The organism is Serratia sp. Ae19-1 (genome assembly GCF_059801225.1).
Genome location: NZ_JBCHWD010000006.1, coordinates 228,650 through 339,335, shown reverse-complemented (window position 1 = coordinate 339,335; position 110,686 = coordinate 228,650). Strand labels below are relative to the sequence as shown.

The 110,686-nt window shown below is 59.7% G+C and carries 112 protein-coding genes, 3 tRNA genes, 1 other RNA gene and 1 other annotated feature (1 of these 117 only partly in view); of the genes, 55 read left to right on the top strand and 61 right to left on the bottom strand.

Going from position 1 to position 110,686, the window contains the following annotated elements:
- Nucleotides 1–57: 57 nt before the first annotated feature.
- Both AAIE04_RS18980 and AAIE04_RS18975 read right to left on the bottom strand, forming a co-directional pair.
- Nucleotides 58–2,151, bottom strand: a complete 2,094-nt coding sequence (locus AAIE04_RS18980; RefSeq protein ID WP_498577523.1) for a prolyl oligopeptidase family serine peptidase — start codon at nucleotides 2,149–2,151, stop codon at nucleotides 58–60.
- 194 nt (nucleotides 2,152–2,345) lie between these two features.
- Nucleotides 2,346–2,909, bottom strand: a complete 564-nt coding sequence (locus AAIE04_RS18975) for a helix-turn-helix domain-containing protein (protein WP_498577522.1) — start codon at nucleotides 2,907–2,909, stop codon at nucleotides 2,346–2,348.
- Nucleotides 2,910–3,024: 115 nt separating this feature from the next.
- Here AAIE04_RS18975 and AAIE04_RS18970 point away from each other — a divergent pair, with 115 nt between their 5' ends.
- The 3 genes from AAIE04_RS18970 to AAIE04_RS18960 are packed head-to-tail and all read left to right on the top strand — an operon-like array spanning nucleotide 3,025 to nucleotide 5,492.
- The gene (locus AAIE04_RS18970) at nucleotides 3,025–4,212 is read left to right on the top strand and encodes a benzoate/H(+) symporter BenE family transporter (protein WP_498577521.1); all 1,188 of its coding nucleotides are present in this window, start codon (nucleotides 3,025–3,027) and stop codon (nucleotides 4,210–4,212) included.
- A 53-nt stretch (nucleotides 4,213–4,265) separates the two neighbouring features.
- A complete protein-coding gene (locus AAIE04_RS18965) occupies nucleotides 4,266–4,964 on the top strand; it encodes an O-methyltransferase (RefSeq protein WP_498577520.1) in 699 nt (232 codons plus the stop codon).
- Between the two features lie 24 nt (nucleotides 4,965–4,988).
- Nucleotides 4,989–5,492 carry a cupin domain-containing protein gene (locus AAIE04_RS18960; RefSeq protein WP_063919376.1) on the top strand — a complete coding sequence of 168 codons (504 nt, stop codon included), beginning with the start codon at nucleotides 4,989–4,991 and terminating at the stop codon, nucleotides 5,490–5,492.
- Here the strand turns inward: AAIE04_RS18960 and AAIE04_RS18955 are convergent.
- Nucleotides 5,457–6,311, bottom strand: a complete 855-nt coding sequence (locus AAIE04_RS18955; protein ID WP_019455959.1) for an aminoglycoside phosphotransferase family protein — start codon at nucleotides 6,309–6,311, stop codon at nucleotides 5,457–5,459. The genes AAIE04_RS18960 and AAIE04_RS18955 overlap by 36 nt on opposite strands.
- Before the next feature lie 182 nt (nucleotides 6,312–6,493).
- On the opposite strand from AAIE04_RS18955, the gene AAIE04_RS18950 reads away from it, so the two are divergent.
- The gene (locus AAIE04_RS18950) at nucleotides 6,494–6,874 is read left to right on the top strand and encodes a RidA family protein (protein ID WP_019455960.1); all 381 of its coding nucleotides are present in this window, start codon (nucleotides 6,494–6,496) and stop codon (nucleotides 6,872–6,874) included.
- Between the two features lie 7 nt (nucleotides 6,875–6,881).
- On the opposite strand, the gene AAIE04_RS18945 is transcribed toward AAIE04_RS18950, so the two are convergent.
- A complete protein-coding gene (locus tag AAIE04_RS18945) occupies nucleotides 6,882–7,262 on the bottom strand; it encodes a nuclear transport factor 2 family protein (RefSeq protein ID WP_019455961.1) in 381 nt (126 codons plus the stop codon).
- A 275-nt stretch (nucleotides 7,263–7,537) separates the two neighbouring features.
- Here AAIE04_RS18945 and AAIE04_RS18940 point away from each other — a divergent pair, with 275 nt between their 5' ends.
- A complete protein-coding gene (locus AAIE04_RS18940) occupies nucleotides 7,538–7,807 on the top strand; it encodes a hypothetical protein (RefSeq protein WP_019455962.1) in 270 nt (89 codons plus the stop codon).
- Here the strand turns inward: AAIE04_RS18940 and AAIE04_RS18935 are convergent.
- The gene (locus AAIE04_RS18935) at nucleotides 7,804–8,196 is read right to left on the bottom strand and encodes a nuclear transport factor 2 family protein (protein WP_063919374.1); all 393 of its coding nucleotides are present in this window, start codon (nucleotides 8,194–8,196) and stop codon (nucleotides 7,804–7,806) included. The genes AAIE04_RS18940 and AAIE04_RS18935 overlap by 4 nt on opposite strands.
- Before the next feature lie 201 nt (nucleotides 8,197–8,397).
- Between AAIE04_RS18935 and AAIE04_RS18930 the strand changes: the two genes are divergently transcribed.
- From AAIE04_RS18930 to gstA, 4 genes are all read left to right on the top strand, one after another.
- A complete protein-coding gene (locus tag AAIE04_RS18930; protein ID WP_498577519.1) occupies nucleotides 8,398–9,093 on the top strand; it encodes an HD domain-containing protein in 696 nt (231 codons plus the stop codon).
- Between the two features lie 85 nt (nucleotides 9,094–9,178).
- Entirely contained in the window at nucleotides 9,179–9,442 is a 264-nt protein-coding gene (locus AAIE04_RS18925; protein WP_019455965.1) for a YjbD family protein, read from the top strand.
- A gap of 361 nt (nucleotides 9,443–9,803) precedes the next feature.
- Complete coding sequence (dapA, locus tag AAIE04_RS18920) at nucleotides 9,804–10,688, top strand: 4-hydroxy-tetrahydrodipicolinate synthase (RefSeq protein ID WP_498577518.1); 885 nt, start codon at nucleotides 9,804–9,806, stop codon at nucleotides 10,686–10,688.
- A gap of 92 nt (nucleotides 10,689–10,780) precedes the next feature.
- Nucleotides 10,781–11,386 (top strand): glutathione transferase GstA, encoded by a 606-nt coding sequence (gene gstA / locus AAIE04_RS18915; protein WP_019455967.1) that lies wholly within the window; start codon nucleotides 10,781–10,783, stop codon nucleotides 11,384–11,386.
- A gap of 39 nt (nucleotides 11,387–11,425) precedes the next feature.
- Here gstA and pdxY read toward each other — a convergent pair whose 3' ends face one another.
- The 5 genes from pdxY to anmK form a co-directional block, all read right to left on the bottom strand.
- Entirely contained in the window at nucleotides 11,426–12,286 is an 861-nt protein-coding gene (gene pdxY, locus AAIE04_RS18910; RefSeq protein WP_498577517.1) for a pyridoxal kinase PdxY, read from the bottom strand.
- Between the two features lie 84 nt (nucleotides 12,287–12,370).
- Nucleotides 12,371–13,645, bottom strand: a complete 1,275-nt coding sequence (gene tyrS / locus AAIE04_RS18905; RefSeq protein ID WP_154746138.1) for a tyrosine--tRNA ligase — start codon at nucleotides 13,643–13,645, stop codon at nucleotides 12,371–12,373.
- Nucleotides 13,646–13,783: 138 nt separating this feature from the next.
- Nucleotides 13,784–14,437, bottom strand: coding sequence for a pyridoxamine 5'-phosphate oxidase (pdxH, locus tag AAIE04_RS18900; RefSeq protein ID WP_063919370.1), 654 nt, complete (start codon nucleotides 14,435–14,437; stop codon nucleotides 13,784–13,786).
- An 89-nt stretch (nucleotides 14,438–14,526) separates the two neighbouring features.
- The gene (locus AAIE04_RS18895; RefSeq protein ID WP_019455971.1) at nucleotides 14,527–14,829 is read right to left on the bottom strand and encodes an MliC family protein; all 303 of its coding nucleotides are present in this window, start codon (nucleotides 14,827–14,829) and stop codon (nucleotides 14,527–14,529) included.
- Nucleotides 14,830–14,874: 45 nt separating this feature from the next.
- Nucleotides 14,875–15,996, bottom strand: a complete 1,122-nt coding sequence (anmK, locus tag AAIE04_RS18890) for an anhydro-N-acetylmuramic acid kinase (RefSeq protein ID WP_154746137.1) — start codon at nucleotides 15,994–15,996, stop codon at nucleotides 14,875–14,877.
- A gap of 352 nt (nucleotides 15,997–16,348) precedes the next feature.
- On the opposite strand from anmK, the gene AAIE04_RS18885 reads away from it, so the two are divergent.
- Nucleotides 16,349–16,813 carry an outer membrane lipoprotein gene (locus AAIE04_RS18885; protein WP_025159710.1) on the top strand — a complete coding sequence of 155 codons (465 nt, stop codon included), beginning with the start codon at nucleotides 16,349–16,351 and terminating at the stop codon, nucleotides 16,811–16,813.
- Nucleotides 16,814–16,906: 93 nt separating this feature from the next.
- Here the strand turns inward: AAIE04_RS18885 and slyA are convergent, their stop codons facing one another.
- Entirely contained in the window at nucleotides 16,907–17,338 is a 432-nt protein-coding gene (gene slyA / locus AAIE04_RS18880; RefSeq protein ID WP_025159709.1) for a transcriptional regulator SlyA, read from the bottom strand.
- A gap of 180 nt (nucleotides 17,339–17,518) precedes the next feature.
- On the opposite strand from slyA, the gene AAIE04_RS18875 reads away from it, so the two are divergent.
- From AAIE04_RS18875 to AAIE04_RS18865, 3 genes are read left to right on the top strand one after another with little or no spacing between them, the layout of a single operon-like run.
- Nucleotides 17,519–17,755, top strand: coding sequence for a DUF1656 domain-containing protein (locus AAIE04_RS18875; protein ID WP_025159708.1), 237 nt, complete (start codon nucleotides 17,519–17,521; stop codon nucleotides 17,753–17,755).
- Between the two features lie 3 nt (nucleotides 17,756–17,758).
- A complete protein-coding gene (locus tag AAIE04_RS18870; protein ID WP_025159707.1) occupies nucleotides 17,759–18,622 on the top strand; it encodes an efflux RND transporter periplasmic adaptor subunit in 864 nt (287 codons plus the stop codon).
- Nucleotides 18,623–18,625: 3 nt separating this feature from the next.
- Nucleotides 18,626–20,656 (top strand): FUSC family protein, encoded by a 2,031-nt coding sequence (locus AAIE04_RS18865; RefSeq protein WP_498577516.1) that lies wholly within the window; start codon nucleotides 18,626–18,628, stop codon nucleotides 20,654–20,656.
- Here AAIE04_RS18865 and sodC read toward each other — a convergent pair whose 3' ends face one another.
- Complete coding sequence (gene sodC / locus AAIE04_RS18860; RefSeq protein WP_019455977.1) at nucleotides 20,657–21,178, bottom strand: superoxide dismutase family protein; 522 nt, start codon at nucleotides 21,176–21,178, stop codon at nucleotides 20,657–20,659.
- Between the two features lie 241 nt (nucleotides 21,179–21,419).
- Between sodC and AAIE04_RS18855 the strand changes: the two genes are divergently transcribed.
- A complete protein-coding gene (locus AAIE04_RS18855) occupies nucleotides 21,420–23,264 on the top strand; it encodes a polyurethane esterase (protein ID WP_498577515.1) in 1,845 nt (614 codons plus the stop codon).
- Nucleotides 23,265–23,324: 60 nt separating this feature from the next.
- On the opposite strand, the gene AAIE04_RS18850 is transcribed toward AAIE04_RS18855, so the two are convergent.
- From AAIE04_RS18850 to AAIE04_RS18840, 3 genes are all read right to left on the bottom strand, one after another.
- On the bottom strand, nucleotides 23,325–24,221 hold the full coding sequence (locus tag AAIE04_RS18850) for an aldo/keto reductase (protein ID WP_498577514.1): 897 nt from the start codon (nucleotides 24,219–24,221) through the stop codon (nucleotides 23,325–23,327).
- A gap of 99 nt (nucleotides 24,222–24,320) precedes the next feature.
- Nucleotides 24,321–24,560, bottom strand: a complete 240-nt coding sequence (locus tag AAIE04_RS18845) for a DUF1289 domain-containing protein (protein ID WP_019455980.1) — start codon at nucleotides 24,558–24,560, stop codon at nucleotides 24,321–24,323.
- A gap of 21 nt (nucleotides 24,561–24,581) precedes the next feature.
- Nucleotides 24,582–25,511, bottom strand: coding sequence for a LysR substrate-binding domain-containing protein (locus AAIE04_RS18840; protein ID WP_498577513.1), 930 nt, complete (start codon nucleotides 25,509–25,511; stop codon nucleotides 24,582–24,584).
- Nucleotides 25,512–25,649: 138 nt separating this feature from the next.
- On the opposite strand from AAIE04_RS18840, the gene AAIE04_RS18835 reads away from it, so the two are divergent.
- From AAIE04_RS18835 to rnt, 6 genes are all read left to right on the top strand, one after another.
- Nucleotides 25,650–26,291 carry an NAD(P)-dependent oxidoreductase gene (locus AAIE04_RS18835; protein ID WP_019455982.1) on the top strand — a complete coding sequence of 214 codons (642 nt, stop codon included), beginning with the start codon at nucleotides 25,650–25,652 and terminating at the stop codon, nucleotides 26,289–26,291.
- A 138-nt stretch (nucleotides 26,292–26,429) separates the two neighbouring features.
- Nucleotides 26,430–28,067 (top strand): phosphoethanolamine transferase EptA, encoded by a 1,638-nt coding sequence (gene eptA, locus AAIE04_RS18830; RefSeq protein ID WP_498577512.1) that lies wholly within the window; start codon nucleotides 26,430–26,432, stop codon nucleotides 28,065–28,067.
- 103 nt (nucleotides 28,068–28,170) lie between these two features.
- Nucleotides 28,171–28,791 carry a TetR/AcrR family transcriptional regulator gene (locus AAIE04_RS18825; protein WP_019455984.1) on the top strand — a complete coding sequence of 207 codons (621 nt, stop codon included), beginning with the start codon at nucleotides 28,171–28,173 and terminating at the stop codon, nucleotides 28,789–28,791.
- A 90-nt stretch (nucleotides 28,792–28,881) separates the two neighbouring features.
- Nucleotides 28,882–29,985 carry an alkene reductase gene (locus AAIE04_RS18820; protein ID WP_019455985.1) on the top strand — a complete coding sequence of 368 codons (1,104 nt, stop codon included), beginning with the start codon at nucleotides 28,882–28,884 and terminating at the stop codon, nucleotides 29,983–29,985.
- Between the two features lie 337 nt (nucleotides 29,986–30,322).
- Nucleotides 30,323–30,730 (top strand): lactoylglutathione lyase, encoded by a 408-nt coding sequence (gloA, locus tag AAIE04_RS18815; RefSeq protein WP_004931325.1) that lies wholly within the window; start codon nucleotides 30,323–30,325, stop codon nucleotides 30,728–30,730.
- Nucleotides 30,731–30,808: 78 nt separating this feature from the next.
- Nucleotides 30,809–31,492 (top strand): ribonuclease T, encoded by a 684-nt coding sequence (gene rnt, locus AAIE04_RS18810; RefSeq protein WP_019455986.1) that lies wholly within the window; start codon nucleotides 30,809–30,811, stop codon nucleotides 31,490–31,492.
- Between the two features lie 68 nt (nucleotides 31,493–31,560).
- On the opposite strand, the gene AAIE04_RS18805 is transcribed toward rnt, so the two are convergent.
- Complete coding sequence (locus AAIE04_RS18805; RefSeq protein WP_019455987.1) at nucleotides 31,561–31,908, bottom strand: Grx4 family monothiol glutaredoxin; 348 nt, start codon at nucleotides 31,906–31,908, stop codon at nucleotides 31,561–31,563.
- A 416-nt stretch (nucleotides 31,909–32,324) separates the two neighbouring features.
- Here AAIE04_RS18805 and AAIE04_RS18800 point away from each other — a divergent pair, with 416 nt between their 5' ends.
- Together AAIE04_RS18800 and sodB are read left to right on the top strand one after the other, a co-directional pair.
- Nucleotides 32,325–33,143 carry a C40 family peptidase gene (locus AAIE04_RS18800; protein WP_019455988.1) on the top strand — a complete coding sequence of 273 codons (819 nt, stop codon included), beginning with the start codon at nucleotides 32,325–32,327 and terminating at the stop codon, nucleotides 33,141–33,143.
- A 198-nt stretch (nucleotides 33,144–33,341) separates the two neighbouring features.
- Complete coding sequence (gene sodB, locus AAIE04_RS18795; RefSeq protein ID WP_004931333.1) at nucleotides 33,342–33,920, top strand: superoxide dismutase [Fe]; 579 nt, start codon at nucleotides 33,342–33,344, stop codon at nucleotides 33,918–33,920.
- Nucleotides 33,921–33,982: 62 nt separating this feature from the next.
- Here sodB and cydH read toward each other — a convergent pair whose 3' ends face one another.
- On the bottom strand, nucleotides 33,983–34,072 hold the full coding sequence (gene cydH / locus AAIE04_RS18790) for a cytochrome bd-I oxidase subunit CydH (RefSeq protein ID WP_019455989.1): 90 nt from the start codon (nucleotides 34,070–34,072) through the stop codon (nucleotides 33,983–33,985).
- A 324-nt stretch (nucleotides 34,073–34,396) separates the two neighbouring features.
- On the opposite strand from cydH, the gene purR reads away from it, so the two are divergent.
- Entirely contained in the window at nucleotides 34,397–35,422 is a 1,026-nt protein-coding gene (purR, locus tag AAIE04_RS18785; RefSeq protein ID WP_019455990.1) for an HTH-type transcriptional repressor PurR, read from the top strand.
- On the opposite strand, the gene punR is transcribed toward purR, so the two are convergent.
- Nucleotides 35,419–36,363, bottom strand: coding sequence for a DNA-binding transcriptional activator PunR (gene punR, locus AAIE04_RS18780; protein ID WP_498577511.1), 945 nt, complete (start codon nucleotides 36,361–36,363; stop codon nucleotides 35,419–35,421). The genes purR and punR overlap by 4 nt on opposite strands.
- Nucleotides 36,364–36,486: 123 nt before the next feature.
- On the opposite strand from punR, the gene punC reads away from it, so the two are divergent.
- On the top strand, nucleotides 36,487–37,698 hold the full coding sequence (punC, locus tag AAIE04_RS18775; RefSeq protein WP_063919362.1) for a purine nucleoside transporter PunC: 1,212 nt from the start codon (nucleotides 36,487–36,489) through the stop codon (nucleotides 37,696–37,698).
- Nucleotides 37,699–38,040: 342 nt separating this feature from the next.
- Complete coding sequence (cfa, locus tag AAIE04_RS18770; protein WP_019455993.1) at nucleotides 38,041–39,192, top strand: cyclopropane fatty acyl phospholipid synthase; 1,152 nt, start codon at nucleotides 38,041–38,043, stop codon at nucleotides 39,190–39,192.
- Between the two features lie 73 nt (nucleotides 39,193–39,265).
- Here the strand turns inward: cfa and AAIE04_RS18765 are convergent, their stop codons facing one another.
- Nucleotides 39,266–39,559 carry an I78 family peptidase inhibitor gene (locus AAIE04_RS18765; RefSeq protein ID WP_063919361.1) on the bottom strand — a complete coding sequence of 98 codons (294 nt, stop codon included), beginning with the start codon at nucleotides 39,557–39,559 and terminating at the stop codon, nucleotides 39,266–39,268.
- Between the two features lie 54 nt (nucleotides 39,560–39,613).
- Nucleotides 39,614–40,264: a riboflavin synthase gene (locus tag AAIE04_RS18760; protein ID WP_016927930.1), complete on the bottom strand. Its 651-nt coding sequence runs from the start codon at nucleotides 40,262–40,264 to the stop codon at nucleotides 39,614–39,616.
- Between the two features lie 238 nt (nucleotides 40,265–40,502).
- Between AAIE04_RS18760 and AAIE04_RS18755 the strand changes: the two genes are divergently transcribed.
- The 7 genes from AAIE04_RS18755 (at nucleotide 40,503) to AAIE04_RS18725 (ending at nucleotide 45,111) form a co-directional block, all read left to right on the top strand.
- Nucleotides 40,503–41,879 (top strand): MATE family efflux transporter, encoded by a 1,377-nt coding sequence (locus AAIE04_RS18755; RefSeq protein ID WP_025159704.1) that lies wholly within the window; start codon nucleotides 40,503–40,505, stop codon nucleotides 41,877–41,879.
- A 182-nt stretch (nucleotides 41,880–42,061) separates the two neighbouring features.
- A tRNA-Val gene (locus tag AAIE04_RS18750) sits at nucleotides 42,062–42,138 on the top strand.
- A 20-nt stretch (nucleotides 42,139–42,158) separates the two neighbouring features.
- Nucleotides 42,159–42,235, top strand: a tRNA-Val gene (locus AAIE04_RS18745).
- A gap of 20 nt (nucleotides 42,236–42,255) precedes the next feature.
- Nucleotides 42,256–42,332, top strand: a tRNA-Val gene (locus tag AAIE04_RS18740).
- Between the two features lie 122 nt (nucleotides 42,333–42,454).
- Entirely contained in the window at nucleotides 42,455–42,760 is a 306-nt protein-coding gene (locus AAIE04_RS18735) for a cupin domain-containing protein (protein WP_498577510.1), read from the top strand.
- 393 nt (nucleotides 42,761–43,153) lie between these two features.
- Nucleotides 43,154–44,566 carry a pyruvate kinase PykF gene (gene pykF / locus AAIE04_RS18730; protein WP_063919359.1) on the top strand — a complete coding sequence of 471 codons (1,413 nt, stop codon included), beginning with the start codon at nucleotides 43,154–43,156 and terminating at the stop codon, nucleotides 44,564–44,566.
- A 308-nt stretch (nucleotides 44,567–44,874) separates the two neighbouring features.
- Nucleotides 44,875–45,111 (top strand): major outer membrane lipoprotein, encoded by a 237-nt coding sequence (locus AAIE04_RS18725; RefSeq protein WP_004931354.1) that lies wholly within the window; start codon nucleotides 44,875–44,877, stop codon nucleotides 45,109–45,111.
- Between the two features lie 141 nt (nucleotides 45,112–45,252).
- Here AAIE04_RS18725 and AAIE04_RS18720 read toward each other — a convergent pair whose 3' ends face one another.
- The 7 genes from AAIE04_RS18720 to sufA form a co-directional block, all read right to left on the bottom strand.
- Nucleotides 45,253–46,266 (bottom strand): L,D-transpeptidase family protein, encoded by a 1,014-nt coding sequence (locus tag AAIE04_RS18720; RefSeq protein ID WP_498577509.1) that lies wholly within the window; start codon nucleotides 46,264–46,266, stop codon nucleotides 45,253–45,255.
- Between the two features lie 298 nt (nucleotides 46,267–46,564).
- A complete protein-coding gene (gene sufE, locus AAIE04_RS18715; protein ID WP_019455999.1) occupies nucleotides 46,565–46,981 on the bottom strand; it encodes a cysteine desulfuration protein SufE in 417 nt (138 codons plus the stop codon).
- Between the two features lie 36 nt (nucleotides 46,982–47,017).
- Entirely contained in the window at nucleotides 47,018–48,244 is a 1,227-nt protein-coding gene (gene sufS, locus AAIE04_RS18710; RefSeq protein ID WP_498577508.1) for a cysteine desulfurase SufS, read from the bottom strand.
- Nucleotides 48,241–49,527: a Fe-S cluster assembly protein SufD gene (gene sufD, locus AAIE04_RS18705; RefSeq protein WP_498577507.1), complete on the bottom strand. Its 1,287-nt coding sequence runs from the start codon at nucleotides 49,525–49,527 to the stop codon at nucleotides 48,241–48,243. The genes sufS and sufD overlap by 4 nt, the downstream gene beginning before the upstream one ends.
- Nucleotides 49,502–50,248: a Fe-S cluster assembly ATPase SufC gene (gene sufC / locus AAIE04_RS18700; RefSeq protein ID WP_004931365.1), complete on the bottom strand. Its 747-nt coding sequence runs from the start codon at nucleotides 50,246–50,248 to the stop codon at nucleotides 49,502–49,504. Before sufC ends, sufD begins: the two co-directional genes overlap by 26 nt.
- A gap of 43 nt (nucleotides 50,249–50,291) precedes the next feature.
- Nucleotides 50,292–51,788, bottom strand: a complete 1,497-nt coding sequence (sufB, locus tag AAIE04_RS18695; RefSeq protein ID WP_025159702.1) for a Fe-S cluster assembly protein SufB — start codon at nucleotides 51,786–51,788, stop codon at nucleotides 50,292–50,294.
- A gap of 14 nt (nucleotides 51,789–51,802) precedes the next feature.
- Nucleotides 51,803–52,174: a Fe-S cluster assembly scaffold SufA gene (gene sufA, locus AAIE04_RS18690; RefSeq protein ID WP_019456003.1), complete on the bottom strand. Its 372-nt coding sequence runs from the start codon at nucleotides 52,172–52,174 to the stop codon at nucleotides 51,803–51,805.
- A 527-nt stretch (nucleotides 52,175–52,701) separates the two neighbouring features.
- Here sufA and AAIE04_RS18685 point away from each other — a divergent pair.
- On the top strand, nucleotides 52,702–53,106 hold the full coding sequence (locus AAIE04_RS18685) for a hypothetical protein (RefSeq protein WP_019456004.1): 405 nt from the start codon (nucleotides 52,702–52,704) through the stop codon (nucleotides 53,104–53,106).
- A 45-nt stretch (nucleotides 53,107–53,151) separates the two neighbouring features.
- On the opposite strand, the gene menI is transcribed toward AAIE04_RS18685, so the two are convergent.
- Nucleotides 53,152–53,568, bottom strand: coding sequence for a 1,4-dihydroxy-2-naphthoyl-CoA hydrolase (gene menI / locus AAIE04_RS18680; protein ID WP_019456005.1), 417 nt, complete (start codon nucleotides 53,566–53,568; stop codon nucleotides 53,152–53,154).
- Entirely contained in the window at nucleotides 53,565–56,621 is a 3,057-nt protein-coding gene (gene ydiJ, locus AAIE04_RS18675; protein WP_025159701.1) for a D-2-hydroxyglutarate dehydrogenase YdiJ, read from the bottom strand. Before ydiJ ends, menI begins: the two co-directional genes overlap by 4 nt.
- 245 nt (nucleotides 56,622–56,866) lie before the next feature.
- On the opposite strand from ydiJ, the gene ydiK reads away from it, so the two are divergent.
- The gene (ydiK, locus tag AAIE04_RS18670; protein WP_042784360.1) at nucleotides 56,867–57,967 is read left to right on the top strand and encodes an AI-2E family transporter YdiK; all 1,101 of its coding nucleotides are present in this window, start codon (nucleotides 56,867–56,869) and stop codon (nucleotides 57,965–57,967) included.
- Between the two features lie 255 nt (nucleotides 57,968–58,222).
- An RNA gene (rprA, locus tag AAIE04_RS18665) (antisense sRNA RprA) lies at nucleotides 58,223–58,334 on the top strand.
- A 109-nt stretch (nucleotides 58,335–58,443) separates the two neighbouring features.
- On the opposite strand, the gene ppsA is transcribed toward rprA, so the two are convergent.
- Complete coding sequence (gene ppsA, locus AAIE04_RS18660; RefSeq protein ID WP_498577506.1) at nucleotides 58,444–60,822, bottom strand: phosphoenolpyruvate synthase; 2,379 nt, start codon at nucleotides 60,820–60,822, stop codon at nucleotides 58,444–58,446.
- 458 nt (nucleotides 60,823–61,280) lie between these two features.
- On the opposite strand from ppsA, the gene ppsR reads away from it, so the two are divergent.
- From ppsR to AAIE04_RS18615, 9 genes are all read left to right on the top strand, one after another.
- Nucleotides 61,281–62,141, top strand: coding sequence for a posphoenolpyruvate synthetase regulatory kinase/phosphorylase PpsR (gene ppsR / locus AAIE04_RS18655; RefSeq protein WP_049239973.1), 861 nt, complete (start codon nucleotides 61,281–61,283; stop codon nucleotides 62,139–62,141).
- Nucleotides 62,142–62,338: 197 nt separating this feature from the next.
- Entirely contained in the window at nucleotides 62,339–63,385 is a 1,047-nt protein-coding gene (locus tag AAIE04_RS18650) for a 3-deoxy-7-phosphoheptulonate synthase (RefSeq protein WP_004931381.1), read from the top strand.
- Nucleotides 63,386–63,490: 105 nt separating this feature from the next.
- Nucleotides 63,491–63,976, top strand: coding sequence for a glutathione peroxidase (locus AAIE04_RS18645; RefSeq protein WP_019456010.1), 486 nt, complete (start codon nucleotides 63,491–63,493; stop codon nucleotides 63,974–63,976).
- A gap of 171 nt (nucleotides 63,977–64,147) precedes the next feature.
- The gene (gene hemP / locus AAIE04_RS18640; RefSeq protein WP_154746131.1) at nucleotides 64,148–64,330 is read left to right on the top strand and encodes a hemin uptake protein HemP; all 183 of its coding nucleotides are present in this window, start codon (nucleotides 64,148–64,150) and stop codon (nucleotides 64,328–64,330) included.
- Between the two features lie 94 nt (nucleotides 64,331–64,424).
- Nucleotides 64,425–66,467 carry a TonB-dependent hemoglobin/transferrin/lactoferrin family receptor gene (locus AAIE04_RS18635; protein ID WP_498577505.1) on the top strand — a complete coding sequence of 681 codons (2,043 nt, stop codon included), beginning with the start codon at nucleotides 64,425–64,427 and terminating at the stop codon, nucleotides 66,465–66,467.
- A gap of 65 nt (nucleotides 66,468–66,532) precedes the next feature.
- Entirely contained in the window at nucleotides 66,533–67,570 is a 1,038-nt protein-coding gene (locus tag AAIE04_RS18630; RefSeq protein WP_498577504.1) for a hemin-degrading factor, read from the top strand.
- Nucleotides 67,567–68,397 (top strand): heme/hemin ABC transporter substrate-binding protein, encoded by an 831-nt coding sequence (locus tag AAIE04_RS18625; protein WP_498577503.1) that lies wholly within the window; start codon nucleotides 67,567–67,569, stop codon nucleotides 68,395–68,397. The genes AAIE04_RS18630 and AAIE04_RS18625 overlap by 4 nt, the downstream gene beginning before the upstream one ends.
- Nucleotides 68,397–69,401, top strand: coding sequence for a FecCD family ABC transporter permease (locus tag AAIE04_RS18620; RefSeq protein WP_016927948.1), 1,005 nt, complete (start codon nucleotides 68,397–68,399; stop codon nucleotides 69,399–69,401). Before AAIE04_RS18625 ends, AAIE04_RS18620 begins: the two co-directional genes overlap by 1 nt.
- Nucleotides 69,394–70,179, top strand: coding sequence for a heme ABC transporter ATP-binding protein (locus AAIE04_RS18615; RefSeq protein ID WP_019456014.1), 786 nt, complete (start codon nucleotides 69,394–69,396; stop codon nucleotides 70,177–70,179). The genes AAIE04_RS18620 and AAIE04_RS18615 overlap by 8 nt, the downstream gene beginning before the upstream one ends.
- Nucleotides 70,180–70,214: 35 nt before the next feature.
- Here AAIE04_RS18615 and AAIE04_RS18610 read toward each other — a convergent pair whose 3' ends face one another.
- From AAIE04_RS18610 to AAIE04_RS18540, 15 genes are all read right to left on the bottom strand, one after another.
- Nucleotides 70,215–71,657, bottom strand: coding sequence for a protein adenylyltransferase SelO (locus AAIE04_RS18610; RefSeq protein WP_197667547.1), 1,443 nt, complete (start codon nucleotides 71,655–71,657; stop codon nucleotides 70,215–70,217).
- Nucleotides 71,658–71,907: 250 nt separating this feature from the next.
- Entirely contained in the window at nucleotides 71,908–72,639 is a 732-nt protein-coding gene (locus AAIE04_RS18605; protein ID WP_063919349.1) for an EAL domain-containing protein, read from the bottom strand.
- 514 nt (nucleotides 72,640–73,153) lie between these two features.
- Complete coding sequence (lplA, locus tag AAIE04_RS18600; protein ID WP_498577502.1) at nucleotides 73,154–74,167, bottom strand: lipoate--protein ligase; 1,014 nt, start codon at nucleotides 74,165–74,167, stop codon at nucleotides 73,154–73,156.
- A gap of 59 nt (nucleotides 74,168–74,226) precedes the next feature.
- Entirely contained in the window at nucleotides 74,227–74,691 is a 465-nt protein-coding gene (locus tag AAIE04_RS18595; RefSeq protein WP_016927954.1) for an NlpC/P60 family protein, read from the bottom strand.
- 173 nt (nucleotides 74,692–74,864) lie between these two features.
- Nucleotides 74,865–75,257, bottom strand: coding sequence for a 4-amino-4-deoxy-L-arabinose-phosphoundecaprenol flippase subunit ArnF (gene arnF, locus AAIE04_RS18590; protein WP_019456018.1), 393 nt, complete (start codon nucleotides 75,255–75,257; stop codon nucleotides 74,865–74,867).
- Nucleotides 75,254–75,598 carry a 4-amino-4-deoxy-L-arabinose-phosphoundecaprenol flippase subunit ArnE gene (gene arnE, locus AAIE04_RS18585; RefSeq protein ID WP_154746125.1) on the bottom strand — a complete coding sequence of 115 codons (345 nt, stop codon included), beginning with the start codon at nucleotides 75,596–75,598 and terminating at the stop codon, nucleotides 75,254–75,256. Before arnE ends, arnF begins: the two co-directional genes overlap by 4 nt.
- Nucleotides 75,595–77,259, bottom strand: a complete 1,665-nt coding sequence (gene arnT / locus AAIE04_RS18580; RefSeq protein WP_498577501.1) for a lipid IV(A) 4-amino-4-deoxy-L-arabinosyltransferase — start codon at nucleotides 77,257–77,259, stop codon at nucleotides 75,595–75,597. The genes arnE and arnT overlap by 4 nt, the downstream gene beginning before the upstream one ends.
- Nucleotides 77,256–78,161: a 4-deoxy-4-formamido-L-arabinose-phosphoundecaprenol deformylase gene (gene arnD, locus AAIE04_RS18575; protein ID WP_074054376.1), complete on the bottom strand. Its 906-nt coding sequence runs from the start codon at nucleotides 78,159–78,161 to the stop codon at nucleotides 77,256–77,258. The genes arnT and arnD overlap by 4 nt, the downstream gene beginning before the upstream one ends.
- Entirely contained in the window at nucleotides 78,158–80,140 is a 1,983-nt protein-coding gene (arnA, locus tag AAIE04_RS18570; RefSeq protein WP_074054904.1) for a bifunctional UDP-4-amino-4-deoxy-L-arabinose formyltransferase/UDP-glucuronic acid oxidase ArnA, read from the bottom strand. The genes arnD and arnA overlap by 4 nt, the downstream gene beginning before the upstream one ends.
- Entirely contained in the window at nucleotides 80,140–81,120 is a 981-nt protein-coding gene (arnC, locus tag AAIE04_RS18565; RefSeq protein ID WP_019456023.1) for an undecaprenyl-phosphate 4-deoxy-4-formamido-L-arabinose transferase, read from the bottom strand. Before arnC ends, arnA begins: the two co-directional genes overlap by 1 nt.
- A complete protein-coding gene (arnB, locus tag AAIE04_RS18560) occupies nucleotides 81,107–82,261 on the bottom strand; it encodes a UDP-4-amino-4-deoxy-L-arabinose aminotransferase (RefSeq protein WP_498057410.1) in 1,155 nt (384 codons plus the stop codon). The genes arnC and arnB overlap by 14 nt, the downstream gene beginning before the upstream one ends.
- 401 nt (nucleotides 82,262–82,662) lie before the next feature.
- Nucleotides 82,663–83,418 (bottom strand): vitamin B12 ABC transporter ATP-binding protein BtuD, encoded by a 756-nt coding sequence (gene btuD, locus AAIE04_RS18555; RefSeq protein WP_019456025.1) that lies wholly within the window; start codon nucleotides 83,416–83,418, stop codon nucleotides 82,663–82,665.
- Nucleotides 83,419–83,423: 5 nt separating this feature from the next.
- The gene (locus tag AAIE04_RS18550; RefSeq protein WP_498577500.1) at nucleotides 83,424–83,975 is read right to left on the bottom strand and encodes a glutathione peroxidase; all 552 of its coding nucleotides are present in this window, start codon (nucleotides 83,973–83,975) and stop codon (nucleotides 83,424–83,426) included.
- Nucleotides 83,976–84,018: 43 nt separating this feature from the next.
- The gene (gene btuC / locus AAIE04_RS18545) at nucleotides 84,019–85,026 is read right to left on the bottom strand and encodes a vitamin B12 ABC transporter permease BtuC (RefSeq protein ID WP_498577499.1); all 1,008 of its coding nucleotides are present in this window, start codon (nucleotides 85,024–85,026) and stop codon (nucleotides 84,019–84,021) included.
- Nucleotides 85,027–85,205: 179 nt separating this feature from the next.
- Entirely contained in the window at nucleotides 85,206–85,622 is a 417-nt protein-coding gene (locus tag AAIE04_RS18540) for a DUF2502 domain-containing protein (protein WP_019456028.1), read from the bottom strand.
- A 232-nt stretch (nucleotides 85,623–85,854) separates the two neighbouring features.
- Here AAIE04_RS18540 and AAIE04_RS18535 point away from each other — a divergent pair, with 232 nt between their 5' ends.
- Nucleotides 85,855–85,986: a hypothetical protein gene (locus tag AAIE04_RS18535; RefSeq protein ID WP_255427997.1), complete on the top strand. Its 132-nt coding sequence runs from the start codon at nucleotides 85,855–85,857 to the stop codon at nucleotides 85,984–85,986.
- 189 nt (nucleotides 85,987–86,175) lie between these two features.
- Here AAIE04_RS18535 and ihfA read toward each other — a convergent pair whose 3' ends face one another.
- The 9 genes from ihfA to AAIE04_RS18490 all read right to left on the bottom strand — a co-directional run bounded on the left by ihfA (nucleotide 86,176) and on the right by AAIE04_RS18490 (nucleotide 94,303).
- The gene (gene ihfA / locus AAIE04_RS18530; protein ID WP_004931414.1) at nucleotides 86,176–86,472 is read right to left on the bottom strand and encodes an integration host factor subunit alpha; all 297 of its coding nucleotides are present in this window, start codon (nucleotides 86,470–86,472) and stop codon (nucleotides 86,176–86,178) included.
- Nucleotides 86,473–86,476: 4 nt separating this feature from the next.
- Nucleotides 86,477–88,864, bottom strand: coding sequence for a phenylalanine--tRNA ligase subunit beta (gene pheT, locus AAIE04_RS18525; protein WP_019456029.1), 2,388 nt, complete (start codon nucleotides 88,862–88,864; stop codon nucleotides 86,477–86,479).
- A 14-nt stretch (nucleotides 88,865–88,878) separates the two neighbouring features.
- On the bottom strand, nucleotides 88,879–89,862 hold the full coding sequence (pheS, locus tag AAIE04_RS18520) for a phenylalanine--tRNA ligase subunit alpha (protein WP_025159697.1): 984 nt from the start codon (nucleotides 89,860–89,862) through the stop codon (nucleotides 88,879–88,881).
- 182 nt (nucleotides 89,863–90,044) lie between these two features.
- Nucleotides 90,045–90,167: a sequence feature (Phe leader region), on the bottom strand.
- Complete coding sequence (gene pheM / locus AAIE04_RS18515; RefSeq protein ID WP_139074214.1) at nucleotides 90,119–90,163, bottom strand: pheST operon leader peptide PheM; 45 nt, start codon at nucleotides 90,161–90,163, stop codon at nucleotides 90,119–90,121. Its footprint overlaps the feature before it by 45 nt.
- Nucleotides 90,168–90,280: 113 nt before the next feature.
- The gene (gene rplT, locus AAIE04_RS18510) at nucleotides 90,281–90,637 is read right to left on the bottom strand and encodes a 50S ribosomal protein L20 (protein WP_004931417.1); all 357 of its coding nucleotides are present in this window, start codon (nucleotides 90,635–90,637) and stop codon (nucleotides 90,281–90,283) included.
- A 44-nt stretch (nucleotides 90,638–90,681) separates the two neighbouring features.
- Entirely contained in the window at nucleotides 90,682–90,879 is a 198-nt protein-coding gene (rpmI, locus tag AAIE04_RS18505; protein ID WP_004931418.1) for a 50S ribosomal protein L35, read from the bottom strand.
- Nucleotides 90,880–90,977: 98 nt separating this feature from the next.
- On the bottom strand, nucleotides 90,978–91,529 hold the full coding sequence (infC, locus tag AAIE04_RS18500; protein WP_048233542.1) for a translation initiation factor IF-3: 552 nt from the start codon (nucleotides 91,527–91,529) through the stop codon (nucleotides 90,978–90,980).
- Nucleotides 91,530–91,532: 3 nt separating this feature from the next.
- Nucleotides 91,533–93,461, bottom strand: a complete 1,929-nt coding sequence (thrS, locus tag AAIE04_RS18495; RefSeq protein ID WP_025159696.1) for a threonine--tRNA ligase — start codon at nucleotides 93,459–93,461, stop codon at nucleotides 91,533–91,535.
- A gap of 218 nt (nucleotides 93,462–93,679) precedes the next feature.
- Complete coding sequence (locus AAIE04_RS18490; RefSeq protein ID WP_498577498.1) at nucleotides 93,680–94,303, bottom strand: hypothetical protein; 624 nt, start codon at nucleotides 94,301–94,303, stop codon at nucleotides 93,680–93,682.
- A 247-nt stretch (nucleotides 94,304–94,550) separates the two neighbouring features.
- Between AAIE04_RS18490 and AAIE04_RS18485 the strand changes: the two genes are divergently transcribed.
- Entirely contained in the window at nucleotides 94,551–94,748 is a 198-nt protein-coding gene (locus AAIE04_RS18485) for a hypothetical protein (protein WP_156785411.1), read from the top strand.
- A 106-nt stretch (nucleotides 94,749–94,854) separates the two neighbouring features.
- Entirely contained in the window at nucleotides 94,855–95,544 is a 690-nt protein-coding gene (locus tag AAIE04_RS18480; RefSeq protein WP_019454910.1) for a MarC family NAAT transporter, read from the top strand.
- Nucleotides 95,545–95,578: 34 nt separating this feature from the next.
- On the opposite strand, the gene AAIE04_RS18475 is transcribed toward AAIE04_RS18480, so the two are convergent.
- The 6 genes from AAIE04_RS18475 to AAIE04_RS18450 all read right to left on the bottom strand — a co-directional run bounded on the left by AAIE04_RS18475 (nucleotide 95,579) and on the right by AAIE04_RS18450 (nucleotide 103,234).
- A complete protein-coding gene (locus tag AAIE04_RS18475; protein ID WP_025159920.1) occupies nucleotides 95,579–96,712 on the bottom strand; it encodes an ABC transporter substrate-binding protein in 1,134 nt (377 codons plus the stop codon).
- Nucleotides 96,713–96,860: 148 nt separating this feature from the next.
- Nucleotides 96,861–98,144, bottom strand: coding sequence for an SLC5/6 family protein (locus AAIE04_RS18470; protein ID WP_025159921.1), 1,284 nt, complete (start codon nucleotides 98,142–98,144; stop codon nucleotides 96,861–96,863).
- 257 nt (nucleotides 98,145–98,401) lie between these two features.
- Complete coding sequence (locus AAIE04_RS18465) at nucleotides 98,402–99,739, bottom strand: c-type cytochrome (RefSeq protein ID WP_498577497.1); 1,338 nt, start codon at nucleotides 99,737–99,739, stop codon at nucleotides 98,402–98,404.
- A 12-nt stretch (nucleotides 99,740–99,751) separates the two neighbouring features.
- Complete coding sequence (locus tag AAIE04_RS18460) at nucleotides 99,752–101,533, bottom strand: GMC family oxidoreductase (RefSeq protein WP_025159923.1); 1,782 nt, start codon at nucleotides 101,531–101,533, stop codon at nucleotides 99,752–99,754.
- 2 nt (nucleotides 101,534–101,535) lie between these two features.
- Nucleotides 101,536–102,261 carry a gluconate 2-dehydrogenase subunit 3 family protein gene (locus AAIE04_RS18455; protein WP_015377689.1) on the bottom strand — a complete coding sequence of 242 codons (726 nt, stop codon included), beginning with the start codon at nucleotides 102,259–102,261 and terminating at the stop codon, nucleotides 101,536–101,538.
- Between the two features lie 307 nt (nucleotides 102,262–102,568).
- Nucleotides 102,569–103,234 (bottom strand): transglycosylase SLT domain-containing protein, encoded by a 666-nt coding sequence (locus AAIE04_RS18450; RefSeq protein ID WP_025159924.1) that lies wholly within the window; start codon nucleotides 103,232–103,234, stop codon nucleotides 102,569–102,571.
- 109 nt (nucleotides 103,235–103,343) lie between these two features.
- Here AAIE04_RS18450 and ghoS point away from each other — a divergent pair, with 109 nt between their 5' ends.
- The 6 genes from ghoS to AAIE04_RS18420 all read left to right on the top strand — a co-directional run bounded on the left by ghoS (nucleotide 103,344) and on the right by AAIE04_RS18420 (nucleotide 108,429).
- Complete coding sequence (gene ghoS, locus AAIE04_RS18445; RefSeq protein WP_025159925.1) at nucleotides 103,344–103,643, top strand: type V toxin-antitoxin system endoribonuclease antitoxin GhoS; 300 nt, start codon at nucleotides 103,344–103,346, stop codon at nucleotides 103,641–103,643.
- A gap of 131 nt (nucleotides 103,644–103,774) precedes the next feature.
- Nucleotides 103,775–104,719 (top strand): metal ABC transporter substrate-binding protein, encoded by a 945-nt coding sequence (locus tag AAIE04_RS18440; RefSeq protein ID WP_154746119.1) that lies wholly within the window; start codon nucleotides 103,775–103,777, stop codon nucleotides 104,717–104,719.
- A complete protein-coding gene (locus AAIE04_RS18435; protein ID WP_498577496.1) occupies nucleotides 104,716–105,606 on the top strand; it encodes a manganese/iron ABC transporter ATP-binding protein in 891 nt (296 codons plus the stop codon). The genes AAIE04_RS18440 and AAIE04_RS18435 overlap by 4 nt, the downstream gene beginning before the upstream one ends.
- Nucleotides 105,606–106,466, top strand: coding sequence for an iron/manganese ABC transporter permease subunit YfeC (gene yfeC, locus AAIE04_RS18430; RefSeq protein WP_019454901.1), 861 nt, complete (start codon nucleotides 105,606–105,608; stop codon nucleotides 106,464–106,466). Before AAIE04_RS18435 ends, yfeC begins: the two co-directional genes overlap by 1 nt.
- Complete coding sequence (locus AAIE04_RS18425; protein WP_498577495.1) at nucleotides 106,466–107,320, top strand: metal ABC transporter permease; 855 nt, start codon at nucleotides 106,466–106,468, stop codon at nucleotides 107,318–107,320. Before yfeC ends, AAIE04_RS18425 begins: the two co-directional genes overlap by 1 nt.
- A 239-nt stretch (nucleotides 107,321–107,559) precedes the next feature.
- Nucleotides 107,560–108,429 (top strand): fructosamine kinase family protein, encoded by an 870-nt coding sequence (locus AAIE04_RS18420; protein ID WP_025159926.1) that lies wholly within the window; start codon nucleotides 107,560–107,562, stop codon nucleotides 108,427–108,429.
- Between the two features lie 38 nt (nucleotides 108,430–108,467).
- On the opposite strand, the gene AAIE04_RS18415 is transcribed toward AAIE04_RS18420, so the two are convergent.
- Entirely contained in the window at nucleotides 108,468–109,028 is a 561-nt protein-coding gene (locus AAIE04_RS18415; protein WP_004931453.1) for a YniB family protein, read from the bottom strand.
- A gap of 185 nt (nucleotides 109,029–109,213) precedes the next feature.
- Here AAIE04_RS18415 and AAIE04_RS18410 point away from each other — a divergent pair, with 185 nt between their 5' ends.
- Nucleotides 109,214–110,494 (top strand): HdeD family acid-resistance protein, encoded by a 1,281-nt coding sequence (locus tag AAIE04_RS18410; protein WP_498577494.1) that lies wholly within the window; start codon nucleotides 109,214–109,216, stop codon nucleotides 110,492–110,494.
- Nucleotides 110,495–110,562: 68 nt separating this feature from the next.
- Nucleotides 110,563–110,686, top strand: partial view of a hexitol phosphatase HxpB gene (gene hxpB, locus AAIE04_RS18405; protein WP_498577493.1) — the start only. The gene runs 542 nt beyond the window's last position; only the first 124 of its 666 coding nucleotides appear in the window; its start codon is at nucleotides 110,563–110,565; its stop codon lies beyond the right edge, outside the window.

The window sequence follows — 110,686 nt, the reverse complement described above, 5'->3', positions numbered from 1 at the left end:
CACCGGGGTTAACGCCCCGGTGTTTTTTTATGCCCGCGAGAAAAGTGCTTACGCTGATTACGCTGACTTGGGCTTGCCGCTTAGATTAGCCCACATGAATTCGCTCACCAGCGCACTGTGGAACGCTGCCTGCTGCTTGTCGGCGGCGGCGCTGTGACCGCCTTCGGTATTCTCGTAGAAGTAAGCCTGTTGATACCCCATCGCCTGCATGCGCGCCGCCATTTTGCGGGCGTGGGCCGGGTTGACCCGATCGTCGCTGGTGGCGGTATAGAACAGCACCGGTGGGTAGGCCGTCTGCGCCTGAATATTGTGGTACGGCGAGAAGGTTTTGAGGTAGGCCCACTGCTCCGCCTTGCTCGGATCGCCGTATTCCGCGATCCACGACGCGCCGGCGGAGAGCTGGGTATAGCGCTGCATGTCCAACAGCGGCACTTCGCAGACGATGCAGCCGAACAGCTGCGGATACAGCGTCAGCATATTGCCCACCAGCAGGCCGCCGTTGCTGCCGCCGCGTGCGCCGAGATGCGGCGCCGAGGTCACCTTGCGTGCGATGAGATCTTCGGCCACGGCGGCGAAATCCTCATAGGCGCGATGGCGATTCTGCTTGAGCGCCGCCTGATGCCACGCCGGACCATACTCGCCGCCGCCGCGGATGTTGGCCACCACGTATACCCCGCCGCGTTCCAGCCAGGCCGGCGCCTTGCCGCCGAGATAGCCCGGCAACAGCGGCACCTCAAACCCGCCGTAGCCATACAGCAGCGTCGGCGTGCTGCCGTCCAGCTTGAGATCTTTGGCGGCGATCTGGAAATACGGCACGCGGGTGCCATCTTTGGAGCGCGCGAAATGCTGGCTGACCTGATAGCCGGCGGCGTCAAAGTCCTGCGGCGCCTGTTTCAGCAGCGTCGCCTCACCGCCGTCGAGATTGCCCATGTACAGCGAGGTCGGCTGCAGGAACCCACTGACGGTCAGGAAATAGGCGTTGCTCTCTTCGTCGATACCGCCGGCGGAAATGGTGCTGATGGCGCCGGGGTTGCCCAGCGGGCGACGTTGCCAGCTGCCGCCCTGCGGCGTCAGCACCTCCAGCCGGTTGACCACGTTATCCATGATGCTGAGGATCAGATGATCGCGGGTGCCGCTGTAGCCGCTCAGCGCCTGCTCGGCGGTCGGGGTAAACAGCAGCTGCAGCTCGCGCTTGCCCGCCAGATAGTCATCGAAGTTGGCCGCCAGCAGTGCGCCGGACGGATAGCGTTTGCCCCCCACTTCCCAATCGCTGCTCGGTTTGATCAGCAGCCATTCCCGATGCGTATCCAGCTCGGCGTCGGCCGGGATATCGATTTTTTTCTGCCGGCCGTCCTGAGCCAGCAAGAAATAGTCGCGGCGATAGAAGTCCAGGCTGCGGCCGACGAAATCGCGTTCAAAGCCCGGCGTGCGGTCGTGATAGGCGAAGACCGCCATGTCCTCGGGCTGCGCTTCGTACAGCGTTTCGGCCGCGCTCAGCGGCGTGCCGCGCCGCCAGCGTTTGGCGATGCGCGCGTAGCCGGACTGGGTCATCGAGCCGGGGCCGAAGTCGGTGGCGATGAACAGCGTGTCCCGATCGACCCAGGAGACCCGGCTTTTCGCCACCGGCACGTTGAAGCCGTCTTTGACGAAGCGTTTGGCCACCAGATCGAATTCGCGGATTTCGGTGGCGTCACCGCCGTCCGGCGACAGCTGCATCAGGCAATAGCGGTATTCCGGCGCCAACGGCTGCGAGCCCTGATAGACCCAATCCTTGCCCTCGGCTTTGCCCAACGCATCGATATCCAGCACCGTCTCCCAGGCCGGTTTGGCCTTGCGATACTCGTCCAGCGTGGTGCGCCGCAGCAGGCCACGCGGGTTGGCTTTATCCTGCCAGAAGTTGTAATAGAACTCGCCGCGTTTGCTCACCCACGGGATCTGGGTGTCTTTATTGAGGATATCCAGGACCTCGCGCTCAATGCGCTGAAAGTCTTCGCCTTGGGCGAAGCGCGCGGTGGTGCGTTGATTTTCCTGCTGCACCCAGTGCAGCGCTTTTTTACCCTGCAGCTCTTCCAGCCACAGGAATTCATCGCCGGCGGCCGCGCCGCCCTCCGCCGCCATCGCCAGGCGGATACTGTTGGGTAATGAAGTCATCGCGAATACGGCTCCTGCGGTTTGCGCACTGAGTTTAATGAACTGACGTCGATTGGTGACCAGCAAAATCAAGCTCCTTTTGAGTCGGCTGCAACGCCGCCCCGTCGTGGGCGACAGCCTGTGAAATAAGAGTCATTTTCAACAAGGTAGGCGTTTGGCGGCGCGGAGTCAAAGCCCACGACCGCCGCGTTGAGTCAGGATTGAGGATAGTGGATCAGATCGTGGAAACGCACCGTTTGCGAACCGGCGTTGCGGTAAGCGTGCGGCCGATCGGCCTGAAAGCGCATCGCCTCGCCGGCCGCCAGGCTGTGCCATTCGCCGTCTATCGCCAACTCCAACCGCCCGCTGATCACGATCACATGCTCTATCACCCCCGGCTCATGGGGCGACGATTCGCTGAGCGCGCCCGGCGCCAGATCAATGACGAACATATCGAAACCCAGCTGGCGATCGTAGGGAAACAGCGGCACTACGCGCATATCGGCGTTGTCCTGATCGTACACCGGCAGCTCGCCGTAACGGTGCAGCGTCGCCTGCTGCTGGGCGGGAGACGCCTCAAGAAAGGCGGAGAACGCCACGTTGAAACCGGTGGCGATCTTCCATAGCGTCGCTACCGTCGGGCTGGATTCGCCGCGTTCTATCTGCCCGAGCATCGCTTTGCTGACGCCGGTGTATTCCGCCGCCTGCGTCAGGCTCCAGCCGCGCTGCGCGCGCAACGTGCGAAGGGTGTGCGCCAAATGGCCGGCAAGTTCCTGCATCCTGTTCTCCTCTGCGTATCGCGCCCGATTATACCCGCTTGTGCGCTATAGCACACGGTGCTATGCTGATTTCTTACCGTGCGCTATAACGCACAATCACCGATTGGAGCCACTCATGCGCCCAGCCCTCTCCCTGCGCCATCTGACCCTGCCTGCCGTAATGGCCGGCTTCGTCGCCGTTCTGGTCGGTTACACCAGCTCTGCCGCGATTATTTTCCAGGCCGCCGCCGCCGCGGGCGCGACACCGGCGCAGATCGGCGGTTGGCTGAGCGTGCTGGGGATCGCGATGGGCGTCACTTCGCTGGGGCTCTCGCTTTACTACCGCACCCCGATCCTCACCGCCTGGTCGACGCCCGGCGCGGCGCTGCTGGTCACCAGCCTGCCCGGCACGCCGATCAACGACGCGATCGGCGTGTTTATCTTTGCCTCGGGTCTGATCCTGCTGTGCGGCGTCACCGGACTGTTCGCTCGCCTGATGGATTATATTCCGCAGGCGATTTCTGCCGCGATGTTGGCGGGGATCCTGCTGCGTTTCGGGCTGGACGCCTTCGCTTCGCTGCAGCTCAATTTCCTTCTCAGCGCCGGTATGGGGCTGGCCTATCTGCTCAGCCGCCGTTATCTGCCGCGCTACGCCATCGTGCTGACGCTGGCAGTCGGGCTGGCGATCGCCGCACTGCAGGGCAATATCCATCTGGCGCAGCAGGCGCCGACGTTCGCCATGCCGGAATTTATCGCACCGCACTTCAGCTGGCCGACGCTGCTCGGCATCGGCGTGCCGTTCTTCGTAGTGACCATGGCTTCGCAGAACGCGCCCGGCATCGCTACGCTGCAGGCGGCGGGCTACCGTGTTCCCACCTCGCCGCTGATCGCCTGGACGGCGCTGACCGCGCTGCTGCTGGCGCCGTTCGGCGGCTTCTCGGTGTGCATCGCCGCCATTACCGCCGCCATCTGCATGGGGCCGGACGTACATCCCGATCCGCAGCGGCGTTACATGGGCGCGGTGACCGCCGGCGGCTTCTACCTGCTGGCGGGCCTGTTCGGCGGCGCCATCGGCCTGCTGTTCAGCGCGCTGCCGACCGCGCTGATCCACACCATCGCCGGGCTGGCGCTGCTCGGCACCATCGGCGGCAGCCTGCAGCGCGCGCTGCAGGATGAAAAACAGCGCGATGCGGCGCTGATCGCCTTTCTCATCACCGCCTCCGGCGTCACATTACTGGGCATCGGTTCGGCCTTCTGGGGCATTGTCGGCGGCGCCATCGCCCATCTGCTGCTATCGCTGCCGCGGCGAGGAACAGCAACATAAAATGCCAAACGCACGCGGTGCATTGACAAGCAGCGCGGCGGCACCTTCACTGGATGGGCACACTGCGATTTACGCACGAGGCCCACATGCAAGAAAAGGAACAATGGTCCCAGGTCGATCGCTATATCGTGGACAGCCTGGTAGAACAAGACGATGCCCTGTTGCAGGCGCTGGCGGCCAACGCCGCCGCCGGGCTGCCGGCCCATGACGTGGCGCCGAATCAGGGCAAGTTGCTGCAGCTGTTCGCCCGCATGATTAACGCCAAACGCATTTTGGAAATCGGTACGTTGGGCGGCTACAGCACCATCTGGCTGGCGCGCGCGCTGCCGGCGGATGGCACGTTGGTCACCCTGGAAGCGGATGAAAACCACGCCGCCATCGCCCGCCAGAATATCGCTCGCGCCGGGCTCGCCGGCCAGGTCGAACTGCGCGTCGGCCCCGCTCTCGCTCACCTGCCCGCGCTGCAAGCCTTGGCTCCCTTTGATCTGATCTTCATCGACGCCGACAAACCGAGCAATCCGGATTACCTGCGTTGGGCGCTTAAACTCGCGCGCCCGGGCACGGTGATTATCGGTGACAACGTGGTGCGCGATGGCGCAGTCACCGACGCTGCCAGTACCGACGCCCGTGTACAAGGCGTACGCGAATTCTTCACGATGATGGCTGCGGAACCCCGCCTGAGCGCCACCGCATTGCAAACCGTGGGCAGCAAGGGCTGGGACGGATTCTCTCTGGCTATCGTCAACTTTTAAGTGACAATGTCACCAAGGAAGCTTATGACTGAGAAAGCGGCGCTGTTGGCTCAGCGCCTGATACGCAATGTCGAACGGGTAGATAAGCAGCACGATCGGCGGCCGCCGCTGTATGACAGCGTCGGCGCGCGCCTCGGCACCGGCACCGCCGCCGACAAGCTGGGAGCCTCTTTCGATTGCGTGGCGCCGGGCATGCGTTCCTGCCCATACCATTTTCACTACGCTCAGGAGGAAATGTTCATCATTCTGGAAGGCAGCGGTACGCTGCGGGTGGCCGGAGAAATGCTGCCGATCGTCAGCGGGGATGTCATCTTCATTCCGCCCGGCCCGGAATACCCGCACCAGATCATCAACACCTCCGATGCGCCGCTGAAGTACCTGTCCGTCAGCACGCGCGAGCAGCCGGAGCTGGTGATGTACCCGGACTCCGGCAAATACCAGGCGATGGCGCGCGGCAATGATGGCGAGCAGGTACGCTACCTGCAACGCCCTTCAACCTCGCTCGATTACTGGCAGGATGAACCCTGAATCGCCGTCCGGCAGCGGGAGATCCAATGCGCGCGCCGCCAGCTCGGCCACGCGGAAGTCGATATCCGCCGCCTGGCCGTCTTCCATAAACCAGGCGGCGGACAGCCCCGACCAGGCCAGGACCCATTGCAGCAAGCGCCGGCGCTCCAGCCCGGCCAGGCGGCACACCTGTTCCACGCGCCGCTGGAAAATGGCCGGATCGGTCGCGATGCCGTAGTTGGGATTACAGAAGATATTGGCGTAATCGAAGCCCCGTTCGCCGAACAAGCGCTTGGGATCGATCGCCAGCCAGCCGCGTTCGCCGAAGTCCAGCACGTTGTCATGGTGGATATCGCCGTGCAGCACGCTTTCTTCTCGCGGGCTGCTCAGCAGCTCCGCCGCCGCCGTGGCGCTGAGGCGCAGCATGCCGCCGTGCGCCTGCGCCGCCGGCCACAGCGAGCTGAACCACTCCTGCAGCGGGATCAGCTCGGGCAACGGCGCGGCACGCGGCGCATGCAGGGCGGCGATCGCCCGACACAGGATCCGCGTGGCCTGCTCGTCGTCGCCGTCGCGCACCAACTGTGCCAACGAACCTTCGCCCTGCGCGCGCTCCAGCAGAATGCCGTCGTCGTGCCACGCCAGCACCTGCGCGGCACCTTCCCCGCGCCACCAGCACATCAGTTGACCGCCGAAGCGCTCTTCCTGCTCGCGGGCGATCTTCAGCATGGCCGCCTCGCCGCGGTAACGCACCGGCATCAGCAAGCTGCTGTGGGTTTCGAAGGCTTTGCCGTCCTGCTCCAGTTGCCAGCGTTGCAGGTAGGGAGTAAAAAGCGGGTTCATCGTCTCATGCGTCCTTGTGGCCGAGCTGCGCCGCACTGTCACATTCAGGTGAGAGACGACGTATAAAATAAAGAGAGATGATACTCTCAAATATCATCGGTGCGCGGCGTCTGACCGCCGTTTCATCAGTATCCTAACCAAGTTTGTCGATTTTATTAACCGGTCTTGCGCGGGGTTCGACCATGACATCATTAAAACGCATTAATTATCCGCAATTGCCTACGCCGGGTGGCCCTTACGTGCACGCCGTGCGTCACGGCGATCGCCTGTACGTGTCGGGCTTGACCGCCTTCGCCACCGACGCTCAGGGGTTGAGCGCGTCAGAGCAAACGCAGGAAATCCTCGAACAGCTGGCGACCATCGCCGCCAGCGAAGGCGTGAATCTCAAGGCATTGATTAAAATCAGCGTGTTCCTGACCGACATCGCCGATCTGGCGGGCGTGCGCCCGGTGCTGTTTGACTACTTCGACGGCGCGCTGCCGGCCTGCTCATTGATGGCGGTCAGCGCGTTGTTCTCACCTGCGGTGTGCGTGGAGATAGAGGCGGTGATGGCGTTGCAATAGCGCAGCGTTAGAGCGCGCCTTCGTCCGGTACGCAGGGGCCGATTTTGAACCAGGCTTTGGCGATCCGCCCCTGCTCCACTTCGTAAATGGCGATAACATCCATTTTGCCGCGCCCCTGCGGGAAGTTGCGCGTCACCACTTCCTGATCGACCACCATATTCCCCACCGCCATGCGTTTTATCCGTTCACCATACAGGCTCGGCTCGCGAAAACGCGCCAGGTGCCGTTCGCGGATCGCCGCCTTGCCGCTGGCCAACAGCGTGTCGGGGTGCTCGTAATACTGCGCATCGTCCGCCCAGCAGGCCATAAAGGCCTCGATGTCACGGGCGTTATAAGCGTCGAGCTGGCGTTGAACCACATCCTGCGGGCGTACCGTTTTATCGTTCATCACATCCTCCTGCCGAAGTTAACCGCCGCATGCGTCGAACCCCTCACCATAACCGCTCAATGCGGCAGCTTGATGACACGCGGCAAGTGAATAAAAACACAGAAATAGCGAATAAATAACCTATCATGCCCAATGGACAATTCAAGCGTCTGCGCAGAAATTTTCAGCATCGCGCCAGGAGCGATGAAAACCGCAGGACGGCACGCGTTAATCTTTGCGGCGGCCGGGAGGATTCTGCTAATTTAGCGTGAACAGCCAGATGATAACGAAACGCTATGCAGCAAAAACCGGTGTTGGACGAAGCCAGACAGTTAAAGCGACTCAACGCCGCCACGCGGCGCCAATCCCATATGTATAAATGGATCGCCCTGGTAGCGGCGCTGGATGCGTTGTTGGTGTTTTGGTATGACCGGGATATGCGCAACGTCACCTTCTCGGGAGCGGTCGCGCTGGTGTGCGGTTATCTGTGGATCCGCGATCGCAACAAGGCTCGCGGCTACCGGCGCGAGTTCGATCGCAAATTCGGCAAGCGCAGCGGCGATTAAGGCTGCATCGCTTCCAGCACCTTAGCACTGTCGACGATCTGCACGAACTTCACGATTTTACCGGCGCGCACCGTATAAATATGCGCGAAAGAGGCGCTGAAGGACTTGCCGGTGGACCGGTAGGTGCCGTGGTAAAAACCCTGAGCGATCACATTGTCGCCGGCGTCGTAAAAATGATCGACGTCGGCGCGGTAACCTTGCCATTCGCTGCCTAAACGCTGATGCACGTTCTTGATGATGTTCTCCGGACCGATGTAGGTGCCGGCGTAAGGGAAACCGGCGGCTTCGGTCCACTCGGCATCGGGGGCCAGCGCCGCCAGCAGATTACGGCCGTTTTCTTCGGAGCTGCCTTCATAGGTCGCGCGCACTATTTCAAGAGGGGTTGGCATGTCTCTTCTCCCATGGCTGATGAAGATATTCCGGCCATCTCCGCGGACACAGGCTCTCACCAAGCGGAGACGGCGGAACGTGGCTATTTTAGGTTGCTTGTTTCGCTGCAAAAACCGCAGTTATGACAATAGTCAGTTGCACTTTAGTAAACAATAGCCGCTTCGCCGTCATTTTCCCGGCATCCAACGCGGCTATGCTGATTGACCGATTTCCCCAAACAGGAGCTGAACGTGTCTTTACCCTCGCTGACGCAAGAGCTGTTACAACCGTTTTCCCCCTATCAGGCGTTGGCGCAAGCGCTGCTGCCGCTCACCCTCGAGTCTGACGACGGCTCGCACGATGTGGCGCACCTGCACCGAGTCTGGAAGAACTGCCGCCGGATCAGCAAGCTGGAAGGCGGCGATCGGCGCATTCTCTGTGCGGCGGTGCTGCTGCATGACGCGGTGGCGGTGGAAAAGAATTCGCCGCAGCGTCATCTGGCTTCTCGCATGGCGGCGCAGCAGGCCACGCTGACGCTGACGCGGCTGGAATGGGCGCCGGAGGATATCGCGGCGGTGGCGCACGCCATCGAAGCGCACAGTTTTTCCGCCGGCATCCCCCCGCAAACGCTGGAGGCCAAGATCCTGCAGGACGCCGATCGCCTCGACGCCATAGGTCTTATCGGCGTGGCGCGCTGCTTCTATATCGGCGGCCGCATGCGCAGCGCGCTGTATGACGCCGCCGATCCGCAGGCCGAACATCGTCAATACGACGACAAGCGTTTCTGCCTCGACCACTTCGAAACCAAGCTGTTCAAGCTGCAAGACGGCTTCCAGACCGCCGCCGGGCGGCACATGGCCGAACAGCGCACCCAACACATGCGGCGCTTTGTCGACGAGCTGCTGGAAGAGGTATAGCGCGACGATTTCGTTATGCCCATAACATTTTCGGTCATATAACGCCGCTAAACTGTAAGTCAACTTCACCGAACGGGCGGCACAGATGAAAAAGTTGACGTTGAAAGAGATGACGGAAAGCGAACAGCGGGAAGTGAAAACCGAATTGGACAAGGCACGCAAGAGCCACGGGCGGCCACTGACCAACGCCGAACAGCACAAGGTCAAGGATGAAGCGGTGGCGCGCATCATGGCCGCCAGAGCGAAACTCGCCAAGGCGGAGCGTGCGGAACGCAAGGCCAATCGCTACCGGCCGAGTGGCGATACCTTCAGCTGGTCCGCCACCATCGGTTCCCGCCCACCGCGCTGAGCCAGCCCAACAATCCCCGCCGCCGCGGGGATTGTGGTTTATTAGCCAAACTCATCCCCGCTGCCGAATCATGAATAACAATGTTATCAATCTGTTGTAAATTGACAGCCTGATGAAGAATATTCATTATCACCCCACTTCCCCTTTTCGCGAGACTGCCATGGCCTATCCACGCAACGTTGACATTCCGATGACGCCTGCGTTGCCTGTTGGCGGTTTGGCAGCGGTTAAATCGAAGAAACAGACGCTCATTTGACCGGGGCGAGCTGTCCCGTCAGATGAGCTGACTGGATGGCACGCAACGCCCCGCCTTCAATTTTCTCATCTGGCTTCTCTGTCGGTCACACAGAAGGAATATTTTATGGCCTCATTTTCGGGTATTTGGGTGGCGATGGTTACCCCTTTCAATCACGATGCCGTCGATCTGCCAGCGGTGAAACGCCTGGCGCGGCACCTGCTCGACGCCGGCGTCTCAGGCCTGGTGGTCTGCGGCTCCACCGGTGAAGCCGCCGCGCTGAGCAAAGAAGAACAGCTGGCGGTGCTCGACGCGGTGCTGGAAGTGGCGCCCGCCCATCAGGTGGTGATGGGCCTGTCCGGCAATAACATGGCCGCCACGCTGCAGATGCAGCAGGCCATTCAGCTGCGCGACATCGCCGGCGTGCTGATCCCGGCGCCTTACTACATCCGCCCTTCGCAATGCGGTCTGATCGACTATTTTACCCAGTTGGCCGACGCCTCAACCGTGCCGGTGATCCTGTACAACATTCCGCAGCGCACCGGCATCGCCATGGAGCTGGCCACATTGCGCCGGCTCGCGCGCCATCCGCGCATCACCGCCATCAAGGACTGCGGCGGCAACCCTGACGCCACCATGGCGCTGATCGCCGACGGCGAGATCGATGTGATGACCGGGGAAGACAATCTGATCCTCACCACGCTGTGCCTCGGCGGCACCGGCGCCATCTCCGCCGCCGCCCATGTGCACCCGGAACGTTTCGTCCAGTTGACGCAGCAGGTCGCCGCCGGCGATCTGGCCGCGGCGCGCAGCAACTTCTATGAGCTGCTGCCGATGATCCACCAGATGTTCAGCTTCCCGAATCCGGCGCCGGTCAAGACGGTGCTGGCCCAACAAGGGCTGATCGTCAACGAACTGCGCTCGCCGATGCAGGTGGCGCCGCAGGCGCTACAACAGCAGATCGCCGCGACGCTGGCGCAGCTGCAGCCCGCCGAGGCGATCGCCGGTTAAATTTGTTAGCTAAGCCGCTGTAATTTTGGCGCTATGGGACTACGATGAGAGGTTAAGCATGCCCGTCATTCGTCATCAACAAGGAGCTTCCGATGAAACTGTTCTATAAAGCCGGCGCCTGTTCGCTGTCCCCGCATATCGTGCTGCGTGAGGCAGGGCTGGATTTTACGGCGGAGAAGGTCGACCTGGCGCACAAGAAAACCGAGAGCGGCGCCGATTATCTCGCCATCAACCCCAAGGGACAGGTACCGGCGCTGCTGCTGGATGACGGCAGCCTGCTGACCGAAGGCGTAGCGATCGTGCAATACCTGGCGGACCGCGTGCCGGATCGCAACCTTATTCCGGCGGCAGGCACCCTGTCGCGCTACCACGCGATCGAATGGCTGAACTACATCGCCACCGAGCTGCACAAAGGGTTCAGCCCGCTGTTCAACCCGAAAACGCCCGAGGAATACAAAACCATCGCGCGTGCCAAGCTGGAGCAGCAGTTCAGCTATCTGGATTCGGTGCTGGCGAAGCAGCACTTCCTGTTGGGAAGCCGTTTCAGCGTGGCCGACGCTTACTTGTTCACCGTGTTGCGCTGGGCATTCGCCCTGCAGTTCGATGTGCGCAAGCACGCCCATCTGGCGGCCTGGTTCGATCGCGTCGCCGCGCGCCCGGCAGTGGATGCGGCGCTGAACGCCGAAGGTTTGAAGTAAAGGTTCGGCCCCGGCGGCGATCGCCGGGGCCCGTTCCACTTACAGTTTTACCGCTTTGAACTCGCTGCGCGGCTGCACGATCCGATCCTGCGCCGCCACCACCTGCAGTTCGTACTCGCCCATCTCCTGGGTGGTCAGCATCACCTCATACACCGCGGCGGTCACGTGCTCCAGCGCTTTATCCAGCGCCTCGCCCTTCAGCAGATCCACCAGCAGCAGACCGCTGGTCAAATCGCCGACGCCGACCGGCTGACGCGCCCCGAAGTCCACCAGCGGCCGGCTGATGTGCCAGGCCTCGTCCGCCGTCACCAGCAGCATTTCGAAGCAGTCGGCGTGATAGCCGGCGCGGGCCAGGTGTTTGACCAGCACCAGCCTCGGCCCTTTGGCGATCAGCGCGCGGGCGGCCTGCACCGCATCGTCCACGTTGACGACGGCCATCTGACTGAGCATCTCCAGTTCCAGCAGGTTCGGCGCCATCATGTCGCTGCACGGCAGCGCCTGGCGGCAGTGAAACTCGGCCACGCCCGGCGCCACGATGCAGCCCTTTTCCGGATGCCCCATCACCGGATCGCAAAAATACCAGGCGTTCGGGTTCGCCTGCTTAACCTGACGCACGATCTCCAGAATATGGTCGCCCTGCTCCGGCGAACCGATATAGCCGCTCAACACCGCATCACAGCGCTTCAACTGATCGATATTGGCGATGCCCTGCGCGATCTCGGTCAGGTGGCTGGCCGGCATGACGCAGCCGGTCCACTGACCGTATTGCGTATGGTTGGAGAACTGCACCGTGTTCAGCGGCCAGACGTTGACGCCCATGCGACGCATTGGAAACTCCGCCGCACTGTTGCCGGCGTGACCAAACACCACGTGCGACTGGATAGAAAGAATGTTTTTCATCGACAGAACTCGTTCGGGATACGGCAGCCGGGCGGCTGCCCAAAAATAAAGGGGCCGCCAGGGCCCCTTACCGTCATGATTCGCTTACTGCCAATCCACCAGGCAGTAGTGTTTTTTGCCGCGGCGCAGCAGCGTGTAGCGGCCGAACAGACGGTCCGCGTCGCTGAAGCGGTATTCGGCATCGGATTGTTTCTCGCCGTTGATGGTCACCGCATTGGAGCCGATCATGGTGCGCGCCTGGCCACGTGACGGTACCAGCTCGGCATTCACCAGCGCCTGCTGCAGATCGGCGTCGCTATCCAGTTTGATGGTTGGCATGCCGTCCTGCGCCAACTGGGCGAAGTCCGCTTCGGTCATGTCATGCAACGCGCCGGAGAACAGGCTCTGGGTGATGCGCTTGGCGGCCGCCAAACCTTCCGCACCGTGCACCATGCCGGTCACTTCTTCCGCCAGCACGTACTGGGCGCGCGGCGCCTTGCCGCTGTTCTTGTCTTCTTCTTCCAGCGCGTTGATGTCTTCCAGGCTCATGAAGGTGAAGAACTTCAGGAAACGGTAGACGTCGGCGTCGGCGGTGTTGATCCAGAACTGGTAGAACTTGTACGGGCTGGTTTTTTCCGGTGCCAGCCAGACCGCGCCGCCTTCGGTTTTACCGAACTTGGTGCCGTCCGCTTTGGTGATCAACGGCACGGTCAGGCCGAACACCTGTTTCTGGTGCTGACGACGCGTCAGATCGATACCCGAGGTGATGTTGCCCCACTGGTCGGAACCGCCGATCTGCAGCTCCACCTGGTGGCGGTTATACAGCTCGGAGAAATCGAAGCCCTGCAGCAGGTTGTAGGAGAACTCGGTGAAGGAGATGCCGGAGTCGTCGCGATTCAGGCGCTGCTTGACCGCTTCCTTGTTGATCATCTGGTTGACGGAGAAGTGCTTGCCGATATCGCGCAGGAAGGTCAGCACGTTCATGCCGCCAAACCAGTCGTAGTTATTGGCGGCGATAGCGCTGTTGCTGCCGCAGTCGAAATCGAGGAACGGGGAAACCTGCTTGCGGATCTTCTCGACCCACTCGTTCACCGTATCGGTGGTGTTCAGCTTGCGCTCCGCCGCTTTGAAGCTCGGATCGCCGATGAGGCCAGTGGCGCCGCCCACCAAGGCTACCGGCTTGTGGCCGGCCAGTTGGAAGCGCTTCAGGCACAACAGAGGAACCAGATGGCCCAAATGCAAGCTGTCAGCGGTCGGATCGAAACCGCAATACAGTGCAATTGGCCCTTGCGCCAGTCGCTCCGCTAACGCTTCCTCATCCGTAACCTGGGCAACGAGGCCCCGCTCTTGCAGTTGTTTAATCAAGTTGCTGCTTGCCATCAATGACTCCATGTATAAACGAATGCACCTTTGCCGGTACACGGCCTTTCGCCCAGTGGCGAAATAAAAATTCAGGGTAGCGCATAGAATAAAGCGCCGGCGGCGTCAGCACCAGCGCTTAGAGGGGATTTTCCGTCTTCAGGGTGCCAGTCGGTCAATTTTCCAGTCATTCCCGTCCCGCTGATACAGGAAACGGTCATGCAGGCGATGGGCGCCGCCCTGCCAGAACTCGACGGAGTCGAATTTCACGCGGAATCCGCCCCAGAAACTCGGCAGCGGCACCTCGCCCTGCTGGAACTTCTGCTTCAGCTCGAGGAATTTGCTTTCCAGCACGCCGCGCGCGGAAATGCGCGACGACTGCTGCGAAACCCAGGCGCCGATCTGGCTGTCTTTCGGCCGGCTGTTGAAATACTTCAGCACTTCGAAAGTCGACAGGCGCTCCACCTGGCCGAGGAAAATCACCTGGCGATCGAGCATGTGCCAGGGGAACAGCAGGCTGATATGCGGGTTGTGCGCCAGCTGCTGCGCCTTGCGACTGCCGAGATTGGTGTAGAACACCAGCCCCTGCTCATCGAAGTGCTTCAGCAGCACGATGCGTTGATAAGGCTGGCCGTGCTCGTCGACGGTCGCGACGCACATGGCGGTGGGATCGGCCAGGCGCGCGTCGCAGGCCTGTTTCAACCAACGCTCGAACAGCTCGAGCGGGCTGGCGGTCAGATCGTTGCGGCGCAGGCCGCCTCGGGTGTATTCACGGCGCAGGTCCGCAACATCAAACTCATTCTTTTCAATCATCTGGGTTATCGACCAACTGAAAAAATCCGTCGTTACATTCTGCGCCTGCGGCGTCAGGAACTCAATCGCTCCGACGCCGCCACCGGCCTTTAGTCCGTCAGCACGCAGTCGCTCATCACAACTTTGCCGTTGCGTTCAAGATAGGCGTTGCGGTCTTTCGACCAAAACGTGTATTTACCGTCGCTGTATTTGGCGCCAGTCAACGCCAGCACCTGCTTGAGATGCAGCTGTTCGCCATCCATCAGCAGGCTGACTTCGCTCGCCTTGCCGTCCAGCGCCACCGTCAGCGGCGTGGTGCCGCACTGATAGTGCATCGTCTGGCTGCTCTGCGGCAGGATGTAGCTGCAGCCGGACAGCGCCAACGCGCCGGCGACGAAAATGACTTTTTTCATGCTGTTGCTCCTTAGAAAAATCCTTCACAGGCTATCCTAACAGAGCTAACGGCACCCTAATGGCAAAACCGGATAAATCCCACCCAGCACCGTTTCACGGCTGGCGCCGGTCACCGACGGCAGGTTGCCGGCCTGGCCGGACAGCGTGCGAAACGCCAGCCAGGCGAAGGCCAGCGCCTCCATGTCGTCGCCGCTGACCCCGCAGTCGTCGGTCAACCCGACTTCCGTCCCCGGCAGCAACGCCGACAGACGCGCCATCAGCAGCGTGTTGCGCGCCCCGCCGCCGCACACCAGCAGCCTTTCACACCCGCCGGCCAGCTGCACCTGCTCGCTGATGCTGACCGCGGTCAACTCCGTGAGCGTGGCCTGCACGTCGACCGGCGCAATCGCCGGCAATCCGGCCAGTTGGCGCTCCAGCCAGGCGATATTGAAATACTCGCGCCCGGTGCTTTTCGGTGCCGGCAGCGCGAAGTAAGGATCCGCCAGCATCTGCTGCAGCAGCGGCAAGCAGACTCGCCCCTGCATAGCCCAGCCGCCGTCCTGATCGTAAGGCTGCGCGCGGTGGCGCCACACCCAGGCATCCATCAGCATGTTGCCCGGCCCGGTGTCGAAACCGCGCACCGGCGTACCGGGCAGCAGCAAAGACAGGTTGGCGATGCCGCCAACGTTCAGCACCATGCGCCGTTCGAGCGGATGCCCCAGCAGCGCCTGATGAAACGCCGGCACCAGCGGCGCGCCCTGCCCGCCGTAGGCCATATCGCGCCGGCGGAAATCGCCGACGGTGGTGATATCGGTCAACGCCGCGATGCGGTTGTTGTCGCCGAGCTGCATTGAGAAACGCGCGTCGCCCTCCGGTTCGTGCCACACCGTCTGGCCGTGACAACCGATGGCGGTGATCTGCTCCGCGTCGATGCCGGTTTGCTTCAGCAGGCCGAGCACCGCTTCGCCGAACAGCGTGCCCAACTGAGCGTCCAACCGGCCGACGGCGGCCAGGGTGGTCTGCTGCCCCTGGCACATGCCAAGAATCTCTTTTTTCAGCGCGATCGGCATCGGATGGCTATAGCTGGCCTGCTGCGCCACCATGCGATCGTCGATCGCGGCCAATACCACATCGATCCCGTCCAGACTGGTGCCGGACATGACGCCTATATAGCGGCCTGACTTCATAGCAACATCCTCTAACCTGCGCGGTAAGCAAATTTCATCCTGACAAATAAACCAGAATTGACGAATTAACGCCATGAATTATGATGCTTTTTTTTGCGGGGCGTGAGCCAGATGCGCCGCTGTGGCACACTTTATGTGTTAAACCGTGCCTTAACCGGCAACGGAATGTCGCCGAGGCTGTCATAAAGGTAAACCGCGGTTTATTATTGGTTGAACAGAGGAAAGTTAAGCTGCGTGCAGCGATGAAGCATGGTGATATGCCAACTTTCCGCCATACTTTGTCTATCATTTTCACTGAATCTTGCCTGGAGAGCATTGCCAGGTTATGGACTACTACCATCAGGAGTTTTATATGATCAAGCGTCTTCTCGTCGTTGCCGTCGCCGCCGTTACGCTGGCTGGGTGCGCCAATGAATCCATGTCCGGCGATGTCTACTCGTCCTCGCAGGCCAAACAGGTGCAAAACGTCACCTACGGGACGCTGGTTTCCGTGCGTCCGGTGAAAATTCAGGGCGGCGAAGGCTCCAACGCCTTGGGGATGATCGGCGGCGCGGTGATTGGCGGCCTGTTGGGTAACACCGTTGGCGGCGGCACCGGCCGTACGCTGGCTACCGCGGCGGGCGCTATCGCCGGCGGCGCGGCAGGCAACAGCATCGGTGAAGTGGCCGGCCGTACCTCAGGCTACGAGCTGGAAATCAAAACCGACCAGAAAGAGAACATCGTGGTGGTACAAAAAGCGGGCGACACCAAGTTCAGCCCGGGCCAGCGCGTACGCATGGCGCGCATGGGCGACACCATCACCGTCTCTCCGCTGTAAGTCAGCAGGCGACACACGGCAAACCGGAGGCAATCGCCTCCGGTTTTATTTCTGATGCTGTGAAACTGAAATCGTAGAAAAATAAGAATATTATTATTTGCTTTGCAGTTCGGTGATATTTTGTTCTAACTTGCCAATCAGCCCAACCAACAGATGCACTTCGTCGGCGGTAATGCCGCTTAAAATCTCACTGCGCGTAGACGTGATCACGCTGTCCACTTCCCTGATGATCGGATCGGCCGCTTCGGTCAGCTTGATGCGCTTCGCACGGCGATCGTTGGCACAGGTGTGGCGCGTAATCAGCCCCTTCTCCTCCAATTGGTCCAGCGTACGAACCAGTGACGGTTGCTCGATACCGATCGCCTTCGCCAGCTGAATCTGCGACTGCTCCGGCGGCAAACGATTGATATTGTGCAAAGTGACCCAGTGTGTTTGGGTCAGCTCCAACGGCTTGAGCCGATGATCGATGAGCGCGCGCCAAACACGAACCAATCGTGCTAAATCTGAACCTAATGTTGACTCCACTTCCCCCTCCTTATAATTAGCATGCTAACATTACCTCCCAGAGTTTAGACTATTTTGGGTAACTCACATTAAAAACACAAATGTATATAATGTATATTGTGGAAATAGCCACTGTTTTTAGCCGCTATTGTTTAATCGTTATGCAAATATTCAACATATTCACCCTTAGGGATTGTTAATGTGAATACATCATGGTTACACGCCTCTTCCCCCTTGCCCGATTTGGTGCTGGGGGCATCGCTTTATTTTCCGCCTATATTTAAAGCTTTTTTGCTAGGGCTGGTCTTATGGCTGCTGATTCATCAGCTGCTGCGAGACTGGATGTATTCCGGCGAAATCTGGCATCCCATGTTGATGGATCTGTCCATTTTCGTTCTGACCGTCAGCGGTTCCTTATGGATTTTAGCGAGTTGGTAACCCATGCAGCATAAAACATTAAAATACTTTTCTACGGTGATCGTCTGCGCCATTGCCGTCTGTGCCGGTTGGTGGCTCTGGAATTATTATATGCAATCGCCATGGACCCGTGATGGAAAAGTGCGCGCCGAACTCGTCAATATCACCCCTGAAGTCTCTGGAAGATTAGAGAAAATAAGCGCGAATGACAATCAGTTCGTACCTGCGGGAAGTCTGATTTTTACCCTCGACCCGGTGCCCTACCAGATCGCGCTGGACAATGCCGAGGCCGCTGTGGCAAAAGCGCAATCCGATCTGGCCAAGGCGGACCACGAGGCCGCCCGCCGCCGCGGTTTGCCGCGCAACGTTATTTCCGCTGAAGATTTGGACGAGTCCAATTTAGCCGCTCAGGCAATGAAGGCCGCCTATAAAGCCGCTCAGGCCAACCTGGAGCAGGCCAAATGGAATTTGAGCAAAACCAAAATTTACGCCCCGACGGACGGTTATATCACCAACCTGCAGGCGCGAGTCGGAAACTACGCCAACGCCGGCACGCCCTTGGTGGCGCTGGTGGATGTGCACTCGTTTTATGTACTCGGTTATTTCGAAGAAACCAAGCTGAAGCATATAAAAGAAGGCAATAAAGCGGACATCGTTTTATATAACGGCAACACGCCGCTGCAGGGGGAAGTAGAAAGCATCGGCCGCGCCATTTACGATCAGAGCGTTGACAGCAGCAACGATCTATTAATGGACGTTAAGCCTAATGTTCCCTGGGTACGTTTGGCCCAGCGCGTGCCGGTACGGATAAAATTGCTCAATGTGCCCGCCGATTTGACGCTGGTCGCCGGCACCACCTGCACCATTTCGATTCATCAGCGGAACTAAAGTGTGAACCTGCCTTTTCTGGAGTGGAGCCGCACCCCCTGGGGTAAGGCGACCGGCGGCCAATGGCGCTACGCGCTGCGCAATTCGCTGGCGATGTGTCTGGCGCTGTGGGTAGCGTTCGTGCTCGAGCTCGACGAACCCTATTGGGCGCTGACCTCTGCCGCGGTGGTCAGCTTCCCCACCATCGGCGGCGTGATCAGCAAAAGCATCGGCCGCATCTTCGGCAGCCTGCTGGGCGCCGCTGCGTCGGTGGCGATCGCCGGCCACTGTCTGAACGATCCCTGGCTGTTCACGCTGTTCATCGCCGCCTGGATCGGGCTGTGCACCTATATCTCCAACCATTACCAGAACAACGTCTCGTATGCCTTCGCGCTGGCGGGGTATACCGCCGCCATCATCGCCTTCGGTACGGTCAACGTCACCGATACCCAGCAGATCTTCGATATTGCCCAGGCGCGGGTTTGTGAAGTGATCACCGGCATTCTGTGCGGCGGGTTGATGATGATGATCCTGCCCAGCACCTCCGACGGCGAAGCCTTGCTGACCTCGCTGCGGCGCATGCAGCTGCGCCTGCTGGAGCACGCCGCCATGCTGTGGCAGCCGGAGGTCACCGCGCAGATGCGCACCTCGCACGAGGGGGTCATCGGCCAGATCCTGACCATGAACCTGCTGCGTATTCAGGCGTTTTGGAGCCACTACCGGCTGCGGCGGCAAAACAATCTGCTCAATTATCTGTTGCACCAGCAGCTGCGCATTACCAGCGTCATTTCCAGCCTGCGCCGCATGCTGCTGAACTGGCCGGATCGCCCCGCCAACCTGATGCCGGTGCTGACGCAGCTGCTGGACGAACTGCGCGATCCCGCCACCGACAAATACCGTTTGGCGCGCCTGCTCCAGCAAATCGCCCCGCAAGATCCGACGGACTATCGCCATCGCGCCTTCTGGCTGCGCCTGCGACATTTCTGCTGGCTTTACCTGCGCTGCAACCGTTGGCTGCAGCGGCTGGAGAACGCCACGGCGGTCAGCGAACTCCAGCCGCCGCGCGTCACTTCGCTGGCGCGCCACACCGACAGTTATGAGGCCGCTTACAACGGCCTGCGCACCTTTTTATGCATCGTGATCGGCTGTGCCTACTGGATCAACACGCAGTGGGACGCAGGCAGCGCGGCGCTGACGCTCACCTCCATCAGCTGCGTGCTTTACTCTTCGACGCCTTCACCGATCAACAGCATCAGCACCTTGCTCAAGGCGGTGTTGCTGCTCTCGGTCGCCTGTTTCGTGGTGAAATTCGGTTTGATGATCCAGATCGACGATTTTTGGGTGTTCTGCGCCTTCCTGTTCCCGATCCTGGTGACCATGCAGATGCTCAAGCTGCAGCATCCGCCTTATGCCGCGCTCTGGGGGCAGCTGATCGTCTTTATGGGCTCGTTCCTGACCGTCAGCAATCCGCCGAGTTATGACTACCAGTCCTTTATCAACGACAATATCGCTAAAGTCGTCGGCGTGCTGCTGGCCGGGCTGGCGTTTCAAATCCTGCGCCCCAGTTCGGACAAACGCAAAAGCCGCCGCATTATCCGCGCGCTGCGGCGCGATTTTATCGATCAGTTGAGCAAACGGCCGCAGCAGAGCGAAAGCCAGTTCGAATCGCTGATCTACCACCGCATCAGCCAGCTTAACCAAAGTCAGGATCAAGAGGCGCGCACCTGGCTGTTGCGCTGGGGCGTGGTGCTGCTCAACTGCAGCCATATCGTCTGGCAACTGCGCGACTGGCAAACCCGTTCCGATCCGCTGTCGGCGGTGCGCAACGTCTGCATTCACCACCTGCGCGGCATCATGACGGAGAAAGGCGTGCAGCACAGCTCGCTCGACGCCACGCTGCAGGAGCTGCTGCGCATCAGCAACGCGCTGGCGCACCACCCGGAACAGGCGGCGCGCGATCTGGCCGGCCTGATTTGGCGGCTCTACTGCTCGCTGCAGCAGCTGCAGCTGGCTACCGGCCAGCCCGCCGCTACCCCGGCCGTTAGCGGCGGATGATCACTTAATCACGCCGCAGGCGAAACGTTCACCGCCGCCGCCGAGCGGCAGTGGATGATCCGAATGATTATCGCCGCCGGCGTGCACCATCAGCGCTTTGCCTTCAATTTCGCTGATTTTCTTCAGCCGCGGCGCCAGCACCGGATAGGTAGCCATGCCGTCGGCGGTCACATAGATGGCCGGCAGGTCACCCAGGTGCCCGTCGGCATACGGCCCGAGATGTTTGCCGGTCTTTTGCGGATCGAAATGGCCGCCGGCCGCCAGCGCAGCCACCGCCTTGCCGTCCTTCATGCCCGGTTCGCAGCTGCCTTTCTCATGCACGTGGAAACCGTGCACCCCGGCCGGCAACGCTTTCAAATCCGGCGTGAACAGCAAGCCGTACGGCGTTTCGCTGATGACCACTTTGCCGATATCCTGACCGATGCCCTGCCCGGTCACCAAATTCATCTCAACGTCGACCGTTGCCGCCTGAGCGGCCCCACAGGCCATCAGGCCAAACGCCGCATACCAATAACGTTTCATCAATCAGTCTCCTTAATGACTATATCGAGTTATCAGTATAGGAGAGCCAGTGCCGGCACTGTTAACCAACGCACAATCTCGCCAATTTGATTCGCAGGCCTAATATTTAGCGCTAATAATCATTTTACCGATGTTGGTCCTCTGACCAGCTGTCGTTCGGCTAACGTTGTTTCCCTGTTTCTACCGCCAGCGCATGAGAGTTCACATCCAGGCCAGGCGGCATACTTCATAAGGAACTGATATGGGCATCTTTAGCTATAAGGATCTTGACGAAAACGCGTCGAAGGCGCTGTTCTCCGACGCCTTGGCCATCTCTACCTACGCTTACCACAATATCGATAACGGCTTCGATGAAGGCTACCACCAAACCGGTTTCGGGTTGGGCCTGCCGCTGACGCTGATCACCGCGCTCATCGGCAGCACCCAATCACAGGGCGGTCTGCCCGGCCTTCCCTGGAACCCCGACTCCGAACAGGCCGCGCAGGAGGCGGTGAACAATGCCGGCTGGTCAGTCATCAGCGCCGCGCAGCTGGGCTACGCCGGTAAAACCGATGCGCGCGGCACCTACTACGGCGAAACCGCCGGTTACACCACCGCGCAGGCCGAAGTGCTGGGAAAATATGACAGCGAAGGCAATCTCACCGCCATTGGCATCTCATTTCGCGGTACCAGCGGCCCGCGCGAGTCGCTGATCGGCGATACCATCGGCGATGTGATTAACGATCTGTTGGCCGGGTTCGGGCCGAAAGGCTACGCCGACGGCTACACGCTGAAGGCCTTCGGCCAACTGCTGGGCGACGTGGCGAAATTCGCGCAGGCGCACGGGCTGAGCGGCGAGGACGTGGTGGTCAGCGGCCATAGCCTCGGCGGACTGGCGGTCAACAGCATGGCGGCGCAGAGCGACGCCAACTGGGGCGGTTTCTACGCGCAGTCCAACTATGTCGCCTTCGCCTCGCCGACCCAGTACGAAGCCGGTGGCAAGGTGATCAATATCGGCTATGAGAACGATCCGGTGTTCCGTGCGCTCGACGGCACTTCGCTGACCCTGCCGTCACTGGGCGTCCACGATGCGCCGCATACCTCCGCCACCAACAATATCGTCAATTTCAACGACCACTACGCGTCGGACGCCTGGAACCTGCTGCCGTTCTCCATCCTCAACATTCCGACCTGGCTGTCCCACCTGCCGTTTTTCTATCAGGATGGTCTGATGCGGGTGCTGAACTCCGAGTTTTATTCGCTGACCGACAAAGACTCGACCATCATCGTCTCCAACCTGTCGAACATCACGCGCGGCAATACCTGGGTGGAAGATCTGAACCGCAACGCGGAAACCCACAGCGGGCCGACGTTTATCATCGGCAGCGACGGCAATGACCTGATCAAGGGCGGCAAAGGCAACGACTATCTCGAGGGCCGCGACGGCGACGATATCTTCCGCGACGCCGGCGGCTATAACCTGATCGCCGGCGGCAAAGGTCACAATATCTTCGATACCCAGCAGGCGTTGAAAAACACCGAGGTCGCCTACGACGGCAATACGCTTTACCTGCGCGACGCCAAGGGCGGCATTACATTGGCGGACGACATCAGCACCTTGCGCAGTAAAGAAACCTCCTGGCTGATTTTCAGCAAAGAGGTGGATCATCAGGTGACCGCCGCCGGATTGAAATCGGATTCGGGCCTCAAAGCCTATGCGGCCGCCACCACCGGCGGCGACGGCGATGACGTCCTGCAGGCTCGCAGCCACGACGCCTGGCTGTTCGGCAACGCCGGCAACGACACGCTCATCGGCCACGCCGGCGGCAACCTGACCTTCGTCGGCGGCAGCGGCGATGACATCCTGAAGGGCGTCGGCAACGGCAATACCTTCCTGTTCAGCGGCGATTTCGGCCACGACCAGCTGTATGGCTTCAACGCCACCGATAAACTGGTGTTTATCGGCACCGAAGGCGCCAGCGGCAATATCCGCGACTACGCCACGCAGCAAAACGACGATCTGGTGCTGGCCTTCGGCAACAGCCAGGTAACGCTGATCGGCGTCTCGCTCGATCACTTCAACACCGATCAGGTGGTGTTGGCCTAAGGACCGACGTAAAAAAAGCCGGGCGCTTGCGCCGCCCGGCTTTGCTCTTGCCGCTCCGCCTTAAGGCACGTCATACCCCAGCGCCGCCTTGCGAATGCGGAACCACTGCTGGCGGTTCAACACCAATTTCTGCGCCTTCAGCGCCGAACGCACCCGCTCAATCTTGCCGGAGCCGATAATCGGCAACGGTGACGACGGCAGGCGCATCACCCAGGCGTACACCACCTGCTCGATGGTCTCGGCGCCAATCTCTTGCGCCACCCGCTGCAGCTCATCGCGCAATGGCTGGAACTCGGCGTCGTTGAACAAGCGCCCGCCGCCCAGACAAGACCAGGCCATCGGTTTGATGCGCAGCTGTTGGCACTGGTCGAGCGTGCCGTCGAGAATGGCCGGTTGATGAATCGGCGAAATTTCCACCTGATTAGTGGCCAGCGTGAACGGCAGGCGCGACTGCAGCAGTTGGAACTGCGCGGGGGTAAAATTGGAGACGCCGAAATGGCGCACCTTGCCGCTTTTGTGCAGCGCGACAAAGGCTTCGGCCACGTCGTCGGCATCCATCAACGGGTCCGGGCGGTGGATCAGCAGCAGATCGAGGTAGTCGGTATGCAGATGGCGCAGCGACTGTTCCGCGCTCTGTACGATATGATCGCGGTCGGTGATGTAGTGGCCGATCGGGTTGCCGGGCCTGGCGGTGGTGGCGATGCCGCACTTGGTCACCAGCTCCAGCGACTGGCGCAGCGCCGGCTTCAGGCGCAGCGCGTTGCCGAACGCCTGTTCGCAGGCATAACCGCCGTAGATATCCGCGTGATCGGCGGTGGTGACGCCCAACTCGACATGCTGTTCGATAAACGTCAGCAGCTGCTGCGGCGACATGCCCCACTCCATCAACCGCCAGTAACCGCAAATCATGCGGGAAAACTCAGGCCCCTGCGGCGCGAGACGAATACGTTCTACCATTGCGAAAACCTCATGACATTAGTTGTCAGCCAGCATACACAAGCCGGTGAGGCGCAGGGAAGCGCTAAGCCGCGCGAACGTGCGGCAGATCAGGAAAGGTTAAAACAACGAAGGCTGTTCCGGCAACGGCTCGTCGGGGGCTTTATTGGCGCGCTGCAGGCGCAGGAAGCGTTGACGGCACAGGCGCAGCACCTCGCGCTTTTGCGCGTCGCTCATGCTCATCCAGCCGAAGCGCTCCTCGCGGCTGCGCAGGCAGCCACGGCAGAAACCGCGATCGTCGGCCTGGCAAATGCCGCGACACGGGCTGGGGATGTCGAAAAATTCAAGCTGCTGCGCCACGGGGCCTCCTGCATTCTCTTGCTAATTGAAGACGCCATCGCCGCCGCTGGCAAGTCCCTTTTCGCCATTGCGGCGAAAATAGTCGCGCAAATAGCGCAGCGCCTGGCGACTTTTCTCCGGCATGGTGCGCTCGAGGGTCAGCGCGTGCAAGCGGAGCGGCGCAGGCCGCCATTCCGGCAGCAGCAACAGCAGCTCGCCGCGCTGCAACTCGTCGCCGATTTCATACAGCGGCTGAACGGAAATCCCCAGCCCGGCGCGGGTAAAGGCACGCATCACGTTCATGCTCTCGCTGACGATCTGCCCTTCTGCCAGCCGCAGCTTGACCTGCTGCCCGGACTGATGCAGCAAGTCCAGGTGCGCCCCGCTGTAGCCGCTGGAGATCCAGCGGTGCAGCACCAAATCCTGCGGCCTTTCCGGCACCCCATGCTGGCTGAGATAACGGGGCGCGGCGCACAGCACCATCGGCCATTCCGTCAGCGGGTGGGCGATCATATTGGCGTCCGCCAGTTGACGATTGGCTCGCAGCGCAATGTCGACCCGCTGTTCTATCATATCGACGATGCGATCGTCCGCAAGCACCCGTAGCGTCAGCTTGGGATGCGCCTGCAACAGCGGCGACAACGCCTCCGCCAGCGAGCGGCCGCCGATGCCGACCGGGGTGGCGATGCGCAGCTCGCCCACCAGCGTATCCCGCAGCTCGGCCAACCGCTGCTCCGCCTGCTGCGCCTGTTGCAACATCGCCTCGCAGCCGGGGTAAAACGCCGCCCCCGCCTCGGTCAGCGCCAGACGACGGGTGGAACGGTGCAGCAGCGGCACCCCAAGCGCCTTCTCCAGCGAGCGCATGTGCTGGCTGACCGCCGACGGCGTCATGCCCAGCCGCCGCGCAGCGCCGGCCAGCGATCCCTCCGCCACTACGGTGGCGAATACTGCCATTCGATTGAGTTTATCCACGATTAGGAAGTTTTACTTAATCAAGAAAGCATGAATATGGCACTAATCACGGCTATTGTTAAGGGCTAGAGTAGAACCCACGCAGCAGGCACACTGGCCTGCCTCACGATATTGACCCATCCCCGAAGGAGCATGCAGATGAAAGTAGCCATTATTGGAGCAACCGGTTTTGTTGGCCGCCGCGTGGTGGATGAAGCGCTGGCTCGCGGCATTCAGGTGACGGCGATCGCCCGCCAGAACAAAGATTTGCCGGAGCACGCCCATCTGACCGTCGCGCTGGGCGACGTTGCCGATACCGCCTGGCTGGCGGGACAGTTGCGCGGTCAGGATGCGGTGATCAGCGCCTACAACCCCGGCTGGGGCGAAGACCACCTGTATGAGAAAACCGTCCGCGGTGCCCAGCAGATCCTCACCGCGGTCGAACAGGCCGGCGTCAAGCGCCTGCTGGTGGTCGGCGGTGCCGGCAGCCTGGAAGTGGCGCCGGGGGTTGAACTGGTGGATACGCCGCAGTTCCCGGAAGAGATTCGCCCTGGCGCTCAGGCGGTACGCGATCTGCGCAACAAACTGCGCAACGAATCGGCGCTCGACTGGACCTATCTCTCGCCGGCCGCCCTGCTGGAACCGGGCAAACGCACCGGTCAGTTCCGCCTCGGCACCACGCAGTTGCTGATGAACGGCGAAGCACCGGCCAGCATTTCGGTGGAAGATTTGGCGGTCGCTATCGTTGATGAGATTGAAAAACCTCAGTTTATTCGCGCGCAGTTCACCGCCGCCTACTAAACCGTCTCGCCGCCAGGCCGCCCGGCCTGGCGTTTTCCCCGCGTTCACCGCCGCCAGTATTCTGAATTTCTAAGGTTTTCTTAAGTTTCATCCGGTAGATTTCAAGGCATTATCTACTCTCAGGATCCAGATTTGGCAATGTGGTTACGTCAACGCTTACAGTGCAACAGCCTCGGTTTTATCCTCGCCACCGCCCTGTTCTTCACTCTGTTTCAAAACGCGTTATTCCTGCATCGCGCCTGGTCGTATATCGCCTTCGATAGCGTCCACAGCGTGATTTTCGCCGCCAGCATGCCGGTGGTGATCTTTTGTGCGCTGAATATCATCTTCAGCGTGTTGACCGTGCCCTATCTGCGCAAGCCGCTGATCGTCTTTTTCTTGCTCGGCAGCGCCGCAGCCAACTATTTCATGTACAGCTATGGCGTAGTGATCGACGGCAACATGATGCAAAACGCCTTCGAAACCAATACCCAGGAAGCGACGGCGCTGCTGACGCCGCGCATGGGGGTGTGGCTGGCGCTGCTCGGCATTCTGCCGGCGCTGGCGGTCTGCTTCACCCATATTCGCCAGACTCGCCCCTGGTGGTATATGGTCGGGCTGCGCGCCGCCAACGTCATGCTGTCGTTGGTGGTGATCCTGATCGTCGCCGCCCTGTTCTACAAAGACTACGCTTCGCTGATCCGCAACAATAAAAGCGTGGTGAAAATGTTGACGCCTTCCAACTTCGTCGCCGGCTCTATCAAGTTCACCGAACAGCGTTACTTCACCCGCAATCTGCCGTTGGTCAAAATCGGCGAAGACGCGCGCAAAGGGCCGCTGATCGCCGGGCAGGCCAAGAAAACGCTGGTGATCCTGGTGGTAGGCGAAACCGCCCGCGCCGAAAACTTCTCCCTCGGCGGCTACGCGCGCGAAACCAACCCGCGCCTGAAGCAGGACGACGTGGTCTACTTCAAGAACGCCAGCTCATGCGGTACCGAGACGGCGATCTCCGTGCCCTGCATGTTCTCCAACATGCCGCGCAGAGAGTACGACGCGACTCTGGCGGCGCACCAGGAAGGCATGCTCGACGTGCTGGCGCACGCCGGCGTCAACGTGCTGTGGCGCGATAACGACGGCGGCTGCAAAGGCGCTTGCGACCGGGTGCCGCACATCGACATGACCAAGCTGAAACTGCCGCAGGACTGTGACGGCGAGGTGTGCATGGACAACGCGCTGCTGTACAAGCTGAACGACTACATCAGTAGCCTGAAAGACGACGGCGTGATCGTGCTGCATCAGATGGGCAGCCACGGACCCGCTTATTACCGTCGCAGCACGCCAGAGTTCCAGACGTTTACGCCGACCTGCAACAGCAATCAGATTCAGGATTGCAGCCATGAACAGCTGGTGAACACCTACGACAACTCGATTCTGTATACCGACGCGATGCTCGATGCCACCGCCAAGCTGCTGCAGCAGTATGACGATAGGTTCAATACCGCGCTGGTTTACTTGTCCGATCATGGCGAATCGCTGGGTGAAAACGGCATGTATCTGCACGGCACGCCTTATGTCTTCGCGCCGAGCCAGCAAACTCACGTGCCTTTCCTGATGTGGATGTCCGCCGATTATCAACGCAACTTCGGCATCGATCGCCAGTGCCTGAACGCGCTGGCGGAACAAGACGAGGTTTCGCAGGATAACCTGTTCCACACCCTGCTGGGCATGTTGAACGTACAAACCCGCGAATATCAGTCCCGGTTGGATATCCTGCAGCGTTGCCGCAGCGCGGCGTAAGCGCTTAACTTCCTCGTGCCGCTGAGGCACAATGGTTTACAGACAACCGGCGTTTTGTGCGCCGGTTTTTTTATTCCCATTGACCTAGACCAATCGGTCTATTATGCTCGGCACCATGATGACCAAATCAACGCATTGCAACGTGGACACACGTGAACATCTGCTCGCCACCGGCGAAACTCTCAGCCTGCGCCTGGGCTTTACCGGCATGGGGCTGAGCGAGCTGCTGGCCACCGCGGGCGTGCCGAAAGGCTCGTTCTACCACTATTTTCGCTCGAAGGAAGCCTTCGGCGAAGCGATGCTACAACGCTATTTCACGCACTATGACGCGCAAATGCAGGCGCTGTTCGCCGACGAACGCGGCGATGCCCGCCACCAGCTGCTCGGCTATTACGCCCAGGCCATCAGCTACCATTGCCGCAGCGAGTGCCACAACGCCTGCCTGGCGGTGAAGCTTTCCGCCGAGGTGAGCGATCTGTCGGAACCGATGCGTCATGCCCTGGAAATCGGGACCGCTCGCGTGATTGGTCACCTGCAGGCGGCTATTGAGCGCGGTATTGCCGAGGGCTCGCTGTCGGTAGCCATGAGCCCGGCGGCGACTGCGGAGACGCTGTATTCACTGTGGCTAGGCGCCTCGCTGCGCGCCAAGATCCGTCGCTCGCTGGCGCCGTTGACCAGCGCGCTGGAAAGCATCGAGTTGCTGCTGCGCTCGCCGCAGCCGTAACGGTAACAATCTATTTTTATTGAAAAATGCAGTTCGTGTTTTTTTATCGCCCATTACTAGACGACCGGTCTATTAAATACAGGATGCACTATGAAGACTGAAAAATTGCTCTCTCCGCTGAAAGTTGGCGCCGTCACCCTGCCCAACCGCGTGTTTATGGCTCCGCTGACGCGTCTGCGCAGCATCGAGCCGGGCGACATTCCTACGCCGCTGATGGCGGAATACTATGCGCAGCGCGCCAGCGCCGGCCTGATCGTGACCGAAGCGACGCAGGTTTCTTTCCAGGCGAAAGGCTACGCCGGTGCACCGGGCCTGCACACTCCGGAACAGATCGCCGCATGGAAAAACATCACGCAGGCGGTGCATGACAAAAACGGCCACATCGCCGTGCAGCTGTGGCACGTAGGGCGCATCTCCCACGACAGCCTGCAGCCGGGCGGACAAGCGCCGGTCGCCCCTTCGGCGATCAACGCCGAATCGCGCACCACCGTACGCGATGAAACCGGCGCCTGGGTGCGCGTACCGACCTCCACGCCGCGTGCGCTGGAAACCCGCGAGATCCCGGGTATCGTCAACGATTTCCGTCAGGCGACCGCCAACGCGCGCGAGGCCGGCTTCGACTTCATCGAACTGCATGCGGCCCATGGCTATCTGCTGCACCAGTTCATGTCCCCTGCTTCCAACCAACGTACCGATCAATACGGCGGCAGCATCGAGAATCGCACCCGCCTGACGCTGGAAGTGGTCGACGCGGCGGTCGCCGAATGGGGTTCCGAACATATTGGCATCCGCATCTCGCCGCTGGGGCCGTTCAACGGTCTGGACAACGGGGAAGATCAGGAGGAAGCGGCGCTGTACCTGGTGGAAGAGCTGAACAAGCGCAACATCGCCTACCTGCACATCTCCGAACCGGACTGGGCCGGCGGCAAACCGTATTCCGACGCCTTCCGCGACTCGGTGCGCGCCCACTTTAAAGGGGTGATCGTCGGCGCCGGCGCCTACACCGCCGAAAAAGCCGAAGCGCTGATCGAAAAAGGTTTCATCGACGCGGTAGCCTTCGGCCGCAGCTATATCGCCAACCCGGATCTGGTCGAGCGTTTCCGTCAGCACGCGCCGCTGAACGAACCTAAGCCGGAAAGCTTCTACGGCGGCGGTGCCGAAGGCTATACCGACTATCCGTTTCTGGCGAAGTAACCCGTCCTGACGCCCAACGGCCACGCAAACGCATGGCCGTTTTTTTATGCGCCGCTTGCAAAAAGGCCCGCACAAGGCGGGCCGCTGTTCCCTGGTGTTGTTTATACTGCCGTTTAATTTTTACACGGTTGCACGCAGGATTGATAATTGATTGTGCAGATCAATTACTTCGTATCGATCGGCACGCTCGATCAATAATTAGGCATCACCGGCATGACGACAACATGTGACATTGTCACTCAGTCGTTACATTGAATTTCCTTGCGGGACAAGGCTATACTCGCTTGTGCTTCAATCCACCCGCCGTCTGCCACGGCACAGTTAATTCAGAGGAATTATGCGCTTACTCCATACCATGATCCGCGTCGGTGACCTGCAACGCGCCATCGACTTCTACACCAAGGTATTAGGCATGCGCCTGCTGCGCACCAGTGAGAACCCGGAGTACAAATACTCGCTGGCTTTCGTCGGCTATACGGAAGAGAGCGAAGGCGCGGTTATCGAACTGACCTATAACTGGGGTACCGACAGCTACGACATGGGCACCGCCTTCGGCCACCTGGCGCTGGGCGTGGACGACGTCGCCGCCACCTGCGACAGCATCCGCCGCGCCGGCGGCAAGGTCACCCGCGAAGCCGGTCCGGTGAAGGGCGGCACCACGGTGATCGCCTTCGTCGAAGATCCGGACGGTTACAAAATCGAGCTGATCGAAAACAAACACGCCGGTCAGGGCCTCGGCCACTAAGCCTCCCCTTCAGGGCGCCCCGCGCCCTGCTGATTCTCCGCGCGATAGCGCCTGCAACCGGGCGCAAAATTTGCCATAATGCGCGCTGCATTCGATGAAGATAAGAAACTGATGGCCGAGAAAAGTGATCTTAACGCCCTGAGTGGTCGTTTTCGTGGGTTTTATCCCGTAGTAATAGATGTTGAAACCGCCGGGTTCAACGCCAATACCGATGCGTTGCTGGAGATCGCCGCCGTGACGCTGAAAATGGATGAAGACGGCTGGCTGCAGCAGGACGAAACCCTGCACTTCCACGTGGAGCCTTTCGAGGGCGCCAACCTGCAACCGGAGGCGCTGGCGTTTAACGGCATCGATCCGCACAACCCGCTGCGCGGCGCAGTCAGCGAATATGACGCGTTGCACGCCATTTTCAAAGCGGTGCGCAAAGGGCTCAAGGATCGCGGTTGTAATCGGGCCATTATCGTCGCGCACAACGCCAACTTCGATCACAGCTTCCTGATGGCCGCGGCAGAACGCGCCGGGCTGAAGCGCAACCCGTTCCATCCGTTCGCCACCTTCGACACCGCGGCGCTGAGCGGCCTGGTGCTGGGCCAAACGGTGCTGGCCAAAGCCTGCATCGCCGCCGGCATGCCGTTCGACAGCAGCCAGGCGCACTCCGCGCTGTACGACACCGAGCAAACCGCCCTGCTGTTTTGTGAGCTGGTTAACCGCTGGAAACGCCTCGGCGGCTGGCCGCTGCCCGCCGCCGATCTCGCCGAATAAAACCAATGAAAAAGGCGGCCCAGTTTGCACTGGCGCCGCCCGTTACGCGATAACCGCAAGCTTGTCGATTAAGACTGCTGGTCTTCCTGCGCTTTATACTTTTCAGCCGTCTCTTTGATCAGCTGCTGCAGCTCGCCGCGCTGATACATTTCGATAATGATATCGCAACCGCCGACCAGCTCACCGTCAACCCACAGCTGCGGGAAAGTCGGCCAGTTGGCGTATTTTGGCAGCTCGGCGCGGATGTCCGGGTTCTGCAGAATATCCACGTAGGCGAAACGCTCGCCGCAGGCGGACAGCGCTTGCACAGCCTGTGCGGAGAAGCCGCAGCTCGGCAGCTTTGGCGAGCCTTTCATGTACAGCAGAATCGGGTTTTCAGCGATCTGGTGCTGAATTTTTTCAATTGTCGTCGTCATTTATTGCTTCCTCAAGCCACATTTCATGGCTACAACATGCATCACGCGCTCTATTGTAGCGGCTGGAACAGTCGCAAGAAAACGCCATCTTTTGCAAGGATATTCACCCGCCGCCGATCGCGTTTCACCGGCCACGTCATTCCGGTCAAAACATACGCTGAGAATAACATTTTTAATCCGACCATTTCACTAATATATTGCGCCGCGACGACGGCGCGGATTAATTATCCCACCCGCCATGGGTTGACGTTTTTTCATACACCAACAGGCTGATTTTAAACCAAAAAAAATGTCATTAACGTTTTCTCACAATATGGATTATTATTTCTGAGTTCTTCGCTGTTTTATATGGCGAAATTCGGGAATACTGTAACTCTTTCGATATCCGTTTCGGGGCCAAGGTTGGTGACGTCGACATGCGTTTAATTCTTACGCTCTTTGCGCTGCTGTTTACGCAGCTCTTCTTCAATTTGGCGCACGCTGCGCCACAGGCGCGTATTGCCGCCGAGCAGCGTAAAAGCCATGCCAATGAAGCGCGGCCCGATGACCGCAGAAAAAAGAAAGCGGATAAAGCCGCCAAGAAAGCCAAAGTGACGGCTCCCGAGAAAAAAACCAAGACCGCCAAGGCCAAAAGCGAGAAAAGCGCGAAAAAGATCGTCAGCGCCAAACCCAAGGCCAAAGCGCAGAAAACCGCCAAGATTAAAGTCACCCCGCCGAAAAAGGGCTACAAAAAAGGCTATGGCCGCCACCGCGAAGCCGGCATGGCCACCGCCAAGCTGGCGCGTGAAGAAAAGCCGTTGAAACTCAGCCCGGCGCACAAGAAACGCTACCAGCACGCCAAACAGACCGCGATGGCCAAGCTGATGGGCCAGATGGGCAAACCTTACCGCTGGGGCGGCAGCTCGCCGCGCACCGGCTTCGACTGCAGCGGCCTCATCTATTACGCCTATAAAGACGTGGTGAAAATCAAGATGCCGCGCACCGCCAACGAGATGTATCACCTGCGTGACGCGGCGCCTATCAAGAAAAGCGAGCTGGAAAGCGGCGATCTGGTGTTCTTCCGCATCAACAACCGCGGCGTGGCGGACCACGTCGGCGTCTACCTCGGCAACGGCAAATTCATCCAGTCGCCACGCACCGGCGAAGAGATCCGCATCAGCCAGCTCGACAACGACTATTGGCAGAACCACTACATCGGCGCACGCCGCGTAGTGACGCCGAAAACCATTCGTTAATTTCCCGCTCTGCGCGGTTGCGGCCCGGTCGCAACCGCCTGCTCAAGCTATCGCCCATCGCACTTCCCCACGCGCATTTCTCGCTTTTCCTCCTGTTTTTTATGATGAAAATTGTTAAGATTGAATGACCACAATAAAAAACGGCCCATCCGGCTCTCGCCCCGGCGGGAAGCACATGGCGCTGTAAAGGAGGAAGCAATGTCGTTTGAATTACCTGCATTACCGTATGAGAAAAACGCGCTCGAGCCGCACATCTCCGCCGAAACCCTGGAATACCACTACGGCAAACACCACAACACCTACGTGGTTAACCTGAACAACCTGGTGAAAGGCAGCGAGTTCGAGGGCAAATCGCTCGAAGAGATCATCAAGACCTCTAACGGCGGCGTGTTCAACAACGCGGCGCAGGTGTGGAACCACACCTTCTACTGGCACTGCCTGTCGCCACAGGGCGGCGGTGAACCGCAGGGCGAACTGGCGGCGGCGATCGTCAAGTCCTTCGGCTCTTTCGCTGCGTTCAAAGAGCAGTTCACCGATGCCGCCGTGAAAAACTTCGGCGCCGGCTGGACCTGGCTGGTGAAAAAACCGGACGGCGCGCTGGCGATCGTCAACACCTCTAACGCGGCAACCCCGCTGACCGGTGAAGACAAACCGCTGCTGACCGTTGACGTGTGGGAACACGCGTATTACATCGATTACCGCAATGCGCGTCCAAAATACCTGGAAAACTTCTGGGCGTTGGTCAACTGGACCTTCGCAGCGGAAAACCTGGCGTAAGCACCGGTTTCTGATGTGACGAGGCGCAGCCAGGCTGCGCCTTTTTTAGCGCCGGAGGGAAATCAGTTCAACGCGGCAACGAAGCTGAAAGCGATAATGACCGCCAGCGCGCAAACGGTGGTGAACAGCGACATCTTCAATTCGGTATCCATGACAACTCCTTTAAAATGGGCTTTCCTAAGGATAAAAGGCGTACAATTAGTACGTCAAATCATTTTCCCACAGTTCGCCGATAAAATCTTGTTATCATTTCCCGGTTTATAATATCGATTACCTCTTCCACTTTTGCTCAATATGCGACAAAATTCGCAGTTCACAACTGCGTACCGGCATCCATGCCCCTCCTGATTAAGCGCTGAAGACTTCAACACACTAAAAACTCAGTTTTCGCTTCTCTGGAGAAGGATCTACGTAGGCAAACGATTAACATCACACTTACATGCTGTAAACATGTGAGTTCAGGAGTCATTCCTTACATGGCAACGATTAAAGATGTGGCCAAACGCGCGGGCGTTTCCACCACCACCGTTTCGCACGTCATCAATAAGACTCGTTTCGTCGCCGAAGAGACCAAAGCGGCCGTGTGGGCCGCCATCAAAGAACTGCACTACTCGCCGAGCGCCGTGGCGCGCAGCCTGAAAGTCAATCACACCAAGTCGATCGGCCTGCTGGCCACCTCGAGTGAAGCCCCCTACTTCGCCGAAGTGATCGAAGCGGTGGAAAACAGTTGCTACAGCAAAGGCTACACCCTGATCCTGTGCAACTCGCACAACAACCTGGACAAACAGCGCGCCTACCTGGCGATGCTGGCGCAAAAGCGCGTCGACGGCCTGCTGGTGATGTGTTCCGAATACCCGGATCAGCTGCTGGGCATGCTGGAAGACTACCGTAACATCCCGATGGTGGTGATGGACTGGGGTGCGGCGCGCGGCGACTTCACCGACACCATCATCGATAACGCCTTCGAAGGCGGCTATCTGGCCGGCCGTTACCTGATAGAACGCGGCCACCGCGATATCGGCGCCATCCCAGGCCAGCTGTCGCGCAATACCGGCGGCGGCCGTCATCAGGGCTTTATGAAGGCGCTGCAGGAAGCGCAGATCGACATTCGCGAAGAGTGGATCGTGCAGGGCGACTTCGAGCCGGAATCCGGTTACAAGGCGATGCACCAGATCCTGTCGCAAAAACAGCGGCCGACTGCGGTATTCTGCGGCGGCGACATCATGGCGATGGGCGCCATCTGCGCCGCCGACGAACTGGGGCTGCGGGTGCCGCAGGATATTTCCGTGATCGGCTACGACAACGTGCGCAACGCCCGCTACTTCACCCCGGCGCTGACCACCATTCATCAGCCGAAAGAACGCCTGGGCGAAATGGCCTTCACCATGCTGCTGGATCGCATCATCAGCAAGCGCGAAGAGTCGCAGGTGATCGAAGTGCATCCGAAGCTGGTCGAACGCCGCTCGGTCGCCGACGGTCCGTTCATCGACTACCGCCGCTAATCCCCTGAGCCGGAAGCCTGCACGGCTTCCGGTGCCGCCTCGCTCAGCCACTCCTGATTCAGCGTCTCCCCATCGCCCAGATACGCCAGTAGCCAACTCATCGCCGGTGACGGTTTATCCTGCTGCCAGGTCAGGCAGCAAGGGCTGGCTGGAAACGGCTGCTGCAGCTGCAACGCCTTCAGCTCACCGCGCTGCACCAGCGGCAGCGCCCGATGTGCCGGCATCATGCCGACGCACAGCCCGGCGCACAAACAGTCGAGCGCCGACGTCCAGTCCGGCACCACCAGCCGCCGCTGGTTATCCAGCGTCCAGGTGACGCGCTTGGGCAAATTGCGCGAGGTGTCCTCCAGGCAGAGCGAAGGGTACGGCCGCAACTGATCGTCGTGCAGCGGCCCCGCCAGCTGCGCCAGCGGGTGTTGCGGGCTGACTACGCACAGCCAGTTCATATAGCCCATGTCGCGGAAGGCAAAACCGCCGCCGACCGGCACTGCACGCGTGGCGCCGATCGCCATGTCCGCCCTGCCGTCCGCCAGCGCATCCCAGACGCCGTTGAACACCTCGGGTTGCAGCATCAACTCGACGTCGGGGAAATGGCGATAGAAATCCAGCACCAGCTGGCGGCTGCGCTGCGGTTTGACGATGATATCTACCGCGATATTCAGCTGGCCGCGCCAACCGTTGGCCACCTGCTGACAGTGGCGGCGGGTGTCGAGCATTTTTTTGATAACAGCTCGCGCATCCTTGATAAACAGCGCGCCGGCCGGCGTCAGCTCCACATCGCGGTGACGCCGCTCAAACAGCGGCACCGCCAGCCATTGCTCCAGCTGCCGCACGGTATAACTCACCGCCGACGGCACCCGGTGCAGCTCCTGCGCCGCCGCGCTGAAACTGCCGGTGCGCGCTACCGCGTCGGCGACTTCAAGTGAATATTCAGACCACATCGCTTTGCCTTCAATTTTTTTAACAGCACTTTGCAAATATTACCGTTTCACAAGCAGAGATCCAGCCGGATACACTGGCCGGCGCTAAAAACCTGCGACACTAAAATATTAACGAGAAATACCATGCGAAATTCTTTTGGCTTTATGTTCTACCTCGCCGGCCTGAGCATGTTGGGTTATCTGGCGACCGATATGTATCTGCCTGCCTTCGGCGCCATGCGCGAAGAACTGCAAATCTCCGCCGGCGCCGTGAGCGCCAGCCTGAGCATCTTCCTGGCCGGCTTCGCCTTCGCGCAGCTGCTGTGGGGGCCGCTCTCCGATCGCCTGGGGCGTAAACCGGTATTATTGATTGGCCTGACGCTGTTCGCCCTCGGCTGCCTCGGCATGCTGTGGGTGGAAAACGCCCTGCAGCTGTGGATCCTGCGCTTTATTCAGGCCGTCGGCGTCTGTTCCGCCACCGCCATCTGGCAAGCGCTGGTGGTCGACCGTTACCGCGAAGGTCAGGCCAACCGCGTGTTCGCCACCATTATGCCGCTGGTGGCACTGTCACCGGCGCTGGCGCCGCTGCTTGGCGCCTGGCTGCTGAACCACGCCAGCTGGCGGGCGATCTTCGCCGCGCTGTTGGTGATCACCGCGCTGCTGCTGCTGCCGACGTTGATGCTCAAAGAGCGCGCCAAAACGCAACCCGCCGCCGACGCGCCGAAAAACGGCGTCAGCTTCTGGCAACTGTTGAAATCTCCGGTGTTCAGCGGCAACGTCGCGATGTACGCCGCCTGCTCGGCCGGTTTCTTCGCCTGGCTGACCGGTTCGCCGTTCATCCTCGGCGATATGGGCTATAGCCCGAGCGACATCGGTCTGAGCTATGTGCCGCAAACGCTGGCCTTCCTGCTGGGCGGCTACGGCTGCCGCGCCGCGCTCAAGCGCATCAATGGCAAAACTCTGCTGCCGTGGCTGCTGGTAGCTTATGGTGTCAGCATGGTGGCGCTGTATCTGGTGGCGACGCTGACCTCTCCGACGCTCACCACGCTGCTGATTCCATTCTGCGTGATGGCGCTGGTCAATGGCGCCGGCTACCCGATCATGGTGGCGAATGCGCTGATGCCGTTCCCGGAAAGCAGCGGCAAAGCCGCCGCGCTGCAAAATACGCTGCAGCTGGGGCTGTGTTTTGTGGCGAGCATGCTGGTATCGGCGTTTATTGCCCAGCCGCTGTTGGCGACGGTGACGGTAATGGTGTCTACGGTGATTCTGGCCGCGCTGGGGTATTTCCTGCAGCGGGGGAAAACGGCCGATGCGCAGCAAAAGGCGCAGCGGGAACATGCTAACTCAGCGTCATAATTGCCAAACTTAATAATCACTTAAAGAATATGCGTGCCGAGTGCGATTTACAGTTGAGTCGACGCCTCGGCACGCCTATACTCAAAAACAACCTTTTAAAGTAACACCTTATAATCTTTATATCTCAATTAGCGCTTGTGTACGCGTCTTGCGTCACACTCTTTTTAAGGATGCGTTCATCTCGCGCCATTTGCGCCGGGTAGCTTCTTAAAATTTCCTCTGTTCATAGTCGGATATCAGACGCCGCGGGCCTATTTTCCGCCGGTAAACGTATGCACCCGCAGAAATTGTCTAAGCTGTTTCCTAACGGGTCATCAGTCAGAAGAAGGTGATGGAGAAGCTATGAGTTCATCGTGTATAGAAGATCTGAGTATCCAGGACAATCAGTGGTACCGTATCGCGCATGAAATGCTCGGCCTGGCCGGCATTGAAATCAACGGTTCGCGCCCCTTCGATATTCAGGTTAAAAACCCCGAATTCTTTAAACGCGTGTTGCAGCAAGGCTCGTTGGGCCTGGGCGAAAGCTATATGGACGGCTGGTGGGAGTGTGAGCGGCTGGATATGTTCTTCCAGCGCGTGGTTAGCGCCGGGCTGGAGAAAAAACTCCCCCACCACCTGAAAGATACCCTGCGTATCGCCGCCGCGCGCCTGACCAATCTGCAATCGAAAAAGCGCGCCTGGATCGTCGGCAAAGAGCATTACGATCTCGGCAACGATCTGTTTACCCTGATGCTCGATCCTTACATGCAATATTCCTGCGGCTACTGGAAAGACGCCACCACGCTGGAAGAGGCGCAGGAAGCGAAGCTGCGGATGATCTGCGAGAAACTGCAGCTGCAGCCGGGCATGCGCTTGCTGGACATCGGCTGCGGTTGGGGCGGCCTCTCCGCCTACGCGGCGAAAAACTACGGCGTGTCGGTGGTTGGCGTGACCATTTCCGCCGAACAGCAGAAGCTGGCTCAGGCGCGCTGCGCCGGACTCGATGTGCAGATCCTGCTGCAGGATTACCGCGACCTGCATCAGCAGTTCGATCGCATCGTCTCGGTCGGCATGTTCGAGCACGTCGGGCCGAAAAACTACCGCACCTATTTCAACGTGGTAGAGCGCAATCTGGTGCCGCACGGGCTGTTCCTGCTGCACACCATCGGCTCCAACAAGACCGACATGAACGTCGATCCGTGGATCAACAAATATATCTTCCCGAACGGCTGTCTGCCGTCGGTGAGCCATATCGCCGAGGCCAGCGAAGGCCACTTCGTGATGGAAGATTGGCACAACATCGGCGCCGATTACGACCGCACGCTGATGGCCTGGTTCGAGCGTTTCAAACAGGCGTGGCCACAGCTCGCCGAGCGCTATTCCGAGCGCTTCGAGCGGATGTTCAGTTATTACCTGAACGCCTGTGCCGGTGCGTTCCGGGCGCGCGATCTGCAGCTCTGGCAGGTGGTGTTCAGCCCGAAAGGCGTTGAAGGCGGGATTCGCGTCTCCCGCTGAACGCTTTCCCGATAAAAAAAGCCCCGGCAACAACATCGCCGGGGCTTTTTTTTGCGCTTTCGGACCCTGCGGGTTAACCGCAGTAAACGCGAATAATTTTATCGTTGCTATCGCCAAGGAAGTTCAGACGGCGCAGGTTGAAATCCATGGTAACGGCGGAGTTATACGGAATGGCTCGCACTTTGGATTCGATCCGTACGCCTTCCAGCGAAGTCATCGGCTTGCCGACGTAGTTTTGATACTGCGAAGCGCCGCAGGTATCGTCCGCATCGGCCATTTGCGCGCCGGCGCCCTGCTCAGGTGAACTGCTGCAGGCGCTCAGCGCCAGCAACGCGGTTAACAACAACGTTTTCCCATAAAACTTCACGCGTTTCTCCTCTCTGCTTATGATTCGATTCCGGCGGCAACGCCAGAATCGCGGTCAGTCTTTGTGCGCCGGCGCCATCGCCGCCGCCAGCGTCGCTTCGCGATTGGCCAACACGCGCTCGACGGTGTCCACCACCGCCTGGGTTTGCGGATCGATCTCGATGTTCACCTTGTCGCCCAGACGTTTTTTACCCAGCGTGGTGCGATCCAACGTTTCCGGGATCAGGTGCACGCAAAAACGGTTATTCACCACTTCGCCGATGGTCAGGCTAATGCCGTCGATGCCGATGAAGCCTTTGTGCAGCACATATTTCATCAATTCCGCGTTCGGCATGCGCAGCCATACCTGGCGGTTATTTTCCGACGTATAAATTTTGGCCACTTCCGCCGTGCAGATAATATGGCCGGACATCAAATGCCCGCCAATTTCATCATTGAATTTTGCCGCGCGCTCAATATTGACGATGTCGCCCAACGCCAAATCGCCAAGGTTGGTCAGGCGCAGCGTTTCCTTGATCAAATCGAAGCTGACGCGGTTGCCTTCCACCGCGGTCACGGTCAGACAGCAGCCGTTATGGGCCACTGACGCGCCCAGCTCCAGCCCCGGCAGCAGTTCTGCAGGCATCTCGATCACGTGGGTGCGGAAATTGGGTTTCTCATCAATGGCGACCAGCGGCGCGGTGCCTTGTACGATACCGGTGAACATATGTGCCTCTTCTTGCTAAATAGGTTAAAACGCTTCCGGCAGTTTGCCCCAGTTGGCGCGGAAAACCAAATCCGCAGCGGCAAAAATCGGCTGCCTGCGCATTTAATAACTATTTATCTGCGGCGTTTGCTTAACGACGCCGAGCAGGTACAATCTTTTTGACAAAATTCCGCTATTTTAATTGTTGTCCTCTCGCGGCAGCCCTCCCTCCCACATATATAAATAGAAAGGTGTATGCGTGCAGAAGTACTTAATTGAAGCGCGTAGTTTATTGGCTCTCGCTATCCCGGTCATCATCGCGCAAATATCGCAAACCGCCATGGGCGTGGTCGATACCATCATGGCCGGCGCTTACAGCGCCACCGACATGGCGGCCGTCGCGGTCGGTACCTCGATCTGGCTGCCGGCCATTCTGTTCGGCCACGGCCTGCTGCTGGCCCTGACCCCGGTTATCGCCCAGCTCAACGGCGCCGGGCGGCGCGATCGCATCGCCCACCAGGTGCGTCAGGGCTTCTGGCTGGCCTCCGGCGTCTCGCTGCTGTTGATCGTCGTGCTGTATAACTGCAAGTTCGTCATCGACATGATGCACAACATCGATCCGCAGCTGGCGGACAAGGCCGTCGGCTACCTGCACGCCATCATGTGGGGTGCGCCGGGCTACCTGTTCTTCCAGGTGATGCGCAACCAGTGCGAAGGGCTGTCCAAAACCAAGCCCGGCATGGTGATCGGCTTCCTCGGCCTGTTGGTGAATATCCCGATCAACTACATTTTCATCTACGGCAAGTTCGGCATGCCGGAGTTGGGCGGCGTCGGCTGCGGCGTCGCCACCGGCAGCGTCTACTGGATCATGTTCCTGATGATGCGCTGGTACGTGAAGCGCGCGCCGTCGCAGCGCGATATCAAACGCCAGGCCGGCGATCTCGGCGGCCCGGACTGGGCGGCGCTGAAGCGCCTGATCGGCATCGGCATGCCGGTGGCGCTGGCGCTGTTCTTCGAAGTCACGCTGTTCGCCGTGGTGGCGCTGCTGGTTTCGCCGCTGGGGATCGTCGCGGTCGCCGGCCACCAGATCGCGCTTAACTTCAGCGCGCTGATGTTCGTGCTGCCGTTGTCGCTGGGCGTCGGCGCCACCATTCGCGTCGGTTACCGTCTGGGGGAAGGTTCGGTCGAAGGCGCGCGCGTCGCCGCTTACTCCGCCATCGGCGTCGGCATCACCATGGCCGTCTGCACCGCACTGTTTACCGCCACCTTCCGCGAGCCTATCGCCCTGCTGTACAACGACAGCCCGGCGGTGGTGGCGATGGCTTCGCAGCTGATGCTGCTGGCGGCGCTGTACCAAATCTCGGATTCTATTCAGGTGATTGGCAGCGGCGTGCTGCGCGGCTATAAAGATACCCGCGCGATCTTTTTCATCACCTTCATCGCTTATTGGGTATTGGGCCTGCCGAGCGGCTATCTGCTGGCGCTGACCGATGTGGTGGTGCCGGCGATGGGGCCGAGCGGCTTCTGGATCGGCTTTATCATCGGTCTGACCTTCGCCGCCATCATGATGGCGCTGCGCATGCGCTGGCTGCAGAAACAGCCGACCACCGTCATCCTGCAGCGATCCACACGCTGAACCCACAGCCCGGCCGGTTTCCTCCCCGGTCGGGCTGCGGTTTGCGGAAAAAAACGCCGGACTGCGCACAACCTCAGCAATCGCGTGAAATACCGAATAAAATTGCGCTTTTCCCCTTGCCAGCGCGCGGGTAGCTCGTTAATATTCGTCCCCGCTGTCAGCCATGACAGACAGGAAAAGATGCGTCCGTAGCTCAGTTGGTTAGAGCACCACCTTGACATGGTGGGGGTCGGTGGTTCGAGTCCACTCGGACGCACCAAATTCCTGAAGCAGTACAGTGCGTCCGTAGCTCAGTTGGTTAGAGCACCACCTTGACATGGTGGGGGTCGGTGGTTCGAGTCCACTCGGACGCACCAAATTTCAGAAGCAGTGCAGTGCGTCCGTAGCTCAGTTGGTTAGAGCACCACCTTGACATGGTGGGGGTCGGTGGTTCGAGTCCACTCGGACGCACCATATTGCTGATTCATCTCTCCCCCTGTCGCGTTATACTTCTCATTGTTTCGTCTCTGCCCGACCGCCCGAGTCTTTCATGTCGTTCGCGTCGCGCCACCGCCATCAGCTATCAGGAACGCCACATGACCACTTTCACCGCCAAAACCGCCTTTTTACCGCTCGACAATGGCCTTGCCCGCCGGGAAGGCGTGATGAGCGACGGTGCGCCGGCGACGGAAGTGCGGTTCGAGGCCGGCGCCTTTGGCCAACTGCAAAAGCCCCCGCACGCGCTGCAAACCCGAGTGATGTCCGGTGAATTCGAGTTCACGCTCGGCGGCGACACGCGAGTGGTGCGGGCCGGCGAGAGCCTGACCCTGCCGGCCAACGTCGCCAGCGGCTGCTTCTGCCTGAGCGCCGGCGTGCTGCTGGAAATCCCGCAAACGCGCTAAGCCGTATTTACAGCAAGGTTATTTGCGCAACAAGCGGCCCGCAACCTGTTGCATTTGCGCCACATTTGCCCGCGTTTTGACATATCCGCCGCGCCGCCGCGGTTTTTTATTTTGTTTCCCGCCGCTTAGCCTTTATAATGCGCAACGTCTATCAGTTGAATGGTTTCAGCCCTTGATCTGCGAAAACGCAATAACAACACGATTTGATCTTACCCCGTTGCGCAGCCTCCTCGCGCCCCCGCGCGGGCTGAATTTTTCCGCCCCACTTCAACTGTCGTCACCTATCCTTAACTATGTTTTTCACCACCAGGCACGGCCCAAATTCCCTACCGGCGTCAACCGCGCCGGTCAAATTCGTTTTTTTATCCATCACAACTTGTAGAAAACTCCGCCATGAAAAAGACCAAAATTGTTTGTACCATCGGTCCAAAAACCGAATCGGAAGAAATGCTGACCAACCTGCTCAATGCGGGCATGAACGTGATGCGTCTCAACTTCTCTCACGGCGACTATGAAGAGCACGGCAACCGCATCAAAAACATGCGCGCCGTGATGGCGAAAACCGGTATCAACGCCGGCATCCTGCTGGATACCAAAGGCCCGGAAATTCGCACCATGAAGCTGGAAGGCGGCAAAGACGCCTCGCTGGTCGCCGGCCAAACCTTCACCTTCACCACTGACCAGAGCGTGATCGGCAACAGCGAGCGCGTGGCGGTCACCTACGCCGGCTTCGCCGCTGACCTGAAGATCGGCAACACCGTGCTGGTTGACGACGGCCTGATCGGCATGGAAGTCACCAACGTGACCGAGAACGAAGTCATCTGTAAGGTGCTGAACAACGGCGATCTGGGCGAGAACAAAGGCGTTAACCTGCCGGGCGTGTCCATCCAGCTGCCTGCGCTGGCCGAGAAAGACAAACGCGACCTGATCTTCGGCTGCGAGCAAGGCGTCGACTTCGTAGCGGCGTCCTTCATCCGTAAACGCTCTGACGTGCTGGAGATCCGCGAGCACCTGAAAGCCCACGGCGGCGAGCAGATCCAGATCATCTCCAAGATCGAAAACCAGGAAGGCTTGAACAACTTCGACGAAATCCTCGAAGCGTCAGACGGCATCATGGTTGCCCGTGGCGATCTGGGCGTGGAGATCCCGGTAGAAGAAGTGATCTTCGCCCAGAAGATGATGATCGAAAAATGCAACCGCGCACGTAAAGTGGTGATCACCGCTACCCAGATGCTCGATTCCATGATCAAGAACCCGCGCCCTACCCGTGCGGAAGCCGGCGACGTCGCCAACGCCATCCTGGACGGCACCGACGCCGTCATGCTGTCCGGCGAGAGCGCCAAGGGCAAATACCCGCTGGAAGCGGTCAACATCATGGCGACTATCTGCGAGCGCACCGATCGCGTGATGCCAAGCCGCATCGACACCCTGAACGATCGCCGCAAGCTGCGCATCACCGAAGCGGTGTGCCGCGGTGCGGTTGAAACCGCCGAGAAACTGGACGCGCCACTGATCGTCGTCGCCACCAGCGGCGGCAAATCAGCGAAATCCGTGCGTAAATACTTCCCTAACGCAGTGATCCTGGCGCTGACCACCAACCAGACCACCGCGCATCAGCTGGTGCTGAGCAAGGGCGTCATCCCGCAGATGGTCAAGGAAATCGCCTCCACCGACGACTTCTACCGCATCGGTAAAGAAGCCGCGCTGGCCAGCGGCCTGGCGCAGAAAGGCGACGTCGTGGTGATGGTTTCCGGCGCGCTGGTGCCGAGCGGCACCACCAACACTGCCTCGGTGCACGTGCTGTAATATAAAACGTGACATAATTGCCTTGATCAAAACGCCGCTTTGCGGCGTTTTTTTTATCGGCAGTAACCTATTTTTCTCAAAACGCAACTGCGAATCGCTCATTATTTAGCTAATAACAAATCGGAGTTGTCCCATGGAAGCCGGCTGTTTTCCCTCGTTTTTTTAACTAATTTGTAAAACCAGATGCAAGTTTGAGCGAACGATCAAAATAAAGCACCTCAAGACTAAAAAATTATTCTCTTTCGAAAAAAGTTTGTGTAATACTTGTAACGCTACATGGAGATTAACTCAATCTAGAGGGTGTTATAATGAATCGTACTAAACTGGTACTGGGCGCGGTAATCCTGGGTTCCACTCTGCTGGCTGGCTGCTCTAGCAACGCTAAAATCGATCAACTGTCTTCTGACGTTCAGACTCTGAACGCTAAAGTTGATCAGCTGAGCAACGACGTGAACGCAATGCGTTCTGACGTTCAAGCTGCTAAAGACGACGCAGCACGCGCTAACCAGCGTCTGGACAACCAAGCTCACGCTTACAAAAAGTAAGATAGCTTTGGTTATTGAAAACGGCGCACATTGTGCGCCGTTTTTTTTTGCCTGCTCGCAGGCCTGAACCTTCCCCCGCCGCAGGCAAAAAAAAGAGGTTCAGCACGCTGAACCCCTCTTCGACCGCTCAATCCCGCAAACTTAGTTCACCGAACTGATAGGCGCGCCCTTGAATGGGCTCTTATTCGTCGCAGGAGCCGCTGCAGGCGTTAAACTCACCTCAGACGGGTTCTCCCCCACGTTAACCAACACCGGCATGCCAGAGCGGCGTACAACCGCGCTATCGAACATGGCGCGATCGGTTTGCCCATCCGCAACGAAGGCTTTCTCGGCTTTCGACAGCGTGATCGGCATGGTCTGCGGATCGTCGCTTTCTACCCGCGACAGCGGCTGGTGCACTTCAACATAGCGTTTGCCGTCCGGTTCGACCGAAACCTTCACCGGATCGTTGATCACCTGCACTCGTGTGCCGCGCGGCACCATATTGAACAGCGCCTCGATATCGGTCGGGCGCAGACGAATACAGCCGGAGCTGACGCGCATGCCGATGCCGAAGTTGGCGTTGGTGCCGTGGATCAGGTATTCACCGCGGCCCATCGCCAGACGCAGGGCGAACAGCCCCATCGGGTTCTCAGGGCCGGCCGGCACCACCGCCGGCAGCGTCACGCCCTGGGACTGATAGCGCTTGCGGATGTTGGCGGTTGGCGTCCAGGTCGGGTTAGGGATCTTCTGGCTGATGGAGGTCACCTCCAGCGGCGTATGCATCCCGGTCTGGCCGATGCCGATCGGATAGACGATTACTTTATTCTCGCCTTTCGGGAAGTAGTAAAGACGCAGCTCGGCCAGGTTGACGATGATCCCTTCACGCTTGGTGTCGGGCAGCAGCATTTGGGTCGGAATGGTCAGCACCGTGCCTGGCTTAGGCAGGAACGGGTCGGTGCCGGGGTTGGCTTCCAGCATGCCCAGCAGGCCAATCTTGTAGTCGGCGGCGATCGCCTCCAGCGGACGGCCGTCGTTTGGCACGGTATAAGTGGTGTTTTCGCCGATCAGACGGCTGTCCGGCGGCGGCAGCGGGTACTCGGTCGCACTGGCGGCCTGCATGCCGGCCAGTACGGTGGCGAAGACCATGCCCATTAAACTCAACGCACGTTTCATTATCATCCCTATATTTTTTATGACGGTTCGTCCCCAAGGCTAACGAGCGCCCGGCGGCGGGTAAATCAGACAATACCTGATTAATACTAGCAACGCTGGCATCAAAGGCAATAAGTTCTCTAAAAATCAACACGTTATAACGTAATCGCCACCGCTGATTGTCAACGAAACGTCAACGGATAAGCTGCTGAAATATCACTGAATTGGGAGTGCTGTCTGGGGGGAAACGGCGGATTGTAAAGACTCATTGACAAAGCGAAGATATCAATGAGTCTGCCAGGTCGAGGGGGGTTGAGGCTCAGGCCAGCTGCGCGGCTTTACTGCGAATGGCACGAATCATCGCTTCCAATCCCTGGGAGCGCGAAGGCGTCAGATGTTGGCTGAGCGCCAGCTCGGCGAAAAACGGCCGCACATCGAGAGAGACTATCTGCTGTGGCGTCAATTGACGATAGAGAATAAACACCACCGCCAGCAGCCCTTTGACGATCGCAGCGTCGCTGTCGCCATGAAACTCGACCTGCCCCTGCTCATCGCGGCGCATCACGATCCATACCTGACTTTGACAGCCGGAGATCAGGTTGCCGGCCTGACGCTCGGCCTCGTCCAGCGGCGGCAATTTGGCACCGAGTTCAATCACGTACAGGTATTTCTCCTCCCAATTCAAGCAGCGGGAGAAATTACGCACCAATTTATCTTTGTCCGGCAAATTCGCCATGGGGATCCTTTTGTACCGCCGGGGACACGCCCCGGCCTAGCCTAATAGCTGATGAATGCGTTGCAGCCCGGCCACCAGCCGGTCCACCTCTTCCCGGGTATTATATAACGCCAGCGAAGCGCGGCACATGCTCGGCACCTGATAAAACGCCATCAGCGGCATGGCGCAATGGTGGCCGGTGCGGATGGCGATGCCGTACTGGTCGAGGAAGCTGCCGACATCATAGGCGTGATGCTCTCCCAGATTGAAGGCGATCACCCCGGCGCGATGAGCCGGGCCATAGATTTTCAGCGTCGGCACCTGCTTGAGCGCCTCAAGCGCGTAGTGCATCAGCGACTGTTCATAATCGTGGATCGCATTCAGCCCCAAGGCCTCGACGTAATCGAACGCCGCCCCCAGCCCCATGATGCCGGCGGTGTTCGGCGAACCGGCCTCGAAGCGCCACGGCGGATCGGCGAAGGTGGTGCCCGCCGTCAGGCTGACCTGACGGATCATCGAACCGCCCCCTTCCCACGGCGGCATCTGCTGCAACAACGCCTGGCGCCCATACAGCATGCCGATGCCGGAAGGGCCATACAGCTTGTGGCCGGAAAACACGTAGAAATCGCAGTCCAGCGCCTGAACATCGACGCGTTGGTGCATCACCGCCTGCGCGCCGTCCACCAATACCGTCAGATCCGGCGCCAGGGCTCTGGCGCGAGCGATGATCTCGCGCACCGGGTTGACGGTGCCCAGCACGTTGGACACCTCGGTCAGCGCCAGCAGTTTACAGGACGCGTCGACCAGTTCCGGCAACCGCGCCAGATCCAGCGTGCCGTCCGGCTGCAGCGGCCAAACCCGCAGCTGCAGCCCGCGTTCCTGCGCCAGCATCTGCCACGGCACGATGTTGGCGTGGTGCTCCATCTCGGTGATAAGGATGGCGTCGCCCGGCTGCAGCAGGTGGCGGCCGAAGCTGTTGGCCACCAGGTTGATGCCTTCGGTGGTGCCTTTGACGAACACCATCTCTTCCGCCGACGCGGCGTTGATAAAGCGCGCCGCCTGTTCCCGCACCGCTTCCATCTGCTGAGTCGCCTCGGCGCTCAGAGTATGGATGCCGCGATGCACCGCCCCATAGCCGTGGCGATAGAAATCCAGCTCGCGGTCGATCACCGCCTGCGGTTTCTGCGCGCTGGCGGCGCTGTCGAGATAGGCCAGCGGTTGGCCGTTCACCTCACGCGCCAGCAGCGGGAAATCGCCGCGCACGCGTTCAATCGGATAACTCATGCGGCCTCCCCCGGCAGGCGCTGGGCGATGCGCGCCAGCACCCGTTCCCGGATGATGTCGTTGGCAATACCTTCGGTCAGCTCGGCGGCGAAGGCGAAGATGATCATCTGCTGCGCCGCATGCTTGTCGATGCCGCGCGACTGCAGATAGAACAGCTGCTCTTCATCGATGCGCCCCACGGTGGCACCGTGACTGCACTTGACGTCGTCGGCGTAGATCTCCAACTGCGGTTTGGTATCCACTTCCGCCACCTTACCCAGCAGCAGGTTATGGTTGGTCATCTGGCCGTCGGTTTTGATCGCGTGCTTGGCCACTTTGATCATGCCGTTGAACACCGCCTTGCCGCGATCGCTGACCACGGTTTTATGCAGCTGACGGCTTTCGCAATAGCCCTTGTTGTGTTCCAGATAGGTGCGGGTATCGCAGATCTCTTTGCCCACCGGCAGCACCAGGCTATTGATCACCAGATTGGCGCCCTCGCCGTTCAGCTGCGCGCTGGTGTTGTGGCGCGTCAGGCCGGCGCCCAGCAGGAAGCTGTCGCTTTTCACTCGCGCGTCGCGGCCGATGACCAGATCGTTATGGGCGAAGTGGTAGCTTGGCTGGCTCTCAAACGCCAGCTTGCAGTGCAACAGCCCGGCGTTGTCCGCCACGTTGGCGGTCAGGCGCGCGCCGGTAAAGTGCGCGGCTTCGCCCAGGCTGACATAGTGTTCGATCACTTCCGCCTCGGCCCCGCGCCCGATCTCCAGATGATGGCGATGATGCACGGTGTTCACTTCCCCGGCACCGCCGCGTCCGCTGCTGATATGCAGCAGGTACAGCGGCCGCGCGGGGGCTTTGCCGGCGGGCAGGCGGATCAGGCTGGTTTCCTGCGCCAGGCTTTCGGTCAGGTGCAGGAAGACCTCCGGTTGGATCGGCTCCGGCAGCGCCTGCGGCGTGCCGTAGGCGGTCAGCTCAAACTGGTAGTCGCCCAGGTCGCCATCGCTGAGCGCGGCACTGTAGCGGCCGTCGATGAACACCAGCCGACAGGTGTCGATGCCAAGCGCCAACGCATCGGCCTGCTCGGCGGTTACCGGCGCGGGCTGCGGCTCGAGGAATTGCTGCTCCAGCAGGCCTTCCAGCGGCGTGTATTTCCAGTTCTCATGCTTGCGCGTCGGCCAGCCGAGCCGCAGCGCCTGCTGCCAGTGCGCCAGCGCATGCGGTGAACGCTCGCCGCCGCGCCCTTCGAACAGGCGATACAGCTGCTGCAGCGCGTTTGAATTACTGTTGGTCGGTAAGCCAGCCATAGCCCTGCTCCTCCAACTGTTTCACCAGCGAGAAATCGCCGGATTTGACGATGCGCCCCTGCGACAGCACGTGCACGTAATCCGGTTTGATGTAGTCCAGAATACGCTGGTAGTGGGTGACGATGATAAAGGCGCGCTTGCCGTCACGCAGCGAATTGACGCCGTTGGCGACGATCTTCAGCGCGTCGATGTCCAGACCGGAGTCGGTTTCATCGAGAATGCACAGATCCGGCTCCAGCGCCGCCATCTGCAGAATATCGTTGCGCTTTTTCTCGCCGCCCGAGAAACCGACGTTGACCGAACGGGTCAGCAGATCGGCCGGCATATCCAGCAGCGCGATCTTCTCTTCGATGAAATCGGCGAAGTCAAAGCGATCCAGAGGCTCCTGTTCGCGGTATTTGCGCACCGCGTTGACCGACGTTTGCAGGAAAAAGTGGTTGCTGACGCCGGGGATCTCCACCGGATACTGGAAGGCCAGAAACACGCCTTCGCCGGCGCGATCTTCCGGATCCAGCTCCAGCAGATCCTTGCCCTTGAAGGTGACTTCACCTTCGGTCACTTCGTACTCTTCACGCCCGGCCAGCGTGGCGGACAGCGTACTCTTGCCCGAGCCGTTCGGGCCCATGATGGCGTGCACTTCGCCCGGTTTGATCTCCAGATCCAATCCCTTGAGGATCTCGTTGCCTTCCACGCTGACTTTCAAATTCTTGATGCTTAACATGCTGTGTCCTCAGATAGCGCCGACGGCGCTAAAAATGCGGCGATTAGCCCACGCTGTGTTCCAGGCTGATGGCCAAAAGTTTCTGCGCCTCGACGGCGAACTCCAGCGGCAGCTCGGAGAAAACGTCCTTGCAGAAACCGTTGACGATCATCGAAATGGCGTCATCCTCGCTGATGCCGCGCTGCAGGCAGTAGAACAGCTGGTCGTCGCCGATCTTCGAGGTGGTGGCTTCGTGCTCCAGCTGAGCGCTGTTGTTGCGCGCTTCGACGTACGGGAACGTGTGGGCGCCGCTGTCCGGCCCGATCAGCATCGAGTCGCACTGGGTAAAGTTACGGGCGTTTTCCGCCCCCGGCAGGATTTTCACCAGGCCGCGATAGGTGTTCTCGCTGTGGCCGGCGGAGATGCCTTTGGCGATGATGGTCGACTTGGTGTTTTTGCCGATGTGGATCATCTTGGTGCCGGTATCCGCCTGCTGATGGCCGCTGGTCAGCGCCACCGAGAAGAATTCGCCGATCGAGTTGTCGCCCTGCAGGATCACGCTCGGGTATTTCCAGGTGATGGCCGAGCCGGTTTCCGACTGGGTCCAAGACATTTTCGAACCGGCGCCTTCACACAGCGCGCGCTTGGTGACGAAGTTGAGGATGCCGCCCTTGCTCTCGCCGCCGGAGAACCAGTTCTGCACCGTCGAGTATTTCACTTCGGCGTCTTTATGCAAGATCACTTCCACCACCGCCGCGTGCAGCTGGTAGCTGTCGCGCACCGGGGCAGAACAGCCCTCGATGTAGCTGACGTAACTGCCTTCGTCGGCGATCAGGATGGTGCGCTCAAACTGGCCGGTTTTGGCGGCGTTGATACGGAAATAGGTCGACAGCTCCATCGGGCAACGCACGCCCTTCGGCACGTAGACGAAGGTGCCGTCGGAAGCCACCGCGGCGTTCAGCGCGGCGAAGAAGTTATCGTTGGACGGCACCACCCGCCCCAGGTATTGGCGCACCAGATCCGGGTACTCCTGGATCGCTTCGCCGAACGAGCAGAAGATCACCCCGCTCTCCGCCAGTTTTTCACGGTAGGTGGTGGCGACCGAGACCGAGTCGAAGATGGCGTCCACCGCCACCTCGCTGCCCTCGCGTACCGGCACGCCGAGCTGGTTGAACGCCAGCTCCACTTCGCTGGTCAGGTAATCTTTTTCCGTCGCCGCGCCCGTTTGCTGCTCGGCGCCGGGTTGCGAACCGCAGGCGTCGTCGCAGCTGCCGCAGGACGGCGCCGAATAGTAACTGTAGTCCTGGTAGTTCAGGCGATCGTAATTGGCCTTCAGCCAGTGCGGTTCTTCCATCTGCAGCCAGGCGCGATAGGCCTCGAGGCGGAATTCCAGCATCCACTCGGGTTCGTTGCGCTTGGCCGAGATGGCGCGCACCACCTCTTCGTTGATGCCCTTGGCCAACTCATCGGTTGCCAGCTGGGTGAAGAAGCCTTCTTTGTAGCGACCTTCGCTGACCCAAGCCTGCACTTCATTAGGCATTTCTACATTGCTTCGTGTCATGTTGATTGCATCGCTCAAACGCCAAAACTCTCGCCGCACCCGCAGGCATGCTGAGCTTTAGGGTTGTTGAATTTGAAGATCTGGTTCAGCCCTTCACGGACATAATCGACCGTGGTGCCATCGATAAACGGCATCGCCTTCAGCGGCACATACAGTTTGGCGCCGTCGCGCTCAAACAGCAGATCGTCATCGGCGGGGTCGCGGGTCAGATCCAGCACATAGGCAAAGCCGGCGCAGCCGGATTGTTTCACCCCTAGCTGCAGCCCTTTCACCTGCGGATCCTGCTGCATCAGTTTCGTTATTTGTCGTACGGCGCTGTCGCTGAGCGAAATGCCTTGCCAGACATTTTCATCCAGAGAAAAAGTGCCGACATTTTCCGTTTGCATAGGGTCTACCTCACACTCGTGTTTGGCCACAGCCAATCTGGGTTGCTTATATGTTAGTGATAACGATTATCACTTCAACCGTTTGTTTTGCGGGGGTATCCGCCGCGAGCGCGGTTTTTCGCTGCGGCGCGCGGCAAGCCAACGGGACATCCGTGGCGGCTTGCGGCGTCAGGCGGCAAGGTGTGCATGCTATCCCTATGAATTTGTTATCTATCCTGCATCACCGTACCGCACTCCCCGGTGGCCCGTCAGCGTTACAGCGCCACGGTGCGTTGCCGTTCTAAACATTCATAGAAAATACCTATTTCTGCATTCTGTCTGTCGTAAATGTGCGTTTATCGGCATTTCTCGCCCTGTGCGGACTGAGGGGCTGCTGATTAAAGTTTAGTCGCTCTGGATCAAGTTGGGCCGCCGAGGGCCAATTGCCACCCTGCACAACAAAAAAACGCCGTATCGGGGATTGATCGGCAACGCGGCAGTTTATATGATAATGATTATCATTCAATTTGAATTTGAGCGCGAAGCCAATGACTCTTACGATCAACGCATGGTTGCTGGGCAAGATTGACGAATACAAATTCAGCGTGCGCGACGCCACGGTGGACTTTTATATGGCCGAAGCGGCGCTGCGACGCCCGGAATGCAATATTGATCATCTGAAGCGATACAACAGCGTCAGCCTGACCATGGCCAATCTGTGCCTGGAGAACGGCGACGACGACAGCTACCTGCACGCGCTCAGCAAGCTGCACAACCGGCTGATCGTCGAGATCAACAATCCGCAGCGCTGCCAGCTGTTTCGGGTGCAAAGCTACCACTTCGCACGCCACACGCTGACGCTGATCTGCCAAAAATATGCGATGGAAGGCACCTGGGAGAAGGCGAACGCGTTTCAGAAGGACTTCGTCAAACGCGTGCCGTTTCAACTGTAAAGCGATGCGTTCCGCAGGCCGCTGGCCTGCGGAAGCCGGCGGGGATCAGTCGATGACCGCCGTGGTCAGACGCGAGGTGCAGCACAGCCGGTCGCGCGCGTCGAAGATCTCTATCTGCCACACCTGATGGCGGCGGCCCACGTGCAGCGCACGGCACACCCCGCGCACCTGCCCATCGAACACCGCGCGCAGGTGGTTGGCGTTGATCTCCAGCCCCACCACTTTCTGCTCGCCTTCGCTGCACAGGTAGCCGGCCATCGATCCCATCGATTCCGCCAGCACCACCGACGCTCCGCCGTGCAACAGCCCGAACGGCTGCCGGGTACGGCCATCGACCGGCATGGTGGCCTCGAGGAAATCCTCGCCCATCTGGGTAAACTCGATGCCCACATGGCTGACCATGCAGCCGTCACCGGCGCGGTTCAGCTGCTCCAGCGATGTTTCACGTTTCCACAATTTCACTCAATCATCTCCAGAAGTGCCTGTAATGGGTGGCGCACGCCATTGCCCTCGATGCGTTTCACCTGGCTGCGGCACGAATAGCCGGTCGCCAGGCAGCGCTGCCGCGGCAAACGCTGCAGCGTCGGATGCCATGATAGCTCATAAATGCCGAGCGAGTTTTGCAGGTTCTTGGCTTCGTGGCCGTAAGTGCCCGCCATGCCGCAGCAGCCGACGCTGACGTTCTCCAGTTTGGCGCCGAAGCGGGCGAAGATCGCCGCCCACTGTTGGCCGCTGGCCGGCAGCGCGGTGGTTTCGGTGCAGTGGCCGAACAGATACCAGGGCTCGCCGGTCGCCGGCTGTTCGGCGCGATCCGCGATCCGCTGTTGCAACCATTCATGCACCAGCTGCACCTGGAAATCGCCGCGCTCGGCGCCGAGGATCTCGCGGTATTCGTCGCGGTAGCACAGCACCAGCGCCGGATCGACGCCCACCATAGGCATGCCGAGCTGCGCCACGCGGTTGAGGAAATCGGCGGTTTTGCGTGCGGTGCGGGCAAAGCGCGTCAGGAAACCTTTCACATGCTGCGCCTTGCCGTTCGGCGAGAACGGCAGCAGCACCGGTTTATAGCCGAGCTTCTCCACCAGCCGCACGAAATCCGCCACCACTTTGGCGTCGTAATAGCTGGTGAACGGATCCTGAACGATCAGCACGTGCTCTGCGCGTTGCTCGGCGCTCAACCCTTCCAACTGCTCCAGCGTCAACGTGGTCGCGCGGTGGCCGGACAGCTGCTGACGCAGCGTCGGGCTGGACAACAGCGGCAGATCGACCATGCCGATGGCGTTGCGGCTCATCTCCCGCAGCCACGGCTGGCGGAAGAAGAAGTTGAACACCTTCGGCGCGCGGGCCATCAGCGGGGTGTAGCTCTCCACGCCGGCGACCATGTAGTCGCTCACCGGGCGCAGATAGCGGGTGTGGTAGAGCTGCAGGAAGCGCGAACGGAACCCCGGCACGTCAATCTTGATCGGGCACTGGGTGGAGCAGGCCTTGCAGGCCAGGCAGCCGGACATCGCCTCTTTCACTTCGTGCGAGAAGTCATACTCGCCTTTGCCGGCGTGCCAGCTGTTGCGGGTCTTTTCGATCACGCCGCGCAAGCTGAGGCGCTGCTGCGGCAGCTGTTTCTCCAGCGCCAGCGGATCCACGCCCTGCTCGGCCAACAGACGCAACCACTCGCGCACCAGCGTCGCCCGCCCTTTCGGCGAATGAATGCGGTTGCCGCTGATCTTCATCGACGGGCACATCGGGCTGCGCACGTCGAAGTTGAAGCATAGACCGTTGCCGTTACACTCCAGTGCGCCGCGGAACGAGGTGCGCACCTCGACCGGGATCTGGCGATCGAAAGTGCCGCGTTTGACCGCATCCACCTGCATCATCGGCGCATCCACCGCCAGCGGCGCACAGATCTTGCCCGGGTTCAGGCGGTTATCCGGATCGAACGCCGCCTTGATGCGGCGCAGCTCCTCAAACAGCGTTTCCCCGAAGAATTCAGGGCTGTATTCCGCACGGAAGCCTTTGCCGTGCTCGCCCCACAGCAGGCCGCCGTATTTGGCGGTCAGCGCCACCACCCGATCGGAGATCTGTTTCATCAGCACTTCCTGCTGCGGGTCGCACATGTCGAGCGCCGGGCGCACGTGCAGCACCCCGGCGTCGACGTGGCCGAACATGCCATAGCTCAGGTTGTGCTCGTCGAGCAGTTGACGGAACTCGACGATATAGTCAGCCAGGTGCTGCGGCGGCACGCAGGTGTCCTCGGCGAACGGAATCGGCTTGGCGCGCCCTTTGGCGTTGCCCAGCAACCCGACCGCTTTCTTGCGCATGTTGTAAATGCGCTCGATGCCCGCCAGATCGCCGCAGATCTGGTATCCGATCACGCCGCCCTGCCGCTGTGCGATCAATTCGTCCAGCCGTTGGCACAGGGCCTCCATCTGGCCATCGATCAGCGCCCGATCGTCACCGGCGAACTCGACGATGTTCAGCCCGAGCATCTCTTTGTCCGGCACGTCGGCGATCAGCTCGTTCACCGAGTGCCAAACGATATCTTCACGCGCCAGGTTCAGTACCTTGGAGTCGATGGTTTCCACCGACAGCGCCTTGGCTTCGACCATAAAGGGCGCATTGCGCAGCGCCGAGTCGAAGGAGTCGTACTTTACGTTGACCAGGCGACGCACCTGCGGCAGCGGCGTGATGTCCAGCCGCGCTTCGGTGATAAACGCCAGCGTGCCTTCGGCGCCGGTCAGGATGCGCGTCAGATCGAAGGTTTGCAGATCGTCGCTCAGCACATGGCGCAGGTCGTATCCGGTGAGGAAACGGTTGAGCTTGGGGAATTTTTCCAGGATCAGCGCGCGCTGCTCGCGGCAGCGGTTCAGCACCGTGCGATAGATGCGCCCTTCGGCGGTCTCTTCCAGAGCAATCGTTTCCGCCAGCGTCGTCGGCATGGCGCGGGTATCGATCATCTCGCCACCCAGCAGCACCGCCCGCAGGCCCAATACGTGATCGGAGGTTTTGCCGTACACCAGCGAGCCCTGGCCGGAGGCGTCGGTATTGATCATGCCGCCCAGGGTAGCGCGGTTGCTGGTGGAGAGTTCCGGCGAGAAGAAGTAGCCGAACGGCCGCAGATATTGATTCAACTGGTCCTTGATCACCCCGGCTTCGACTTTTACCCACCCCTGTTCGACGTTGATCTCCAGAATGCGGTTCATATGGCGCGACATATCGACCACGATGCCGGTATTGAGCGACTGGCCGTTGGTGCCGGTGCCGCCGCCGCGCGGGCTGAAGGTCAGCGTTTTGAAGCGTTCTTCACCCGCCAGGCGGGCGATCAGCGCCACATCGGCGGTGGAACGGGGAAACACCACCGCATCGGGCAACAGCTGATAGATGCTGTTGTCGGTGGCCATCGTCAGCCGGTCGGCGTAGCTGGTGGCGGTATCGCCATTGAATCCGTTTTGCTTCAGTGCTTCCAAAAAGTCGAGCACCCGTTGAACGAGGCCGGGCGCCTGAGAAATCTGTGGGATCATTCGCTTTTTTGACCCTGTCCGTCTATTTTTTATGCGCTGATGTACGCTGAATCGGGCCTTTAATTCAGACCCACCCTATTTTTTAGTGACACTAAAAACTAACATACTCGTTTAGTGAAGGCATTCACATTATTACCGCCCTGCGAGCGCCGCCACAGGCGGCCGCCCGGCGGTGAGAAACCGACCGACAGGCACCCCGATTCGCCGGTGCCAGGGATTCAATTGACCAGGATGAGAAGCCACTGATGCCACTCCCGCAATCGCGTTACGACTTACCGCGAATTATTTTCGGCGTGCTGTTTATCGCCATCATGATCGTCGCCTGTTTCTGGGTGATCCAACCGTTTATTCTCGGCTTCGCCTGGGCGGGCATGGTGGTGATCGCCACCTGGCCGCTGCTGCTCAAACTGCAAAAGCTGCTGTGGGGCCGCCGCTCGCTGGCGGTGCTGGTCATGACTCTGCTGCTGATCTTGCTGTTCATTCTGCCTATCTCCCTGCTGATCAGCAGCGTGGTGGATAACAGCGCACCGCTGATCGCCTGGGCCAGTTCGCCGGGCAAACTGCATATTCCCGATCTCGCCTGGCTGCAATCCGTGCCGATGATCGGCGACAAGCTTTATACCAGCTACCACACGCTGGTTAACGCCGGCGGCGCCGCGCTGCTGGCGAAGGTACAACCTTACTTCGGCCAGACCGCCACCTGGTTCGTGGCGCAGGCGGCGCATATCGGCCGCCTGCTGCTGCACTGCGCGCTGATGCTGCTGTTCAGCGCCTTGCTTTATGCGCGCGGCGAGCAGGTGGCGTTGGGCATCCGCCACTTTGCGGTGCGCCTGGGCTCTGCGCGCGGCGATGCGGCGGTGCTGCTGGGCGGCCAGGCGATCCGCGCGGTGGCGCTGGGCGTGGTGGTGACGGCGCTGGTGCAGTCGGTGCTGGGCGGCATCGGTCTGGCGGTGAGCGGCATTCCGGCCGCTACCCTGCTGACGATGCTGATCTTCATCTGCTGCGTGGCGCAATTGGGGCCGCTGTTAGTGCTGGTGCCGGCCATCATTTGGCTGTACTGGCACGGCGACACCACCTGGGGCACCGTGCTGTTGGTCTGGAGCTGCGTAGTGGCCACGCTGGATAACGTGCTGCGCCCGGTGTTGATCCGCATGGGTGCCGATCTGCCGCTGCTGCTGATCCTGTCAGGCGTTATAGGCGGCTTGCTGGCCTTCGGCATGATTGGCCTGTTCATCGGCCCGGTGGTCTTGGCGGTGTCTTATCGCCTGCTGACCGCCTGGATGGATGAAGCGCCGGAGCCGACTACCGCGCCGGAGCAAGTGATCGAAGAGTTGGAAAAACGCTAATTCCTCCTTCCGCCCGCATCGTCGGGCGGAATTTTTCGCCCACGCATTATTCCTACCTCATTCGGGTAATATCCCTGTTGAATATAAAGCCGTTATATATTGATTAAGATGCAACGAATAAAAGGTGCAATGTAAATCCCTGTTTTGTTGCACGCCGTAAAAAGAGAGAACGCCCGCAAATAAAATGTGATGCCGCTATTGATTAGGATGATTCTTAATGACTAGTGGCGTTCAAAAATTTAGTATTATGGCCATCTATTGCTTCAAATCACTGATTTTTAAGCAACCTTTCTGAACAATGTAATGCCATACATGTGAATTGCTGTGTGTAGTCTTTGCCCATCTCCTACGGTGGGCTTTTTTTTATTCTTTTTTCGCCAAGTTGATTATTTTACGCGCCGTTATTTACATTCAGAAATAAAAAGGCCGCAGCGTAAACTGCGGCCTGGCGTTTATGCCTTAGCGGTGCCGAGGCATTATTTCTTTTTCGACAAATTGATCCAGGTCTGCACCACGGTGTCCGGATTGAGCGACAGGCTGTCGATGCCCTGCTCCATCAGCCACTCGGCGAAGTCTTCGTGGTCGGAAGGCCCCTGGCCGCAGATGCCGACGTATTTGCCGTGGCGCTTGGCCGCCTGAATCGCCATCGACAGCAGCGCTTTCACCGCCTCGTTGCGTTCGTCGAACAGCTCCGACACCACGCCCGAGTCGCGATCCAGCCCCAGCGCCAGCTGTGTCATGTCGTTGGAACCGATGGAGAAGCCGTCGAAGTGCTCCAGGAACTGATCCGCCAACAGCGCATTGGACGGGATCTCGCACATCATGATCACTTTCAGCCCGTTTTCGCCGCGCTTCAGCCCCTGACGCGCCAGTTCGGCCACCACCGCTTCCGCCTGCGCCACGGTACGCACGAACGGCACCATGATTTCGACGTTGGTCAGCCCCATTTCGTTACGCACGCGTTTCACCGCCTCGCACTCCAGCGCGAAACAATCGCGGAAGCTGTCGGCCACGTAGCGGCCGGCGCCGCGGAAGCCCAGCATCGGGTTCTCTTCGTGCGGTTCATACTTGTCGCCGCCCACCAGGTTGGCGTACTCGTTGGATTTAAAGTCGGACAGGCGCACGATCACGCGCTTCGGCCAGAAAGCGGCGCCCAGCGTCGCGATGCCTTCAGTCAGACGGCCGACGTAGAACTCGACCGGATGATCGTAACCCTGCATCAACGCGCGGATCTCGTTTTGCAGCGCCGGCGTTTGCTGATCGAACTCCAGCAGCGCGCGCGGGTGCACGCCGATCATGCGGTTGATGATAAATTCCAGCCGCGCCAGGCCCACGCCTTCGTTCGGCAGGCGCGCGAAGTCGAAGGCGCGATCCGGGTTGCCGACGTTCATCATGATCTTCAGCGGCAGCTCAGGCAGTTCGGTCACTTCGGAGCTCTGCACGCTGAAGTCCAGCATATCGCTGTAAACGAAGCCGGTGTCGCCTTCCGCGCAGGAAACGGTAACTTTCTGGCCGTCTTTCAGCACGTCGGTGGCGTGGCCGCAGCCCACCACCGCCGGGATGCCCAGCTCGCGCGCGATGATAGCCGCGTGACAGGTGCGCCCGCCGCGGTTGGTGACGATCGCGGCGGCCTTCTTCATGATCGGTTCCCAATCCGGGTCGGTCATGTCGGTCACCAGCACATCGCCCGGCTGGATACGATTCATTTCGCTGATGTCGTGGATCACTTTCACCGGGCCGGCGCCGATACGGTGGCCGATGGCGCGGCCTTCCACCAGCACCGGGCTGGAGCCGTTCAGCTGGTAACGTTCCATGGTCTGCTCGTTGGAGCGTACGGTTTCCGGGCGCGCCTGCACGATCAGCAGCTTGCCGGTATGGCCGTCTTTCGCCCACTCGATATCCATCGGGCGGCCGTAATGTTTTTCGATCAGGATCGCCTGCTGCGCCAGCGCCTGCACCTCGTCATCCGTCAGCGAGAAACGGCTGCGCTGCGCTTCCGGCACGTCTTCGATGCGCACCTGCTTACCGTGATCCTGCGACGGCGCGTACACCATGCGGATCTTTTTCGAGCCCAGGTTGCGGCGCACGATCGCCGGCTTGCCGTTCTGCAGCGTCGGTTTGTGCACGTAGAACTCATCCGGGTTCACCGCGCCCTGCACCACCATCTCACCGAGACCGAAAGCGGAGGTGATGAACACCACCTGATCAAAGCCGGACTCGGTGTCGATGGTGAACATCACGCCCGAGGAGGCCAGATCGGAACGCACCATGCGCTGCACGCCCGCCGACAGCGCCACGCCGCGGTGGTCATAGCCCTGGTGTACGCGATAAGAGATGGCGCGGTCGTTGAACAGCGACGCGAACACGTGCTTGATCGCCACCATCACGGCGTCGATGCCCTGCACGTTGAGGAAGGTTTCCTGCTGGCCGGCAAAGGACGCGTCCGGCATATCTTCCGCCGTGGCGGAGGAGCGCACGGCAAAAGAGGCTTCAGGCTCGCCGTCGGCGAGCTGTTGGTAAGCCTGATGAATTTCACGCTCGAACTCGGCGTGGAACGGCGTGTCGATCACCCATTGGCGGATCTGGGCGCCGGCCTTGGCCAGCTGTGCAACGTCGTCAACGTCAGTCTGATCCAGTAACTGATAGATGCGCTGGTTAACACCGCTTTGTTCGAGAAAATCGTTAAACGCCTGCGCGGTGGTGGCAAAACCGTTTGGCACGGCCACGCCCAAATCGGAAAGATTGGTGATCATTTCACCGAGGGAGGCGTTTTTGCCGCCGACACGGTCAACGTCGTGCATGCCAAGCTGGTTGTACCAAAGCACATTACGCAAGTCTGGGCCATTGTTGGACATCGAGACAATCCTTATTGCTATCAGTAGGGTAAAGACGGATTTAATTCGCTTGCTTTACGGCGCCGCTAACACGGAGCCGAATCAGACTAGCACACTGATCTGGGGAAAATGGAAAGGTGAATCGATCAACCCACTGAAGAAAGTGGTTTTTAAGAGAATGTCCTAACCGGCTGATTTGGCTGGGAACCGTTCCCAATCGCACGAAAAGCTTAGTTCTCAACAAATTACGCTCTTTTTAAACTTCTGTTTTAATGACCGCGCAAACGCTACCGTTTTTGTTGAAAATAGCGGCAAATTTGCGTTTCAGATGCAAAGCGTCGTTGCACCGCGATTTTTACCGCCGCCAGGGCGCGCTTTTTTTCACCTGCCGCCGAAAGGCGGTTTACCGCCCTGCCGTCACAATTTTTTCCCTCGCCCCTTTACCGACGGATCCTCTGCGGCCCATGATATTGGCAGTGATGACAGCAGGAACACCGTTTTCAGGTAAGGAGCCTCGGGTGGAAAGAAGCGTTTTTTATATTTCGGATGGTACGGCGATCACCGCCGAAGTGCTGGGGCACGCGGTGCTGTCGCAGTTTCCGGTCACGGCGACCACGTACACCCTGCCGTTTGTCGAAACCGAGGCGCGCGCTCGCGCAGTTCGCCAGCAAATCGATGATATCTATAATGAAACTGGCGTGCGTCCGCTGGTGTTTTACTCCATCATCTCGCCGGAAGTGCGCGACGTGATCGTTCAGAGCCAGGGCTTCTGCCAGGATATCGTGCAGGCGCTGGTCGGCCCGCTGCAGGGTGAGCTGGAGGTGGAGCCGACGCCGGTGCCGAACCGCACCCACGGCCTGACCGCCAGCAACCTCGGTAAGTACGACGCGCGCATTGCCGCCATCGACTATACCCTGGCACATGACGACGGCATTTCGCTGCGCAACCTCGATCAGGCGCAGGTGATCCTGCTGGGCGTGTCGCGCTGCGGCAAAACCCCCACCAGCCTCTATCTGGCGATGCAGTTCGGCATCCGCGCCGCCAACTATCCGTTTATCGCCGACGATATGGACAATTTGCACCTGCCGGCCTCGCTGAAACCGTTTCAGCATAAATTATTCGGTCTGACCATCGATCCGGAGCGCCTGGCGGCGATCCGCGAAGAACGGCGTGAAAACAGCCGCTACGCTTCATTGCGCCAGTGCCGCATGGAGATCGCCGAGGTCGAGGCGCTGTTCCGCAAAAACCAAATCCGCTACCTCAATACCACCAACTATTCGGTCGAAGAGATCTCCACCAAAATCCTCGATATCCTCGGCATGAGCCGCCGCATGTTCTGATCTTTCCCTTGCGGGGCCGTCGCGCCCCGCCACCTGCCGTTTATTTCAGCAGCAGCTGATTTTTTTGTGCTTTTTTTCGCGGCTTTGATCAACAGAACGCAATCTCTACGGTTGAATTCAGCGCTTTTTGCGTTATTGTGATCGCCATCACTTCCCGGCACTCCTGCCGCAGAGAAGAACAGTTTCCAGGGAACAACATGCACAAAACAGATGAACTGCGGACCGCGCGCATCGACAGCCTCGTCACGCCGCAAGCGTTGGCAGACAAGCTGCCGATCTCGGCGGCCGTCGCCGATAACGTGACAGCGTCACGCAAACGCATTGAAAAAATCCTCACCGGCGAAGATCGCCGCCTGCTGGTGGTGATCGGCCCCTGCTCCATTCACGATCTCGACGCCGCCGTCGATTACGCCGGCCGGCTGAACGCCCTGCGCGAACGTTACCAGGACCGCCTGGAGATCGTGATGCGCACCTATTTCGAAAAACCGCGCACCGTCGTTGGCTGGAAAGGCCTGATCTCCGATCCGGCGCTGGACGGCACTTTCCAGGTGAACCGCGGCATCGAAATGGCGCGCCGCCTGCTGCTGGAAGTGAACCAGCTCGGCCTGCCGACCGCCACCGAATTCCTGGACATGGTGGTCGGCCAATATATCGCCGACCTGATCAGCTGGGGCGCCATCGGCGCGCGCACCACCGAAAGCCAGATCCACCGTGAAATGGCCTCGGCGCTCTCCTGCCCGGTCGGCTTCAAAAACGGTACCGACGGCAACACCCGCATCGCCATCGACGCCATTCGCGCGGCGCGCGCCGGGCACATGTTCCTGTCGCCGGACAAACATGGTCAGATGACCATCTACCAGACCAGCGGCAACCCGTACGGCCATATCATCATGCGCGGCGGCAAGACGCCGAACTACCACGCCAGCGATATCGCCGCCGCCTGCGACAGCCTGCGCGAGTTCGATCTGCCGGAGCACCTGGTGATCGACTTCAGCCACGGCAACTGTCAGAAAATGCATCGCCGCCAGTTGGAAGTGGCCGACAACGTCTGCCAGCAGATCCGCGCCGGCTCCGCCGCCATCACCGGCGTGATGGCCGAAAGCTTCCTGGTGGAAGGCACGCAGAAAATCGTCGCCGGCCAGCCGTTGACCTATGGCCAGTCGATCACCGATCCTTGCCTGAGCTGGTCCGACAGCGAACAGCTGTTGGCGATGCTGGCGGATGCGGTCGATAGCCGTTTCTAACGCCGCACAGGCCGGGGCCTTGCCCCGGCTTTATTCATCCCGACCTGCTCATCTATACTGATTGCAACGCTTTAGCACCCGCCGAAATGCACTGGGAGCCCCGGCATGATTCACTCTCTGTTATCCATTCCCTGCGTCACGCTGCAGGGCGAGCAAAAAACGCTGGGCGATTTCCCGGCGCGCGCTTACCTGGTGGTCAACACCGCCAGCAAGTGTGGCTTCACCCCGCAATACCGCGGGCTGGAAAATCTGTGGCAATACTATCGCGAGCGCGGGTTGATGGTTCTCGGCTTCCCCTGCAACCAGTTTGGTTCTCAGGAACCCGGCAGCCCGCTGGAGATCGCCAACTTTTGCAGCCTCAACTACGGCGTCAGCTTTCCGCTGTTCAGCAAGATAGAGGTCAACGGCCCCGGCGCGCACCCGCTGTTCAATGAGCTGAAACGCCTGGCGCCCGGCATTCTCGGCAGTCGCCGCATCAAGTGGAACTTCACCAAATTCCTGCTGACCGCCGACGGCCAGCGCGTCACGCGTTTTGCGCCGATCACCAAACCCGAGCGTCTATTCGACCGTATCGAAACCCTGCTGAAATAATCCTCTTTTTTTGCGGGCCGAACGCGCTCGGCCCGCCGCCAGATGCCCATACGGCAAAAAGGTTCCATCGGTAAGAAAATTTTCCTTGATGTAACCTTTCCTTCACATGATAATGATTCTCAGTTTGATATTAATTACCATTTAATGGTCTGTTTTATAAGCACAATGATGATGGATACAGCCAACACGCCTTCCCCCGCCGCCGCGGCCCCGAACGAGCACAGCGCAAACGCGCCGCCCAGCTACGACAGCGCACAGCTGCTCGGCGCCGACGGCATCGCGTTCATTACCCATCAGGGCCAGCGCTATCAACTGCGGCAGACCAAAGCCGGGAAATTGATCCTGACCAAATAACCACAGAATCCTCAAACGCCAGCCACCCCGATCTTTTGATCCAGGCAGCCAGCAAATCTATTGATATGTTTTATTACATACGGAGAGTTGCACCATGCCTCTGACATTTTCCACCCGGCTGCGTTTTTCCGCTTTGAGTCTGGCGATTGCCTGCGCTCTGCCTACGGTGGCCTTGGCACAAAACACCAGCACAACATCTTCCTCCAACGCGGCGCAGTCGAAAAAAGCCAAAGCCGCCGACGAGACCATGACCGTGGTCGCCACCGGCAACCAACGCAGCAGCTTTGAAGCGCCGATGATGGTCACGGTGATCGAAGGCAATTCGCCGGAAAGCCAGACCGCCACCTCCGCCGCCGATATGCTGCGGCGCGTGCCGGGCATCACTGTCAACGGCACCGGGCGCAGCAACGGCCAGGATGTGACGATGCGCGGCTATGGCAAGAACGGCGTGCTGACGCTGGTCGACGGCATTCGCCAAGGGACCGATACCGGCCACATCGGCGGCACCTTCCTCGATCCGGCGCTGGTGAAGCGCATTGAAATCGTGCGCGGCCCCTCTGCGTTGCTGTACGGCAGCGGCGCACTGGGTGGCGTCATCGCCTACGAGACCGTCGATGCCGCCGATCTGCTGCTGCCGGGCCACGATACCGGGTTCCGCGTCTACGGCACCGCCGGCACCGGCGATCACAGTCTGGGCATGGGCGCCAGCGCCTACGGCAAGACCGATAACCTCGACGGCCTGCTGTCGTTCGGCACCCGCGACGTCGGCAATCTGCGCCAGGGCAACGGTTTTGACGCCCCTAACGATGAAACCATCAGTAACGTGCTGGCCAAAGGCACCTGGAAGATCGACGACAACCAGTCGCTGAGCGGCGATCTGCGTTATTACAACAACGACGCCCAAGAGCCGAAAAACCCGCAAACGCCGGGCAGCTCTAGCGGCAACCCGATGACTAACCGTTCCACCATCCAGCGCGACGCCGCTCTGAGCTATAAGCTCAAGCCGGTCGGCCAGGATTGGCTGGACGCCACCGCCAGACTGTACACCTCGGAAGTCAAAATCAACGCGCACAACGCCGGTGCGACCGACGAATTCCGCAAGCAGACCACCAACGGCGGCAAGCTGGAAAACCGCACGCGCCTGTTCGCCGACAGTTTCGCGTCGCACCTGTTGACCTACGGCTCCGAGGTTTATCAACAGAAACAGCAGCCGGGCGGCGCTACCACCAGCTTCCCGCAGGCCAAGATCAACTTCGCCTCCGGTTGGCTGCAGGATGAAATTACGCTGCGCGACATTCCGGTCACCGTGCTGGCCGGCACCCGCTATGACGATTATAAGGGCAGCAGCCAGGGCCATGATGACGTCAAGGCCGACAAATGGTCTTCCCGTGGCGCGCTGAGCTACTCGCCGACTGACTGGCTGATGCTGTTCGGCTCCTATTCCCAGGCCTTCCGCGCCCCAACCATGGGCGAGATGTACAACGATTCGCGCCACTTCCCCGGCAACTATTGGGTGCCTAACCCGAATCTGCGGCCGGAAACCACCAGCACCACCGAAGCCGGTTTCGGCCTGCGCTTCGACGATCTGCTGATGGCGGATGACAGCCTGCAATTCAAGGCTAGCTATTTCGACACCGACGCCAAGGACTACATCAGCCTGTACGTCACCCGCACGCAAACCGCTTCAACCAATATCTCCCGCGCCAAGATCTGGGGTTGGGACACCTCGCTTAACTACCAGACCCAGTGGTTTAACTGGGATCTGGCCTACAACCGTACGCGCGGTAAGGACAAGTCACGCAATGGCGAGCTGAACGCGAAAAGCGGCGATTGGCTGGCCGACATCAGCCCGGACACCGTCACCAGCTCGCTGGACGTGCCGTTGGGCGAAACCGGCCTGTCCGCCGGTTGGGTCGCCACCTTCGCCGAACGCGCCACCCGCGTACCAGCCGGGTCTCCAGAACAAGGCGGTTACGGCGTCAACGACTTCTATCTGAGCTACAAGGGCCGCGACCGCCTGCAGGGCGTCACCACCACCGTGGTGCTGGGCAACGCCTTCGACAAAGAATATTACTCGCCGCAGGGCGTCCCGCAGGATGGCCGCAACGCCAAACTGCTGGTCAGCTACCAGTGGTGATCATTTGACTATCTGGCGGACACCGACGTGTCCGCCGTTCGCATCACAGCGCAGGAGAATCCCGCATGAGCAACACCCTGTACGAACGCTACCAACAGGCTAAAATCGACCATCCCGGCAAATACGCTCGCGATCTGGCGGCGCTGCTCGGCGTCAGCGAAGCGGAGCTGACGCACGCTCGCGTCGGCCACGACGCCCGCCGCCTGCAGGCCGACGCTCGCACCCTGCTCACCGAACTCGAGCAGGTGGGCGTCACCAAGTCCATCACTCGCAACAGCTATGCGGTGCATGAGCAGATGGGCCGCTACCGCAATCAGCACCTCAACGGCCACGCCGGGCTGATCCTCAACCCGCGCGAACTGGATCTGCGTCTGTTCCTCAACCACTGGACCAGCGTTTTCGCCATGAGCGAAACCAACAAGCGCGGCGTGCGCCACAGCATCCAGTTCTTCGATCAACAGGGCGATGCGCTACACAAGGTCTACACCACCGAGGAAACCGATCTGCCGGCCTGGATGGCGCTGGTGGAACGCCACCTGAGCGATGAAAACCCGGCGCTGGCGCTGCAGCCCGCCGAGGCGAGCACCGCAGATGAAACGACGCAGGATCATGCCAAAATCGACGGTGAATGGCGCGCAATGACCGACGTTCACCAGTTTTTCCAGCTGCTCAGCCGCAACAAGCTGACGCGCCAGCAGGCATTCCGCGCCGTCGGCGACGATCTGGCCTATCAGGTGGACAACAGCGCGCTGTCGCAGCTGCTGGAAGCGGCGCAGCAACTGCAAAATGAGATCATGATCTTCGTCGGCAACCGCGGCTGCGTACAGATCTTCACCGGCCAGATCGAACGTCTGATGCCGCAGGAAGGCTGGATCAACGTATTCAACCGCCGCTTCACGCTGCACCTGATCGAAGACGCCATCGCCGAAAGCTGGATCACTCGCAAACCCACCAAGGACGGCATCGTCACCAGCCTGGAGCTGTTCGCCGCAGACGGCACGCAGATTGCGCAGCTGTACGGCCAACGCACCGAAGGCCAGCCGGAACAAACCCAGTGGCGCGAGCAGGTCGCCGCGCTTGCTCCCAAGGACATCGCCGCATGAAATCATCCTTGATCCGCCGCCTGGCGCTGATGATGACGCTGACGCTGCCGCTCACTGCGGCAGCGGCGCAGCGCATCGTCTCGATCGGCGGCGACGTGACGGAAATCGCCTTCGCGCTCGGCGCCGGCGACGACGTGATCGCCCGCGACAGCACCAGCCTGAATCCGGAAGCGGTGAAAAAGCTGCCTGACGTCGGCTATATGCGCCAGCTGAACGCCGAAGGCATTCTGGCGCTGAAGCCGACGCTGGTGTTGACGACCGAGCTGGCGCAGCCGGCGCTGGTGCTCAAACAGCTGGCGGACAGCGGCGTCAACGTGGTCAGCGTGCCGGGCGACACCACCCTGCAGGCGGTGCCGCAGAAAATCGCCGCTATCGCCGCCGCACTGCAGCGCGTTGAGCAAGGCAAGCGGCTGAGCCAGCGCTATCAACAACAGCTGGCGGCGGTCGATACCACCCCGCTACCGGTAAAGGTGTTGTTCGTGATGAGCCACGGCGGCATCACGCCAATGGCCGCCGGGCAGCATACCGCCGCCGACGCGGTGATCGCCGCCGCGGGATTGAAAAACGCCATGCAGGGCTTTGACCGCTACCGTCCGCTGTCGCAGGAAGGCGTGATCGCCAGCGCGCCGGACCTGCTGCTGGTCACTACCGACGGCGTGCGCACCCTCGGCGGTGAGCAGCAGCTGTGGACGCTGCCGGGCCTGGCGCTGACGCCGGCGGGCAAACAGCGGCGCGTGCTGATCGTCGATGACATGGCGCTGCTGGGCTTCGGCCTTGAAACGCCGGCGGCGTTGGCCAAACTGCGTCACGCGGCGGAGCAAAAGTAATGCGCTGTCGCACCTCGCCGCAGCTGGCCATTATCGGCCTGCTGGTGCTGTTGACGCTGCTGGCGCTGGTCGCCGCCAATCTCGGCGCGCTGACGCTGTCGTTTCGCACCCTGTGGCGCGAACCGTTCAGCGATGCCGCCTGGCACATCTGGCTGAATATCCGCCTGCCGCGCGTGTTGCTGGCGGTGGTGATCGGCTGCGCGTTGGCGGTGTCCGGCGCGGTGATGCAGGGGCTGTTCCGCAACCCGCTGGCGGATCCGAGCCTGCTGGGCATCAGCAGCGGCGGCGCGCTGTTTGTCGCGCTGTTCATCGTGATGCCGCTGGCGTTGCCGGTGACGATCGCGCTGTACGGCCACATGCTGGCGGCGTTCCTCGGCAGCCTGCTGGTGTCGTTGTTGATCTACGGCATCAGCCGCAGCGGGCACGGCAATCTGTCGCGCCTGCTGCTGGCGGGCATCGCCATCAACGCCCTGTGCATGGCAGCCATCGGCGTGCTTTCTTACGTCAGTAGCGATCAACAGCTGCGCCAATTCTCGCTGTGGATGATGGGCAGCCTCAGCCAGTCGCAATGGCCGACGCTGGCCGTTTCCGCCTCGCTGATCCTGCCCACGGCGCTGCTGACGCTGCTGCAGGCGCGTCGGTTGAACCTGCTGCAGCTGGGAGACGAAGAGGCCCACTACCTTGGGGTGAACGTCCAGCGCGCCAAGCTGCAGCTGCTGCTGTTGAGCGCGCTGCTGATCGGCGCGGCGGTGGCGATGAGCGGCGTGATCGGCTTCGTCGGTCTGGTGGTGCCGCATCTGGTGCGCATGCGCCTCGGCGGCGATCACCGCTGGCTGCTGCCCTGCTCCGCACTAGGCGGCGCCTGCCTGCTGTTGGTCAGCGACACGCTGGCGCGCACGCTGGTGGCGCCGGCCGAAATGCCGGTGGGGCTGATGACCAGCCTGATCGGCGGTCCTTACTTCTTGTGGCTGGTGATGCGCCAGCGGGAGCGAACCGGTGGATAACGCCGCCTGCCTGACGGCCCGGGAGCTGCGCTACAGCCTCGGCGTGCGCCGCTTGATCAACGACGTTTCGCTGAGCCTCGCTAGCGGTGAGATGGTGGCGATTATCGGCCCTAACGGCGCCGGCAAATCGACGCTGCTGCGCTTGCTGACCGGCTATCTGACGCCGGACTGCGGCGAATGCCGGCTGCTTGACCGCCCGCTGGAACACTGGGCGCCGCAGCAATTGGCCAAAGTCCGGGCCGTGATGCGTCAATACAGCGATCTGGCGTTTCCTTTCAGCGTGGAAGAAGTGGTCAGCATGGGGCGGGCGCCGCACGGTAAACGCGACCAGCATCAGGCGATCCAACAGGTGATGGAACAAACCGACTGCCTGGCGCTGGCGCAGCGCGACTACCGTCAGCTTTCCGGCGGCGAACAGCAGCGGGTACAGCTGGCGCGGGTGTTGGCGCAGCTGTGGCAACCGCAGCCGTCACCCGCCTGGCTGTTTCTCGACGAGCCAACCTCGGCGCTGGATCTGTACCACCAGCAGCACACCCTACGCTTGCTGCGCTCGCTGACGCGCCAACAGCCGCTGGGCGTCTGCTGCGTGCTGCACGATCTCAATCTGGCCGCGCTGTACGCCGATCGCATTCTGCTGTTGCATCAGGGCCGCCTGGTGGCAAGCGGCACGCCGCAGGAGGTGCTGCAGGCAGACATTCTCACCCGCTGGTATCAGGCCGATCTCGGCGTGGTGCATCATCCCGAAGCGCCGCTGCCGCAGGTCTATCTGCGGCAATAAAAATTCAAGGGCGCCATTAGGCGCCCTTTTTCATCTCAGCTGGAGCAGGAAATCTCCAGATGCTTGCCCCAATCCGGCGGCAGCGCAGCGAGATCGTCATACTCCGGCGCCTCGTCGAATGGCCGCAGCAAGGCCTGATGCAAGCGCTGCAAACGGCCCGCGTCGTCTTTCTCGGCATCCTCAATCGCCTGCTGCGCCAGATAGTTGCGCAGAATCAAACGCGGGTTCACCGCCTTCATCGCCCGTTGCCGCTCCGCATCGCTCACCTGCTCCTGCTGCAGGCGCTGGCGATACTGCTGATACCAGGCGTCGAACGCCGCACGGTCGATAAACTCGTCGCGCAGCGGCGACTGCGCCTGCTGCTGCTCGGTGTCGCTCAACAGGCGGAACGTGCGGGTATAGTCCCGTCCTTCCTGCGCCATCAGGCTCAACAGGCCGGTAAGCACGTCGTTATCCTGCGCCGTCGGCGTGAAGAAGCCGAGTTTGGCGCGCATCTGTTCGCCATAAGCGCGCATCAGTGCCGGTTCATACGCCGCCAGCGCCTGCTGCAGCTGTTCGGTGCTCATCAACCCCGACAGGGTTTGTGCCAGGCGATGCAGGTTCCACAGCGCCACCGCCGGTTGATTGTCGAAAGCGTAGCGCCCCTGATGGTCGGAGTGGTTGCAGATATAGCCGGGCTGGTAGTCATCGAGGAAGCCGTAGGGGCCGTAATCGATGGTGATGCCAAGAATCGACATGTTGTCGGTGTTCATCACGCCATGAGCGAAGCCGACGGTTTGCCAATGGGCGATCAGGCGCGCCGTGCGTTCGACCACGTCGGTAAACCACAACAGATAGCGATCGGCCTGATCCTGCAGCTGCGGCCAGTGACGAGCGATGACGAAATCCGCCAGCTGCCGCACCTGCTCCGGCTGTTTGCGGTAGTAAAAGTGTTCGAAGTGGCCGAAGCGCACATGGCTTTCCGCCACCCGCAGCAGCATCGCGCCGCGTTCCGGCTGCTCGCGGAACACCGGTTGGCCGCTGGTGACGATCGTCAACGCCCGGGTGGTGGGGATCCCCAGATGATGCAGCGCCTCGGAGGCCAGAAACTCGCGGATAACCGAGCGCAGCACCGCGCGCCCATCCCCCATGCGCGAATACGGCGTCAGCCCGGCGCCCTTCAGGTGCCAGTCGCGGTGGCTGCCGTCCGCCAGGCGCTGTTCGCCAAGCAAAATGCCGCGACCATCGCCCAGTTGCCCGGCCCAGACGCCGAACTGGTGGCCGCTGTACACCTGCGCCAGCGGCTGCATGCCCGGCAGCAGCGTTTCCCCCGCCCAAATCGGGGTTTTATCCTGAGTAAACCAGCTTTCATCCAGCCCCAGCTCGCGCGCCAGCGGCTCGCTATGGTACAGCAGGCGCGCATCCTTGAGCGGCGTCGGGTTCAGGGCGGTGTAAAAACCGGGTAACTGTTGGTAATAAGCGTTATCGAACTGCGGCATAGGCCCTCCGTTTCAGCGTAGTGTAGAGCCTGAATGGGCGGATTAACACCGAAGGAATGCAGGGAGAACGCATCCGCCTGTCGCCAGGACGGATGCGAGGGGGTGCGCTTCCCCCAACGAAGGAAGCGCGGTTTAACGCCGGCTGACAAACGCGGTTATCAGCAAAAAACGATGGTGAATAACGGCGACGGAGTCAGGATAAACATCCCGCCATTATTTACCCATTGTGTGTAGTTTTTTATATCACTTCTTAATTATTGAATTCGCTGGGCATCGCCAGCAAAGATTGCAGATTATCCACACCAACGCTGGGCCATAAAAAACCTTGCAGGCCTAAAACACCGGCGTATCTGAGTTTATTAAAGTACTCTTTTTTCTCTATTCCTCCGACGATCACGCCTTTACACAACAGATTGATATTCTTTAACAACGAGTCGATGACGACGTCATACCCCTGATGGGTAAACAGCTGCCAATAAAAACGCTTATCAATCTTAACGTAGTCAAACAAGCCATCGTACAACGCGGTCAACGTTGCTTTGCCGGAACCAAAATCATCGAGCCACAGCGTAAACATTTCGCTTAATCGCTGCACGCTCGGGTTGTTCTTCCCGGCCGAAAGATTCGGAAAACTCTCACTCATTTCAAATGCAATAAAAGGGTATTGCCTGATCCATTGGCACAGCGCCGGATCGGAAAGAATAAGCTCGACGATGGTTTCTTCGATATTGATGGTCAATTGCACGCTGTTACCGGTAAACCAGGCAGCATGCCGTTCCGCCAGTTTCAATTGCTCATTAAATAACTCAATCCTTTGTTCAGGGGCCAATAAATTAATCCCAATTTCGGCCGGCATGGCTAAATCACCGTCTAGACTGTTGAAACGGCTCAACATTTCCACCGCCAACAGGCTACCCTCCATTGAGTAAACAGGTTGAAAAACATAGCTACTAATAAAGTCAGCTTCGAGTTGGATGTTCATTTTTATGCCACAGGATGAATGGCTAGCGTATCATCGTATATCAATATATTTTATCGATCAATCCTTCTGGGATTAATCGGAAATATCAATGCAAATGCCCATGAAATATCATTTAATTGATAGATTAAAGCTATACGACAATCGTCAATGGCGCAAAGAAAAGCAGCCTGACTTATGCCTGTTTTCTCGGCCCGCGCGTTGAACGAAAAGATATTTGGCTTAAGTAGAATGGATAACGGCAGGAATTTGACTTATCTCCTTTGTTTTAATTAAGAAAAATCTTAAATAAAGTAAAATAATCTTTCACCCGTAACGCCGATTTTTCCTGCCGTTAACGATGACTGATTAAATTTAATAACACATCAATTCCACCTGTTATTCGTCGCATTGAAAACGTAAAAAAGTGCCCACCTTGATTTTTAGAAAATCTACGCTACGCCCTGGCACATCGCCGGATTCAGGGATAAAAAAAGGGATGAGCACGCTCATCCCTTCATCCTCGCCAGCCTGCCGGTCAGCGGATTGTTTCGCTCAGCCATTGCCGCAGCTCGCTCAATTCGGCCGCCTGTTGCGGATAGTCCGCCATCAGACGATCACAGCACGCGGAAACCGGCTCGCTGCGGTATGCGCAGCCCACCAGCGCCTCCGCCAGCCGCTGCAGCGGAGCAGGATTCAAGCTGTCAGTGAACAGCTGCGCGCGGACAATGCCCCCCTTCTCCACATCGAAGAACAGGTCCACGCCGCCCCAGACGAAGCGTTCGTTCAGCAGGTGACTGAATGCCGGCGCCTTGCCAAAATTCCATTCCCAACTGCTCTGTTTGGCGAACTGCGCGGCAAAATCGGGCAGGTCGGGCAGCGCATCCGGCGAAATGATCTCCGGTTCGGCCGTTTCGCCATAGTGGGCGAAGAAGGCCTGCGCGATCGCCTCGCACACCTGCTCATGGCTGATGCCCGGCAAAAACTCCGCCAGATTGGCGACGCGCGAACGCACCGAGGCGATGCCCTTGGCCTGCAGTTTTTTGGGATCCGGATTCAGATAGTCCGCCAGCCGCTCCAGATCGGCGTTCAGCAGCAGCGTGCCGTGATGGAAACCGCGATCCTGCGTTTCGCGATAGGCCGAACCGGAGATTTTACGCGGCCCGTCGGCGGTTTCCATTACCAGGTCGTTGCGGCCCGAGGCGTCGGCGGTAACCCCCAACTGCCGCAACGCTTGCAGAATGATGTTGGTCGAGACGCTTTTGTCGTAACCCGGCTTGCCGGCCATAAAGGTAAAGCAGGTGTTGCCCAGGTCATGAAATACCGCCCCGCCGCCGCTGCTGCGCCGCGCCAGCCGAATGCCGTCCTGCTCCATGCGTCGGGTGTTGCACTCTTTCCAGGGGTTCTGCGACTGGCCAATCACCACCGTTTCGGCGTTGCGCCACAGGAAGAGGATTTTTTGCGTGGTCACTTCGCGGAAGATGCACTCTTCCACCGCCAGGTTGAACCAGGGATCGTAGGAGTCGGAGATCAATAAACGCAGGCTGTTCATGGCAGGCACCGTTCAAAACACGTGATGCCGCCATGATACACCAAATCAACGGGTTAAGGCTAAATGCGTCGCGCCTGCCAGTACACCCGCTTCCAGTAGACGTTATCGAGCGAGGAACGGATCACCCCGCGGCTGGTCGAAGCGTGGATAAATTGGTCGTTGGTATCGTAGATGCCGACGTGCAGGCCGTTCTCGCCGCCGCCGGTCTTGAAAAACACCAGATCGCCCGGCATCAGCTCATCGCGCGAGACTTTGGTGCCCAGCGAGGTTTGCTCTTCGGTCGAACGCGGCAGCTGCATGTCGAAACGATCGCGGAACGTGCGGTAAACGAAGCCGGAACAATCCACGCCGCCGCGATCCAGACCGCCATAGCGGTAAGGTGTGCCGTACCACTGGCGCAGCTGCTCATTGAGCTGGGCTACCACCACGATCGAATCCGCCAGGCGGCCGCTGGGCGGCGGCGCATGGCTGCTGCAACCGGCGAGAATCAAACTGGCTAATAAAAACCACACACGCATCCGCATAATATCCCTTCATTGAACACGCTGCCGCATTATGCCAATCGGCACACCACCACCGCCTGCGAGGCAAAGCCGGCATCACGTAAGGAGAGCGCTATTTGGCGTAATTTATCTCCCGCACGGGGAAAAAGGCAAGCGCCATGAGGGAGATAATAGCAGGATCGCCGGTTTTGACCCTATTCCGGCGATTTCGTCTCGGATTTGCTGTTAATTAGCCAGACGCCGAACAGAATAAACAGCGTGCCCAACGTTTTCAGCAGCGTAGCGGATTCGTTAAACCACGGCAGGATCACCGCCGCCAGATAGACCAGCGCGTAGCTGACGCTCAGCAGAGGATAAGCGCGGTTTAACGGCAGGTGGCGCAGCGCAAAGAACCAACACAGCATCGACAGCGCATAACCGAAGATGCCGCCGCCCACCGCCAGCAACGGCAGCCAGTAGTCGCCGATCAACGCCAACGAGACGTCGGCGAACGACATCAGCGGGATTTGCACCATGCCCCATTTCATCAGCAACTGCGCCAGCGTCACCAGCAGCACGCTGGCAGCGCCCCAGGCATAGCCCCTCATGAATGCACGCTCATCAGCAGGATCCCCAACATAATCGACGCCACGCCGCACCAATGGCGCGGGGTCGTTGGCTCATGAAACAGCCAACGCGCCGCCAGCGTCACCATCACGAAATTCAGGCTCAGCATCGGGTAAGCCAGGCTGAGCGGCAGGCGTTGCAGCACATTGAGCCACACCGCCATGCCCAGCCCCAGCAACAACACCGCCAGCGCCAGCCAGCGCAGCGTCTGCTTCAGCCGCGCCTCGCCGGCCTGTTCCCAACAGTGCGCCGCCTGCTTCTGGCACAGCTGCCCACCACAGGTGAGCAGACTGACCACGACCACCAACAGAAAACCCATCATGGTTGCTGTTTATACCACATCAGCACCAGACGATTCATGCGATCCACCTTGTCTGCGGCAGGCAGTTCCTGCGGCAACGCTTCGCCGCGGGACAGCTGCAGCACCAGCGACACGTTCCCCTGCTTGCGCGCCTGCGCCAGCCACTGCGGGAAGTCGGCGTCGCTGATCAGGTGCCCCTTGGCGTCCGGATACTCCAGACCATAGGCCACCTCGCCTTTCTGGCTGTACATCAGCACATCGCTGCGCTTCAGTTCCCAGGCCAGGCCGGCCGCCACCCCGACGCTGTCGGTCAGCACATAACGGCTGTTGCCCAGCTCGGCCATCGTGGCGCGCGCGAAGTTCTGCGGCAGTTTGGAGTCGGTCACCTGCTGCGGAATCGCGTAACCGATCACCAGACACAACAGCACCGGGCAAGCCGCCGCCCAACGCCATTGGCGACCGTTATCGCGTACGGAGACCAGCGCGAACAGCAGCCAGCCGCCGAAGGCGATCAGGCCGAGAACCACTTTTGGCCACTCCCGCGGGGTAAACAGATGCGCCTTCGGCAGCAAACCGGAGATCAACACCACCAGCGCCACGATGCCGATCAGCCCGAACAGGCCGTTCAGCCAGGCGTTGGCCTTAAACAGCTTGGTACGCAGCGTAGCGGCGTAGTCTTCCGCATAGGCGGTCATCAGCAGCGCCAGCGGCGCCATGCACGGCAGAATGTAGGTCGGCAGCTTGCCTTTGGCGATGCTGAAGAAGATCAACGGCATCATCGCCCAGCTCAGCAGGAAGAACAGCTCCGGGCGCTGCACGCGCTCACGCCAGCCTTTGAGCAGCGCACCGGGCAGCAGCGCCAGCCACGGCAGCACCGCCGCCAGCAGGATCGGCAGGTAATACCAGAACGGCGCCTTGTGCTGAGCGTTATCTTCGGCGAAACGCTGAATGTGCTCGACCCAGAAGAAGTAATTCCAGAAATCGGGTTCACGCTGCGCGATCGCCAGTGCCCACGGCAGGCTGAGCAGCGTGGCGGTTACGATCGCCACCGGGCCGTAGAACAGCAGATCCTTGATGCGTCGTTGCTGAATGACGATCGGGATCACCGCGATCACCGGCACCGCCAGCGCCAGGAAGCCCTTGGTCATAAAGCCCATGCCGCAGGCCAGCCCCAGCAGCGCGTAAGCGCCCAGTTTGCCTTTGACCGAGGTGGCTTTCAGCGTCAGATAGTAGCTGACCATCGCCGCCGCCAACCACAGCGAAATCATCGGATCGAGCACGCTGTAGGTGCCGATGCTGAATACCAGCACCATCGACAGGAACATCAGCGTCGCCAGGCTGGCGCGGCGCGCATTGCGCCACATCAGCATCGCCAGCGCGAACACCAGCAATGCGGTCATGCCGGTGCTGAACACCGAGCCAAAGCGCACCGCAAAGTTGTTTTCGCCGAACAGCCATTGGCTGATGTTATTGAACCAGTAACCCGCTACCGGCTTTTCGAAATAACGCAGCCCCAGCAGATGCGGCACCACCCAATCGCCGCGCTGCAGCATCTCACGGCTGATCTCGGCATAACGCGTCTCGTCCGGCTGCCACAGCAGGCGACCGTTCAGCGGGATCAGGTAAACCAGAGCAAAAAAAACGGCCAGCACAATGGCCCAGGATCCTTTTAGCGCCTTCATGTAACGTCCTTCACATCGGTTTGACAGCCCAGCCAACCTTCGCGGCCGGGGAAAGGAGCTCGCTTGATGCGGCCCAACGGCAGTGACGCCAAATCTTGCGGCAACAGCGCGCTCAGCGGGCAGAATTCGATGCCCTGCTGCCGTGCGCGTTGCAATAACTGTTCGAACATCGCCGCTTGCGACATGCCTTCCACTTCGGTGTGAATGGTGTACACCGGTACGCCGCGATCGTTCTCGATGGCGCGCAGAATGTAGTCGTTGAAGTCGGCCATGCTCACTTCGCTGCCGATCACCTCGTCGAAAGTCGGCAACGTCACCGGGATCTGCACCGTACCGTGACGCCCGTCGCTCAGCACCGGGCGGAACGGATGGGTGCCGCGGCAATCGCTGTTGTAATGGAAGCCGAAGCGCTGCTTGACCTCCAGCACGCGCGTATCGGCACGCCAGCCCGCCACGGCGGAGCATTTCACCGGCCGACCGGTGCAGGCGCTCAGAGCGTCGACGCCCAATTGCACCTGTTCGGTCAACTGCGCCTCGCTCCACTTGCCGACCTTGGCCTGCCAGCCCTGGTGATCCCACGCGTGCAGCCCGACTTCATGGCCGGCTTCGGCGGTGCGCTTCATCAGCGGCCCCAACGCGCGCGAAATATTGCGCCCCGGCCAGGCGGTGCCGGCCAGCAGAATGTCCAGGCCGTACAGCGAGGCGGCATTCGAACGCAGCATTTTCCACAGAAATTTCGGACGCAAAAGGCGCCAAAGATGGCGCCCCATGTTGTCCGGTCCCACGCTGAAGAAGAAGCTGGCCTGAATGTCATACTTTTCGAACAGGTCCAGCAACTGCGGCACCCCTTCACGGGTGCCGCTGAAGGTATCTACATCAACCCGCAGACCGACTTTCTTCATGCACCGTTCCCTTCCTGAACGGTAGTGCGCAGGAAGTAGTCCAGCGTATCGGCGACGGTTTGCTTCATCTCGATGGTCGGCTGCCAGTCCAGCAGGCGGCGCGCGTTCTTGATGCTCGGCGTGCGGTGCTCGACGTCCTGGTAACCTTTACCGTAGTAGCTGCTGCTCTCCACGTCCTTGAAGCCGGCAAACGGCGGGAAGCGGTCGCGCAGCGGGTGGTTGTTGAAGCTTTCCAACAGCATTTCCGCCAGCTCGCGAATGCTCGCTTCGTTGGTCGGGTTGCCGATGTTGACGATCTGGCCGTCGCACAGGCCGTCGCGGTTCTCGATGATGCGGAACAGCGCTTCGATGCCGTCGTTGATGTCGGTGAAGCAACGTTTCTGCGCGCCGCCGTCCATCAGTTTGATCGGCGAACCTTCCACCAGGTTGAGGATCAGCTGGGTGATGGCGCGGGAAGAACCGATGCGCGCGGCGTCCAGGTTATCCAGACGCGGCCCCATCCAGTTGAACGGACGGAACAGCGTGAACTTCAGGCCTTCTTTGGCGCCGTAGGCCCAGATCACCCGATCCAGCAGCTGTTTGGAAACCGAGTAGATCCAGCGCTGTTTGTTGATCGGCCCGACGATCAGACGCGAATGATCTTCATCGAACTCTTTGTCGTCGCACATGCCGTACACTTCGGAAGTGGACGGGAAGATGATGCGCTTGTTGTATTTCACACAGTCGCGAACGATCTTCAGGTTCTCTTCGAAGTCCAGCTCGAACACGCGCAGCGGGTTGCGGGTGTATTCGATCGGCGTCGCGATCGCCACCAGCGGCAGCACCACGTCGCATTTCTTGATGTGATACTCGATCCACTCGGAATGGATGCTGATGTCGCCTTCCACGAAGTGGAAACGCGGGTTGTCGAGGAAGCGGCTGATGGCATCAGAGCCGATGTCCAGACCGTAGATGTCATAACGATCGTCGCGCAGCAGGCGCTCGGTCAGGTGGTTACCGATGAAACCGTTGACCCCGAGGATCAGCACGCGGGTGCGGCGCTTCATCACGGCATTCGGCTTGGCGGCCAGACGCACGTCGGTGACGATGCCCATTTCCTGCGCCAGGCGGCTGCCCTGTACATACAGGCCGCTTTCGTTCTGACCGGCGACGATCTCCAGCGCGCCTTCGCCACAGGCGATGACCAGCGGCGCAGTGCTCAGCACGGTGCCCGGTTGCTTATCGTGTTGGGTATCCAGCACGCGAGAGCGCCAGACGATCAGCTTGCGCTGGCCGAGGTAGCTGAAGGCACCCGGGTACGGTTCGGTGACGGCGCGCACCAGGTTGTTGATCTCTTTGGCGGATTTGTGCCACAGGATCTCGCCGTCCGCCGCGGTGCGGCGACCGAAGTAGCTGGCCTGAGACTCATCCTGCTTGGTGAAGCTGGCGGTGCCGTTCTTCAGCTTCGGCAGCTGCTCTTTCAATACGGCCTGCGCGGCTTCCAGCACTTTTTTGTGCAGCGTCAACGCGGTGTCGTTGTCGGCGATGGTCACTTTCTGCTGACCAATGATGTCGCCGGCATCCGGGCGCTTCACCATCTTGTGCAGCGTGGCGCCGGTTTCGGTTTCGCCATTCACCAACGCCCAGTTCACCGGCGCGCGGCCACGGTAGCGCGGCAGCAGCGAACCGTGCAGGTTGAAACCGCCCAGCGGCGCCAGCGACAGGATCTCGTCGCTCAGCATGTGACGGTAATAGAACGAGAAGATCACGTCCGGCTGCAGTTCGCGAATGCGATCAACCCACAGCGGGTGGTTCACATCTTCCGGCGCGTAGACCGGCAGATCCAATTCGGCGCCCAAACGGGCCACGGAGGAGAAGAAGTTGTTCTCACCAGGGTCATCAGTGTGCGTGAATACGGCCTGCACGTCATAACCCGCCTCAGTCAGCGCTTTCAGACCTGCGCAGCCAATATCATGGTAAGCAAATACAATAGCTTTCATCATTCTTCTTCCTGAGTATTGTGGTCTTGCTGTACGCCGACCACTTTCTGAACAAAATAGCGAGGACGTGCGCGCACGTCGGTATAGATGCGGCCGATGTATTCACCCAGTAGCCCCATGCCAACAAACTGGGCGCCGATAAAGGTGAACAGGACGGCGAAGAGGGTGAACACGCCGCCGGCGGCCCATTCAGGACCCAGCAGCAGACGCAGCGCAATCAGCACCAGCGCCAGCACGAAACCGGACAGCGCCACGATGCTGCCGACCACGCTGAGCAAACGCAGCGGCGTGGTGGTCAGGCAGGTGATCAGGTCGTACATCAGGTTGATCAGCTTCATCAGGCTGTATTTGGAATCGCCAAACTCGCGCTCGGCGTGTCGCACTTCGATCTCGGTGGTGCGACGGGCGAAGGTGTTCGCCAGAATAGGGATAAAGGTGCTGCGTTCATGACAGTGCAGCATCGCCTCCACGATATGACGACGGTAGGCGCGCAGCATGCAGCCGTAGTCCCCCATCGACTTGCCGGTGGCGCGTTGAATCATCATGTTGATCACCCGCGAGGCGCTTTTGCGGAACCAGGAGTCCTGACGGTTGGCGCGCACGGTGCCCACTACGTCATAGCCCTCTTCCGCCACGCTGACCAAGCGCGGGATCTCTTCCGGCGGGTTCTGCAGATCGGCGTCCAGCGTAATCACCAGATCGCCGGTCACCTGGTTGAAACCGGCCATAATGGCCGAGTGCTGGCCATAGTTGCGGTTCAGCAGGACGGCGATCACGTGGCTGTCCGGCTTTTCCGCCGCTGCGGTCAGCATGTCAGCGGAGTTGTCGCTGCTGCCATCGTCGACGAGGATGATTTCATAAGGCTGAGACAACTGCTTACAGGCGGCGGTAGTACGCTCCAGCAACGCCGGCAAACTTTCCTGCTCGTTGTATACCGGGATGACTATCGACACTTTTTTAATCGGTTCAACGCGAGACACGTAAAGACTCCACAACAGAAGACAAGGCATTGACCACGCGATCGACATCGGCGTCGGTCATATCAGGGAATAGCGGTAAGGTGCACAGCCGCGCCGAGTTCCATTCGGTGTTCGGCAAAGAAAGCTGCGGGTAACGCTCACGGTAGAATTTCTGGGTATGGGCGGCGCGGAAATGCAGCCCGGTGCCGACGCCAACCTCTTTCAGGCGCTCCATCAGCTGGTCGCGATCGATGCCGCAACGTTCTGGATCGACGCGGACCATAAACAGGTGCCAGGCGTGGTCATGCGGGTAATCCGGCACGCCCAACGGTTGGAACGGCGAACCTTCCAGCGCCTTCAGGTAGCGCTGCGCCAGCGCTTTACGGCGCGCGTTCAGCTCAGCGAAGCGCGACAGTTGCACCACGGCGATCGCCGCGTGAATGTCGGACAGGTTGTATTTGTAACCCGGCTCCACCACCTCGGCCTGCGGTTTGCGGCCGAGCTGTTGGCGGTCGAAGGCATCGACGGCCAGACCGTGGAATTTCAGGCAACGCAGACGATCCGCCAGCGCATCGTCGTCGGTGGCGATCAGGCCGCCTTCGGCGCAGGTCACGTTTTTAATCGCGTGGAACGAGAAAATCGCCGTGCCGCGTGCGCCGACCCATTCGCCGTTGTAACGCGTACCGACCGCGTGAGCGGCGTCTTCGATCAACGGCAGACGGTGGCGTTCGGCCACGGCGCGCAGCGCGTCCATCTGCAGGGGAGCCCCAGCGTAATGCACCGGAACGATCGCTTTGGTTTTCGGGGTGATGGCGGCCTCGACATCGGCGGCGCTGACCATCAGCGTATCACGGTCAACGTCGATCATCACCGGCGTGGCGCCCAGCAGCTCGATCATGTTGAGGGTGGAAACCCAGGTTTGCGAGGGGGTGATGACTTCGTCGCCGGGACCGATGCCGAGCGCCATCAGCGTGATGTGCATGCCCGCGGTGGCGGAACTGACGGCGATGGCGTGCTTACAACCGAAGGTGGAACAGAAGTCGCTTTCCAATTGCTGGTTTTGCGGCCCGGTGGTGATCCAACCTGAACGCAACACTTTCTCTACCGCGGCGATTTCTTCATCGCCAATGGCCGGGCGAGAGAAAGGCAAAAATTGATCCATAGTTAACCCCAAACGTATCGAACTGCTTTTGATGACACTGTAAATCCCTTTCGTTTAACGAATATTAAACGCCAGAGAAGAATCGTTTCCGTGGATTAACTGCCAATGTAAGGCCGCAAGCTTAACTAAACCTTAAGACGAGACTTGTCATCAGTGGGTTAACTGATTGGTGGGTGTCGCCATCATCAATTTAAAATCATTATTAAAATCAATTTATTATGTTTTTAAATAATTATTTACTTATTTTATTTTTGCCGAATCAAGCGTAGCACGTCATCGACGTTTTTCAAGAAAATCGACGAGAAAATGAGAGGCAGCACAATATTGGTCAATGCTTACCCCGCTATTTATATTCACTATGTTTAGTTTTCGTTTATGTTGTGGAACGCTGGCGGAGAAATCTAAGCCGTTTTGGTCATGATCCAACGCTGTTCTCCCACCCATTGCAGGTGGAAATCCACTTCGTAGATCTGCGACAGCAGTGCGGGCGCCATCACCTCACGCGTCACGCCCTGCGCCACCAGCCGCCCGGCGTGCAGCAACCAAACCCGATCGGCCTGCTGCAAGGTATGATTCAGATCGTGCGCGCACACCAGAGCGCTGCGCCCGCTCTGGCAAAACTCCCGCAGCAGGCGATCCAGCGCAACTTTCTGTGCCACGTCCAGGCTGTTGGTCGGTTCATCCAACAGCAACAGCCGACTGTGCGGATTGACGCTGGGCCACACCTGCAACAGCACCGCCGCCAGCCGCACCCGCTGCCATTCGCCGCCAGAAAGCTGCGTCAGCATGCGCGACAGCTTATCCGCCAGCTTCAGGCGCTGGCACAGATAGAGGATGGCGTGCTCCACATCGGTTTGCGGCGCTGCCGCGGGCCGATGCAACGCCAAATACTGAAATACCGGCATCAGCGACACCGGCGGCTGTTGCTGGCTGAGGTAACCGCGCCGGCATGCCAGTTCGCTCCCCGAATAATCGGACAGCGCGCGTTCGTTCAGGCGGACCTCGCCCAGCCCCGGCAACATGCCCGCCACCCGCGCCAACAGGGTGCTCTTCCCCGCGCCGTTCGGGCCGATCAGATGGACCTGCAACCCGCCGTCAATCTGTGCCGAAAAAGGCGCCAGGCGCCCCGCCACGCCAACCTCAACGAGCTGCAGCATCCGTCTTATCCCGCCAGCGCTTGTTTCACCGCCGCCACCAGCGCCGGATCTTCCGGCGTAGTGTCAGGCGAGAAACGCTGGATCACCGTACCGTCGCGCGCGACAAGGAATTTCTCGAAGTTCCACAGAATATCGCCGGCGAGCTTCGGCGCGCGGCCTTTGCTGGTCATCCGCGCCAGGAATTCGCTGCCCTCTGGGGCGGTGGCCTCCGGCTGCGCGGCAATCAGCGCCTGATACAGCGGATGGCGGTGGTCGCCGTTCACCTCAATCTTGGCGAACATCGGGAATTGCACGCCGAAGGTGCCACGGCAAAACGCCAGGATCTCTTCGTTGCTGCCCGGCTCCTGGCCCAGGAATTCATTGGACGGGAACCCCAGCACTTCCAGGCCCCGATCGCGATAGGTTTCGTACAGCGCTTCCAGCCCTTCGTACTGCTTGGTCAGGCCGCACTCCGAGGCCACATTGACCACCAGCAGCACCTTGCCCTGATAGGCGCCCAACGTGGTGGCCTGATTTTCGATGGTTTGTAACGGCAGGTTGTAGATTGGCTTGCTCATCGGTTGTCATCCTTTAGTTTTAATCGCAGGTGAATGAAGAAAACTACCTTACGCCTTTTGCCCGGGTCAGTAACCAGATAAATAGCGGCGCCCCCAGCGTGGCGGTCACCACGCCGATCGGCAATTCGGCCGCCAGTAGCGCAACGCGGGCGATCACATCGGCCACCAGCAATACGCCGGCTCCCGCCAGCCCACAGGCCGGCAGCAGATAGCGTTGGTCGGTCAGGCCGGTGAGCCGCAGAATATGCGGGATCACCAGCCCGACGAAGCCGATCACGCCGGCAAGCGCCACGCTGACACCGACCAGCCAGCCGATCGCCAGCACCAGCAGATTGCGCCACACATGCAGCGACAGCCCGAGCTGCCGCGCCTGCACTTCGCCCAGCGCCATCAGATTGAGCGCTCGGCCCTGGCCGCACAGCCACAGCAGCACCGGCAACAACGCCAGCACCAGCCACTTTTGACGCCAGTCGACACCGCCGAAACCGCCCATCATCCAGTACATCAGCTGCCGCAGATCGAGGCTGGTGCTGAAATAGACCGCCCAGGTCATCAGCGCGCTGCACACGATGCCCAGCGCTACGCCAACCAGCAACAGCCGCGCATTGGTCAGGCGCCGCCGGCGAGCAAACCACAGCAGCAAGAAAGTCATCACCAGCGCGCCGGCTATCGCGGCGGCGCTCATCAGCGCCACCGGCAGCAGACCGTGGCCCAACAATACCGTCAGCACCAGCGCTACGCCGGCGCCGTTCGCCACGCCCAGCAGGCCTGGTTCCGCCAGTGGGTTTTCAAACAGCGCCTGCATCACCGCACCCGCTACCGCCAGGGCGGCGCCAACCAGCATCACCGCCAGCGCGCGCGGCAAACGCAGTTGCCAGACAAACAGCTGCGCACGATCGCTGAACCAAGCCGACGGCCATATCCATTGATCCCCGGCGCACAGGCTGAACAACAACGCCACCGCCACGCCCAACGCCAACAGCATGACCTGGCGTTTGTCGCGGTAACGTTGGTGTTGCAACAGTAAGGTGAAGGTACGGCTGGTTGGCATGGCGCGGCGGTTCCCTGCCGGCCGCTATCGTGGCCGGATAATTGACGTCTGAGTCGAATATTAGGGGGTTAACGCCGCAAGGGGAAGCCTTGCGTTGGCGATGGCGCAGGAAAGCAGCGGCTGGCCCTGCCCGTCATCGCAACGATGATGGCAAAACCAGCCGCCGATAAACTCAGGGGTTAACGATGCGGGCCAGGGTTGCCTTGCGGATAAGGCTGGCCGCGGCCGTCATCGCCACGACCATGATCGCCGCGATCGTCATGACGCCGGTCATGGTCGCGATTATCGCGATCGCCGTGGAACGGATTGCCGCTGCGCGCCGGCTCGCGATGCTCATACCCGCGCGGTGGCGAAGGTTGCCAACGCCCGCCGTCCCAGTACAAGCCACGCGCATTGCGCTCGCCGAGGCCACGCCCCTGATGCGCATGCCACCATTGCGGTGGACGCCAGTCGTAGCCATCCCAGTAGTAACCGCGGCGGTCCTGATCCCCCAGATGCAGGGAAACGCCCGGTACGTTGATATCGACGGACACATCGGCCTGCGCCGCCAAAGGCAGCAACAGAGGGAAACACACCAGCAACAGGATCTTTTTCATTTTGCCTTCTCACTCTATTTTTCTTGCTGCAGTGGTTATATCAGTGCGTTTATTTAGCGACTATCTCACCGATGCCTATTTTCAGATCGTTTTCGACGGCCTTACACAATCCCTACACTGTTTGCCACCGCCTTTAATTATCATAGTCGCTGACAAGGCTTAACAAATAACTGACGCCGCTTAAGCCGCGCGACAATTATAATTAAGTGGATTCCCACCGGAGGATAATAGGATGATTAAACGTATAGGTATGCTGCTGGCCGTGGTGGCCCTGGCCTCAACCCTCAGTGCCTGCTGCTGGGGCCCACACTGGGGCGGTGGTCACCGCGGCGATGGCCCTGGCCATTATTACGGTCGTTATTGAAGAGAGAAATAAAATCACCACTCAAGAAAAATAAGATATAAGAATATTCCGCAATTAAGATTAAATAAATTTTCGCCGTAGTGATTTAATAAATATATTTAATCTCTACCTGCTCGATTAGGAATAAACTGAATTTTGCCCCAAAAAAGAAAAAGGCCGCGCAAGCGGCCTTTTTTGATGTCACGTCACTCACCCTTTCGGGCTGGCGTTTTCTACCCGGCTTTTCAGCTTCTGACCCGGACGGAAAGTCACCACGCGGCGCGCCGTAATCGGAATGTCTTCGCCGGTCTTCGGGTTGCGCCCCGGACGTTGGTTCTTGTCACGCAGATCAAAGTTGCCAAAACCCGACAGTTTTACCTGTTCACCGTTCTCAAGGGCCCGACGGACCTCTTCGAAGAACAGTTCCACCAGGTCTTTGGCGTCCCGTTTGCTAAGCCCAAGCTTCTCAAACAGGTGTTCTGACATTTCAGCTTTAGTAAGCGCCATAGGTTCAATCCCTCAAGGATGCTTGGAATCGCTGTTTTAGAGCCTCTACGCATTTTGCAACGGTAGCGGCTATCTCCTCTTCTTCCAGTGTACGAGCGGTATCCTGCAATACCAGACTGATAGCCAGGCTCTTGTCACCTTCTGCCACGCCCTTGCCACGGTACACGTCAAACAAGTTTACGCCAACTACCTGATTTGCGCCAACTTTCTTACACTCGGCCAAAATATCTTCTGCAGGGACGTTTTCAGCCACCACAATGGCGATATCACGGCGGTTTGCCGGGAAGCGCGAAATCTCCCGCGCCTGAGGCACAGCGCGGCTCGCAAGCTTGTTCCACTCCAGTTCAAACACCACGGTGCGGCCGTTAAGATCCAGTTTACGTTCAAGTTCCGGGTGAACCACACCGATGAAACCTACGCGTTCGCCGTGCAAATAAATCGCCGCACTTTGCCCTGGATGCAGGGCCGGATTGGCTTCCGCCCGGAACTGAATTTCGGATAATTTACCGGTCAGTTCGAGGACAGACTCCAGATCCCCTTTTAAATCATAGAAGTCGACGGGCTTGCGCGCCAGATCCCAATGTTCATCGTGCGTATGGCCGGCGATCACCCCCGCCAGCATGACGTCCTGGCGGATACCCAGATCTGCCGCACTATCAGGCACAAAGCGCAGGCCGCTTTCGAACAGACGCAGACGCGTCTGCTGGCGGTTCTGGTTATACACCACCGCAGACAGCAGGCCGGTCCACAGCGACAGACGCATCGCCGACATTTCTACCGAAATCGGGCTTGGCAGGATCAGCGCTTCTTCATTCGGGTGCAGCAGTGCCTGCACCTTCGGATCGACGAAGCTGTAGGTGATCGCTTCCTGATAACCGTGATCGACCAGCATGGTCTTCACGCGCTTCAGCGTCAGATCGGCTTCACGATGCTGGGTCATCACCAGATCGGCACGGACCGGCACATCCGGGATGTTGTCGTAACCGTAAACGCGCGCCACTTCTTCCACCAGATCTTCTTCGATCTCCATATCGAAACGCCAGCTCGGCGCGACCGCTTGCCAGCTGTCGCCCTGCTCGGTCACCTGGCAACCCAGGCGGCGCAGAATGTCGCTGACCTGCTCGCTCGGCACCACGTGGCCGATCAGGCGATCCAGTTTCTCGCGGCGCAGCGTGATGGTGGCGCGCTTCGGCAGTGCGTTCTCATGGGTCACGTCGATAATCGGGCCGGCCTGGCCGCCGCAAATATCGAGCAGCAGGCGCGTAGCACGCTCCATCGCTTTGTACTGCAGCGCCGGATCGACACCGCGCTCATAGCGGTGAGAAGCGTCGGTGTGCAGGCCGTGACGGCGCGCGCGGCCGGTGATCGACAGCGGGCTGAAGAAAGCGCATTCCAGCAGCACGTCCTGAGTTTCCCCGTTAACGCCGGAGTGCTCGCCGCCGAAGATGCCACCCATCGCCAACGCTTTTTGATGATCGGCGATCACTAAGGTGTCGGCGTTCAGTTTGGCTTCACTGCCGTCCAGCAGCGTCAGCGTTTCCCCTTCTTCCGCCATGCGCACCACGATGCCGCCGTCGATGCGGCTCAGATCGAAAGCGTGCATCGGCTGGCCAAGCTCCAGCAGCACATAGTTGGTGACGTCAACCACTGCATCGATAGAGCGGATGCCGCAGCGACGCAGTTTTTCACGCATCCACAGCGGGGTTGGCGCGGTGACGTCGATGCCTTTCACCACGCGGCCCAGATAGCGCGGGCACGCCTGCGGCGCGTCAACGCGGATCGGCAGCGTGGCGTCGATGGTGGCAGCCACCGGGCTCATATCCGGCTCGGTCAGCGCAACCTGGTTCAGTACGCCCACGTCGCGCGCGACGCCGATGATGCCCAGACAGTCGGCGCGGTTCGGCGTGACGCTGATTTCGATGGTGTTGTCGTTCAGCTGCAGATAGTCACGGATGTCGGTGCCGATTGGCGCATCCAGCGGCAGCTCGATAATGCCGTCATGATCGTCGGAAATGCCCAGCTCGGAGAACGAGCACAGCATGCCTTCCGAAGGTTCGCCGCGCAGCTTGGCGGCCTTGATTTTGAAGTCGCCCGGCAGCACCGCGCCCACGGTGGCGACCGCCACTTTCAGGCCGGTACGGCAGTTCGGCGCGCCGCAGACGATGTCCAACAGGCGATCGCCGCCGACGTTGACCTTAGTGACGCGCAGTTTGTCGGCGTTCGGGTGCTGGCCGCACTCGACCACTTCACCCACCACAACGCCGTTAAACGCGCCGGCGACCGGATCCACACCGTCCACTTCCAGGCCGGCCATGGTGATTTGATCGGATAATGCTTCGCTGCTGATGGCCGGGTTTACCCACTCGCGCAACCAGAGTTCACTGAATTTCATGTGATATTCCCGCCTTACTTAAACTGTTTGAGGAAACGCAGATCGTTTTCGAAGAATGCGCGCAGATCGGTGACGCCGTAACGCAGCATCGTCAGGCGCTCCATGCCCATGCCGAAGGCGAAGCCGGAGTAGACTTCCGGATCGATGCCGACGTTGCGCAGCACGTTCGGATGCACCATGCCGCAGCCCAGCACTTCCAGCCACTTGCCATTCTTGCCCATCACGTCCACTTCAGCGGACGGCTCGGTGAACGGGAAATAGGACGGACGGAAACGAACCTGCAGGTCTTCTTCAAAGAAGTTGTTCAGGAAGTCGTGCAGCGTACCCTTCAGGTTGGTGAAGCTGATGTCTTTATCGACGATCAGCCCTTCCATCTGGTGGAACATCGGGGTGTGAGTCTGATCGTAGTCGTTACGATAAACGCGGCCCGGCGCAATGATGCGGATCGGCGGCTGTTGGTTCTTCATGGTGCGGATCTGCACGCCGGAGGTCTGGGTGCGCAGCAGGCGCGTGGCGTCGAACCAGAAGGTATCGTGATCGGCGCGCGCCGGGTGGTGCCCCGGGATGTTCAGCGCGTCGAAGTTATGATAATCGTCTTCAATCTCCGGGCCGGTGGCCACGGAGAAGCCAAGCTCGCCGAAGAAGGTTTCGATACGGTCGATGGTGCGGGTCACCGGATGCAGACCGCCGTTTTCCATACGGCGGCCCGGCAGGGAAACGTCGATGGTTTCAGCCGCCAGGCGCGCGTTCAGCGCGGCGCTTTCCAGCGTGTTCTTACGTGCGTTCAGCGCGTCCTGCACCTCTTGCTTGGCCTGGTTGATCACCGCGCCGGCCGCCGGACGGTCTTCCGCCGGTACGTCGCGCAGAGACTGCATCTGCAAGGTGAAATGACCTTTCTTGCCAAAATATTCGACGCGCACCAAATCTAACGCGGCAACATCCTGGGCATCTTCTACGGCTGCCTTGGCATTGGCAACCAGCTCTGCGAGATGTGGCATTGCTTTCCTCTTCCTCTGGCCGGGATGGCCCTAAGTAATTGTTATCTATATTCGAACACGCCTTTGACCATTATTCAAAGACTTTTCAATACGTTGCCGGCCGGCTCGCCTGCGCGCCGCATGGCCCGCGTTGCGTCTGCCGCCCTCACCGCAACGCCTGGCAAGGCGGGACGATGGCCAAAAACAAAAAAGCCTCCACGAGGGAGGCTTAGGCGCTACTTTTCGTTTCTTTTCTTACGCGCAAAGCCTCCTGAAATCAGGCGCTAAAGTAAAAAAAGAAACGAAAAAGAGCTGCGTGCATGATTGCGGTACCTTGTCGATGATTGTCCACCAGTGATATAGCGGCGGCCAATGAAAGTCAATATTTGTCGCTGAAAACAAAGATTAAAAGAGGGAGCAAGCTCCCTCTTCTACTGACTTACGCCAGAGCTGCTTTCGCTTTCTCAACCAGTGCGCCGAAGGCCACTTTGTCGAAGACTGCGATGTCAGCCAGGATCTTACGGTCAATTTCGATCGAAGCTTTTTTCAAGCCGTTGATGAACTTGCTGTAAGACAGACCGTTCTGACGAGCAGCTGCGTTGATACGTGCAATCCACAGCTGACGGAACTGACGCTTACGTTGACGACGGTCACGGTAAGCATACTGACCTGCTTTGATTACTGCCTGGAAGGCAACACGATATACGCGCGAACGGGCACCGTAGTAGCCTTTCGCCTGCTTCATGATTTTCTTGTGACGTGCGCGTGCAATTACACCACGTTTTACGCGAGCCATATGCTCTCTCCTAAAGTCTTATTCTAAATTCAAAAAAAAATGGCTTATGCGTACGGCAGGCACGCGGTAACCAGGACCAGATCGTTTTTAGACACCATGCCTTTCGGACGCAGGTGACGTTTACGCTTGGTTGCTTTTTTGGTCAGAATATGACGCAGGTTGGCATGTTTACGCTTAAAACCACCGCTGCCGGTCTTTTTGAAGCGCTTGGCTGCACCACGTACAGTTTTAATCTTTGGCATTTTAATTAAATCCACTTCGCATTGTTAAACAACGAATCAGTTGGGCGAATAAAACCCACACAGCGCAAGCGCCGCGCGGGTTCCATTACTTGTAAGCCTTACTGTTTCTTCTTAGGAGCGAGCACCATAATCATCTGGCGGCCTTCGATCTTCGTAGGGAAGGATTCGACCACTGCCAGATCCATATCTTCACACAGGTCTTTACGGACGCGGTTAAGCACTTCCATACCGATCTGCTGGTGCGCCATCTCACGCCCACGGAAACGCAGGGTGATTTTGGCTTTATCGCCATCTTCCAGAAAGCGAATCAGGTTGCGTAGTTTGACCTGATAGTCGCCATCATCGGTGCCAGGACGGAATTTGATTTCCTTGACCTGAATAACTTTTTGCTTCTTCTTCTGTTCTTTCGTCGACTTGCTCTTCTCGTAGAGGAATTTGCCGTAATCCATGATTCGGCAAACTGGCGGTTCGGCATTTGGGCTGATTTCTACTAAATCAACGCCCGCTTCCTCAGCTTTTTCAAGAGCTTCATTCAGACTGACGATACCAATCTGCTCGCCATCGACGCCGGTTAGGCGAACTTCTTGCGCGCGAATTTCTCTGTTAATGCGATTAGGACGCGCCGGTTGAACTCGTTTTCCGCCTTTAATACTTTATTCCTCCAGTTGATGAAGACTACGGCTGCGAATCTCTTTCAGCAGCTTGTCTACGACTTCGTTTACGTCCAGGCTTCCCAGGTCTTTGCCACGGCGGGTACGAACGGCAACTTTGCCTGCTTCGACCTCTTTGTCGCCGCACACCAACATGTAAGGGACTCGACGTAAAGTATGTTCGCGAATTTTAAAGCCAATCTTCTCATTTCTCAAGTCCGCTTTCACGCGAATACCTGCATCCTGCAGTTTTTTGGTCAATTGCTGGACGTAATCAGACTGGCTGTCGGTGATATTCATCACCACCACCTGCACCGGAGCGATCCAGGTCGGGTAGAACCCGGCGTATTCTTCGGTAAGGATACCGATGAAGCGTTCCATGGAGCCCAAAATGGCGCGGTGAATCATTACCGGCACGACGCGATCGTTGTTTTCGCCAACGTACGAGGCGCCCAAACGGCCCGGCAAGAAGAAATCGAGCTGCACGGTACCACATTGCCATGCGCGATCCAAACAATCATGCAGGGTAAATTCAATTTTCGGTCCGTAGAAGGCGCCCTCGCCCGGCTGGTACTCGAACGGAATGCCGTTCTCGGTCAGCGCGGCGGCCAGGTCTTCTTCCGCACGGGTCCACATGTCGTCGGTACCGATGCGTTTTTCCGGACGCGTGGACAGCTTGACGGCGATCTTGTCGAAGCCGAAGGTGCCGTACACGTCATAAACCATGCGAATGCATTCGTTCACTTCGGCGCGCACCTGCTCTTCGGTACAGAAGATGTGGGCGTCATCCTGCGTGAAGCCGCGCACGCGCATCAGACCGTGCAGGGAACCCGAAGGCTCGTTGCGGTGGCAGCTGCCGAATTCGCCCATGCGCAGCGGCAGATCGCGGTACGACTTCAGGCCCTGGTTGAAGATCTGCACGTGACCCGGGCAGTTCATCGGCTTGATGCAGTATTCGCGGTTCTCCGACGCGGTGGTGAACATGGCGTCTTTGTAGTTTTCCCAGTGGCCGGTTTTTTCCCACAGCACGCGGTCCATCATGAACGGACCTTTCACTTCCTGGTACTGGTACTCTTTGAGCTTCATGCGCACGAAGGCTTCCAGCTCGCGGAAAATCGTCCAACCGTCATTGTGCCAGAACACCATGCCCGGCGCTTCTTCCTGCATGTGATACAGGTCGAGCTGTTTGCCGATCTTGCGGTGATCGCGCTTGGCCGCTTCTTCCAGGCGCTGCAGGTAGGCGTTCAGCTGCTTCTTGTCTGCCCAGGCGGTACCGTAGATACGCTGCAGCATTTTGTTTTTGCTGTCGCCGCGCCAGTAAGCGCCGGAGGTTTTCTGCAGTTTGAAGTGGTGGCAGAAACGCATGTTCGGCACGTGCGGGCCGCGGCACATGTCGACGTATTCTTCGTGGTGATACAGGCCCGGACGATCGTCATGGCTGATGTTCTCATCCAGGATCGCCACTTTGTAGATTTCGCCGCGCTCAGCGAAGGTGTCGCGGGCTTCTTGCCAGCTGACCTTCTTCTTGATGACGTCGTAATCCTTATCGGCCAACTCGTGCATCCGCTTTTCCAGCAGATCCAGGTCTTCCTGCGTCAGAGTGCGGTCGATATCCACGTCATAATAGAAACCGTTGTCGATCACCGGACCGATCGCCATTTTGGTATCCGGCCACAGCTGCTTGATCGCATGACCCAACAGGTGCGCGCAGGAGTGGCGCATGATTTCCAGACCGTCTTCATCTTTGATGGTGATGATGGCCAGCTGCGCATCCGATTCGATCAGATCGCCGGCGTCAACCAGCTCGCCGTTGACGCGGCCGGCGATACAGGCTTTCGCCAGGCCAGGGCCGATATCGCGCGCGACATCCATCGGGGAAACGGGGTGGTCGAAATGACGCTGACTACCGTCAGGAAGAGTAATAACAGGCATTAATAATTCCTTATCTACAGTGGTGACCCACACGACAGATCACATGCAGTACGAAAATTGGGTTTTGGGTTTGGTCAGCCAGGTTTCAGATCTCGCCCACAATTGCCAGATTGAAACCTCTCTGGGTATACAGAATGGAACGCATACCTTCTCAGCCGCATTCGGCTAAGCGAATAGTATCACTAAAATTGTTCCGGATAAATAAAGTGCCGCCGCCCTCACACTTTCGCTTTATTCGGCGCAAAAACGGTTTTCAGGTAGCTGAAGGTGGCCAGCAGGCACAGGCCGTAACCCAGCAGTTCGCAGCCTTCTTCCACCATGTTTTTCACCACCCGGTTGTAACCGTCCAGCATCAGCGTTTGCCACAGTGCCCCCATGCCGAACAGGCGTGAAAACACCAGAATGCACAGCAGACCGGCACACATCATGCCGTAGCCGGGATGCGTCGCGAAATAGGCCAGCCCACGCACCGTCGCCGCGACGTGCCTTGCGGCATGCCACAGACAGGCCAAGGCGACCGCCAGCGCAAACCACACCCAGGCGCCGTGCCACAGCGCATCGAAGGCGAAGTCCATCTCGCGGATCAGCATGCACAGAAAGAAGCCGCCGACCAGCATCCAGGCGGAGCGGCGTTCAGCCTGCCGTCTGGCCGCGGCGAAAAAACCGCCGGCGATGGCGAGCAGCAACAGCTCCTGCGCCGCTTCGGTCAGCGAGGTTTCATGCACGAAATTATGCAACCAGTGCACGTCGATAAACACCAGGCCGACCAAGGCCGCCAAAAAAGCGCCGGAAAGCGCGAATGCGCCAATTTTCCCCAGTAAAAGTTTCAGTTCGTCTTGCATAGTCAGTCTCATTCTTGTTTTAAAGCGCGCCTATGGTAGGCAGCTGAGCCTGCAGGGTGTAGCAATTGATGCGAAACGTCGGCCTTTACCGGCCAACTGCGGCGAAAAAGGCCATAAAACACAAAAAATGTGCGCATTTTCCAGGCACCGCTCGCTTTGTCGCCGGCGTTTGGCGGCATACCGGCTTCGCGTGGCGATCTTCGCCGCCAGCCGCTATTCTGAAACCAGTCTGTTCCAATCGAGACTTATGCAGAAGATGAACCGGTTACTCGCAGTCCTCGGCGTAGTGTGCGCGGTATTGGCGACCTTGTATGGGCTGGTGCATTTTGGCGCGCGTTCGGTGCCGCGGGCGATCGCGGTCAACGAAGCGCCGCTGGGGTGTGAGGATGAACCAGAACTCACCGCCGAGTGCAGCGGTGAAGATGAAGCGCCCGCCGACGGTTAATTAACGTTACGAGCTATCCCCATTGCCGCCGGCCGTACGGCAGGCTAGGCTGTGGAGCTCATGGGCCGCCGCCTGGCGGCTTGAACGTTGCACAGGGAGTTATTTTATGACGGGTATTTTGCAGTTATTCCAGGCCATCGGACTGGGTTTGGTGCTGCTGTTGCCGCTGGCCAACCCACTGACCACGGTGGCGTTGCTGCTCGGGTTATCCGGCAATATGACGCGTGAGGAGCGCAATCAGCAGTCGCTGATGGCCTCGGTTTATGTGTTCTGCATCATGACGGTGGCGTTTTACGCCGGCCAGGTGGTGATGAACACCTTCGGTATTTCGATCCCCGGCCTGCGCATCGCCGGCGGCCTGATCGTCGCCTTCATCGGTTTCCGCATGTTGTTCCCGCAACAAAGCGCCGATGAGGCGCCGGAGGTGGAGAGCAAGTCGCACGAGCTGCGCCATAAGACCTCGGCCAACATCGCCTTCGTGCCGTTGGCCATGCCGAGCACCGCCGGGCCGGGCACCATCGCGATGATCATCAGCTCGGCGTCGAGCGTCAAAGATAACACGCTGGGTTTTGAACCCTGGGTGCTGGCCGTGGCGCCGGTCGCCATCTTCCTGACGGTCGCGGTGATCCTGTGGGCCTGTCTGCTCAGCTCCGGCGCCATCATGCGGTTGGTGGGGAAAAGCGGCATTGAGGCGATCTCGCGCCTGATGGGCTTCCTGCTGGTGTGTATGGGCGTGCAGTTCATCATCAACGGCGTGTTGGAGATCATCTCCACCTATACGCCGGCCGCCGCCTAAGGATCAAAAACGGGCGCGATCGCGCCCGTTGCCGTTATTTCCCCGCCGGCGCCTGCGCGCCCAAAATGCCCTTGCCTTCCGGCACTTCGGTAAAACGACTGAGGATCTCGCTGTAGGTCTTGGCCGGGTCCAGATCCGGGAACTGCGCCGGATAGATAAACTTCGCCAGATACTCCAGCCCGACAATATTGTACGGGTGGTTGTAGAAGTTATGGTAGATGCCGTAGAACCGCCCCGCCTTCACCGCCGACACCTGAGAGAAGCCCGGGCGCTGTTTCATGCGGTTGAAAGCCTCATCCACCTGCTGCTGCGTCACGCCGTAGCCGAACGGCACCGCAGCGTTGGTCTTGCTGGCCCACTGCGAGCCGGAAACGATGTAGGCGTCCGGCTTCATGGCGATCACTTTTTCCAGCGCGACATCGCCGGTCGCGCCCGGCAACAGCGCGGAGCCGATGTTGCGCGCGCCGACCGCCTCAACCAGCGCCCCCCAGCCGACGTGCGCATGGGTGAAGCAGCAGGATTCCAGCCCGTTCAGGCCGGCCTTGGCTTCGAAGAACACCTGTGGTTTGGGTTCCACCGCCTGCGTCTTGGCCAGAATCGCCTGATAATGCTGCTGATAATAATCGGTATATTGCCGGGCCTCGCTTTCGCGGTTGAGGGTTTCCCCCAGCAGCGTCACGCTTTTCGGCGTGTTTTCCACCGGCTTGAGCATGGTGTCGATGAACAGCACCGGCACGTTCAGCGCCTTCAGCCGATCCAGCACGCCGGTCTGGCTCAGCGAAGGCTTGGAGCGCAGCTGGGCGATCATCAGATCGGGCCGCTTGGCGATCACGCTCTCCAGGTTCACTTCGCCCTTATCGCTGAATCCCATATCGATGATGTTTTTCGCCGCCGGCCATTTGCTCTGCAAGATATCCCAGGTCGCCGCATCGCTTTTCTTCAGCAGGTTATTCCAGGCCACCAGCCGGCCGAACGGGTTGGCGCGATCGAGCAGCGCCAACGTGAGAATGTCGCGCCCGTCCTGCACCACGATGCGTTTCGGCTCTTGCGGGAGGGTGATCGTCTGGCCGGAAGTGTCGGTCAGCGTCAACGGATAAGTGGTGGCCATCGCCGGAGAGGCGAGCAAGGCGGCGCAAACCAGCGCCGGCAAGGTGATTCGACGGTGCACGAAAACTCCTTAGTCAAGAACGCAATCGGGAAATACTAATGAGAATGGCTTGCATTATCAAAGATAACGCCCGGCAAATCGGCGATTAATTGCAAAGGGATGTGTAGAGGGACGTTAAGAGGCGCGCCGGAAGTGGCGCGCCCGAGGATCACACCAGGCCGTAGATCAGCGCCGACAGCGCGATCAGGCCCATCACCAGCACGAAGACGTTGCTCGCCGCGCGGTATTGGCGCATCGCCGGCACCGCACGCACGGCGTACATCGGCAGGATGAACAGGATCGCCGCAATCAGCGGGCCGCTGATGGTTTCGATAATGTGCAGCGCGCTGGGGTTCCACACCGTCGCCGCCCAGGTGAGCAGGAACAGCGATACCGCGGAGATGCGGTGCGTCAGGCGCGAACTGAGCGGCTTGCCGACCGCGCGCGTGACGCCGTCGATCAGGCTGGTCGCCCCTTCCGTCACCCCCAGCGAAGTGCCGAGATAGGACTTGGCCATCGCCAACATCGCCATCACCGGGCCAAGATAGGCGATCAGCGGATTGGAGAACTTGTTGGCCAGCGTAGTCAGCACGGTGATGTTCTGCTCCTTCGCCTGCAGCATGTCTTCGTGAGACAGGCTCAGCACGCAGCTGAACACGAAGAACAGCACGGTGACGCAGATCAGCACATAGCTGTAACGCATGATGCGTGCGCAGCGGCGTTCCGCCTTGTCGCCGTACAGGCTCTTCTGGGTCGAGGCGAAGGAAGAGATGATCGGCGCATGGCTGAAGGAGAACACCATCACCGGCACCGCCAGCCACAGCGAATGCCACAGCCCCGGCGTGTCAAAGCGGGTGGCGGCCAGGCCGTGAACGAAGTTGGCGGTATTCCAGCTCGGCATCAGATAGAGCGAAATGCCCATCAGGAACACCAACAGCGGAAACACCAGCATGCCCATCGCCGCCACGATGCTGTCTTTGCCGCGCAGCAGCACCAGATTGAGCACCACCACCACCGCCAGGCTGAGCCAGATGCGCGGCAGCGGCGCCACGTGGAACTGGTGGATCAGGAAGCTGTCCAGCGCATTGGTGATCGAAATGCTGTACACCAGCACGATCGGGAAGAACGCCATCAGATACAGCACCATGATGATTTTGCCGGCCAGCACGCCGAAGTGTTCCACCACCACATCGTGAATGTTGCCGTCGCGGCTGGAGCCGGAAAGCACGAAGCGACTGAGCGCGCGGTGCGGCAAATAGGTCAACGGGAAAGCGAACAACGCCATCAACAGCAACACCAGCGGGCCGTTCAAGCCGGCGTTGATCGGCAAGAACAGCGTGCCGGCACCCACCGCGGTGGCATAGAGACCGAACATCCAGACGGTGTCGGTTTTGTTCCATTTGGCAGGCTGAGCGGCCGTCAGCGTGCCTGAATCGGGAGAAATCGTACTCATGAGACAGTCTACCTTAATCTGCGGCGCCAACGATTGCGCCTAACGGGATATCCTTCTCCGCGAATTTTTTAATAGTAATCAGTGAATTAAAGCGATATTTCATACTTACGCCTGATGAAAGGACGGCAAAGGATAATGAAAAATCCGCTGCGGGTCTATGTTTTATCGGCCAAGCGAACGATTTGCGAACAGGAAATGCTGAAAAAACCGGCGCAGGCAGAAAAAACTAAGGGCCCCTTGCGGAGCCCTTAAGCGGTTTATTTCTTCGCGTCCGGGTGGTCCGGCACCTCGGCGCTGCCCATCTCCTTCTCGTCGCGGATCATCGAGCGGTCTTTACGCACGTCGGCCACGTCGGAGGCGCTCACCGGCTTGGCGCTGTTGCCCCAGCTGGAACGGATGAAGTTCACCACGTCCGCCACCTGCTGATCGTTCAGACGCCAGCCGAACGGCGGCATGGTGATGTTGGATACCGCACCCTGCACCGCCGGCGTGGTGTTGCCGGTCAGCACGATGTGGATCAGCGAGGTCGCGTCCTCGGTCTGCACCACCGGATTGCCCTTCAGCGACGGGAAGGCGCGCTTGTAGCCCACACCGTCGGTGCGGTGGCAGGCCGCGCAGTTATCGACATACAACGCCGCGCCTGGCTTGCTGTCGTCGCCACGCCACAGAGCCTTGGCCACGCTGTCTTCGACCGGCGCCGCCTGCTGCTTGCCGTCTTTCGGCGGCAGCGATTTCAGGTAGCGTGCGATGGCGGTCAGATCGTCGTCGCTCAGGTATTGCAGGCTGTGTTCCACCACGTCGCTCATGCCGCCAAACACGATCGCCTTGTCGTTGCGGCCGGTTTTCAGGAACTCGGTCAGTTCGGCTTCGCTCCAGCTGCCCAGGCCGTCCTTACGGTCACCGCGCAGGCTGGAAGCGACCCAGCCGTCGATCGGCGCGTTGCTGCCGGACAGGTAGTCGTCGCTGTCGCTGTTGCTCAGCGCTTTTTCCTGCATGGTGATGCTGCGCGGGGTATGGCAGGCGCCGCAGTGGCCCAGGCCTTCCACCAGATAGCGGCCGCGCTCAATCACCGGATCGGCCTTGGCGTCGGCGACGAAGTCCGCCGGCGACGGCGCGAACATACCGCGCCAGATGCTCAGCGGCCAGCGCATCGACAGCGGCCACGGGATGTCGGAGTCCTTGTTGGCCTGCTCCACCGGCTGCACGCCGTGCATGAAATAGGCATACATGGCGTGCATGTCGTCCTCTTTCACCAGCGCGAACGACGGGTACGGCATCGCCGGGTAGAGCGTGCTGCCATTTTTGGCTACGCCCTTACGCACCGCGTTGTCGAAATCCTCGAAGCTGTAATCGCCGATGCCGGTTTTCTTGTCCGGCGTAATGTTGGTGGAGTAGATGGTGCCGATCGGCGTCTCCATCGCCAGACCGCCGGCGAAGGTCTTGCCGCTCTTGCCGTCGGTATGGCAGGCCACGCAGTCCCCGGCGCGCGCCAGGTATTCACCGCGCTTGATAAGCTCGCTGCTGACGGTGGCGTCCTGCGCCCAAACGGAAAAACTCACTGCACTGAGAACCAGTGCCGGTACAAATGCTTTCATCGTTCGCCGTCCTTATGCCTGCACCAATGGGCCTGGGTTTTTCAGATACTGCTCGCGAATGGCGCGGGCAGACCAGTAAGCCAACGCCGCCACGGTGCCGGTCGGGTTGTAGCCCAGCCCCTGCGGGAAGGCCGATGCGCCGATCGAGAACACGTTGTGCACGTCCCAGCTCTGCAGATAACGGTTTACCGCGCTGGTCTTCGGATCTTCCCCCATCACCGCGCCGCCGTTCATGTGGGTGGTCTGGTAACTGGTGGTATCGAAATGGCTGTTGGCGTTTTTCGGGCTGCCGGCGATCAGTTTCGGGTTCATCGCCTTGGCGATCGGCGCCATCTTGTCGTACATGAACTGCGCCATCTTGATGTCGTTCTCCTGCCAGTCGAACGTCATGCGCAGCAGCGGCTGGCCGAACACGTTCTTGTAGTTGGGATCGAGATCCAGATAGTTGTTGCGGTACGACTGGTGCGCGCCGTGGGCGTCCATCGAGACGTGGTGGGTGTAGGCATCCGCCACCGCCGCTTTCCACTTGCTGCCCCAGGCCGGGGTGCCCGGCGGGGTCGGCAGGCCGGAGATCGGCTTGGTGCCCGCCTGGTTGACCCAGAACGGCGAACCGCCGACGAAGCCTTCTTTGGCGTGATCGAAGTTGTCGGCGTTGAAGTCGTCCACGCCCACGCCGTTGCCGCCGGCGCCGATGAACGGGTTGGTGAACACGTCTTTATCGAAGAACGCCTTGATGGTGGTCATGTTCTGGTAGGCGAAGTTGCGCCCGACCACGCCTTCGCCGGTCACCGGATCGTAAGGCTTGCCGATGCCGGACAGCAGCATTAGGTGCACGTTGTGGAACTGGAACGCGCCCAGGATCACCAGATCGGCCGGCTGTTCAAGCTCGCGGCCCTGCGCATCGACGTAGTTCACGCCGGTGGCGCGGGACTTGTCGTCGGTCAGGTTGACCTTCAGCACGTTGGCGTTGGTGCGCAGCTCGAAGCGTTTTTCCATCCGCAGCGCCGGCAAGATGTTGACGTTCGGCGAGGCTTTGGAATACATGTAGCAGGCGTAGCCGCTGCAGAAACCGCAGAAGTTGCACGGCCCCATCTGCGCGCCGTACGGGTTGGTGTAGGAGTCTGAGGTGTTGGCGGACGGCAGGTTATAAGGGTGGTAGCCCACTTCCAGCGCGGCTTTCTCGAACAGCTGGGCGGAGTAGGTATTCTTCTGCGCCGGCAGCGGGAAGTCGCTGGAGCGATCCGCCGCAAAGCGGTTGCCGCCCTTCTGCGCCACTTTCTGCCCCTTGATGGTCCAGGCGGTGCCGGAGGTGCCGAACACTTTCTCCGCCTTGTCGAAGAACGGTTCCAGCTCGTCGTAGGTCACGCCGAAGTCCTGGATGGTCATGTCCTTCGGAATGAAGTTTTTGCCGTAGCGCTCTTCATAGTGGCTGCGCATGCGCAGTTCGATCGGATCGACGCGAAAATGCACGCCCGACCAGTGCAGGCCGGCGCCGCCGACGCCGGTACCCGGCAGGAACGCCGCCAGCTGGCGATAAGGCACCGCGGTCTGGCTGCTGTTGTGGCGAATGGTGACGGTGCTTTTCGACAGATCCTGGAACAGTTTGCGCCGGATGTTATAGGTCAGCTCGTCGATCACCTGCGGATAGGAACCGTCCGGATAGGTGTCGCGCATCGGGCCGCGTTCCAGCGCCACCACGTTGAGGCCGGCCTCGGTCAGCTCTTTGGCCATGATCGCGCCCACCCAGCCGAAGCCGACGATCACCGCGTCTACTTTTTTCATTACCGTTGCCATGATTAGCCCCTCTCCCCACGAATCGATACCGGTGGGAAGGGATAACGTTCCCCTCGCTCAACCCAGTCCATAAAATCGGCGCGCGCGCCCGGAAAATTAATCAGCTTCCAGCCAACCATGTCTTTGTTGCCGCCATGGATCGGATCGCTGAAGAAACCTTCACGGGTGTTTTGCAGCAGATAGGAGAAGAACAGTTTCGACGGCAACTGCTGGAATTCCGCCTCGCCGGATTCGAACTTTTGCAGCATGGCGTCTTGCTGCGCGCCATCCAGTTCGGCGAAGGGCTTGCCGGCGGTTTTTTTGCTGTAGGCGTCGGCGTCAGCGATGCCGAGGTTGTAGATCTGCTTGGGCACCAGCGGCAGCTGATAGCCCATCTCCTTCGGCACATCGGGGTTGAACGGCCCCTGCATGTACCAGATGGAGCCGGTGGCGTACGGGGTGTTCATCTGACGATCGATAAACTCCGGCACGCCGGCTTCCAGCGCGCCGGGGCCGCGATCGTCGGCCGGGATCAGGCGCGCGACGGCGGCCTTGATGAAGGCCCACTCTTCCGGGGTGAAAAAGGTCGGTTGGTAATCGTTCTGCGTTGAAGTGTTCGAGGCAGCGACCGCCGGTGTCGGTGCCGTCAGCGCGCCAACGCCGCTGCCACCAATTACCGCCGCAGGAATTAAGGTCATCGATTTCAACAAGAAATCGCGCCGCGAATTGTTGGTTTTATGATTCGACATGTCACATTCCATCCAAAGATAGTCACAACTATTTAACCGCAACCTTGCGATCGATACGGGTTTTTAAAATAATTTGTTACTTATTTGTATATTTATTGAAGGTCAGAATGCGCGCAAAAGCAAAAATGTTACCGGTAACTTATTGAATGAACGTAAAGATTTATCTGCTAACGTAAATTTAACTTTTTGTGCGGTTTTTTCGATAAGCGGTGAGGAAATAACGAAAAATGAGAGGTGTGTCGCGCTCTGAAGCGACAACGGAAAGCAAATCGGCCGCGTTTTGCGGCCGATTCGACAGGATGAAGGGTTACTGCGACATCGCCTGGTAGGCGGTGGTCACCTTCCACAAATAGCGCGGCGCCTGCGGGGCCGGGTGCTTTTTCTGGATGTGCTGATAAAACTCGTCGGGGCTCATCTGATTGATGCGATTAACCGCCACGCGCTTGTCCGAGGAGAAGGTGCGCAACATGGCGCCCGCCCCGTTCACGTACGAAACGATGGTGGCATAACGCAAAGTCTGTGGGTTGTTGATCCCGGCTAGCTGCTGGCTTTGAAGAATATTGATATAGGCCGTTCCCAGATCAATATTGACCGCCGGATCCTTCAGCTCACGCGAGCTGGGCTGCCCGCTTCGTCCTTTCATGCGATAGGCGTCGCGGCCGGCGGTAGAAGCCTTAAGCTGCATCAATCCCACTGCGTTCGAGGTGCTGACCACGTTCGGGTTAAACCCGGACTCCACCTGAATAATCGCTTTAATCAGCGTTTCGTCGACGCCATAGTTGCTGGCGGCCTGACGAATGTAATCGTTATAAACAACCGGAGTGCCTGTGCGGTTTACCGGTGCCTGCGGAGGGGGTTTTAACCAGCCGCCGCGCGTTGTGCCACTGCCTGAAATGTTGCTTGCCGTTTGCGGGTCTTTGGCGCACCCCGACAAAAGCAAAATTGCCGTAAGGCAACCTATTTTTGTTTTCACAGAATCCCTCACTCCTTTCAATGAGTTGCGTAGCATATACAACTTGTAAGGACACCTGCAGTAATTTTTTGGACTAATCTCAAGCTATCCATATACCAAGAGGTGATTTATGAGTCAATCTGCAACAAGCTGCTTTGTCGTGACTTTTCGCTATCAGGAAGAGGGATTGACCGACCTGGCCAAGCTGACCGGGCAATTGACGCGTGAGGGTTTTGTCACGTCGGTGACAGATGAAAATGGCGTTCACCACGAACTCGGCAGCAACAGTTTTGCGTTCATAACCGTTCTGGATCAAGAAGATGTACAGCGTCTGGCGCAGGGGTTCGGGCAGTTGGCATTGGGAAAACAGCCGGAGGTGGCGATCTGCACCTGTCAGGACTACCTTCAGCGGTTACATACTGATACATAAAATGCTATAACTCCCCGGACGGTATTATTTTTTCAGTTGGAGAAATACCCCGCCGGCGGTGGGCAAGTGACGCTTGACTTCGCTTCAATTGATATTGATAATCATTTTCATTTGAACCAGGAGACGTCATCATGCCTTTGATTAATTGCGTTTTTCGTCGCGGTCGCCTTCCCCGCGCCGCCGCACTGTTGCGCCCCTTCACGCTCGCCTGTTTATTGCTTGGCGCCACCTTGGCCAGTCAAAACGCGTTGGCGGAAAAAAAGCTGCGCGTGGTGACCACTTTTACCATCATTCAGGACATCGCCCAGAACGTGGCGGGTGACGCCGCCGTGGTGGAATCCATCACCAAACCGGGCGCCGAGATCCACGACTACCAGCCCACGCCGCGCGACATCGTCAAGGCACAGCACGCCGACCTGATCCTGTGGAACGGCATGAACCTGGAACGTTGGTTCCAGCGCTTCTTCGAGAACATCAAACAGGTGCCGGCGGCGGTCGTAACCGAAGGCATCACCCCACTGCCGATCCGCGAAGGGCCGTATAACGGCAACCCGAACCCGCACGCCTGGATGTCGCCGAGCAACGCGCTGGTGTATATCGAAAACATCCGCAAAGCGCTGGTGGAGCACGACCCGGCCAACGCGGAAACCTATAACCGCAACGCCAAGGCCTACGCAGAGAAAATCGGCGCGTTAGACGCCCCGCTGCGCGAACGCCTGGCGCGCATTCCGGCCGCGCAGCGTTGGCTGGTGACCAGCGAAGGCGCCTTCAGCTACCTGGCGCAAGACTATCAGTTGAAAGAGGTTTACCTGTGGCCGATCAACGCCGACGAGCAAGGCTCACCGCAGCAGGTGCGCCGGGTGATCGACGCGGTGCGCGCTCACCATATTCCTGTGGTGTTCAGCGAGAGCACCATTTCCGACAAGCCGGCCAGACAGGTGGCGAAAGAAACCGGCGCCAAATACGGCGGCGTGCTGTACGTGGACTCGCTGTCCACCCGCGACGGCCCGGTGCCGACCTATATCGACCTGCTTAACACCACCGTGCAAACCATCGCCAAAGGATTCGATCAATGAGCCATGAGCCGTTTGTCCGCCCTGAGCTGAACGTGGACGACGTAACCGTGACCTACAACAATGGGCACACCGCCATTCATAACGCCAGCTTCACCCTGAGCGGCGGTTCGATCTGCGCGCTGGTCGGCGTCAACGGCAGCGGCAAGTCGACGCTGTTCAAAAGCATCATGGGCCTGGTCAGGCCCACCGCCGGCCAGGTGTCGCTGAGCGACAAACCGGTGGCGGACGCGCTGAAAAAGAACCTGATCGCCTACGTGCCGCAAACCGAAGACGTCGACTGGAACTTCCCGGTGCTGGTGGAAGACGTGGTGATGATGGGCCGCTACGGCAAGATGAACTTCCTGCGCATTCCATCGCGTGAGGATCGGCTACGGGTCGACAAGGCGCTGGAGCGCGTTGGCCTGAGCGATCTGCGCGGCCGGCAGATCGGCGAGCTGTCCGGCGGCCAGAAGAAGCGCGTATTTCTGGCGCGCGCGCTGGCGCAACAGGGCACGGTGCTGCTGCTGGACGAGCCGTTCACCGGCGTGGACGTGAAAACCGAGAATGCGATTATCGAGCTGCTGCGCGCGCTGCGCGACGAGGGCCATCTCATCTTGGTCTCTACCCACAACCTCGGCAGCGTGCCGGAGTTTTGCGATCGGGTGATCCTCATCAACCGCACGGTGCTGGCCGCCGGCCCGACCGAAACCACCTTCACCCAGAGCAACCTGGAGCAGGCGTTCGGCGGCGTGCTGCGCCATATCAACCTTTCCGGCCCGGATCTGCACGACGATAACGATCCGCGCACCGTCACGGTGTTGACCGACGATGAGCGCCCGGCGGTGTTCTACGGCCATACCAAGAGCGATCCGCCGGCCAACAGCCAGGCCAGGGAGAAACAATCCTGATGCTGGACCTTCTGCTGCAACCTTTCGGTTATAACTACATGGTGAAGGCCATCTGGGTCAGCGCCATCGTCGGTGCCGCCTGCGCGTTCCTGTCCGCCTACCTGATGCTGAAAGGGTGGTCGCTGATGGGCGATGCGCTGTCGCACTCGGTGGTGCCCGGCGTGGCCGGCGCCTACGCCCTCGGCCTGCCCTACGCCGCCGGCGCCTTCTTCACCGGCATGCTGGCGGCGCTGGCGATGACGCTGGTGCGCCACATCACCCGGCTGCGCGAAGACGCCATCATCGGCTTTATCTTCTCCACCTTCTTCGCCGTCGGCCTGCTGATCGTGTCGCTCAACCCCACGTCGGTCAACGTACAGTCGATCATCTTCGGCAATATCCTCGGCATCGCCGACGAAGACGTGCTGCAGGTGGAAATCATCATCGGCGTCTCGTTGCTGATCCTGTGCCTGGTGTGGAAAGACCTGCTGGCGGTGTTCTTCGACGAAAGCCACGCGGTGTCGATCGGCCTGTCGCCGCTGCGGTTGAAGATCCTGTTCTTCACCCTGCTCAGCGCCTGCACCGTCGCCGCGCTGCAAACCGTCGGCGCCATTCTGGTGATCGCCATGGTGATCACCCCGGGCGCCACCGCCTACCTGCTGACCGATCGCTTCAGCCGGCTGGTGATCATCGCCATCATCATCGGCGCGCTGACCAGCGGCGTCGGCGCCTACCTGAGTTTCTTCCTGGATGGCGCCACTGGCGGCGTGATCGTTACCCTGCAAACGCTGGTGTTCCTGGTGGCGTTCCTGTTCGCGCCGAAACACGGCCTGCTGGCGGCCAAACGCCGCGTGGCGCAATCGCAAACCGGAGGCCGCTGATGGACACCCTGTATCAACTGCTCAGCGAACCCTTCGCCTACCCGTTCATGCAGCGGGCGATCGTCGCCGCCATCGTCACCGGCGTGGTGTGCGCCGTGCTCTCCTGCTATCTGGTGCTCAAAGGCTGGTCGCTGATGGGCGACGCCATCTCGCACGCGGTGCTGCCCGGTATCGTGGTGGCGTTCGTGGTCGGCATTCCGCTGGCGATTGGCGCCTTCCTCTCCGGCATCTTCTGCGCGGTAGCCACCGGCTACCTGAAAGAAAACAGCCGGGTGAAAGAGGACACGGTGATGGGCATCGTCTTTTCCGGCATGTTCGCCTTCGGGCTGGTGCTGTTCTCGCGCATCGACACCGACCAGCATCTGAGCCACATTCTGTTCGGCAACATGCTGGGCATCACCGACGGCGAACTGAAACAAACCCTGCTGATCGCCGGCATCACCCTGGCGGTGGTGTTGCTCAAGCGCAAAGACTTCATGCTGTACTGCTTCGATCCGCACCATGCGCGGGTGATTGGCCTGCCGGTCAAGCTGCTGCACTACGGGCTGCTGTGCCTGCTGGCGATGACCATCGTCGCCTCGCTACAGGCCGTGGGGGTGATCCTGGTGATCGCCATGCTGATCGCCCCCGGCATCATCGCCTTCATGCTGTGCCGTCGCTTCGATCGCATGCTGATGATGGCGACGGTGGTGTCGGTGTTCTCCTGCGTGCTCGGCACGCTGATCAGCTTCCACATCGACGGCGCAACCGGGCCTTGCATCGTCATCGTGCAGGCCGTGCTGTTCGTGATCGCCTTGTTGTACAGTAAATTACGCCCGTTACAGCGTAACCAAACCGCGCTCACCGGCGGTTAATTCCCCCGATGCGGCGAAGCCTTCTGCTCGCCGCATCACATTCCCCCCGCTCATTGCGTCGTTGTCATCAAGTTGCAATCGGTATTGCGCTTAAATTAATCAATAGGGTATATACTTTGAGCTGGCGAGGCGCTGAAAAAATCGCCGCCTTTGACGCCGGCTGTGCGCCGCGTCGTGTTTTCACCAAGGGAAAGACGCTAACCTAATGAATTATCAGGCAGCACAGAGGGGGAAATACCATGTGGCAAGCCGTTAGCCGTCTGTTAAGTGAACATCTTGGCAGCGCAGAGATACGCGAAAGGATTGAACTGCCCGGGGGCGACATTCACCCGGCGTGGCGCGTGAGTTACGGTGACAACGAGGTGTTCGTGAAATGCGACGCCCGTGAACAACTGCCGATATTCACCGCCGAGGCCGATCAGCTGGCGTTGCTGGCGCGCAGCAAAAGCGTGCGGGTGCCGGAGGTGTACGGCGTCGGCAGCGATCGCGACTACAGCTTCCTGCTGCTGGAGTATCAGCAGCTGAAACCCCTCGATGCCCACGGCGCCTACTGCCTGGGCCAGCAGCTGGCGCATCTGCATCAGTGGAGCGAGCAGCCGCAGTTTGGTCTCGACTTCGACAGCGATCTGACCACCACGCCGCAACCCAACGCCTGGCAACGCCGCTGGTCGGAATTCTTCGCCGAGCAGCGCATCGGCTGGCAGCTGCAGCTGGCTGCGGAGAAAGGCATGACCTTCGGCGACATCGACGACATTGTCGATCGGGTGTATCTGCGCTTGCAGCACCACCAGCCGCAGCCTTCCCTGCTGCACGGTAACCTGTGGCCAGGCAACTGCGCGATGACCGCCAACGGGCCGATACTGTTCGATCCGGCCAGCTACTGGGGCGACCGAGAGTGCGATTTGGCGATGCTGCCGCTGTATCCGGAGCTGCCGCCGCAGATCTACGACGGCTATCAGAGCGTATGGCCGCTGGGGGCCGGCTTTATCGAGCGTCAGCCGCTGTATCAGCTGTACTACCTGCTCAACCGCAGCAACCTGTTCGGCGGCCAACATTGGGTGGCGGCGCAGCGCGCGGTAGAGGCGCTGCTGCAGCCAGAAGCGTCGTAATCAGGTTCCGGGGTGCCGATCGGCGCCCCGTTCAGGGTTCAGGCCGCGCCGGCCAACTGCCCCAACAGGCGGATCACGAACCAGGCGATCACCGCAATCACGATGGGCAGAATGTACAGCGGGAAATACTGCAGGAAAATGGTGTGGTGCGGCAGCGTGATGCGTTCCTCCAACTGCTGACGCGTGTGCCCTTCGCTGCCTTTGGCCTGCTCCAGGATCATCTGATCTTCCAGCCCTTCGCGGATGAACTTGACCTGGCGCGACATGCGCGCGCCGGAAGCCTGCAATGCCAGCCCGACGAAGATCAGTATATAGATGATGATGAACATCAAATTGGCGCCGCTGAACAGGCTTTTATCCACGTCCGGCACCGGCGAGTTGTACCAGAAAAGGTTCAGGAACGGCGTATTGAAACGCACCATGTCCACCATCACGTGGACAAAATCCAGCATCACTGCGTTGATGCCTTTGGTTTTTTCACTGTGCTGATAGATAAAGCCCAGCACGGAAATCAGCGTCGACAGCAACGCCGGGATAAAAACCACCCATCCGAGAATGCGTTTCAAAATGGCGATACGCCCGGCCTGTTGATACGTCATGTGTTCCCCTTGTTAGCGACGTAACCGAATCGGCTAAGTCTACCTGCAGTTGGCGAAACTCGCCCACCGTTTTCTTCATTCCCGCTGTGCTACAAGCTTAGCCGAATTCGCCGAAATCAACTGCTTAACGATGTCCGGGCACTATTATTGAAAAGATAACGCTATCCCTTTGGGCAGAGGCCGTCATGATTCGACTGATTATCTTATTGCTGGGCGCGCAGGCACTGCACGGCCAGCGCCGCCTGCTGGTGCTGTTCGGCTGGCTGTGGATAACCGCAGGGGCGCTGATGCTGTTCGACATCCTGCAAGATGGCCGGTCCATGCTGGCGCTGGATGCGCTGGCGGTCATCCTGGCGCTGGAGGGGCTGGTGGCGATATCCGCCGCGCTGGTGATCGGTTCCTCCGCCAGCCGGCCGGTGCTGCTTAAGGGGCTGGGCTTCGTGTTTATGGCCTTTTTAATGTTGGACGTGCCCGCAGACGATAACATCGTCGCCACCGTGGTGTTTGGCAGCGCGCTGCTGCTTGACGGCGCCGTGCGCATCGCCTCCTCCACGGTGATCCAGCACAGCCGATGGAAGACCGTGGCGCTGGCGGGCGGGGGCGAGATCCTGCTTTCGTTGATGATTTTTATCGGCTGGCCGGCGCCGCATCGGATGACGGTGCCCTTTTGCCTCGGGGTGATGATGGTGCTTTCCGGCTGGGCTCTATTACGCATCGCCCGCAGACTGACGAGCTTCTCTCTGAATCAGCCCCCAGCGCAGCGGCCAGCGCCCCCGACCACGGAGGCCACGCCGCTCACGGTGTATGTCTGGACACCGCTTGGCGCGGCGAAAGATCCACGCCGGCGTTACATCGTCGATCGATACATCGCGGCGGTCGACGGTGGCGGCAATATCTCCACCGGTCATGTCGCCCTGGCGCTCGCGCCGGACGTGTATATCAGTCACTACCCGCTCAACGACATCAGCCATTCCGTTCAGGATTTCCGCCAGCTGCTGCACGCCGGCGAACAAAACAACGTCGACGGGCGTTTCCTGCCCGATCTGCCGGGCGAGATCGCCGCCTGGTGCCCGCCGGACAAAAAAATTCAGTTCTGTCGCTATAACCCGGCGGCGCTGCGCGCGTTCTGGCTGCGCTATCGGCAGGACGACACCTACAACCTGACACGGCGCAACTGCTCCACCACGGTCATCGCGGCGCTCGACAGCGCGCTGGAAGGCGTGCTGGGCGATAAACACCTGTGGCGCCGCTTTCTGCTGCTGGTGCTCGATCCCAATCTGTGGATGCTGGCGGTCCTGCGCAGCCGCGGTGAAAGCATGACCTGGACGCCGGGGCTGGTGCTGGATTATGCGCGCATGCTGCAACAGGTTTCCGAGCGCCAACACCAACGCTGGTGGCTTAAGCTGCGCGAGATGTGGACTATTCTGCGCTTTGGCAAAAACCCAACGCGCAGGCAAAGGTTTTAGTCTCTCCGTCGGCGATGATAAAGTGTCGGGCACATTCATCCATCCGCGCCGGCAGGAGTTAACCGCTAATGGCTTATTCGCAACGCATTGAAACCGCAATTTTTGATATGGACGGCTTGTTGATCGACTCGGAACCGCTGTGGCTGCAGGCCGAGTTGGATATCTTCGGCGCGCTGGGATTGGATCTGTCCG

Excerpts from the sequence above, each read along its gene's own strand:
- AAIE04_RS18980 (WP_498577523.1), bottom strand. The coding sequence starts at position 2,151 with ATGACTTCATTACCCAACAGTATCCGCCTGGCGATGGCGGCGGAGGGC.
- AAIE04_RS18975 (WP_498577522.1), bottom strand. The coding sequence starts at position 2,909 with ATGCAGGAACTTGCCGGCCATTTGGCGCACACCCTTCGCACGTTGCGC.
- AAIE04_RS18970 (WP_498577521.1), top strand. The coding sequence starts at position 3,025 with ATGCGCCCAGCCCTCTCCCTGCGCCATCTGACCCTGCCTGCCGTAATG.
- AAIE04_RS18965 (WP_498577520.1), top strand. The coding sequence starts at position 4,266 with ATGGGCACACTGCGATTTACGCACGAGGCCCACATGCAAGAAAAGGAA.
- AAIE04_RS18960 (WP_063919376.1), top strand. The coding sequence starts at position 4,989 with ATGACTGAGAAAGCGGCGCTGTTGGCTCAGCGCCTGATACGCAATGTC.
- AAIE04_RS18955 (WP_019455959.1), bottom strand. The coding sequence starts at position 6,311 with ATGAACCCGCTTTTTACTCCCTACCTGCAACGCTGGCAACTGGAGCAG.
- AAIE04_RS18950 (WP_019455960.1), top strand. The coding sequence starts at position 6,494 with ATGACATCATTAAAACGCATTAATTATCCGCAATTGCCTACGCCGGGT.
- AAIE04_RS18945 (WP_019455961.1), bottom strand. The coding sequence starts at position 7,262 with ATGAACGATAAAACGGTACGCCCGCAGGATGTGGTTCAACGCCAGCTC.
- AAIE04_RS18940 (WP_019455962.1), top strand. The coding sequence starts at position 7,538 with ATGCAGCAAAAACCGGTGTTGGACGAAGCCAGACAGTTAAAGCGACTC.
- AAIE04_RS18935 (WP_063919374.1), bottom strand. The coding sequence starts at position 8,196 with ATGCCAACCCCTCTTGAAATAGTGCGCGCGACCTATGAAGGCAGCTCC.
- AAIE04_RS18925 (WP_019455965.1), top strand. The coding sequence starts at position 9,179 with ATGAAAAAGTTGACGTTGAAAGAGATGACGGAAAGCGAACAGCGGGAA.
- dapA (WP_498577518.1), top strand. The coding sequence starts at position 9,804 with ATGGCCTCATTTTCGGGTATTTGGGTGGCGATGGTTACCCCTTTCAAT.
- gstA (WP_019455967.1), top strand. The coding sequence starts at position 10,781 with ATGAAACTGTTCTATAAAGCCGGCGCCTGTTCGCTGTCCCCGCATATC.
- pdxY (WP_498577517.1), bottom strand. The coding sequence starts at position 12,286 with ATGAAAAACATTCTTTCTATCCAGTCGCACGTGGTGTTTGGTCACGCC.
- tyrS (WP_154746138.1), bottom strand. The coding sequence starts at position 13,645 with ATGGCAAGCAGCAACTTGATTAAACAACTGCAAGAGCGGGGCCTCGTT.
- pdxH (WP_063919370.1), bottom strand. The coding sequence starts at position 14,437 with ATGATTGAAAAGAATGAGTTTGATGTTGCGGACCTGCGCCGTGAATAC.
- AAIE04_RS18895 (WP_019455971.1), bottom strand. The coding sequence starts at position 14,829 with ATGAAAAAAGTCATTTTCGTCGCCGGCGCGTTGGCGCTGTCCGGCTGC.
- anmK (WP_154746137.1), bottom strand. The coding sequence starts at position 15,996 with ATGAAGTCAGGCCGCTATATAGGCGTCATGTCCGGCACCAGTCTGGAC.
- AAIE04_RS18885 (WP_025159710.1), top strand. The coding sequence starts at position 16,349 with ATGATCAAGCGTCTTCTCGTCGTTGCCGTCGCCGCCGTTACGCTGGCT.
- AAIE04_RS18870 (WP_025159707.1), top strand. The coding sequence starts at position 17,759 with ATGCAGCATAAAACATTAAAATACTTTTCTACGGTGATCGTCTGCGCC.
- sodC (WP_019455977.1), bottom strand. The coding sequence starts at position 21,178 with ATGAAACGTTATTGGTATGCGGCGTTTGGCCTGATGGCCTGTGGGGCC.
- AAIE04_RS18855 (WP_498577515.1), top strand. The coding sequence starts at position 21,420 with ATGGGCATCTTTAGCTATAAGGATCTTGACGAAAACGCGTCGAAGGCG.
- AAIE04_RS18850 (WP_498577514.1), bottom strand. The coding sequence starts at position 24,221 with ATGGTAGAACGTATTCGTCTCGCGCCGCAGGGGCCTGAGTTTTCCCGC.
- AAIE04_RS18835 (WP_019455982.1), top strand. The coding sequence starts at position 25,650 with ATGAAAGTAGCCATTATTGGAGCAACCGGTTTTGTTGGCCGCCGCGTG.
- eptA (WP_498577512.1), top strand. The coding sequence starts at position 26,430 with ATGTGGTTACGTCAACGCTTACAGTGCAACAGCCTCGGTTTTATCCTC.
- AAIE04_RS18825 (WP_019455984.1), top strand. The coding sequence starts at position 28,171 with ATGCTCGGCACCATGATGACCAAATCAACGCATTGCAACGTGGACACA.
- AAIE04_RS18820 (WP_019455985.1), top strand. The coding sequence starts at position 28,882 with ATGAAGACTGAAAAATTGCTCTCTCCGCTGAAAGTTGGCGCCGTCACC.
- gloA (WP_004931325.1), top strand. The coding sequence starts at position 30,323 with ATGCGCTTACTCCATACCATGATCCGCGTCGGTGACCTGCAACGCGCC.
- rnt (WP_019455986.1), top strand. The coding sequence starts at position 30,809 with ATGCGCGCTGCATTCGATGAAGATAAGAAACTGATGGCCGAGAAAAGT.
- AAIE04_RS18805 (WP_019455987.1), bottom strand. The coding sequence starts at position 31,908 with ATGACGACGACAATTGAAAAAATTCAGCACCAGATCGCTGAAAACCCG.
- AAIE04_RS18800 (WP_019455988.1), top strand. The coding sequence starts at position 32,325 with ATGCGTTTAATTCTTACGCTCTTTGCGCTGCTGTTTACGCAGCTCTTC.
- sodB (WP_004931333.1), top strand. The coding sequence starts at position 33,342 with ATGTCGTTTGAATTACCTGCATTACCGTATGAGAAAAACGCGCTCGAG.
- cydH (WP_019455989.1), bottom strand. The coding sequence starts at position 34,072 with ATGGATACCGAATTGAAGATGTCGCTGTTCACCACCGTTTGCGCGCTG.
- purR (WP_019455990.1), top strand. The coding sequence starts at position 34,397 with ATGGCAACGATTAAAGATGTGGCCAAACGCGCGGGCGTTTCCACCACC.
- punR (WP_498577511.1), bottom strand. The coding sequence starts at position 36,363 with ATGTGGTCTGAATATTCACTTGAAGTCGCCGACGCGGTAGCGCGCACC.
- punC (WP_063919362.1), top strand. The coding sequence starts at position 36,487 with ATGCGAAATTCTTTTGGCTTTATGTTCTACCTCGCCGGCCTGAGCATG.
- cfa (WP_019455993.1), top strand. The coding sequence starts at position 38,041 with ATGAGTTCATCGTGTATAGAAGATCTGAGTATCCAGGACAATCAGTGG.
- AAIE04_RS18760 (WP_016927930.1), bottom strand. The coding sequence starts at position 40,264 with ATGTTCACCGGTATCGTACAAGGCACCGCGCCGCTGGTCGCCATTGAT.
- AAIE04_RS18735 (WP_498577510.1), top strand. The coding sequence starts at position 42,455 with ATGACCACTTTCACCGCCAAAACCGCCTTTTTACCGCTCGACAATGGC.
- pykF (WP_063919359.1), top strand. The coding sequence starts at position 43,154 with ATGAAAAAGACCAAAATTGTTTGTACCATCGGTCCAAAAACCGAATCG.
- AAIE04_RS18725 (WP_004931354.1), top strand. The coding sequence starts at position 44,875 with ATGAATCGTACTAAACTGGTACTGGGCGCGGTAATCCTGGGTTCCACT.
- AAIE04_RS18720 (WP_498577509.1), bottom strand. The coding sequence starts at position 46,266 with ATGAAACGTGCGTTGAGTTTAATGGGCATGGTCTTCGCCACCGTACTG.
- sufE (WP_019455999.1), bottom strand. The coding sequence starts at position 46,981 with ATGGCGAATTTGCCGGACAAAGATAAATTGGTGCGTAATTTCTCCCGC.
- sufS (WP_498577508.1), bottom strand. The coding sequence starts at position 48,244 with ATGAGTTATCCGATTGAACGCGTGCGCGGCGATTTCCCGCTGCTGGCG.
- sufD (WP_498577507.1), bottom strand. The coding sequence starts at position 49,527 with ATGGCTGGCTTACCGACCAACAGTAATTCAAACGCGCTGCAGCAGCTG.
- sufC (WP_004931365.1), bottom strand. The coding sequence starts at position 50,248 with ATGTTAAGCATCAAGAATTTGAAAGTCAGCGTGGAAGGCAACGAGATC.
- sufB (WP_025159702.1), bottom strand. The coding sequence starts at position 51,788 with ATGACACGAAGCAATGTAGAAATGCCTAATGAAGTGCAGGCTTGGGTC.
- sufA (WP_019456003.1), bottom strand. The coding sequence starts at position 52,174 with ATGCAAACGGAAAATGTCGGCACTTTTTCTCTGGATGAAAATGTCTGG.
- AAIE04_RS18685 (WP_019456004.1), top strand. The coding sequence starts at position 52,702 with ATGACTCTTACGATCAACGCATGGTTGCTGGGCAAGATTGACGAATAC.
- ydiJ (WP_025159701.1), bottom strand. The coding sequence starts at position 56,621 with ATGATCCCACAGATTTCTCAGGCGCCCGGCCTCGTTCAACGGGTGCTC.
- ydiK (WP_042784360.1), top strand. The coding sequence starts at position 56,867 with ATGCCACTCCCGCAATCGCGTTACGACTTACCGCGAATTATTTTCGGC.
- ppsA (WP_498577506.1), bottom strand. The coding sequence starts at position 60,822 with ATGTCCAACAATGGCCCAGACTTGCGTAATGTGCTTTGGTACAACCAG.
- ppsR (WP_049239973.1), top strand. The coding sequence starts at position 61,281 with ATGACAGCAGGAACACCGTTTTCAGGTAAGGAGCCTCGGGTGGAAAGA.
- AAIE04_RS18650 (WP_004931381.1), top strand. The coding sequence starts at position 62,339 with ATGCACAAAACAGATGAACTGCGGACCGCGCGCATCGACAGCCTCGTC.
- AAIE04_RS18645 (WP_019456010.1), top strand. The coding sequence starts at position 63,491 with ATGATTCACTCTCTGTTATCCATTCCCTGCGTCACGCTGCAGGGCGAG.
- hemP (WP_154746131.1), top strand. The coding sequence starts at position 64,148 with ATGGATACAGCCAACACGCCTTCCCCCGCCGCCGCGGCCCCGAACGAG.
- AAIE04_RS18635 (WP_498577505.1), top strand. The coding sequence starts at position 64,425 with ATGCCTCTGACATTTTCCACCCGGCTGCGTTTTTCCGCTTTGAGTCTG.
- AAIE04_RS18630 (WP_498577504.1), top strand. The coding sequence starts at position 66,533 with ATGAGCAACACCCTGTACGAACGCTACCAACAGGCTAAAATCGACCAT.
- AAIE04_RS18625 (WP_498577503.1), top strand. The coding sequence starts at position 67,567 with ATGAAATCATCCTTGATCCGCCGCCTGGCGCTGATGATGACGCTGACG.
- AAIE04_RS18620 (WP_016927948.1), top strand. The coding sequence starts at position 68,397 with ATGCGCTGTCGCACCTCGCCGCAGCTGGCCATTATCGGCCTGCTGGTG.
- AAIE04_RS18610 (WP_197667547.1), bottom strand. The coding sequence starts at position 71,657 with ATGCCGCAGTTCGATAACGCTTATTACCAACAGTTACCCGGTTTTTAC.
- AAIE04_RS18605 (WP_063919349.1), bottom strand. The coding sequence starts at position 72,639 with ATGAACATCCAACTCGAAGCTGACTTTATTAGTAGCTATGTTTTTCAA.
- lplA (WP_498577502.1), bottom strand. The coding sequence starts at position 74,167 with ATGAACAGCCTGCGTTTATTGATCTCCGACTCCTACGATCCCTGGTTC.
- AAIE04_RS18595 (WP_016927954.1), bottom strand. The coding sequence starts at position 74,691 with ATGCGGATGCGTGTGTGGTTTTTATTAGCCAGTTTGATTCTCGCCGGT.
- arnF (WP_019456018.1), bottom strand. The coding sequence starts at position 75,257 with ATGAGGGGCTATGCCTGGGGCGCTGCCAGCGTGCTGCTGGTGACGCTG.
- arnE (WP_154746125.1), bottom strand. The coding sequence starts at position 75,598 with ATGATGGGTTTTCTGTTGGTGGTCGTGGTCAGTCTGCTCACCTGTGGT.
- arnT (WP_498577501.1), bottom strand. The coding sequence starts at position 77,259 with ATGAAGGCGCTAAAAGGATCCTGGGCCATTGTGCTGGCCGTTTTTTTT.
- arnD (WP_074054376.1), bottom strand. The coding sequence starts at position 78,161 with ATGAAGAAAGTCGGTCTGCGGGTTGATGTAGATACCTTCAGCGGCACC.
- arnA (WP_074054904.1), bottom strand. The coding sequence starts at position 80,140 with ATGAAAGCTATTGTATTTGCTTACCATGATATTGGCTGCGCAGGTCTG.
- arnB (WP_498057410.1), bottom strand. The coding sequence starts at position 82,261 with ATGGATCAATTTTTGCCTTTCTCTCGCCCGGCCATTGGCGATGAAGAA.
- btuD (WP_019456025.1), bottom strand. The coding sequence starts at position 83,418 with ATGCTGCAGCTCGTTGAGGTTGGCGTGGCGGGGCGCCTGGCGCCTTTT.
- AAIE04_RS18550 (WP_498577500.1), bottom strand. The coding sequence starts at position 83,975 with ATGAGCAAGCCAATCTACAACCTGCCGTTACAAACCATCGAAAATCAG.
- btuC (WP_498577499.1), bottom strand. The coding sequence starts at position 85,026 with ATGCCAACCAGCCGTACCTTCACCTTACTGTTGCAACACCAACGTTAC.
- AAIE04_RS18540 (WP_019456028.1), bottom strand. The coding sequence starts at position 85,622 with ATGAAAAAGATCCTGTTGCTGGTGTGTTTCCCTCTGTTGCTGCCTTTG.
- AAIE04_RS18535 (WP_255427997.1), top strand. The coding sequence starts at position 85,855 with ATGATTAAACGTATAGGTATGCTGCTGGCCGTGGTGGCCCTGGCCTCA.
- ihfA (WP_004931414.1), bottom strand. The coding sequence starts at position 86,472 with ATGGCGCTTACTAAAGCTGAAATGTCAGAACACCTGTTTGAGAAGCTT.
- pheT (WP_019456029.1), bottom strand. The coding sequence starts at position 88,864 with ATGAAATTCAGTGAACTCTGGTTGCGCGAGTGGGTAAACCCGGCCATC.
- pheS (WP_025159697.1), bottom strand. The coding sequence starts at position 89,862 with ATGCCACATCTCGCAGAGCTGGTTGCCAATGCCAAGGCAGCCGTAGAA.
- rplT (WP_004931417.1), bottom strand. The coding sequence starts at position 90,637 with ATGGCTCGCGTAAAACGTGGTGTAATTGCACGCGCACGTCACAAGAAA.
- rpmI (WP_004931418.1), bottom strand. The coding sequence starts at position 90,879 with ATGCCAAAGATTAAAACTGTACGTGGTGCAGCCAAGCGCTTCAAAAAG.
- thrS (WP_025159696.1), bottom strand. The coding sequence starts at position 93,461 with ATGCCTGTTATTACTCTTCCTGACGGTAGTCAGCGTCATTTCGACCAC.
- AAIE04_RS18490 (WP_498577498.1), bottom strand. The coding sequence starts at position 94,303 with ATGCAAGACGAACTGAAACTTTTACTGGGGAAAATTGGCGCATTCGCG.
- AAIE04_RS18485 (WP_156785411.1), top strand. The coding sequence starts at position 94,551 with ATGCAGAAGATGAACCGGTTACTCGCAGTCCTCGGCGTAGTGTGCGCG.
- AAIE04_RS18480 (WP_019454910.1), top strand. The coding sequence starts at position 94,855 with ATGACGGGTATTTTGCAGTTATTCCAGGCCATCGGACTGGGTTTGGTG.
- AAIE04_RS18470 (WP_025159921.1), bottom strand. The coding sequence starts at position 98,144 with ATGAGTACGATTTCTCCCGATTCAGGCACGCTGACGGCCGCTCAGCCT.
- AAIE04_RS18465 (WP_498577497.1), bottom strand. The coding sequence starts at position 99,739 with ATGAAAGCATTTGTACCGGCACTGGTTCTCAGTGCAGTGAGTTTTTCC.
- AAIE04_RS18460 (WP_025159923.1), bottom strand. The coding sequence starts at position 101,533 with ATGGCAACGGTAATGAAAAAAGTAGACGCGGTGATCGTCGGCTTCGGC.
- AAIE04_RS18455 (WP_015377689.1), bottom strand. The coding sequence starts at position 102,261 with ATGTCGAATCATAAAACCAACAATTCGCGGCGCGATTTCTTGTTGAAA.
- ghoS (WP_025159925.1), top strand. The coding sequence starts at position 103,344 with ATGAGTCAATCTGCAACAAGCTGCTTTGTCGTGACTTTTCGCTATCAG.
- AAIE04_RS18440 (WP_154746119.1), top strand. The coding sequence starts at position 103,775 with ATGCCTTTGATTAATTGCGTTTTTCGTCGCGGTCGCCTTCCCCGCGCC.
- AAIE04_RS18435 (WP_498577496.1), top strand. The coding sequence starts at position 104,716 with ATGAGCCATGAGCCGTTTGTCCGCCCTGAGCTGAACGTGGACGACGTA.
- yfeC (WP_019454901.1), top strand. The coding sequence starts at position 105,606 with ATGCTGGACCTTCTGCTGCAACCTTTCGGTTATAACTACATGGTGAAG.
- AAIE04_RS18425 (WP_498577495.1), top strand. The coding sequence starts at position 106,466 with ATGGACACCCTGTATCAACTGCTCAGCGAACCCTTCGCCTACCCGTTC.
- AAIE04_RS18420 (WP_025159926.1), top strand. The coding sequence starts at position 107,560 with ATGTGGCAAGCCGTTAGCCGTCTGTTAAGTGAACATCTTGGCAGCGCA.
- AAIE04_RS18415 (WP_004931453.1), bottom strand. The coding sequence starts at position 109,028 with ATGACGTATCAACAGGCCGGGCGTATCGCCATTTTGAAACGCATTCTC.
- AAIE04_RS18410 (WP_498577494.1), top strand. The coding sequence starts at position 109,214 with ATGATTCGACTGATTATCTTATTGCTGGGCGCGCAGGCACTGCACGGC.